This is a genomic window from Atribacter laminatus, assembly GCF_015775515.1.
GTDB lineage: Bacteria > Atribacterota > Atribacteria > Atribacterales > Atribacteraceae > Atribacter > Atribacter laminatus.
Map to the genome: position 1 here is coordinate 230,686 of NZ_CP065383.1, position 115,343 is coordinate 346,028.

Here is a 115,343-nt window from a genome sequence, read left to right on the forward strand (position 1 = left end):
TTAGATGGGAAAGACGCTCTTCACCATTTGGATATGATTTTAGATATCCCTAAATTAAAAGCTATTCAGTGGGTTGCCGGTGCCAGTGAGAGCGTAGCGGGAGTAGCCAAATGGATTCCTCTCTATAAAAAAATTCAAGCCAAAGGAAAAGCCATTATCGTTTATTGTAATCCTGACGAGGTAACCCTGGTTATCGACTCGTTAAAACCCGAAGGCCTCCTGATTTCGGTTAATTGCGAAACTGAAAAAGAAGCCCATGAACTCCTCAAAAATTATGGTTGGGAAGGGTTTTATTGGTGGGAGTAAATATCATTGCCTGTCACCCCAACATTTTTCATCTTCTTTGGTAGGGGCTTGATTTATCATGCCCGCATATAGGTTTTTTAGGATAGCCCCCTCATGTTGCTTTCGCAGCACCAGATGACAATTAAAACCAAGGATTCGAAATGCCATGTTATGTCACAAGATGATGATGAAAATAGGTATCCCCCTCACCCTGACCCTCTCTGTACGAAGGAGCGAGGAAAAAAAGAAAAATAAAATTCGTGGTTCCTTCTCCCTTGATGGGAGTGTACGAACGGGGACATAGGTTACACTTTAGTCTAAGGACATAGGTAACACTTTTTAATCATCTTGAATCTCCGTTGATTCAAAAGTAAGGGTCTTTTTATCAATTATACCAATATCATAGGTAGAGAAACTAACTAACCAGGAATGAGTATAGTCTTTGAATCCGAGAAGTTCACCAGCAAAGACTTTACTGATTCTGATCAGACGGTTGCCATAAAGAGAAATCCGTCCTGAGGAATCGACTTTACGAGTGAGCGTATGATGAGGATATTCACAATCACTTAAGGTTTTTGGATAGGGCCGGTCACTTTTGTGGTACCAGGAAGCTGGGGTTTCTTGGTTGATTGCTTCATGGGGTCGTACGGTGTTATAGATGGTTTTAAAGGTTTCAAAGCGGTCTTGTTGGGTGAAAAGATTGGTGGCTGGTTTTTGACAGGCCTCTTCTTTTAAGGTGCGGTGCATCCGTTCATGACGGCTATTTTGTTCTGGATGTCCCGGATCAATGCGCTCTAAGATGATGCCGAGTTTCACTAACCACACCGAGAGTTGAGTGAGTCCAAAGGGAGAGTGAAGAGAAGCAAAGGGACTCCCGTTATCACTGCGGATCACCTGGGGAAGACCATATGTGGAAAAGCACTCTTTGAAGACCGGAAGGGATTCTTGAATGCTGGGAGAGGAAAGAGCTTCACAGGCAAGGAGATACCGGCTATAGTGATCGGTGATGGTTAAAGGATAACAGTATTTCCGATCTTGGGTTCGAAATTGTCCTTTAAAGTCGACACACCAGATCTCATTGGGTTCATGGCTGGTTCGAAGTTGACTGGTTGGCACACTTCTTCTCAATCGACGAGGGTGTGATCTCACCAGTCCATGGCGAGATAAGATGGCACTGATGGTACTGATTGCTGGAAAGACAATATCGGGATACTGTCTTTCCAAGGCGGGCTTGAGCTTTTTAGCTCCCCAACTGGGATGCTTGAATTTGGTATCCAGAATCATTTGCTCGGTCAGGGCATCAGTTTGACCCGCCAGGTGATGAGGACGTCGGGATTGATCTTTAAGTCCATCCAAACCAAAGGCTTGAAAACGATGAATAAACTTATAGGCGGTTTTTCGAGAGATTCCATATTCTCGACACAAATCTGTCACCTTTTCCTTGTTGAGATAACGATAAATCAATTCTTGTCTGAGATCCACTTTGTGTACCTCCGTCCATGGCATAAGGCATTCCTCCTTATGCCAGTAGTATACAAAGTGTTACCTATGTGTCAGGAACTTTCTGTTACCTATGTGTCCGGATCATACCGAGAAGGTGAGGATGAGGGTGAAAGCCCAGAATGAGATCCTGGTTAGTTGCTTAATATGAGTTACCAATTAAAAATCATTCCGTTATTTTCAAAATAGACCTTCATGTTTTATAGTAACACCAAATAACACTGAAAATATTTATTTGGCAATCAATCCCCACCTTCAGAAAAGGGGGATGAAGGGGGATTTGAATTTTTTACTGTTCCGTCATTGCGAGGAACGAAGTGACGTGGCAATCTCTTATTTAATAGAATCAGTGAGTCGTGAGAAGTGAGACGTGAGCGAAATAAAAAGAATCAACAAGTGATGACAAAAACGACAAATCTGGTGTTTCATTTCCTAAAGGCCTGAAGATTACATCCTTATAAATATTTTTGAAGAAAAAAAAACTAAAAAGATGAGATCCTCACGCGGGAAAGCACCGCTCAGGATGACGGGTGTGGTGTCAGATGAGATCCTCACGGCTTCGAAAACGAAGCCTCAGGATGACGCCGGTGGTGTCAGATGGTATCCTCACACACACCCTCAAAAAGTGAGAGCTCAGGATTATTTAGAAAAATAACTCAATGGATTTATCAGATAGACGATTCATCGCGCTTCAACATAAGAAATTCATCAAGAGTCTAAACTACTTAAATATTGACAAAATTCGCCTAATTGCCTTTCACAATCTTTAAAAACCATCGAAATATTTTCAATAAGATGTTTTATTCGTTCTGGCTTAAAATGATGTGCATAAACGTTTCTTACCAGAAGACGGAATGATCGATATTCGTCTAACTTTTCTGATAGCTCATGAGTGATAACTACTGGTCTTATCCCTTTTAATGCGAATGTCATTTGCCTAAGGAGTTCTTGATGCCAACGGTTTCCGGAGAGCTTAATTCCATCAATATTTTCTGCAATGAATTCGAACAATCTTTCCAAGCCATTATAAAAATCATGGAGGTTCAATGCCACGCTATCAATATACAAATCATCTGAAGTTTTTTGAGCCTTTTCCCAGCCAAGTTGTATTCTCTCAGTAATTTTTTTAATTTCCTCAAATTCGTACTGAATCCTACTCGCCACAACCAAATATGGATTCATTTAATTTCTACACCTTCCTTTTGGATAATTTCTCGAAGTAAAGGTGAACAATCATAAGGATTAATAAGGTCAATTTTAAAATGAGGATGAAAATCAATCATTGCTCCGTAAGCTCGTAAATAAATATCATCCGGTATTCCCCATACCGCAAGGTCGATATCCGACCAAAGATGAAATCGGGATCGATCAAGGAGAGATCCAAAGACTTGAACTTTGGTTGCTTGATAATTTTTATAAAGAACTTGGGCTGCTTCCTGTGCAACTCTCCAGGCTTCATCAAATCTCTTTTTTAAATTCAAGTCTTGTTGAATTATTCTTTGTCGATAACTTTCTTTAAATTTCTTTAATTCTTCTTGGGTTAAATCCTTGGCAGTTTTAGTCACAAATAAATATCCTCATTATTAAAATTTAATAAAACAAAACCATTGTTTTCATAGCTGAAGATTTTTCTGCCTCCATTCTAATAAAACTACAAGCTTTTTACCATACAACTCCCCGATTAAAAAATCATCCTTTAATTGTATGCACTCATTGCACTTCTTTATTTTATAATATATTTTAAAAGGTTTGACTTATCAATCCAAGGGTGGATTGATAAAATGAAACACCTAACTTCCATTATCTTAAAATTCTCCCTGTTCACCTTTTACTGGTCACTGTATTTAGTGTATAGATTTTCCTACTGCTTTTGAGCTACCAGATGAAGATGAAAAACTATTCAGAAGTCAAATCCCCCTTCAGAAAAGGGGGATGAAGGGGGATTTGAATTTTTTACTGTTCCGTCATTGCGAGGAACGAAGTGACGTGGCAATCTCTTATTTAATAGAATCAGTGAGTCGTGAGAAGTGAGACGTGAGCGAAATAAAAAGAAACAACAAGTGATGACAAAAACGACAAATCTGGTGTTTCATTTCCTAAAGGCCTGAAGAATACATCCTTTAAAATATTTTTGAATTAAAAAAGAAAAAGATGAGATCCTCACGCGGGAAAGCACCGCTCAGGATGACGGGTGTGGTGTCAGATGAGATCCTCACGGCTTCGAATTGCGAGGGATCAGGATGACAGATGAAAGAATTCATTAAATGGTATTTATGGAATAGAAATTTTAAAGGATAAATAAAAAACTTAGTCCTCTTTTTCCCCAACCAATTTCAAATTCCGACTAATTAAATTAACTATATCATTATTTGTTGTAATAACTTAACATAAATGATAATATATTGATATGAAATGGGAAGAATTTTTAAAACAAGTTAATCATTTACCGGTGATTGAATCAGAAATGCTTCTTACCAGTGCGGCTGATCCTGCCGCCTTATCAGTGCAGTTAGTTCGGTGGGTAAAGGCGGGAAAAATCATTCAGGTGAAAAGAGGAGTCTACCTTCTCAGCGAGATTTACCGAAAAATTGACGTCTATGAACCTCATCTGGCATCGATTCTTATCAAACCATCATACATCAGCCTTGAAAAGGCATTAGAATTTCATGGACTTATTCCGGAGGGGGTGCCAGTTTATACTTCGGTAACCACCAAACGATCCGGACGGTTTATCACTCCGGTTGGAGTATTCGATTATCGTCATTTACAGCCCTCCATTTTTTGGGGATACAAGTCCATTATTCTCCGTCAACAAACCGCCTTTATTGCTCAACCTGAAAAAGCTCTCCTTGACTATTTTTATCTCAAAAAAATCAAAATCTCTCACGACTTCCTGGAAGAAATGCGTCTTCAAAATTGTGAAATCATAAGCAATCAGACTCTCATCGCCTATGCTCAACGTTTCCAAAAACCCGGTATTATTACAGCTGCCAAAACCCTCCAGCAGTATCTGATTAACCAAAAGGGTATTGTAAAACTCCTATGAAAGACTACTTATTAGAACTGGCATCTCAGCAAACCAACTCATACAATAAGCTGAATGTGATGCGGGAATATCTTCAAGCCTATACAATTCGTGTTCTCTTCGAAGAAGGTGCTTTCCGCACTCTTGCATTTATTGGTGGCACAGCCTTAAGATTTGTTTATCACCTCCCCCGTTATTCCGAAGATTTGGATTTTTCTATTTTAAAATCTTCACACAGATATTCATTCCTCACCTTATTAAACCGGCTAAAAAAAGAATTTATTCTTGCCGGTTATGAAATAGTCATTTCCTATAACGATCAAAAAACGGTGCAATCTGCTTTCCTCAAGTTCCCCAAGCTTCAATTTGAAGCGGGAATTTCATCATTTCCAGACCAAAATATCTCAATTAAGATTGAAATTGATACCAATCCCCCATCGAGTGCTCAAATTCAATCCCATATAATCAATAAATATTTTCCACTTTCTTTCACCAGCTATGATGTTCCTTCCCTTTTTGCCGGAAAAATCCATGCTCTTTTAACCAGAAATTATACCAAAGGTCGTGATTTCTTTGATCTGGGATGGTATCTTTCCCGGTGGAAAGAAATTGCCCCCAATTTTACTTTACTTATGAATGCTTTGAAACAAACTCATTATTCTGGAAACCACCCTACTCCTGAAAATTGGCGTCAAATTCTAATAAGCACCATTCAAAAAACCAATTGGAAAACCGTTACTGATGATTTCCAAAACTTCCTTGAAAATCCTTCTGACCTTACTATCTTTACCAAGGATAATCTCCTCAAACTTCTTAAAAAACCTTAATTTTATATCTTTCCCGATAATATTGAGGTATAGTTTAACAACTCAACTTTGCTTTTCAAACTGCTTCGAACTTATGTATACCAAGGTAGAATAAATTCTCATTCGATCATAGAATCCTAATAAAGTCCATAAAATTGTGTAAAAAGGGAAAGTCGATTTTAAAACCCTTGATTAAAATGAAGTATGAGATACACAACCCAAATTGGAGAGATTTTAAAATGTCATGATATCAAATTACCGAAATTTTCAAGCTTTTGTACCACCTTTATTTGAAAAAAACCAAGGATTCTGGGATTGTGATACTTATGGAATCAATCTTGAACCAAATCCACCAAGAAATAACTTAATAACTTTGGTGACAGGCATCATGACACTTTAGAGCTTTTTTTTGTTTTTTCCTTCTCCCCTTTCCCCTTCGTCTCCTAAGTCTTTTCTGATGGGAGAAGGTTAAAGTGAAGATGGTCTATTTTCTTCTCGCGACTCTAAGTCCACCACCTTTTCTGGGTTGATTAAATGTTTTTCAAAAAATGCCGATATAAAGTAAGAATAGTGTTATTCATTTTAAAATGTTTATTACGATAACAAAAATTTAAAGAAATGAAAATCCTTTAACTTAATTGGAGGTTGGAAAAATGAAAAAGTCTATTAATTTCTTTCTAATTATCATGTCTTTGATTTTAATTCTCGGTAGTGTAAGTTTTGCAGAAACAGTAGTTTTAGAAGAAATTTTAAAAGGTGACCAGACTATAGCTGTTGATACTCAATTATTAAGTATTATTCAGGGGAACGTCACTGTCGAACCAGGAATAACTTTTTATGTTGATGGTATTATTACTGGGAACTTAACACTTCAAGAAGGATCAATACTGGAATTAAATGGAATTATTGAGGGAAACGTATACAACAATAGCGGAAATAGTATTAATGAAGAAAGTATAAATGGAATAGTAAAAGGGGAAATCGTTGAGAATTAAATAGATTTTTTCTATAAATTTTCACTCTGAGAGGGTATTCTGTAAATGAGATTCTTTAAAAAAACACTTAATACCATATTAAAATATGATGAAAAAGGCTTTTCAATGATTGAAGTTATTGTTGTTATAGCATTGGCAGGATTTGCACTATTTGCCCTCTCTTCTCTTTTTTTAGGAACCAACCTTACCAAAAACGCCAACGAAAATTTATTATTAGCCAGCAATTTAGCCTCAGATGTCATGGAACATTTAAAAAAAACTAGTATTAATTACTACAATCGATTTGAAGATTTACTTGAAAGCTTGAATACCAAAACCATTGATTTCGATGACATTTTTAGCGTTGGTGCTTCATATGCTAATTTATATGATGATACTATTCCAAATTCATTCAATACATTACCAGATTCATTAAACCAATCATATATTTATTTTGAAGCATTAGATAGAGATCATAATAATAAAGCAACTAAGATTTTAATAAAAGTAGTTGTTAAATGGAAAGAGTTCTCAAGAGAGCAAAACAACGAACAGGAATATTCTGTAGCTACTTTCATTATTAAAAATGGTTTAGGATATTTTTTAAAATAATTCCAAACACTTAGCTCTGAATTATTAAAACAATATACTTTTCTACCAATGATTTGATTGAGGGAGGCTCTTGAGTATTATTGTTGATGAATAATCTTTTTACACAAAAAAAAGAAATTAATAAAAAAGAAAGAGCCCATGAAGATGGGTTTATGCTTCTTGAAGTGGTTATAGTTATAGTCATTACGGTAATGCTTATGACTACTTTATATCAATTTTTTGGTTTTATGAACAAAAAAAGCAGGTCACAAATAACTGATCAAGTGCTGTCAGATAGCATAAACGTTTTTTTAAGTTCAATTTCAAGAGATATTCGAACCGCAAATTATATCAAATTCAATAATTCTAATGAAATATACATAGAAAATGAATTAGGGCTTAATAATTACGTATCTAATACTTACAATTTCTTATCTGATAGTATTGAAAAAAACAATCTTAAAATAATTAGTGGAATGACTAATTCGAGCATAAATTACCAAAAATCAACATTTTATGATAATTCAAAGGATGTTTATTATAACTATTATTCAAAAATTACTATAACATTATCCACACCTCATGATAATTACTCAACTTTAGTTGTTAGAAGAAACCCACCATCAGTTGATGAATGAATGCTCCAAATAAAAAACTCGAGGTGAGTTATGAATATTTTTAAAGAAAATAAAGGTTCAATTTTAATAACAGTAATATCCCTTATTGCTATTATTACTGTCTTAATAGGTGTTGGTTCCACTCTGGTAATTTCAGGCAATAAAAAAGTTCATAGTACATCGAACAAAACCCAAGCTCATTATGTTGCCGAAGCAGGAATTGAAGAGGTAATATCAAATCCTTTTTTAATCAATAAAGTTTTAAAATCCTTCAATATTTTCTATAATCCAAGCAATCCAACAACTCCAGCTCCATCACCACCCTGGATATCACTAATTGAAAAACCTTTCCCATTAAACTTCGAAAACAACAAAACTGGAACTTATTCTGTAGAGGGTAAAGTCGATCCTGATTCTATAATTTTTGCTAATGGTGTTCCCCAAGAAGTAAAAATTAAGATTACATCAGAAGGAACAATAATAAATTCAAAAAATGATATTATCTCCATTAAGGAAATAAATTGTAGGATTAAAGTTGATTTAGTAACTTTTTATAATATTGGGCTTAAAAATGCAATTGCTACGAGCAATAGTTTAAACTCTGGCAAGGTATATATTGAATTAGATTCTGGAGTTACCAGTCCAGCAAATGTTTATAGTAATGCAAATATAACGAATATTGCTGGCACTATACCGGGTTCAATTTACGCAAGAGGAGGAGAAGTGATTATTGACAATAATACCATAGTAAATGGTGATGTAGTCGCAAGTGGTCGTGTTCAATTAAATAATAATGCACAAGTTGATGGGAAGGTGGTATCTTCAACCAGTTATGTGGATGTTAATAATAATGCAACAGTTGCAGGTGATACAGTCGGTTACGGTGTCGACAAAAAAGGGAATTCAGTTAATTTAGTTAACTCATCAGTCCATAACGTTTACACAAATAATGGAGAAAGTAGCTTCAATAGTAAAAACTCAAATTATAATTCAATTCAAATATTACCAGCGGAACCAAATTATCCGGCAGATTACCCAATTCCAGATGAAAATCTACCAATTATAACTGACGAAATAAGAGATTTATGGATAAAACAAGCACAAAGTGAAGGAAATATAATTAATGGTGATTTTAATCTGACTACTGATCAGGCAGAATCTATTTCAACAAATACCTTTATTGACGGTAACCTAATACTTGAAAATAATGCAATTTTAAACATTGAAAAAGATGCACTAATTTTTATTACTGGATACATACAAATTGAAAATAACGCAGTTATTAATGGAACGGGTTCTCTTGTTACCGATGATTACTTTATAATTAAAAACAATTCAATTCCAACTTCAATATCACTTATTGCGTTGGGGAGTACAACAGATTCTCAACTCACTAATAATTCAGCGACCACTGGTGCAATATTAGTTCCCAATGGCAATTTGGTCATTAATAATCAGGCAAATATTCATGGTGGTGTTTTCGCAAAATCCATTCCTAGTATTGGAAATAACGCAAAAATTGTTTTTAACCCCAAACTAAACCAAAATCTTCCCCCAACCCAAAATACCACTGAAGTTTTAACATTAGAATCTTGGACTGAAGATATAAATAGCTTGTTTTAATAAAAAAATCCTTTTCCATTTTTATTTTACTAATTTCCATAAATAATTTTCTTTTGCTTATTAAGTAAAATTACATTTCTTTCTTCCAAAATTTTCCTATATCGGCCCATTTCCTTCCTTTCCATCACCTATATATCGAAAGCGATAGATATCTAAATAGCGAGAAAATAAATAGCAAATTTTTCCTAATAGGGTTGAGTTTTTCGAAGTCACTTTTTCTGTAATCAGGTTTATGCCCACATCACTTAATGCATTAGTTTTTCCAGTTGCAAAAAAACCAATAAGTCGGGCTTCTTTATTTTTAAATTCTTAAAGGACAAAAACGGTGGTTCTCTGCATTAGAGCAAATGACCTTCTGTATCGAGATAAATAACTCTCACAAAGTGATCCCCTGCATCTGTAACTTCCTCGGCAATAATAAAAATTAAGCTTTTTCAATCCTCTCGATACTAGCCCTTTTATTAGTTGGTGGTATGAGGATTTATCCTAAGGATTATATTTTCTCCATCGATGAGTTTGACAAGAATTTCCAATTAAGCGTAAAATACCTTTTTAAAAGAATTGACTCATCCAGTTTTATAATAAAGGAGCTTTCTTGATAATTTGAAAAAAACCCATCTTGCTCTAAGGCAATCGATCAGCCCTTTTGTCCAATATGGAGCCACTATTGCTGCTCACCTATTCAAACATCCTCGTTATTTAACAGCTTTTCCTCGACTTTTCTTTCATTTTCAACAATGCAAAAAGCTCCGCCAGAATGAACTCCACAAAGGAGTTACTGTCCCCCTTTTTTTAATCCTTAGCCTCACCAAACGGTGTAATTTGAAGTGTGCAGGATGTTATGCCCATCCTCGAGAAACGTCTTCTCCATCAATCTCATTTGATAGCTGGAAAAAAATTATAAAAGAAGCCAATGACTTGGGGATTTTCGGATTTGTTTTAGCCGGAGGGGAGCCTTTCCTTTTCCCTAATTTAATTGAGCTCCCACAGCTTTTTCCTAACAATCTTTTTGTTTTATTTACCAACGGAACTCTTTGTTCGGAGAAAGACCTCAATCACATGTCACGTACTGCCAATTTAGCGGTTTTTGTCAGTATAGAAGGAGACGAACATCACACCAATAATCGGCGAGGTACAAGTGTTCATCAACATGCCATGCAAACTTTAACCCATGTCATTCAACGGGGAATTCCCTGTGGGATTTCGGTAACGATCACCAAAAATAATTATGACTATTGGATAAAGTCAGAAACTCTTACCGAGTTTATGAAGATGGGCATCCATCTAGGATTTTTCCTTGAATACATACCATCAAGCCAGCTCGACTGTCAGCTACAAATAACTGTCGAAGAACGAGAACGCCTTCATCGTTATATTGAATGGACTCGTGATCATCGTCAGATTTTTTTGGTCCATTCTCCCGGAGATGAAGTGCTTTTTGGAGGCTGTCTCTCGGCCGGTCGTGGCTTTGCTCACGTTACACCGAATGGCGACCTTACACCCTGCCCGGTATCCCAACTGGCTACCCATAATTTAAAAAACTCTAATTTGCGAGAAGGTTTGATGAGCCCATTATTTACCCGAATCAGACAAGATCGCCATCTTTTGGAAACTGAAGGATCTCCTTGTGCTCTTTCGGTTCATACTGAAGAGTTAGCAAAATTAGCAAAAGAAGTTGGTGCGTACCAGAATTCCTGCTGGTAGATGATCCGTCTGGTGTCTTTTACCGGATGACGTGAGAATCCCATCCTTTAAAGTATTTTTAAAAACCAAAGAAATATAAAAGATGAGATCCTCACGGCTTCAAAAAACGAAGCCTCAGGATGACGTCGGCGGCGTCAGATGAGATCCTCACGGCTTCAAAAAACGAAGCCTCAGGATGACCGATTAAAGAATTCATTTGATTGTTTTTTTAGGATAGACATATCATCAATGAAATGATATCATTAAATTCAAGAGGTGATATCATTGAGTAATATCATTCTTAGAGGAATTGACCCAAAAATTCATTTACAATTAAAAAAAGAGGCAAAAAGGAGAAAAATTAGTCTCAATGCTCTTCTTTTAGAATATGTTCTCGATGGTGCCGGATTAACAGACAAGAAAACAAATAAGACTATTTATCATGACCTTGATCCTTTAGCTGGTACCTGGGATAAAAAAGAAGTCAATGAATTTCTTTCATCAATAAAAGATTTTGAAAAAATTGAAAAAGAGCTTTGGGAATGAATATTCTCATTGATACAAATGCCTACGCTTCTTTTAAATACGGTGAGGAAACTACAGTTGCAATTCTTCAGAAAGCTGAGCTTATCGGATTGAGTGTGATTGTCATTGGCGAGCTTTTATCTGGGTTTCGTCTGGGAAAGTATGAAAAACAGAATTGTAAAGAGTTGAATGATTTTATTGCATCTACACGAGTGAGAATTTTATTCATTGATGAAAATACCACATATTATTATTCTATGATTTACCACCAACTCAAAGAAAAAGGGAAACCTATCCCTACCAATGATTTGTGGATAGCGGCAACAGCTTTCCAAAATGGTCTTCCAATATTTACTTATGATCGTCATTTTTCAGAAATTGACGGTTTATTAGTGATCAATTCACCAGAATTATTAATTTAATATAACTTATTGCCAATTAGTTGGAAAAAATAGAATCCCTTTCATTCTCCCTATAGCCAAAGGGAGAGGTTGATAAATAGGGAATTTATTTGCAACTGTATTCACAGGATAGATGTTCATGCTATTTTTGTGGCACCAGATGATGAGAAACCAAGACTCGACATGCCATGGCATGCCGCTACATTAAATTAAAAACCGGGTACAATAAATTTTCGCCAATGCGATATTTAAATTCTTTTGTAGAGAATTGATTTATCAAGTCCATGGATTTACAAATTAGATTTTCCATCAGAGCAAAAGGAGGATTTCTCATTAAAAAATTGAGAGTTTAAAATCTTATAGTATATAATCATTATGTATATTAGGAATGAAATGTAAAAAATCCTTGGCTTAATAAATAAACTTTACGGGTACAAACCAAACAATAAACTGGGGATATACATGGAGATTGATATCCGAACTCTCTCTTTAGTAAATAGCATCACTGCGGTTATTCAAGTCATTGCTTTAACCCTTCAATATATTCTGGTAAAAACCTACCGAGGGATTGGTTGGTGGCTAATAGGATTTTTAATGTTCGCTTTAGGATTCCTATTCGCTCCCCTTCGCGATATCAGTCAAATCAGTCAAATCAGTCAAATCTCAATTTTTTTTCATAATTTAACTCTTATATTAGGAATCGTTTTTTTATATATTGGTTTACTTCGTTTCTTGAATTTAAAAGAAAATAAAAAAATTATCATCTTTATTTTGGTTTCTTATATTTTTCTTTTTACCTTTTTTCTTTATATCCAAGATGACATAACAGCGCGAACGGTTATTTTTTCATCTTTTTCTGCTTTACTCATGTTTTCTATTTCTTTTCGTCTATTAAAAAACCTGGATAAATCCTTAAAAACTTCACAGCTTTTCGTTATGACAATTTTCTTTATACAAGGATGTTTTCTTCTCTTTCGAACCTTTGCCGTTATAACTATTTCACCAGTTTCTGATTTTTTTGCTCCAACCCTTACCCAATCATTAACCTTCCTTTCTTATATCATCATTGGTAATCTCTTCACTTTTGGTTTTATCATAATGGTAAACCAGCGGTTAAACATTGATATGAAAGAAGCCAAAGAACATTTTGAACTTATTTTTAATACCAGTCCTGATGCGGCAATTATTTCCCGTATCGATAATGGAAAAATAGTTAGTGTAAACAACGGCTTCACTAATCTTACCGATTATAATCGCGAGGAAATTATAGGAAAATCAATTCATAAACTTAACATCTGGAAAAACCTAGCTGATCGTCGAAAATTAATTGATGAGGTCTTGAAAAATGGTTTTTGCAATAATTTTGAGTCTGAGTTTTTGAAAAAAGATGGTACTCAAATATTTGGTATCGTATCAGCCAAAACTATGATCCTTCATAGTATCCCCCACATTTTGAGTGTTACTCGTGATATTACCATTCGAAAAAATGCTTTAGAAGCTTTGAAAAAAAGCGAAGAACGTTACCATTCTCTCTTTGAAAATATGATTGATGGATATGCTTATTGTGAAATGGTATATGGCAAACAGAATCAACCAGTTGATTTTATCTATCTCGAAGTAAATAAAGCATTTGAACGCTTAACCGGTCTTCAAAACGTTGCAGGTAAACCGGTTAGTGAAGTAATTCCAGGAATCTTGGATATGAATCCTGAATTATTAGATACTTATAGTCGAGTCGCTCTAAGTGGAGAATCAGAAAGTTTTGAGGTTTTCTTTAAACCTTTGAATATTTGGTTGGACATATCGGTTTACAGCCCTTCAAAAAATTATTTTGTTGCAGTCTTCGAAAATATCACCGATCGGAAAAAAGCCGAGGAAGAATTGCAATATCTTGCTTCAATTGACGGATTAACCGGTATTTATAACCGCCTCTTTTTTATTAAAGCTTGTGAAAACGAATTAATCCGGTTTCATCGTTACGGAAAAACCTTTACGTTTTTAATGATGGACATCGATAACTTTAAATCTATCAACGATCAATATGGCCATCTCTCTGGAGACCAGGTTTTACAATCCTTCGTTAAAACCATCGGAAAAGAAATCCGCAATGTTGACACATTGGGAAGATTGGGTGGAGAAGAATTTGGAATATTATTCATAGAAACTACGGTTAAAGAAGGCTTAAAAACCGCCAAAAGAATCCAGAATGCTTTAGAAAATACCGAAATACAACTTAACTCCGATCAAAGTATAACCACCAAAGTCAGTATGGGTCTTACTGAGGTTAATTCTGAAGACACCAATTTTGATTCGATTATTTCCCGGGCAGATCAAGCTCTTTATAAAGCAAAAAAATTAGGGAAAAACCGTATTGAGGTTTCTGAATGAATTTTGTGCTGAAAAGCTGAATGGGATGTCTATCCTGAAAATACCATCTTATAAATTCCCCCATTGAGGGGGGATAAAGGGGGGTGTGCCTTTAATCGGTCATCCTGAGCCCTCGCTTTTTGAGGGCGTGAGGATCTCATCTTTTAAGTTTTTTCTTCATAAATACTTTAAATGATGAGATTCTTACGTCGTCCGGCAAAAACACCGGACTCCTCAGAATGACTAAGTGGATGGTAGAGATTGCCACGTCGCACAAGACGCTCCTCGCAATGACGGATTTAGATAGGTATTTTCATCCTCATCTGGTGCTGCGAAAGCAGCATGAAGGTCTATCCTGAAAATACCATCAAATGAATTCTTTAATCCGTCATCCTGAGGATTCGCTTTGCGAATCCGTGAGGATCTCATCCTTTAATTATTTTTTAAAAAAATTTTCTCAATGAGATTGCCACGTCGCTGTGCTCTTCGCAATGACCGAGCAGGAATAAATTCAAATCCCCCTAACCCCCTTTGCTAAAGGGGGAAACGATTCCTGGGTAAGTATTTTCATCATCAATTGGTGCTTCGAAAGCAGCATGAAAGTCTATTCTGCTGTTCAACAGTCCAGGAGGAAACCCCTCCTTAAAGTTTAACTCCTTTTTATTTAATATTTTCCTTAGGAAAAACCAACCATTAACATGTCAACGATATTTTTAATCTTTGGATTTTCATATTCTTCAATCTTTCCAGCGTCGCAATACTCTGAAAGAACGGGATCAATTGGAAGTTCACCCAAAAATGGAATCTGCAGCTGAGTGCTGATATCCTTGCCTTTGGGTTGTCCAAAAGGATAAATAATTTCCTGACATTTTGGACATTGAATGAAACTCATATTTTCCACCAATCCTAACACCGGCTTTTGGAGTTGTTGAACCATATGAATGGCTTTTTTTACAATCATAAAAGCTAAATCTTGAGGCGAAGAAACAATCACAGCTCCATCCAACGGCATACTCTGCAGAACAGTGAGTGGAACATCACCAGTTCCCGGGGGCATATCAAGGATAAGAAAATCCAAATCAGACCAAAGAACCTCATTCCAAAAGTCCTGGATGGCTTTGCTTAAGAGTGGGCCACGCCAAATCACTGGTTGATCTGGTCTCTCCAGCAGAAGGTTGATAGAGATAACTTGTATTTTATATTTTTCAGTTTCTACTGGAAATATTCCGGCTTCATTTATAGTTGGCCGTATATTAACGATCCCAAACATAGTTGGAACACTAGGTCCGGTTATATCGGCATCCATGATTCCAACCTTAAGCCCTCTTCGGGCCATTTCTACTGTTAACAACGCCGAAACTGAGCTTTTCCCGACTCCTCCCTTACCGCTCATAACGGCTATCGTTCGATTAATATTTGGATTCAGTTCCATAGTTTAGGTCTCCTCATTTTTTAGTTTTAAAAATTAAAAATTCTATCCTGAAAATACACTAACACTAAAAATACCATTATCCCGAGTGGTGCTTTCCCGCGTGAGGTCTCATCAACCCAATCCGTCATTGCGAGACCTCGTTTTTTGAGGTCGTGGCAATCTCTTGAGTCATCTTTATTATTTGTAGGATTGAGAAATTATGGAATTGTGGAATCGGAATGAATAAGATTCTTATAATGTCCGGTAAAAAACACTGGACTCCTCAGAATGAAAGAACGGCTAAATGAGATTGCCACGTCACTTCGTTCCTCGCAATGACGGAGCAGTAAAAACTCAAATCCCCCTTACCCCCTTTGCTAAAGGGGGAACTAGTTTTTCCCTCGCCCCTTCGTGGGAGAGGGTCAGGGTGAGGGGGCAACTCGTTTTCATCTTCATCTGGTGCTGCTAGGCAGCATGAGAGTCTATCCGGTAAATTTTTTTAAAAAATCAATGCTTTGCATGACCCCATCCCGATCAAGCTCTGGCTCCAAAGAAACATATTTTGAGTATTGATCATTTTTCATATGTTGAAATATTTCTTGATAAGGAATATCTCCGTTCCCTAAAACTGAAAGATTATACATGCCATTTTTATGTTCGAAATCCTTGATATGCAAACTAAAAAGATGGGACTTAATAATTTCATATTCGTCGACTAAAGGAGCATCGGAGTATTCTTTTACCCAATCAAACTCCATGGAACGATAACTATTCCCCACATCCCAAAGTAATCTCAAGTAATTGTTTTTCATAACGCTGGTTAAATGAAAAGTCATAGTACCGCGAGGCAAATAAGAGAAGGGACAATTTTCTATAACCAACGGTATTTGATTGTTTTCCGCAATTTGCACCGGTTTGGAGAGCTTATCTGCAATGTCAGATATAAGCTCCATCGCTCGGGAAGGTACTCCTTCCTTTTCGATTCGGAAAGGAAAGATGCGAATGCAATCGGCACTAATTCTTTTTCCAATATCTATACACCATTCTAATTTATTGAGATGATTTTCAAAGGTATTATCATAGGTAAGAAAGCTGTCGCTAAATTTTTCGAGACTTGACACATCATGGTAAAGAGGACACATCAAAAATAAAGTGCTGGATAAGCAAGAAACCCGAAGGTGATATTTATTTATAGTCTGTGCCATTCGGTCTACTTCATCATGAGTGAGGTCTTCTATGGTTTTTCCCCATAGTGAGTGGATTTCAAGATATTGAAAACCCCACTTATATGCCTGAAATACCGCTTTATCAAAATCCATATCGATCTGATCAGTAATAATGGCTTTTTTCATTATGCTATCTCCTTTAAAAAATTAAAAAGTGTCACCTCATTCTTCTCTATTCACGTTCTTACGCATAAAATATTGATAACTTTGGTAACTCAAGCGCTTTATTTTTTCATTCGCTAAAAGATCATCAATAAACTCCCAGTTTAAATGTGCTTTTCTTAAAAAATCACGAACGGCATCTTCACGCATGGGATGTACTGAAATAATAGCCAAAAAATCTTCTTCGACTTTTTCCCCTATAGTAAAATCATTCCCCTCATAATTGATGAGAAGCTCGACTTTTGGAATTTTATCATTCCGGGTATAGATTTGATAAGCATTTAAAAAAACCTTTTCTTCCGGAAGGGTAACCCAGTTTTTAACCGGCGGTCGAATGGGAGCTGAAATAAATGCGGTTGTTACCCTAAGTTCACCAATGAACTGAGCAATTAATTCTATATTCTCCTCTGAATCATTCAATCCCTTCACTAACATCGATTCAGTAATAATCTGACCGGTAAAATTTTTAGCAAAAGCTTTCAAACCAAAGATAAATTCCTCCCAATTTAACTCATCAACAGGTTGGTTAACCTGTTTCCAAACAGCCGGGGATCCACTGTCAATTTTAAGAGAAACTAAGTCACAGTTCGATAAAGAATTTCGTATTCGTTCATTTCTCAGCAAAGTGCCATTGGTGATCACGGCAATTTTTATCTTGAGGTCTCGAAGCAAATCGATGGTTTCACCAAGATTTTTATCTAAGGTTGGTTCGCCATCGGCAACAAAAGTCAGATAATCAATTTTTTCATTTTTTTCCAATAATCTTTGCAGCTTCTCCTGAACTGATTGAAATATTTGATTTGGCGAATAATAGTCAGCAGCTTTTAAATGCTGATACCGTGTTTCTCCTAATTGGCAATATACACAGTTATAAGGACAGTGTTTAAAAGGGATATTGTTTATGCCCAGGCTTCTTCCTAACCGTCGTGATGGAACTGGTCCAAAAACTATCATATTGGTTTGCTCTTTCTTTTATTTTTAGAATAAAAACAACTCACATTAAAATTTTAAAACCATTCAACTATAGTCCCAACTCCCGCATGAATACAATTGGTTCCATAGATCTCATGAGCAAGGTCAATACCAGCAAAACCAGTACAATGACAAGGAGCAATCTTTTCTACTCCCATTTTTTTCAAGTTTTGAAAAATTGATTGTATCTCATCATCATCGCTATGGCAAAGATGAAATCCGCCCAAAGCCGCACCAATGGTTTGACCTGTAACATCTATTGCAGTTGATATCATTTTTTCCAATCCCGGATGACAACATCCTCCGATAAAAAGAGCCTTCTCCCTACCTCGAGCAGCTAACCCTTGCTCAGGAATAATACCTTTGATTTCACCAGTAGAAAAAAGCCCGGGAAGAATCTCCATTCCTTTGGTTACCTCTTTTAATAATAACCTCGGAGCAGGAAAATTTTCTCGAAAAGCTGTGGTAAAAGAAGGAAGGATTAAAATCTCCAAATCATTTCGAAAAGATACCATTGTCTTCGCTCCACCAACATGGTCATAATGTTCATGAGAAAGAATTACCTTTTCAATGGTTGATGGATCTATATTTAACTGTTTCATGTTTTGAAGCAAGAGAGGACCACTTTCTCCGGTATCAAAAAGTACTCTTCTCCCTTCATGATTTTCAACTAGGCAAGAAAAGCCGTGGGAAGAAAGGAGGTCGTCTCGGGTTGTTTGATTGTCATATAAAATTGTCATAGTAAAGAATGGATGTTGCATTTTATTCACTCCGTTCGGGAATTGACTGTCTGGAAAAAATTTACTAACTGATTCCATATGTTCAATATCTGCTGAGAAAAAATACTATTTGGATTATATTCATAAGTAGATAAACCAATAGTCATTGACTTTACAACATCATCACTAAAGGGGATTTCAGCTACTAAAGGAAGGTTATTATCCTGGCAAAATTTCTTAATTTTATTGGTATTTTCTAAGCTTAAATCAGATTTATTCACCACTACCCATGCTTCTATCTGGAAATGTTTAGCTAATGCCCATATTCTTCCCAAATCATGAATTCCGCTTAAAGTGGGTTCGGTCACTAAAAGAGCTAAATCACAACCGGTGATGCTAGCAATGACTGGACATCCAATGCCGGGTGCACCATCGATTAATATAAATTCAACCCCTTTTTCTTTGGCATATTGTTCAGCTTTTTCACGAATTGCTGTAACCATCTTTCCGGAGTTTTCTCCACCGGGTAGCAATCTCCCATGATAAAGGTTGTTTTTCCACCGGGTTATCGATGCCGATAGATAGCCACTGGTATGAGGTTCCATGGTAATGGCTTCAACCAAACAAAGGTAGGCACAAAGCCCACATCCTTCACACTTAATAGGATCGACATATGGGTAATCTAAAGATAGAGATATGGCATCAAATTGACAGGGACCCAAACAAGCTAAACACTGCTGGCATCGATCGGGATGAACCAGAGCTTTTTTGCTTGAAACAAAAGATTGATGAAAAAATTGTTCAGGATCAGCAACTAATGCTAAGTTAGGAGCATCAACATCGGCATCGACGAGAACCGCTCTCTTTTTTGCCAATGATGCTAATGAGGCGGTTACTGATGTCTTACCGGTGCCACCCTTCCCACTCAATATCGCAATTTGTTTCATAATTAAAACTCCTCTGGGTACTCAAATTTGTTTCTATCCAATAAATATAGTGAGAAGTAAATTGTGAGTAGTAAATAGTACAAATAATCACTCTCATACCAACCTTCTCCCATTTTCTTTTTTCCTCTCCCCTGGCGGAAGAACCATTTCTCTCTTTTTTCCTCTCCCCTGGTGGGAGAGGATTAAGGTGAGGGGGGAAACTTGGATATCTTCTGAAAGCTTCATTTTAAAACACCAACCCTGGATCTGAATCCAGGGTTTTCATCCTCATCCTAACCTTCTCCCAACAAGGAAGAAGAATTGAAGCCTAATTCTTGGTTTCTATTCTTTTAAAAATCGCTAAAAGCTCTTGAGCATAATTGTTTTCTCCATCTATAAGGGTCATGCCTTGAGCGTATTTTTCTCCAATCGACTTTTCAAATGGTATTCTCCCTAAAATTTCAATACCTTTTTCCCGACAAAAAACTTCGGTTTTATTTCCGTCTAAACCATGTTTATTGATGATAACCCCAAATGGAATATGAAGTTCTTCGATAACGGCAACTGCCATTTTAAGGTCTGAGAAACCAAAAGGTGTTGGCTCAGTAACCAATAAACAATAGTCAGTATCTTCAACCGCTGCTACGAGTGCACAACCTGTTCCAGGTGGACAATCAATAATAATAACTTGATTCGACTCTTGGGGAAGATTCTTTTTTAAAACATTAATAATCACAGGAGATCTCGGCTCCCCAATATTCAGAATTCCTCGTCTAAAATCAATACCATCCGAAGTCTTCCCCTTTTCTATTGTACCTTTTATCGTTTGATCCTTTTCAATGGCTGCCTGTGGGCAAACCACCCGACATCCTTGACAGCTATGACAAAGCTCCGGGAAAAAAAGTATTTTCTTGTTCACTAAAGCCAACGCATTATAGGCACAAAATTCAACACATTTTCCACAACCATCACATCGATCTTCTATCACCAAAGGAGTAAACGAGGTTACGGTTTGGTTCTCAAAAAAGTCGGGTTTTAAAAAAAAATGAGCGTTTGGTGCTTCTACGTCTGCATCAAGAAATATTACCGACTTTGATCGCGAAATAGTTTGTGCCAAACTCGTCGCGATTAGTGTTTTGCCGGTTCCTCCTTTTCCGCTGGCTACCGCAATTTTCATGATGGTGTTATACCTTCTCGAACCATATTTGTTCCACATTGCGGACACTTAACCTGAAAACAGGGGACGCCTGGTTGGTGTGGAACTTTGGTTCCACACTGTGGACATACACAAACTCCACCCGGACCGGCTCCTGCTCCACCTCCTCGTCCCATCCCTTTTCCTCCACCACCTGAAGATCGATTCCCTAATCCACGCATCGTTTTATCCTCCTTTTCAACTATTTCAAACCAAAATGAGAAGAAACATTCGCTTGAGTTGTAGGAGTCAACTTCCCATTTTTAAAATCATTAAGTGCCGATTCTCCCGTCCCGCTATTATTAATATAGACTTTAATTCCTGCCTCATTCAATACTTTTGAGGCATTGGGACCCATATTTCCTGTTAGGATTGCTTTAACTCCTCGATCAACCATAAACTGAGCGGTTTGAATTCCAGCTCCACCTCCCGCCGAAATCTGCGGATTGGGAATGGCTTCTACCTCATTTGTTTCATCATCGACAATTAAAAAATACTGGCATCGGCCAAATCTGGGATCGAGGTCATCTTTAAGAGTCTTTCCTTGCGAAGTAATTACGATTTTCATAATATATCCTTCCTTCCTTCGTGGATTCATATGAGAAGGAGTTTATTCTCCCTCTCGCCATCTTCCTTTCGGTATTTTCTTCCTGGTGGAAAAACTCACCTTCTTGCTATCCTCTCTTCTGTTCGTAAAGAAAAAAGGTGAAGCGGAAAAGCCTATTTTCAATCCTTTGTGGCACCACACCTGTGGTATGAGAGTTTATCCTGAAAATACCGGAACCAATTTTATAACTAACTCTTTAAGAACAACCAACCAGAACCTCAACCAAGGCTTTCACCCTCATCCTCACCTTCTCCCATTAAGGGAGAAGAACTCTGAATCGTCATTGCGAGGACGTGGCAATCTCTTAGGTATAATATTTTTCATTTTTCTTCTCCCTATGTATTAAGTGTGAAAATTTTTTACATCACCCCTTCGTGGGAGAGGGTTAGGGTGAGGGGGCAACCTATTTTCATCCTCATCTAACACTGTTAATTACCATAAAGGTTTTCTATGTCTCACTTCACTGTGTTAAACTGTGAATTAATCGTGGTGATGATCACAATCTCCATTCCCTGAGTCTTGTTCATGGGTACATGTACTTTCACCAGCAATGAGAGTCCCTTTCTGTAACTTTTTTATAACTTCATCAATTGGTCCTTCTGCTCCAAGATAGACATCAATTCCTACTTCTTGAAAAAGATTTTGTGCCCGAGGACCCATACCTCCAGCTACGATCGCATTAACTCCGCCTTTGCGAAGATATTGAGGTAGAAATCCTGGTTCATGACCGGGATTCTCAATAACTTCTTGAGCTATGACTTTTCCATCTTCTAAATCAATAATGGTATAGGTTGCGCAACGACCAAAATGCGGTGATACCTGGTTTCCATCGGTTGATATAGCAATCCTTATCATGAAAAAACCTCCCAATGTTAGGGTATGGAGGAGAGGGAAATTAATTTCCCTCTCCCTATCTTGTTCTACGAATTTTCTTTTGGTTGGCTTTTTTGAAGTTCTCCAATCCGCTTGTCGATTTCCTCCAGTTGTTGCTTGAGAAATTCAGCCTGTTCTTTTAATACTTCTGCTTCTTCCTGTGGATTTGTTGGCGGCGGAACATTTCCCCAAGCAGGCGCAAATGGCGGATTATAATATTGGGCTCTTGACCATCCGGGAAGTCCGGTTGCATAGTACCAGTTTCTCCAACCACGACCGCCTCCTCGGCCAAACCAACCACGTCCAAACCCAAATCTTCCAAACGCTGGATTCATGTATCCTGGTACATCATAACCAGCACAATATCCAGCTGCTCTCCCCGTCATGGGCCCCATGCCCATTGGTCCGGTTCCATCTCCTCTTGGCATATCAAAATACCTCCTTTATTTAATCAACAATAATAGCCTCTCGGTGAGTAATAATATCCCATTGGTCCTATTAAAGGATAGCCGTACTGGGCTCTTGCCCATCCGGGAATCCCGGTAGCGTAATACAAATGTCGCCACCCACGACCTCTCCCCCTACCAAACCGACCCAGAAAACGTCCACCGAAATACCTCGGTGAACCTCTTAACCAAAACTGGTTAAGATGAGGACCAAGAGAGGTTACACAATAACCTCTTCCCCATCCAGTCATCGGTCCTAAACCTAAAGGTCCGGTGCCATCAAGTCCGGGCATCTAATACACCTCCCTTTTATTGCTATTGAAAACCATTTTCATTTATAAAATAAAAAAAATCTATGATTTATTCAACTGACAGTTTTCACATAAGCCATAAAACTGAATAAGGTGTTTATGAATCTGGAAATGATATTTCTCAGCAAGCCCTTTTTCAGTTCGATCCAGCAATTCTTTTTCTTCATCAATAAAATCTGTATAATCTATAATTCGACCACATTCGGTACAAACCAAATGATGATGATGATGAAAACCATCCGGTCCTTCCGAAAGCTCGTATCGTGTTCGACCGTCACCAAAATCAAATTTATAGACAATCCCCATATTGACTAAAATTTCTAAGGTTCGATAGACCGTAGTGAGTCCAATATTATCATTGTTATACTTTTGTCGCAGGGTTAGATAAATGTCCTCAGCACTGGGATGTTTCGTTGTTTTACTGAGAATATCGATAATTGCTAGGCGAGGCGACGTTAACCGTAAGCCTGCTCCTTCAAATTTCCCTCGCCACCAGCATTTACGCATTTTCTATGAGCTCCTTTTATTAATCTTATTGAAAATGGTTTTCATTATTGGTTATATTATCAGACCTTTCTATCCTTTTGTCAAGAGATAATTATGGGGTTTAAGGTTCTTTTTATAAAAATTAAAATCTTGATATATGATAGCAGTAGATGAGGATGAAAATGATCTTTCTTGATGAGAGAGGGTGAGGATGATGGTGATATGTATTTTCCGGATAAACAAATAATACCTACATCATAATAAAAACTGATTATTATCGTATAATATGAAAACGAATTTATAAATCTCTGAAAATAATGAATATTTAGTTAAGGATGGATCAAAAATGGACATAAAAAACCTTAGAAAAAATCTACAACAAGGTAAAATCGTTGTAGGAAGTGAAGTTAACGAAGTTCGCTCCCCAGCCATTGCCGAAATATATGCAGCCGCTGGGTTGGATTTTATTGTCGTTGATATGGAACATACTTCATTTACAATTTCAGAAGCTTCTCAAATATATCGAATGGCAAGAAATTGTGGTATTGCTCCAATAGTTCGTATTCCAGCCATCGATTATGAAGTAATTTGCCGAAATCTTGACCAAGGCGCTCGAGGGATCGTCGTTCCTCGAATTACTTCTGCCGAAGAAGTCCTTCAAGTCATTGAAATGATGAAATATCCTCCTAAAGGGAAAAGAGGTCTTTACCCGGGAGGAACTGCCACTGGCTATTGTCCAACTTCTCCAGCTGACTTTATTCAAGATCAAAATGATACGACTTTGCTCATTGTTCAAATTGAAAACCAGCAAGCGGTTCAGAACCTCGACAGCATTCTTTCCATCCCTGAAATCGATGTGATTCTAATCGGCCCGGCCGATCTTTCTCTTTCAATAGGTCATCCCTGTGAATTCATCCATGAAGACGTCCTTTTATTAATTAGAAAGGTGATTCAAAGGTGTCGGGATTTTAAAATTCCTTCTGGCGTTGCTTATGCCAACCCTAGTTTAGCAAGAAGTTGGATATCGGAAGGAGTGCAATTTTTCTGGGTTAACAGCGACATTAACATGCTTTTAACTGGATCCAAGGCAGTAGTGACGGAAATGCGTAAAAACTGTAATCAATGATGAAGTAGTGAACCTTGAGTTAGATAAACACTGTATATTTGTCTCAAAGGATTAACTATTTTTGTTACACCCGTATCTTCACTTTCTCTTTTGAAGGGAGAAGAAATTTAAACTCTGTAAGTACTTACCCCCTCTAAAGGAGGAAGCAAGTACTTACTTCATTGTTTAATATAGCTATGCATCTTGGCAGTACATTTTTGTTAATGGCATTAAAAAGACCAAAGGTTCTTAAGAGTTCATCATTTTTGTAGTCCTGATTATCCTGTCCACATCGGGGAGGGCTTCAGATTCAAGAGAAGCTGCAAAAGGAACTGGGACATCTGCAGCAGCAATTCTCCGAACCGGAGCATCCAAATAATCAAAACATTCTTCCCCAATCGAAGCTGCGACTTCGGCTCCAAAACCCGAGCTCTTGCAGTCCTCTTCAATTGTTAGACACTTTCCTGTTTTCTGAACTGATTGAAAAATTGTCTCTTTATCAATTGGAGAAAGGGTCTGCAGGTCAATAACCTCGACATCAATCCCTTCCTGAGCAAGCTGATCGGCTGCATCAAGAGCAACATGAACCATTCTCGAGTAGGATATGAAAGTTATATCCCGGCCTTTTTTCATCAGGTTAGCTTTTCCTAAGGGCAAAAGATATTCCTCTTCGGGTACATCTCCTTTTTTCGAATAAAGTAATTTATGTTCAATAAAAACAACCGGATTCGGATTCCGAATTGAAGATTTGAGTAACCCTTTGGCATTATAAGGGGTTGAAGGCATTACAACCATTAAGCCGGGAATATAACAAAATAAATTCTCAAGGCTTTGTGAATGTTGTGCTGCGCTACCAGTTCCCCCTCCTCCCTGAGTTCGAAATACTGCTGGTACTTTTGCCTGCCCACCGGTCATATATCTGATTTTCGCAGCTTGATTGATAATTTGATCCATTGCAATCGTTGTAAAATCTATAAACATAAACTCTACAACGGGTTTCATATCTAACAAAGCTGCTCCAACAGCAATTCCAGCTATTCCGGCTTCGGAAAGTGGACTATTTCTCACCCTTTCAGAACCAAATTCTTTTACTAAGTTTTTGGTTACTCCAAAAGCCCCACCGTGCAAACCAATATCTTCGCCCATAAGAAACACTTTTTCATCACGAATCATTTCTTCACGAAGCGCTTCATTCAATGCTTGCGAAAAGGTAATTTCTCTCATAGTTCTCCTTCTTTCACAAAAATATCGGTTAGTAATTCTTCTTTTGGCGGCTCCGGACTATCAAAAGCGAATTGAACCGCCTGATCAATTTCTTTTCGTATTTGGCTTCTCATTTGGTCAATGATATCCTGAGTTAAAATATTTCGGTCAAGTAAATCTCTTTCCATTCTTAACAGCGGATCTTTTTGCTTCCACTGTTCCACTTCTTTACTGGATCGGTAAACTTCAGGATCTCCAATATCATGACCTTCGTGTCGATAGGTTTTAGCCTCGATTAATATCGGTCCACCATTTTGCCGGATCTTTTCTACCGCTGTTTTTGTCGTCTCATAAACCTGGAAAAAGTCGTTACCATCGATGGTTATTCCTGAAAATCCATACCCTTCAGCTCTTTTTGCAATATCATCCAATCGACAAACATCACGGATACAGGTACTAATGCCATAAAGATTGTTTTCGCAAATAAATAAAACTGGAAGCTTCCAGATTGAAGCCATGTTCATCGCCTCATGAACCGAACCTTGATTGGTAGCAGCATCGCCAAAGAAACAGGCAACTATTTGGTTACTTTTTTGAAGATGAAGTGCATATCCGGCACCAACGGCAATGGGTGTTCCAGCGCCGACTATCCCGTTAGCTCCTAATATCCCCAAGCTCATATCGGTAATATGCATTGATCCGCCCTTCCCTTTGCAATAACCGGTGCTTTTCCCCAATAGCTCAGCCATCATTTTTTTAACATCGCCACCTTTAGCGATACAATGTCCGTGGCCACGATGGGTACTGGTTATATAATCATCTTTTTGAAGTGCCGAACATACTCCAACTGCAATAGCCTCTTCTCCTAAATACAAATGAACTGGTCCACGAATATAGTTTTTAAGAAATAAATCGAGGACTTTAGATTCAAATAATCGTATTCGAAGCATATTTCGATAGGCATCGATATAAAGTTTTTCTTCCTTAGATAATGACACAATAAAGCCTCCCCAGGTAATTTTCTTTCCTAGAATACAATTTCAACCAAATTCCCTTTATATCCATCTCTCCCTTTGGATAAAGGGAGATAGTTCGGGAATCGATTCGTTACCATTAAATTCAAATCCCCCTTGCCCTCTTTTCTAAAGGAGAAGGTTGATTCTTTAGTATATTTTCATTGTCATCCGATGCTGCTAGGCAGCATGAAGGTCTATCCTGAAAATACCATCTTATAAACTCCCCCATTGAGGGGGGATAAAGGGGGGTGTGCCTTTAATCGGTCATCCTGAGCCCTCGCTTTTTGAGGGCGTGAGGATCTCATCTTTTAAGTTTTTTCTTCATAAATACTTTAAATGATGAGATTCTTACGTCGTCCGGCAAAAACACCGGACTCCTCAGAATGACTAAGTGGATGGTAGAGATTGCCACGTCGCACAAGACGCTCCTCGCAATGACGGAGCGGGCGGGTGAGATTGCCACGTCGCATAGGACGCTCCTCGCAATGACGGAGCAGAAAAAAACTCAAATCTCCCTACCCCTTTGCTAAGGGGGGGGAGATTGGTTCTTGAGTATATATTTTCATCCTCATTTGATGTTGCAAAGCAACATAAGGGCTACCCTGAAAAATCACGGGCATGATAAATCAAGCCCCTACCAAAGAATATAACATTGCAGGGCACAATGTATTGTGCCCATTCTTTAATTCATGTAGCGACATGCCATGGCATGTCGAATCTTGGTTTTTCATCCTCATCTGGTACTGTTAGGCAGCATGACCGTCTATCCAATAAAATAGTGAGAAGCGAATTGTCTAAATTTCCCTCTTATCCCAAATTTCTCCCATCAGGGGAGAAGGAACTCTGAATCATCATTGCGATAGGCAAAACGAGATAGCAATTGCCTCATTAAACTATCCTTTAATGCCTGTCATCGATATTCCTTCTATAAATTTCCTTTGCAAAAATAAAAAGGCAATAATAGTCGGTAAAGATGCGATAATAGATGTTGCCATGATTAAACCATACTCTCTTGCCTCCGCTCCCTCGCTCACTCCCGACATAACACTCGATAACCCGACCGGCAAAGTTATCGAGCTATTACTTTGGGCAATAACCAAAGGCCAGAAAAAATTATTCCAAGAATTGGCTAAAGTTAAAATAACCAGCACGGTTATTGCCGGTATTGAGAGAGGAACAACAACCTTCCAGATCGTAGTCCATTGACTAGCTCCATCAATTTTGGCAGCTTCGTTCAGCTCTCTTGGGATACTTCTAAAAAACTGGGTAAGCAAAAATACCCCTATGGCTTCGGCTGCTTGAGGAAGGATAATCCCGGTTTTGGTATCGATGAGATTCATCCAACGGGTTAACTTATACATAGGAACGGCTGTTGAATAAATGGGAACCATTATGGTAATAAGAACCAGAGCAAAAAGGAAATTTTTCCCTTTAAATTCCATTTTGGCAAAGGCATAAGCAATGAGGATATCACAAAATAAAGTTAGAACAAGAGTAAAGACCGCCGTTACTGCGCTGTTATTCAACCAATTAAACAAAGGCAATAACTCAAAAGCACGTTTATAATTGTCAAGGGTTAATGTATTTGGAATCCAACGTACTTGGCTTTCAAATACCTCCCATTTGGGCTTTAGGGATGTTGAAACCATCCACAAAGTGGGAGCCAGAGCAATAAGAATTAAAACAATCATGACCAAATAGAGAATTACTTTCATCGGTATCGGCGTAGATCTTTTAAGCTTTTCCTGCAACTGGGCTCACCTCTTAATAAACATGATTAATATTAACTCAAAGTCTGTTTATTCACCCTAAATATCCCCATTGAAATAAGGAAAATAACTATAAATAAAACAACACTAATGGTTGAGGAATACCCTAATTTAAACAAACGAAAACCGTTAATGTAAAGATGTTGGACAAGAACCAGAGTGCTGTATCGTGGTCCTCCTCCGGTCATCGTATAAACCTGACCAAAAACTTGTAAAGAATAAATGATGGTAGTAAGAACCACAAAAAAAGTAGTTGACCGAAGACAGGGAATAATAACATGAATTAATCTTCGAAAGGAGCCTGCTCCATCGATTTCGGCAGCTTCCATTAATTCTCGGGGAACATCTTGAAGCCCTGCCAGAAATATCACTGTATTGTATCCAATCGTCCACCAGACCGAAGCCATTACAACTCCCAACATTGCTGTTGAAGATGAAGTGAGCCAGTAAATTGGTTCAATTTTTAATATCATTTGAAGATAATGGTTTAAAATTCCATAATTTCCTTCCAAAATCCATCTCCATAAAGCACCGACAACTGTAACCATTATGATATAAGGCATAAAAACTGCTGCCCGAGCTATAGCTCTCCCCCGGAGAGGTTTGTTTAAAAGCAAAGCAATAAAAAAACCTCCAATAACATTGATTGGCCCAACTAAGGCTAAATAGTAAAAGGTGTTTTTTAATGCAATCCAAAAAAGCTTATCGGCAACTAAGCGGCTATAATTTTTAATCCCAACAAACTGCCCCGAACCAACTATATCAAGTTCGTATAAACTCACAAAAAAGTTCGAAACAATCGGGCCAAGTTTGAAGAGAAAAAATAAAGCAAAATAAGGAGCTAAATAAAGAAATGGAGATTCAACGATTTTCGACAGAACATTCTTCTTTTTAGATAAGGATTGATTATTCATTTTTCATTCCTATACATTTTGTTAAAATCTCTCCTCCTATATAGGAAGAATGAAAACTAAATTTTTGTTTGGTCACTCTTATCTTAACATTATTGGGGGGCTGAAGAATATCCATTTCAACCCCCATAATCCATTTTAACTTAAATCAAATAACTCGCATTTAAAAAATAGCATTTATTTCGCTCACTGCTAAATCCAGAGCTTCCTTGGGATCTGCTTCATCCAACATTACCGCTAATATAGCATTGAGAACCGGCGACATGGTATTGTCAGCTCCAAAGCTGGCAGTTTGGACGACTAAGGGTTCAAAGTGAATGTTGTTAGCTTGTTCAATAAATACTTTGTAGTACTTATAATCGGGGAGATTTTTATAAGCTTCGCTTTGAATAACCGACAAAGACGCCGGTATTTGGCCTGAATTTCCCCAATCAACGCTGTGAGTCACGATATAGCTTAGCAGCTTAATAGTCGCTTCGATTTTGGCTTGATCAGCACGTTTTGGAAGAGTTAAAGTATGTGATCCAGCCCAAACTGCTGGCTTTTCGAAAACTTGAGGGAACGGTGCAACAACTATATTTAGGTCTTTTTGCTCTTTGACTCCAGGAACCCACCATGGTCCTTCCATAAGATTGGCAACTTTCCCACTCAGAAAGTCCTTGTCGATATCGCTTTCATGTGGAGGAACCACTTGATATTTATAGCTCAAATCATGCATGAATTGGAGTGCCTTTACACCCTGATCGCTATTAAAAACAGCTTGGTTTTGTTCTTCATTCAAGAAAGCTCCGCCTTCTTGTTGGAATAACCAGCCATACCAATAGCGCATGGTATGAGAATGGTTGACGCCAATTGCTAAGCCGAAAACATCATCTTTGGTTGTTTTCTGCATCGAATCGATAAAAGATTCCATGGTATTCCAGGTTATATTGGGATCGATACCAGCAGCAGTATACATATCGGCATTTTTATAAACGGCCATAGGATGGTAATCGAGTGGAATCCCGTATTGTTCCCCATCGTAAAATTGACCTTCCCAAACATTCAATGGGAAATCTTCTGCTTTAATATTATTGGAAATAGCTATATCTTCAACATTCATTAACATTCCGCGAGTGGCAAATTGAGATATATCAGAGACATGCATAGCTAAAAGGTCTGGAGAAGCATTAGTTCCATAGGTCGTACTAAATTTTGTAAATACTTCCGTCCAAGGGGCAGTAAAAAATTCCACTTTAATATCTGGATTTTCTGCCATAAAATTATTAACAATTTTTTCCATGCCAAATTTATCCGGTCCGGTCCATCCACCCCAAAACCGAATTGTTACTGGGTCGGCTGCCATAGCCACACTTCCTAATAGAAAAACTACCAAGATTCCAACTAAAAACATTTTCATTAAAGACTTCATGATCTTTTCCTCCCTTTATATTTTTTTTAGAAGTAAAATTATGAAATGTACTTTAAATTAAAAACACCTCCTCTTTTTTGGTATTTACTGAAGAATGATAGAGCTTTTTAGAATATCCAACCAATTTTCAACAACTGTCACAATTGCATCTCTGGATTTTTCCATGACGGTTCTTGCTTCAACATAGGGATTTACCCCTTCATGAACTATGGTATCTACCAAAGTCCTTCTTAAATCAGTTCCCACGTTAACTTTTGCTACTCCTTCTTCGATGCAACGATGCACATCTTCAACCGGTATTCCCGAACCTCCATGAAGAACTAATGGTATTTTGGTTGCTTTCGATATTCGCTTCAATATATCAAAATGTATTTTTGGCTTCTTAACATAAACACCGTGAGCTGAACCAATTGATGGAGCTAAAGTATGAATTCCAGTTCTTAAAACGAAATCCCGAGCTGCTTCCGGATCGGTAATCTTGAGTTGATCGTCCTTTTGGGTGGTTGATTCGAAAAATTCGCGAGTTCCTAAAATCACTCCCAACTCACCTTCAACAGGCACTCCAAACCATTGGGCAATTTTTACTACCGATCGAGTTTTCTCAACATTTTCCTCATAGGGAAGCTGAGAGCCATCAAACATTATTGAAGAATAGCCACATCGCAAGCATTTTTCCGCTAATTCAACCTGAGTACAATGATCCAAATGAAGGAGAAAGGGAATATCAAATTTCTTGGAATAAATTTTCATCAAGGATACGGCTAGTTCAGGGGGAAAATATTGAATGTCTACCTCTCCAGTCGCAATAATAACAGGAGATTTTTTCTTTAAAGCTGCTATGGTAACCGCATGGAACATTTCATTATTAAAAACATTAAAAGACCCTAAGGCAACTTTTTCTTGTTTTGCTTTCAAAATCAACTCTAAAGGTGAAAAATAAAGCATACTTTCTCCTTTGTACTGAATTAGTTTTAGCTTATTAAATTAGACTGATGATTTTTTTTACTGCTGACTCATCAGTTATCAATCCATTTATGTATCCACCATGCAAAGCTCCCAAAATTGCTTCTGCTTTATGTTCTCCACCAGCAATTGCCAAGGACAGTGAAGTTTGAGCTAATTGTTCTAAACTTATGCCGATTATTCTTGGGTTGGATTCAAAGTTGCACTGCTGACCGAATTTATCAAAAAAACGTGAAAGAATATCTCCAACCGCATTGGAACGAAGTATTTCTCTTCGGTCTTCATCGGGCAAGTATTTAATATGCAGTAATGGTGGGTTGGATGGTTTTCTTGACTTGATTGAACCAATACCAATAATGGCGATATCTAATTCTTGCCATTTTCTTACTACTGATTGAATCCCACTATCAGTAAATAGGGTTTCTTTAATTTTCTGCGATTCAACCAATGCCGGAGCATGAAGGGAGTGGCTTATACCACCTAACTTTCTTTGTAAAGCCCGTATTATTTCATTCACCTGAAAATACTGTTCTGCTTCACCCAAACCTCCAATCATTGGGATCCAAGAAGGCTGCAAAAAGGTAAGATTCTCATCAGAAAATTCATTAATAAAGGCATAAATACTTTTTCCCCACCCTATTCCAATTTTTTTATTCGGTCCAATATAATTCATAAAAACTCGTAGTGCTCTTTTGGCTAAATTTTTATATAAAAGAGGGCTTTCAGGATCGCTGTTTGGAACAATTTCTAAAATTTTGAGCGGGAAAAAAGACATCAGTTTTTTACTCAAATCTTGATAAGTCGATTCTGAAGGGTCAATAACTCGAATTTGGACAATACCCAACTCATGGCCTTCTTGTATGAGTCGCACAATTTTTGTTCGCGACATTTTAAGTGATTCGGCAATTTCTTGTTGTGTCATTTTTTGTTCATAGTACATTCTGCAAACTTGAACGATGAGGGATTGATTATCCAAATCCATACTTCAACACCCTTTAATAAAATGAATTTAAATTCTGACCCTCCAAAAAAACCTTAAAAATATTATACATTTGTTCTCAACATATGTCTATATTAAGACAAATGTTCACTATTCTGAGGGTCAGGTCTTGATTCTTGAACTTATAACCAGTAATGGCATTGAAGAATCGAGAAAGTAGGCGATTGGGAAAAAGAAAGAATGAGGTCCTCACGCCCTCAAATTGCGAGGGCTCAGGATGTCGGATTAAAAAATTCATTTGATGGTATTTTCAGGAAAGATCCTATGCCACTTATTTTTAACCAAACGAAAATGAAAAATATTTATTCAAGAATCGATAATTCCCACCTTTTTTTAGCAAAGAGAGAGGAAAAAAGAGGAGAAATTCTCTTCTACCAGGGGGAGAGGAAAAGAAGTAAAGTGCTCTCCCATCGAAGAAGAGGACGGACCTCCCCTCCTCTATTTGCTCAGACTATGGATGTAAAATCCGCTAAATAAGGAGATGACTCCAAACAACAAAGCATATATTCCTACATATGATACGATAAGAAGAACTCCCAGCAGAGGACGAGACACGACAATAATACCAAATAAAATTGAAACGATACCATTGAGAATGATTAACCATTTTCCAGTATTGGGAAGAATTCGATAAAACTGAATAACATTGATAATTTGAAAAATACCAATAAATAACATCCAAAATCCAATGAGAAGCGTAATAACCAATGCCGACATTCCGGGCATTGAGATCACCAAAATCCCGATTATAATACTCATTATTCCTTCCAGAATGAGCGGCCATCCTCCTTTGGTTCTCATCGCTTGGATGATTACCATTATTCCACCAATAATAGCTACTAAACCGATTAACCGAAGAAAAGCCACCACGCTAATTGCCGGCCAAGCTAAAATCATCAAGCCAATTATTATTGCTATAATCCCTCTCCAAACCAAAGAACTCCAGCTACCGGTAAATACTTTTTGTTCAAATAACATTGCTTTAACCTCCTTGATTTTCCCTCATTTGATAGAATGAACTCATTAAATATGATATCGGTATTTGTATTGAAAAATTTAATTTAAACTCTCTCTTTTAAAAGGCGATAAAAATATTGCGCGTTATCGAGCATAAAGTGGTCATTATTAAAAAAAGCATAGATTTTCTCCGGCTTTAAAGAACAACATTGGTTGACAGCTTCTTCCAGTTCATAAGGAAGATAGTTATGGTTGTACCATTCGGTTCTTCCATGAAAACGCATGTAGATAATATTATTGGAGAGAATAATTTTATTCAGAAGATCAGGACTGTCCACGCTTACAAAAACAACTGAAATTTGCTCCAGCTCTTTGATCCATTTTTTTTGATACCACTCGGAATTTCTCATTTCGATCGCTAACAGGCTATTAAATGAGCGGGGAATATTGGTAAAAAAGCGAACGAAAGTATCGAATTGTTTCGTGGTGAACGAGGGAGGAAACTGAAATAAGTAAAAATCAATAAGACTTTGAAGAGGCTTAAAAAGATTGACAAAGGCTTCCCATATTGCATAAGAATTTTGGTTTAAACGATGAATATGGGTAATTCGTCGGGAAACTTTAATGGAAAAACGAATACCTGTCCCCTTTTGTGCCCAGGATTTTATTTGATTTGGAAAGGGGAAGCGATAAAAACTGGCATTGAGTTCAACGGCGTTTAGCTGACTATTATTTACATACCAGGTAAAATTCTTTTCCTTATTCCAAGAATAATACCAACCACTGGTTCCAACATAGAACTCCAAGAAAAAAATCCCCTCCTGATTTTTTCTTATAAGCAATCAAATACCTGGATTAAAGATTTATAGGCTTGAATAAAAACCGGATAAAGTCGGTCGTAGGTTTTGACGTCTTCAGGAAAAGGTTGATAACTATCTTTGATTTCTATTAATTTCTCAGCAATGTCGAACCCAGGGAAAATACCTACCCCAACTCCCCCGGCAATTGCAGCACCCAAAGAAGTCGCTTCTTCAAGATACTTTGGACGTAGTATCTCCATATTAAACATGCTGGATAAAACCTGAGCCCAGAATGCGCCTCGAGCTCCTCCGCCAATGACACGCATATTTTCAATCTCTATACCTTGTTCTCGGAAAGCATCCAGGATAATCCGTAAATTAAAACTCACTCCTTCAAGGACTGCTCTAATCATATGAGGTTTTCGATGGCGTGCAGTTAAGCCGATAAATGTACCCCGAGCGTGGGGGTTCCACCAGGGGGCCCGTTCCCCAAGAAGATAGGGCAGGAACAAAAGATTTTCAGCTCCGGCCGGAATTTTGCTTGCTTTTAAATTCATTAAATCATAAGGGCTGAGGCCAAGCTCACAAGCAAGGGCTTTTTCTCTTTCACAAATGGCATCTCGGCACCACTGGTAAGAGCCACCTGCCGCTTGCATGGTACCAGTGGGCATAAATAAGCCTTTGGATAGATGGTGAAAGGTAAAATTCCTTTTTTCTCGATCGTAAAACGGGCTTTTACTTGCTAAGGCAATCCAGGCAGAAGAACCTAAATAATTATAAGCCTGACCCTCTCTCACCACTCCAGCGCCAGCAGCAGCACAGGGACCATCTCCCCCGCCAATGACTACCGGTGTACCAGGAACTAATCCGGTTTCTTGTGCTGCTTCTGGTGTTACTGCTCCTATCACCTCCGAGGAAGCATAGAGTGGTGGAAGTTTAGCTGGATCGATTTGAACTGCGTCTAAAATTTCATCAGACCAGGTTTCTTTTACCAAATCAAATAAATTGGTACCGGAAGCATCTGAATAATCACTGGCAAAATTTCCAGTTAACCGATAAACAATATAATCCTTTGCCATAAGAAAATATCTGGTATTTTTATAGACATCTGGATAATTATTCTTTAACCAGAGGATCTTCGCCATGGAATAATTCGGGCTTAAACGATGCCCGCTAATCTTATATATTTGATCTTCATCGATTCTTTCTTTAACCCAATTGACCTCATTGACTCCTCGTCGATCAGCCCAAATTAAAATTCTATGCAGGGGCTTCCCGTCAGTATCAATCGGCAAAGCACCCATCTGCTGACCGGAAAAGCTCACTACGGCAATTTCGTTGGCATTAAAACCGCTTTTTTTAATAAGCCTTTGAGTCGAGATGGTCACCGCTTCCCAATAATCTTCCGGGTTTTGCTCAACTGATAAAGAATCAAGGAAGTAAGTTTCATAGCCAAAAAAATCACTTGAAATTAAACAACCATTTTCATCAAACAAAGTCGCCTTATTCCCGGTTGTTCCCAAGTCATGAGCTAAGATCAGTTTCGCCATGGTTTTCTTCCTCCTTTAGATTTTTTACTATTAAACGCAGAGTGACAATTCTTTTTCCTTTCATTCTTTCAACTTTAATTTGATAATGGTCAATATCAACTATTTCACCCAATTCCGGTATTTTTCCCAAATGCTCCATTACTAATCCACCGATTGATTCGAATTCCTCACTTTCGGGGATTTGAAGAAATAGCAGTTCGTTCAAATCAACAATTGGAGTCGAAGCGCCCACTAAATATTCATTTTCGCCAACCTGGCGATAAGGCGGGGCTTCTTGATCATGTTCATCATGAATTTCACCAACCAGTTCTTCGAGAAGATCCTCGATGGTTACTAATCCAGCTGTTCCTCCATATTCATCCAAAACGATTGCCATATGAATTCTTTTTTGCTGAAGTTCTCTGAGAAGTTCAATAATTTTTTTAGTAGCTGGGATAAAATGAACCGGTCGAATGAACTGTCGGACTTTCAATTCACCATTTTCTAATTTTTCCAAAGAAGGAAGAACATCTTTAATATGAACAAACCCTAAAATATTATCCAAATCATCTCGAAAAACCGGTATTCTCGAGAAATGAGAATTCATCGATAAATCAAGAAAATCTTTCAGGGTCGAGTTGTCTTCGATGCAAACCATGTCAGTTCGAGGAGTCATAACTTCATAAGCCATGGTATCTCCAAACTCAAATACTTCATTGATTAAGACCTTTTCCTCAATAGGAACTGTCCTTTGTTCAGTGATAAATATTCGGAGCTCTTCATCGGTATGAGTTGAATGGTCAATATGGGTAATACCAAACAGACGGGAGATAAAATCGGTTGATGCTGAAAGAATAAGTGCCATTGGCTTAAAAGCAATAAGTAAGTATTCTAAGGGTTTCGCCAACCGGATAGATAAAGCTTCTGGGTTGCTCATGGCTATTCGTTTTGGAACCAGTTCTCCAAATACCAGAGTTAGGTAGGAGATGACTAGAGTAACAGCAATCAATGCTATCTCTTCACCAAAACGACCCAATATTGGTAAACCGGAAGCTTCTAATTTCCTCCCCAGATTACGCGACAGCGAAACTGCACCGGTAGCACTGGCAAAAAATCCAGCCATCGTAACCCCAATTTGAATGGTGGCTAAAAATTGACTGGGATTTTTTAATAAACGATTCACTGTCTCAACTTGTTTTGATTTGTCGCTTTCCAGGAGTTTTAACTTGCTCCGACGTAAAGAAATAATAGCTATTTCTGAAGCTGCAAAAAAAGCATTAATAAATATTAAAAAGAATATAAGGAGTAATGTTGTTGCATAATTCATTTGCTCTCCATTTTGCTCCTTTCTTTAATAGACAGAAATCTTAAAATATTTTTGAGTGGCGGCAATAAAACCATTCTCTTTGCAAAAAAGGAAAAAATCCTGAATTTCTCTCTGACTCTTCTCTTTCATTAACTTTCTAACCATGATAGAGGAATTGTTATAAAAATCCAGGACGCCAGACTCGTTGGAATCACTACAATTTTCTTTATGGCTGAACATCGGTGATGAAGTAGAAAATAGAAAATGAGCAAAGCCTTCTTCAAACCACTGAGGAAGAATAATACCGTTTTGGTGAATAACAGCATGGAATAACTCGTGAGATAAAGTATTCTCTAATATACCCTTTTTGAGTAAAAGATGGGGATTTCGAAGATGAATCTCACCTTCTCGATACACTGCAGCTGACCAATTAGGAAAGGCATGTTTATGAAAAGTAAAACCATTAGGATGAAGAATGACTCGTATGTTTATTTCTGTATTTAAACCCGTGTAAAAATAGATGGTATCAGCTGCCCTTTTCAGGCATTGTTCCATCTCTAATTGCGGGTATTGTAATTGACCAGAAAGAGCTACATAGGTCGTGCTCAAACACCAGGCTGGTGTTGGTATGGTAATTAGTAAAAATACCACTGTAGCAAGCGTCACCCGACGCTTGCTACAGTGGTATTCATCTTCCACTGTTAAATTCATACTCTTTAGAGTACCCCCGTACTTCCGGGAAATACATTAAATAGGCTTGGGTAGGCCGTACATAAAATGAGCCTACATCCCGGACCCTCAGATAGTATCTTATCATATTTTCTCCTTCTTCAATACGGGAAACGAAAAGGACAGGAAGCTGGTCATAAATTTTCTTATTGATATAAATTGGAAAATCAGAATTATCGTACACTTGGTCATCATGAAGCTGGTACACATAATCATTTCGAATCAGTTCAAAGCCGGCAGCCATACCATCTTCTATAACTAAATTATCAAATTGGTAAGGGCTTTCAATCAGTATCTCGCATACCAACTCATCTCCAGGCAGAAGAGTAGAAATCGCTTCTTTGGTAAAGACAAAATTCCCCTCTTCGTTCTTTATTGGTTTGAGTTTCCAATAGTTTTTACTCACTTTAATTTGTGAAGAAGGGGGCACGTCGGAGGTAAAACCTCTTATTTTAAACGTCATGAGGTAAACTCCTTCACCAAACAATTCAATTCGGTTTTCTCCAGAAAGTAAATTTCCTCCATCCAAATCGATTTTTTTGTTGAAAATACCCGAATCGAATTGACCATCTTCTATTTTCTCCGAGTTCAGAACGATTTGATAGCGAGCTTCAGAAACCGTTGATTCTTCTTGGAATAGTGAAGCCAGTTTCATAAAATAAGCAACTTCCATGGTATTGATATACCAGTCGGATTGAATATTGCGCAGCAGCCAAAGGAAAGCTTTTTCAGCAAGGGGCCGATTCTCTTTATTCAACGCCAAGGTTGCCCAGCATGTCGCTAAAAACCGATCATCTTCCCAAGGCTTTTCTGGATTGGAATATCCATAAAAAACCGCATCTCCAACTGGTTGTGCTCTTTTTATTAGTTCTTCAAGGAGCCTATGTTGGGTATCTCCTTGCGCAACTAAGCTTAACCAGGCAATCTCTTTTGCATCCATCGCCTGCAATCTTTTGTCTATTTCAAAAGAAGTCAGGTCGGTGATTTTCTCTCCGGCCTGGCTTAATACATAATAGCTCATGGCTTTCTCCCAAGGAACCAAATCCTTGTTGATATTCATTAAATAAGATTTTGCCTGGAGAATGGAATTTTCGGAAACCAAATATCCCTTTTCCCGAGCTATGATTAAAGCTAACAGGGCATGAGACGTATTAAAAACATTACTATCATCAAGGTTCCACCAACCCCACCCACCATCATAGTGTTGCAAGGCATAGAGTTGATAAATTCCTTCTTGGATTTCTCGTGGTGCGGTTTTGGTCCATTCTAAATTGTCAGGAAGGGGCAAAGAAAGGAGAGAAATAATTCGACTGGAGGTTTGTTCGGTACAACCATAGGGATAATAATACATATCTTCCATGGTTTGGTAAAAAATGCCATTGAGATTTCGATACAAAATACATTCCACCTTGGGTGGGTGATTGAACATTTCCGGTTGATAAACAAAATCGAGACTCCCCTTCCCATCAGAAACAAATGTAGTAAATATTTGATCAATCTCAACGCCACGAGGTTTAACCTTTTGAGTGACTTCAATGGCATCTCCCGCAAGTTCGCCCCGTGCATACATTCTGACATAGGGTAACCCAGCTTCAATCGCTTGAAATTGGACTGGAATAACTAAATTCTGGTTGGCATCAATCTCCACTTCACGAGGATAGGTTCCGATTTTTATTTCAGAACCGGTTTGGGCTTCGAGCCGAACTTTTTGCTTCGGATACTCATTCCAAAGGGTCATCTGGGTTTGAAGCGAATCCCCCTTAGAAAGAAATGGAGGCAACTCAACCCGGAAAGCAAAAGGACTGGATGTTCTAAAGTTAATAACCGATTCTCCAAATTCATCCGCGGTGTTGGCTCTTACTTCAACTCGCCAACTGGCCAGATTGTCAGGACAGGTAAACTCAATTTCTGCTTCTCCTTGCTGATTGGTTTTTAGACTTGGCATCCAAAGCAGAGTGTCGGGAAAATATTTTCGCACAGTTGGTTCCACCGCTCCTCCTCGACCATTCCCCTTGAACTGAGGACGAACATTTTGGACTGTTTCTCCCTGACCATAAAAATACTCGTACCATGATGACTGGGTATATACTTTATTATATAAATTTTCATAATAGTGCTCGAAGATCTTTTCCCACCATTGCCAAGAAATATCAAAAATTGCTTGATCCACTATGGCAATAGAAAAATCGCATTGCCTGGGGAGAGAATCACTTCCGAGAATCGTTACTTTAAGGGTTCCTTTTTCTTGAGGAAGGTATACTTCTTTATCGGTTGAAATTTTTACCAGGAGTTCTCTCTCTGGAATGACTGGAATTTGAATACTTTCATTGTAATAGTTTCCATTATTAAAAGTCGACAAAGTTACATAACAACCTAGTATATAGTCTTTGGTGATGGGTATTGAAACCTGATAAGGCTCTTTGGCCTTAGATTTCACTTCAATTTGGTGAATTTTCTCTCCCTCAATGGTTAATAAATGAGGAAATTCCTCAGTTACCGGGGGAACTACAAGAAGATTCGCAGTTTCACCGACTTTATATTCTTTTTTGTCAAGATGAAGTTCTATTCCTGTGGTTGGAAGATAAAACCCGGATCCGGTGACATAAAAAGTATCAGAGGCGGTAATGGTATTCCCTTTTTCATCGCGAGTCTGGCAGGCCAAACGATAATATCCTGGTTTCTCCATGGCAAAATCAATATCGGCCTTCCCGTTGACAACTTCAAAGGAAAAAAGCTTTACCGATTTTTCATTCCAATCTTTCTTTTCTTTATCCCAAGTCAAAAGATATATTGTTGCGTAAACTTTTCCAACATCCACTTTTTTTTCTTCAGCATCATAAGCTTCAATAGTGTATTGGAGATTTTGATTGACTCCAACAAAATAGCGATCGGACTTAAGAAGTAGAGCAAAATCTCCCATCAAAACTTTTACATGTGCGGTTTTTTGCACTCCTCGATAAGCGGCATCAAATACTCCGACCTGCACCTCATACCAGTAAGCATTCCCCTCTACTTCGGGAACAAAAGATATTTCTGCTTCCCCATTTTCATCAAGAGTTCCAGTATTTTCTTCAACCATTTCGCTCTGACTACCATATCTCCAGTAATACATTGGGTAGCGAAGGACTTGATAGCGAAATGTTCCAGGAGTAAGCGGTTGTCCAGAATAATAATTCGCCTGAATTCTGACTGTCACTGTTTCGCGATTGGCATAAGTTTCTTTTTCAGTTTTTATTTCAGCCTCAAAGGATGGTTTTTCGTAGTTTTCAATGGATACCATCCGATAGAAATCGCTATTTTTCCAAGATAACTTAATCAAATAATCTCCTTCATCAAGAGACATTGGAAGGTCAAACCAGGACGATAGATTTCCATGCTCATCAGAAACCAGTTCGGTACTGGCATAGATATTATCACGATAATCAGTTAGAAAGGCTTTCACTTTCTCACCAGGAGGAGGTGCAATATAACTGGTTGCTAATTTTTCTCGTAACAGAGATTTAAAATAAACTCGCTGACCAGGTTTGTAAAGCGGTCTTTCAGTATAGATAAAAACATCCAGTTTAGACCTGGTATCTAAATAATAAGGATAAATATTCATAAAAGCATATTCTTTATCCCTTTGAGCCATGAGGGTCATTTCATTTGGCTTCAAGTCGGTTCTGGACCAAAGACCTTCAGAATTGGTTTCTCCTTCGCTGACCACTTGATTTTTTTCTAATAACCTCATCCGAACCTTCTCTAAAATTTGCCCACTTTTTCGGTCTTGAACAAATACCATCATCTGGTTTTGATCAATTTTGGATATGAGAGACAACCGGGTAATGGAAAAAATAACCCGAGCTTCTTTGCCTCCACCCGCAGCAGTAAGAAGATAAACACCTTCTTGAAGTGGATTGAGAGTGATGGTTTGATAGGTATAGGAAGAATCTTTGGAATAGCGGATTTCTTGTAACCAACTTTTCAGCAGTGAAGAGTTACGGTGATAATCATCACTGGTAATTTCAATTGGACGGGTGGGGATTGAACCTTCAATTCCTAAAATATCTTTTAAACTCTGTTTAAGACTTGGAGAAAGTACTTTGGAGGCAATCCCTCGTAGTGATTGGAAAAAACTAAATTTTAAATTTTGCCAATTTTCCTGCTTATTCAGTGGTCTCTTCGGTCTCCAGGTATCAACTGAGAAAAAATATTCTTTATTGCTTTCTAAGATATAGCTTCCCGGATCATCAATACGAAACAACGACATTTGAAGACTTTTGATTTCGCTCACATTAACCCTTGCTTCTATTGATTCACCCGGATAGATATGAGCCGGTACACTCAGTGAGATATATGGAGAAGCAAACGAACTTCCCGATAAAAAAATAAATACAGTTAAAAAAATGAAACTAATCCAGGATAAGAGTTTCAAGAATCTCCCTCCTTCGGGCTTATCTTTCTAATCATTTAAACCAAGGTTATAATATTTGTCACTCTAATATTTTAAACCGATAGAATCCTAAAAAAGATGGATTATCAACAACCGGCCACCAGCGACGATCTGGATGCTTTTTCAGGTCATCCAAAAATATTTCTTGAATATAACCTTCTTGATCCTCGATAGTTCCGGTATGATAAATAACTTTCCCCTTCCCCTCATAAATCATAACATGATAAGGAAAATTGAAAAAGCCTGGATGATAAAAAAAAATGAGATCTCCCCTTTCTGCCACCTGGATATCTCTCCCCAAAAAAACCACATTATGGGATAAAAGATACTGTGCCGAAGCAAATACCGAAAAGTCGGTTTCTATGGTATCGAAGCGCAAAGGACCTGGTTTGATACGAAAAAGACGCGTCCCCAACAAAGGAATCCGTGGGTAATTGAAGGATTGAATATCAAAAAGACTCTCTAATTCTCCTTGAAAACTCTGGAACCAAGCCGTATTATGTTTTTTCAAGGCTTCTCGGTAAGCAAAACGAACTAATCCCGAACAATCTTTTTCCTTCCATAGTTCACTTTCCTGGGCTATTTGAGAACGAGCAATATTGACAAATAAATCACGAAAAAGCTGCCGATCAGATTCAGTTTTTAATTCTGCTACATCGGGGAAGCCGTCTTTGTCTAAATCTTCTAAATAGGGATCGACTTCAACACTGAGATATGTAATTACTGGAAACGATCGAATCATTAATTCAGTTTTGCCTTCAAGCAGCTTCGGTGAAAGCTGCACTTGATCGGATACCAGCTTCACATTCAACAAATCGCCATCAACCGTCTTAACCTGTAAACTTTTCCACCAGGGAGAGAAACCCCAAAAATTTTTGATTTTAATAAGAACAGTCTTTTTCTCGCCTAAAACTTGGAGATTGATTTGTTCTGGGCTCTCAATTTTCCAAGGAAGGGCTAAGGAACTGATTAAAAAAAGAAGTAAAAAAACCAAAAGCCTTGAAAAGCGTTTTAACTTCATTCTCCACCCAAAAACCGTAAAGCAAGAAGGGAATAAATTCGTGAGGCAGCAACAATCTGAGTAATAGAAACAAACTCATTGGCAGTATGAGCTTCCTCAATTCGTCCTGGTCCAATAATGACGGTCGGGATGTCAACCTGATCCAAAAAAGCTGCTTCACAAGAAGCTGGAAAAGGAGCAAAAATTGGCATTTCTCCGGGAATATCGGAAATAGAACGGCTGAGTATGTCAATCCCCGGAACATCGCGAGGAATTTTAACTGGCGGAAGATGAGGTATTGACTGTTCAATTTCAAAAGTTGAAGGGAGATTATGGATTTCAAAGACTTTTTTAACTGAATCACAAATAAGAGATTTTATTTCATCAAGGGATAACCCGGGAACGGTTCGGACATCGACTTCAAAAAAACACAGATCAGGAACCACATTTGGTGATGTTCCACCTTGAATCTTTCCAACACTGAGAGCCGGTTTTCCAATATCATCATCTCCATATTGATCGAACTCATTTTGCTTTTCTTTAATAACTTGAAGAATTTCTGAGGCTATATAAATGGCATTTATTCCTCGATGAGCGATTCCAGCATGGCACGACTTTCCTTTGATGGTAACACGGAAGGCGGCAACTCCCCGATGCCCTAAGCTAATATTCAAACCGGTTGGTTCACCAACCACTGCAAAATCGATTGGTTCCCAATTTTTTTGCCAGATCTCTATCCATTTTTTTATTCCAAGATTATCTTGTTCTTCATCGACAACAAAAACCAGTTTTAATTTTCCAAACAGATTGGGAGTAAAAAGGGATACAATTTTTGCCGTATACATCATGGCAGCAAGCGATCCCTTCATATCACATGACCCTCGGCCATAAAGATAATTATCAACCACTTGGCCACCCAAGGGTGGCATGGTCCAACCGGTTCCAACCGGAACAGTATCTAAATGTCCATTCAGCAATAGACAAGGGCCTTCTCCTCTCCCTCCGTCAATTTCTGCAATTATATTGGCTCGGCCTTCTTCGACTTCTTGCCATTCCACTCGGATTTGATGGTCAATAAGATAATTGGCGATATAACGAGCAAGATCCGATTCTCCTCTGGTTCGAGAAACACTGGAAATACGAACTAAATTCTGGGCTAAGTGGATGGGCTCAAATAGGTCAAACTCGTTATCCAACAGGCTTTTTAAATCAGGCATTACTGGGTTTTCTCCTTCAAAAACAATTCTCTCCAATCAATATTAAATTAAGGATTTGCTGATAAATTTCGGCTTCCCCGTTTTTGGAGTTCGATATGTTCTTGACAGAGAGGACACTCATCAGGTGAATAGGTTTTAACTTCCATTTGCAATAGGGGCTGAAAGGGATATTTGAATTGAATCTTACCCCCACTTCGGTCAACCAGTATCCCCACTCCGATAATCTTGGCTCCAGTTTCTTCTATAACATCAATCACTTCTTGAGCTGAAGAACCAGTGGTAACCACATCTTCAACGACGAGAACTGAGTTATTCTGGTCCAAAACAAAATCCCGACGAAATTTCATTTTCCCATTTTCTCTTTCGGTGAAAGCCATTCGTATCCCCAATTGTCGTGCAACTTCATAAGCAAGAATAATACCCCCAACCGCAGGGCCAACAACAACATCCGGTGTCGCTCCCGAAAAACGCTCGATAAGCTCTCCTGCTAATAATTCAACATATTTTGGTTGTTGAAGTAATTTGAATTTTTCTATATAAAAGGGACTGTGTAAGCCGGAGGTGAGAAGAAAATGTCCTTCCATAAAAGCTCCAGCCTCGCGAAATAACTGAAGGATTTCTTGCTCTCTCATCACAATACCTACCTCACTTTTCCAATTAAATCATTAATATCAAAGATATTTTTTTGGACCAAATAAGTTTTGATACCTTCAATGATTTGAACAGCAGCCGAAGGATCAATGAGATTTACCGATCCCAACGCAACTGCCTGAGCCCCGATAAGGAAATATTCAAGGGCATCTTCCGTTTTCATTATACCACCCATTCCGATGATCGGAAGTCGGGTTCTTTGTATTACATCATAGACCAGTTTAAGAGCCAACGGCTTAATAGCCGGCCCGGATAACCCAGCGGTTTTTCTGGAAAAAATATAGCTCTGATTTTCAACATCAATTGCTAAAGCTGGAAAGGTATTGGTAACACTCAGTATATCTACGCCTTCCTTTTCCATAAATTGAAGAACGTTATTCAGGTCATCGGTATTAGGTCCTAATTTAACGATAAGGGGTTTTTGGATTTTCTGCCGCAAATTCTGAATGAGTTGGCATAAAACTTGACCATTAGACGAAAAACTTTCTCCACCTTGTTCGATATTAGGACAAGAAACATTCACCTCAATAGCATCAATCCGCTCTAATCCGTTCATCTTTTTGGCAATATCCGAATATTCTTCAATGGTTTTTCCCCAAATATTGGCAATAATCTTGGTTTGAAAATTCTCTAAAAAAGGCAAGTCTTCTCGAAAAAAGCGGTCAAATCCTTTGTTTTCTAAGCCTATTGAGTTCATTATTCCCGCATAAGTTTCGTGAATACGAGGTGGCGGATTCCCCACCCAGGGAGTTGAGCTCAATCCTTTAAGAGTGAAAGCTCCAACACGATCAAGATCTAAATAAGGAGCAATTTCTCGACCATACCCGGCAGTTCCTGAAGCTAAGATGATCGGGTTGGATAGGGTTAAATTTCCCAAGTGGACTTGGAGATTCATAGTTCAATTTCTCCTAATCGAAATACTGGGCCATCTTTACAAACATGGAAATATCCAGGTAGGCCTTTCTTTTTCACTGCACAACTTAGGCAAACACCGTATCCGCATCCCATTCGTGATTCGAGTGATACTTCTATCTGATTGGGTATAATGTCATCCATTTTTGCTAAAGTCTGAAACATTCCCTGTGGTCCACATGCATAAATTTTTGGAGCAGATTTTGATAAAGAATGTTGCTGACGCCAATTCTCAAAAGCGTCCAAAACTGTTCCACAATAGAAACCAGAAAATTCCTCCTGGCAACTTATTACTAAAGGAATTGGAAGTTGAGAGAGGTATTCAATAAGGACTTTTTCTTCTTGACTTCGAATGCCGAAGAAAAATTGAAATGGAACTTTTTTGTTGATAAAAATTTGGGCTAAAAAATAAAGGGGAACGAATCCACGACCTCCACCAATTAATAAAGCTTCTTTGGGATTTAACGAAAATCCATTCCCCAGAGGTCCAAGCAGATCGACCTGATCTCCAATCTCGAGCTGTGACAAAATTTGCGTTCCTCGACCAACAATTTCAAAAAGCAAACCAAATTGGTTTTCTTGACAAGCTAAAATTCCCAAGGGTCTTTTTAAAAAAGGGTCATAAGATGATCCAGTGGTAACCATCACGAATTGTCCAGGACTGGCGAGATGAGCAATGTCCTTTTCTTCCAGCCACAATTCAACAAAGGATGTTCCAAGGAATCTTTTTTGAACAATTTTGGCTCTTTTCATCGAAAAAGTTCCCAAAATCTTTCTTGATAGTAAATCGCTCGTTCTCGAGCCTTTTTTTCAAATCCCACTCCGGATTCGTTGTTCAAATCTTCACGGTAGGCAAAAATCACATCGCGAGATACGTTAACAATTGCACCTAAACCATCATCTCGAAAGGCATTAGCCAGGGATTTAATATAACCTTTTTGAGCTCCTACTCCAGGAATTAAAAACAAAAGTGAAGGAAAATTGGTACGAAGTAGTTTCAAGTCATCAGGATAAGTCGCCCCAACGACAATTCCAATCGAACTGAATCCTGATTCACCGATCATTTTTTCTCCCAAGGCTTCTACCATCTGAGCAACTTTAACATAGACTTTTTCTGGACCCGAAACGTCCTGTACAGTAGGTGCGCTTCGGTTTGATGTTCGACATAACACAAAAATACCCTTGTCGGTTTTGCCTGCTTCATCTATAAAGGGTCTTAAGCCATCTTCTCCTAAATAGGGATTTATCGTTAAAGCATCAACCTTCCAAAAAGATTCTATTTGACCACCTGGAAAAGAAACCGATGAGAGATATCCCCGTGCGTACGCAAGAGCAGTACTACTGATATCATTACGCTTTCCATCTAAAATGATGATATATCCCAAGTTCCGAGCATGTTCAATAGTTGATTTTAAGGCTGACATTCCTGGAATCCCCAACATCTCATAAAAAGCCATCTGAATTTTTATCATACCCACTGTGTCTTGGAGCTCATCTAGTAATTTATTATTGGTTAGGGTAACCGCTTGAGCCAGGGCTTCCCAGGTTTTTCCTTTTTCTTTCAGTTCTTGCTCAAGGATAAACCGGGGAAGATATTCAATATGGGGATCTAATCCAAGTACTAAGGGACCAAACTTTTGAATGCAGAGGCTTATTCTATCAGCAAAGTTCATACCATTTGGTTCTCCTTTACCATACTTCTTCTTTATACTTCTTATCACGAAGGTCTCATCATTATTTTACCATTTACTATCGTTGCCACCGGCCATCCTTTTAACTGCCATCCATCAAAAGGACAATTTCTTCCTTTTGAGACAAATTCATTTACCTTGACCTCATGATGGGTATCCGGATCAAGTATGGTTATATCAGCATCCATGCCAGTTTCTAAACTACCTTTTTTTATTAATCCTAAAAATTGAGCCGGATTGAAGCTAAGCAGTTTCCAAAAATCAAGCCAGTTGATGATTCCATCTTCAATCAACGCCTTCGCATAGAGTGGGACTGCAATTTCCAAGTTGGAAATACCAAATGCAGCTTCATTAAAATCACCTTCTTTGTCCTCATGGGTATGCGGAGCATGATCTGATGCTAAAATTTTAATAACTCCTCGCTGAATTCCTTCTTTTAAAGCAACAATATCGGTTTGATCCCGAAGGGGTGGTTTTACTTTGGCTTGATTCCCATATTGGAGAATGCTTTGATCATCAAGAAGAAGGTGATGTGGAGTGACATCGGAACTCACCTTAACTCCTTGGCCTTGAAACCATTCAATTAACTTGACACTCATTGCCGTTGATAAATGGGTAAAATGAACAAGTGCCTCAGTCGAATGGGCAAGGACTAAATCTCTGGCTATGATCGAGTCTTCGGCAACTTTTGGTAAAGACCGGTATCCCATTTTAAACGCCATTTTTCCCTCATTGACTTGACCCTCTCCAGCAATATCAGTATCTTCTTCGTGCAGAATAATAGGCATATGAAAATATTTTGAATAGGTCATGAGCCGATAAAGCAACAGGCTGTCTTTGACGCATTTTCCATCGTCGCTTAATGCTATTGCTCCGGCATTCTTCAAAAGCCCTACGTCGGTCATGGCTTTTCCTTCTAGTCCCAGACTGATTGCGGCAGTCAGAAAAACATTGACCAAGCCAATTTCACGAGCTCGGCTGAGAAGATAGGAAATCACTAAGGGAGAATCGATAGGAGGACGTGTATTAGGCATACATAGTACTGAGGTAAATCCACCCTTAATCGCTGCTCGAGATCCAGATAAAAGATCTTCTTTCTTTTCTTCCCCGGGTTCGCGAAAATGAACGTGAATATTAATAAAACCCGGACCTACTAAACATCCACTGGCATTTATCACTTCTGCCTTTCCGTCATTTATCCCCGGTTCAATTTGAACGATGACACCATCATCTATTAATACATCGGCTTCTATGGTCCGATCCTTTTGGGGAAGAATTACAGTTCCATTTTTTATCAAGAGCTTATTCATCCGTTCATCCCCCCAAGATAAGAGTTTCTAAAACTGCCATGCGGATGGCTAATCCACAGCTAACCTGTTCTTCAATCAGAGAACTTTCCTTTTCAACCAGAGATGAATCAATTTCTAATCCCCGATTTACCGGACCAGGATGCATGATTTTTTTCCAACGACCATTATTAGTATTTTTTAGATTTTCTTTCAGACCAAAGAAGTGTGAATATTCTTTTGTGCTAGGGAAAAATCCCGCTTCCTGACGTTCTTTCTGGATGCGAAGCAAGTAAACTACATTAGCTTGTCGGATCGCCTCCTCAACCGGATAAATAACCTGACCCTCTAACACCTCGATGCCTTTTGGAATGAGGGTTGGTGGACCAGAAAAAATGATCTGACTTCCTAATTTTTTGAGTCCTATGCTTAGCGAACGGGCAACCCGACTATGCAGAATGTCTCCAATAATGGCTACCGTATTTCGGGTAAAATCTATTCCATCTCTTTTCATAGTGAGTAAATCAAGAAGGGCTTGAGTAGGATGTTCCCTCATGCCATCACCGGCATTGATTATATGAAAGGGCAGAAATTGTGAAATATAGAGTGGAATCCCACTAGATCGATGGCGAATAACCAAAGCATCGGCTTTCATCCGTGCCAGAGTCCGCACAGTATCACGGAAGCTCTCACCCTTATTTAAACTGCTCAATTCATTGGTAAAGTTTACAACCTCCATCCCTAAAAGTTTTCCGGCCATTTCGAAAGATACCCGTGTTCGAGTGCTCGCTTCAAAAAACAGGTTGATAAGATAATAACCAGACAATCGAGTTAACTTTTTTGGTGATTGCTCTAACCAATTTCGGTATTGATTTCCTTTCTCAAGAAGGATTTTGATTTCTTCACCACTTAATTGATCAATCCCTAATAAGTGTTTATGTTTCCATTCCACTCCCCATTGACCCCCTTCTTTCTTATCAAGATTTAAATGAGTGACGAATGAGTGGTGAGCTTAAAAATAATCACTCTCATCCTCACCTTCTCCCATCAAGGGAGAAGGAAATCTGACTCATCATTACGAGGAACGGAGTGACTCGGCAATCTCATGAGCTCAATCTTTATTCATTCCTCTCTTTGGACAGAGGGAGATGGTTCGGGATCCGATTTTTCAATTTTTAAATCTCCCTTATTCCCCTTTTGCTAAAGGGGGAGATTGGCTCTTGAGTTTATTTTCATCCTCACCGTTTTAATAGCTCATTTAAAAAAGACTATGGACAATGATTTTTTGGCAAAAAAAAGTCCACCTTTCCTAAAACCAGGATAAGATGGACTTCTCAAATCGATTTTCTTTTTCCGCTTTCTTCTTTTCTAACATACTACAACCCTGAATAAGGATACTCATTTCAATGTTTCATGTCAATTATTTTTAAGAGAATTTTTTGAGGCTGCCTTCTCTTGCCAGGGTCATAATTGAATGCTAATCTTTATTAGCTGAATACCTTTTGGGAGGAGGATTGCAATGTCTTCTTTTATTGGAATCGACTTAGGAACTCAAAGCGTCAAAGTAGTTCTCTATGATGAGGCAGGGCATCTTCTATCCTTGGCACAACGGGATTATCCCATTTTAACTCCACAATTAGGGTTTGCAGAACAAGAGCCTGAAGAATGGTGGAAGCAAACTTTTTCAGCATTACAGGAAGTCATTCATTCGGCTCCAAATCGAGAAATCAAAGCAGTAAGTTTTTCCGGTCAAATGCATGGTTTGGTCATGTTGGATAAAAATTATAAACCGGTTTGTCCGGCTATCATCTGGGCAGATCAAAGAAGCGAAAAAGAAGTTCATTTTATAAGAGAAAAACTGGGACCTCGTTTGGCTCCTATCGCCGGAAGTGATATTGCTACTGGTTTTATGGCTGCTTCATTGTGTTGGATAAAAAAACACCGTCCTGAATCATACAAGAAAACTCACTGGGTTATGTTACCAAAGGATTATCTCAAAATAAAATTAGGGCTTGCGCCATCGTCAGATGTCGCCGATGCCGCCTCTACTCTTCTTTTTGATATCAATTCAAGAAACTGGTCGGAAGAAATCATCAATAAGCTTGATTTGAAGCCTTCCTTATTTCCTCCCATTTTCGAATCAGCTCATATTATCGGATCAATATCATCTTCGGTTCAAAGAGAACTCGACATTTCTGGGGAAGCCTTGGTCATAGCCGGAGCTGGTGATCAACATTGTGCAGCTTTGGGAAATGGAATTATTAATGAAGGAGAGGTCCTTATCACCATAGGGACTGGTGGGCAAGTTTTTACCGCTATTCAAAAACCCATTGTTGATAGCCAGCTAAGAATTCATACCTTTTGCCACGCAGTGCCTCAAACCTGGCATTTATTGGGAGCATCACTTTGTGCTGGACTTTCCTTAAGTTGGTTTAAAAAATCCATTCTTGACAATAATCATTACACTTTCGATTATTCATCACTTGATGAAGAAGCCACCCGGGGAATAGCTGGAACCAATGGCTTGGTATTTCTCCCTTATTTAATTGGCGAAAGAACTCCCCACCGCGATTCATTAGCTCGAGGTGCTTTTATCAATCTACACCTCACCCATCAGCGAGGAGACATGGTTCGAGCTATTATGGAGGGAGTCAGTATGGCAATAAAAGACTCAGTGAGCATTTTTGAAGAACTAGGTATTCAAGGGAAGAAATTCATCTTTGCCGGTGGCGGGGCTAAAAGCCTGCTATGGAGATTGATTCTTTCTTCTTTCCTTGAGCATCCCCTTCAAAGCACTAAAGTAAAGGAAGAGGCGGCTACTGGAGCCGCCATCTTGGCTATGGTGGGGAGTGGTCATTTTCAGAGCTTTAACGAAGCAGCTCAACAAATGATTCGGTATGATTCACCGGTCAATCCTCAAAATCAATGGTTTGAGATTTATAGAGAGAAATATCAAACCTATCGTTCTTTATATCCTGCCCTCAAACCCTTCTTTCCCCAATAGATTCTTAGGTCACATCGTGCCATAAATGAAAATGAAAATCCAAGATTCGACATGTCATGGTATGTCGCTACATTAATCGAGCATAATAAATTGCGACCCTACAGTTTCTTAAATCTTTTGTAGGGGCTTGATTGGTTATGGGCTTTCAAAGCAGTATTTTTGGATATTGCACACTACTTCATGACCTATGGTTTTATATTCAGGAACGAAAACTATTGGAAATATTTTCAATGCGGTTGAATAGATCGTCAGTAATATCAACATGAAAAACCTCGGCAATCACTTGAGTCCACCCATGAATAAAGTATATCCACCCATCTTCAACGGTCAGATTTTTCTTTTCTTTTTGGCGGAGTGCTTGGTGCATAAAGAGGAGGTCACCTCGATAATTAATCTCCCATACTAAGCTATTTTGAGGAAATTCACATTGATCAGAAAGCGGTGACCCTGGTCGATCTTTTCCTAAACCGGTCGCGTTAACAATAAGAGAAAAGGGTTTTAATTTTTTTAAAATATTATCATTAACAGTTACCTCAGGACAATGATGGTACTCAATAGGTGCCGCAGGACAGAGCTGTTTCATAATTTCTTTCATCGATTCCAATCGTGGGGTACTTCGATTGGCAACATACATTTTTGATGGGATATTTGTCCCTTTGTTTTTATCAAAGAGATAAGCAGCCATCGCTCGGGCACTTCCTCCAGCACCCATGATAAACACCTCACCACCGTGGTCATGCCAAAAATTTTTCGGCACAAAAGCTTCTAACGCTAAGCCACTCGATATTGGATCTTTGGCATGTCCTGCTAATCGACCATCTTTTTTAGAAATTGAGGAAAGCTCTCCAAAGGCTTGAGCATAGGGATCAAGAAAATCAAATAAATCCTTGCAGGCATTATACAAATCAATTTTATGGGTGGTTACCAATGCTCCTGAAGAAAGAGGGTCGTCTTTTATAAAGGAAACTGCTTTACGGTAATCTTCTTCTGGTGCATGAATGGTAATATCAATTCCTTTTAGGACGGCTCCATCTAAACCCAACTCTTTTGCCCACAAGGGGAAAAGCTTCATAATGGAAGACTTTTCAGTAGTGACACCGATAAAATACATGGTGGGTTGTGTAGCCTTATCAGGCAATTTCAATCCAATTCCCCCTTATTTATTTTTCCGTTTTGGGTTGTCGATAACTGTAACCTTCCCATCAATTTCAACGACCAATTTTGGATAACCTTGTTCTTCAATAGTGGCGTAATCATGACCGGCATCGGCAGGGAAAATACAATAAAAGACTAACAACTCCTTTCCAACATTCATGGTACGGTGCGACCAATTGGGGGGAATATAGGAAGCTGAACCAGGGAACATTTCTAAAACTTCACAATCACCATCGGTAGATTCCATAATCAATCTCCCCTGCCCTCGCAAACAAAAGTAAATTTCGGCAGTGCTAAGTTTTTCATGATAATGTCCTTTGGTTAGGAAATATTCATTTCCGATTTTTCCCGGATAAATAATGGTCGTGCAGTGGCCTAAGTGTCCCTGCTCTTCAGGTACATCAGCATAAATCACTTCATAAACCATTGGATCACCCTTCTGGATCAATTCTTCAGCAGCCTGGGTATCGTAAAACATGTTTTTCACGTCGCTGACTTTGCGAATTATTCGTTTACCAGGATCCAGCGTCCCTGATTCAAAATTAATTACGACATTATAAGGTTTCATACAAATCCTTCCTTTCTGAACTGAGTACAAATGATAACGGATTCTATAATCATTTCATAATAACTCTCGATATTTTTCAAAAACTTCATTCATTTTGTCCATGGTTTCCAAATAATATGGGATAAATTTTTCATAGGTTTTTGATAATTTTTCATCAGGATAATGAACTTTTTTCTTTTCAACCGAATTGAGAGAAGCTTTTTGCAAATCTTGAAATACACCGACTGCATGACCAGCGATTAAGGCTGAACCCCATACTGCATATTCTTGACGGTTTAATTCAACATAGGGTACTTTTAAAATGCTGGCTTTAATCCTATTCCAAAGAGGAGACTTTGCCCCTCCCCCAACCACCCGAACTTCTTTAAAAGTTAGGGTGGGCATCAATTCTCGAATGACCTTTAAGTAAAAAGCATATTCAAAAGCTATGCCCTCCAATATCGCTCGGTATAGATTTTCACGCCGGTGATCCCAGCTAAAACCAGCAAAAATTCCTCGTAACCATGGTTGGGTGGGAAAATTTCTTCCTCGTAAGTGGGGAATAAATATAACTCCCGAAGGTTTTGGCGCATTTTTTTCTATCTCCTGGGCCATTAATTGAAAAGCATCACGGGAATCAGCCCATTCCCGAAAGAGCTCTTTTTTTGCCCATTCTAAATCCATTCCCCCACCGTTAATATAAGCCATAGCATAATAAAAATTTTTTAAAACGGATTGGGCCAACATGAGGGCTTTGTATTTTACATCAGGATTGTATTCATCGACAAACAAACTAAAGCAAGATGCAGTCCCAGCAACATCAAAAGCAATTCCTGGTTCAGATACTCCAGCCCCTAAGGCATTAGCAGCTTGATCACCACAACCAGCTATCAGAGGAATCCCAGCTAATAACCCCATTTCTTTTGCCCATGGTTGTTGCAACTGACCAATTTGCAGACAAGGATCAACTATTCGAGGGAATTTATCCTCTTCAACATCAAATATCTGAAGGATTTCCTTATCCCAACGAAGATTCCGCAGGTCTCCAAAACAGGTAAAGTGTAGATTGGTATAATCTAAATAAGTTTCTTCACCAGATAACCCAGCTAACTTTTGAGCTATCCAACTGGAAGGAACGGTGAATTTTTTAATCTTTCGATAAATTTCTGGTCTTTCATGCTTCCACCATAAAATTTTTGGACCGTGATTGATGCTTGGTCCCATGCCACTCTGACGAATAACTAATTGTTCTGCTTTCTTTTTCATCTTTTCAGCATAATCTGCCGAACGAAAATCTAACCATGAATCATAGGGGGTCGCTGCTTCACCTCGATCATCGACTCCCATAATTCCTGCCATTTGACCATCGAGTGCTATTGCTGCAACCTGGTTCGGAGAAATACCACTCTTTTCCATAACTTTCTTGACCGATTGTATAACCGATTGAAACATTTCATCAGGATCCTGGGTAACACTCCGATCATCGCCATAAATTATATTGGAATCAACTTTCTCAACAACTATCAATTCACCCTTATCATTAAATAGAGCTGTTTTTGTAGCTGTTGTTCCCAAGTCACAACCAATCAAATAAGTCATTTTTTACCACTCCCCATCAAAATTTATCGGTTTTTGTTGTTTTATTGATCGGTGGGCATATTCCACCACTTGCACTGCCCGAAAACCATCTATCACCGATGGTTCAGGCTTTTCATCCTTCTGTATACATCGAATAAAGGATTTCATTTCTTCCAAATAACCTTCTTTAAAACGGTTTCTCCAAGCATCATGGGTATCACAAATAGCTTTTTTGTCCAAAGTCATTAATACCGGACCATTCCCTTCGGTGGTTCCAATTCTTATCATACCCTTGGTACCTAAGATTTCCATTCTTCCATCGTAGGCGTATCCAACCGGACAACCACCATCAATTGATCCTAATGGACCATCCTGAAAAGGAATAGTCACAATGTAATGGTCATAAAAATCGGGAAATTTCTCGCTGGCTTGGGGTGATTTAAAATTTTTAGCTTCCATGTAAATTCTTTCCGGTTTTTTTCCGGTAAACCATAAAACCGAATCAATATCGTGAGCAGAAACTTCGGCCAACATTCCACCGCTCTTTGATCGATCCCAAATCCAGGCCGGAGGAAGCCCTGGTCCTCGACCGGTCGATTTGATCACCACCAAATCTCCAATAATTCCATCTTGAACCATTTGATAGGCTTTTCGTATGGCTGGATCGTATCGCCTCATAAAACCGATTTGAAATTTTATTCCGGTCTGATCAACGATCTCTTTAATTTTTTTGGCTTCTTCAGGGGTTTGTGCTAAGGGTTTCTCGGAAAAAACATGCTTTCCTGCTCGAGCGGCTTTTTCAATGATCTCTCTATGGGTAAAAGTCAATGACCCAATACAGACTGCATCGACATCTTCTTTTTTTAAAATATCATCGAGGCTGGTTGAGTATTTTTTTACACCTGCTTCTTCTGCTGATTGTCTTGCCCGACTTTCATCAATATCAACTATTGCTACCAATTCAGCTTCTGGAATATAACCCGTTAAATTCCGGCCGTGAACCATTCCTGCTCTTCCGGCTCCAACTAAAACAAATCTGACTTTTTCCAAGTTTTATTCCTCTCTTTCTTCAATGATTTTTTGATTACCTTTCTAGTCTTTAAATATAGTGAAAAGTAAGTTATGAATTATGAATAGAAAAAATTCATCATCACAATTTTCTCCCATTTCTCTTTTTTCCTCTCCCCCTGGTGGGAGAGGATGAAGGTGAGGGAGATGCTTGGATATCACCCACAAACATATTTTTAAATACCTAATCCTAGATCTAAATCCTGTCTTTCGCCCTCATCCTAACCTTCTCCCATCGAGGGAGAAGGAATATTAGAGGTCATCCTAAGGCTTCGGTTTTCGAAGCTGTAAGGATCTTATCTTTTCATTTTTTTTTACTATTACTTCTCCCTTTGGATAAAGGGAGAGATTGATTTCTGAATAAGTATTTTCATTGTCTTCTCATGCCACCAAAGTGGAATGAGGTTCTATCCTATAACCTATCTAGGGGCTTGATTAATCAAGCCCTTTCAATAGATTTCGTAGGGGTGCAATTTATTGCACCCGTTTAATGTAGCGACATGCCATGGCATGTCGGAATCTTAGGCCTTCATCCTCAACCGGTGTTTCGCAACGGTAGTGATGTCTATCCTGCTATATCTTTCCCTTTATAATGAGAAATTATTTAGAAAATACTTCGACTTTGATTTTTCCTTTATCACCCCGAAAACGAGATTGAAAATAATCCATAATGGAATTTTCTGGGGTAAAAGTAATGTTTTTCATGAAAATAACTGGAGCTCCTTCGGGAATTTCCAGGATTTTAGAATCGAGGTCATCGGCAACTGTTGCTTCCAAGGTTATTTCGGCTCGATATGCCCGAAGATGGTACTTTTCAAAGAGAGTTCGATAGAGAGACTTATCGGTAAGGTCTTCATGAATGAGATCGGGACAAAGCGAAAAGGGAATAAAATTTGAAACTTTGACAATCGGCTCTCCTTCAACATAACGCATTCGTTCAATACAAATAATAGGATCATTTTCAGCAATGGTTAAAATTTTTCCAATATTGGGAAGGTCATTTCTCACTTCAATGTTTAGAACTTTAGTATGAACTTGATAGCCTTTCTCTGCCATGTCGTCATAAAAGGTTGAAAACTGCTGAATGAAACCGTAATTAAACTTGGGGCGGGAAACGAAAGTCCCTTTTCCTTTCTCGCGATTGAGAAGGCCTTCGTAAGCTAATTCTTTTATAGCTTGACGCACGGTAGGCCGGCTGATTTGATATTTCTCCGACAATTCCCGTTCTGAAGGAATAATGTCTCCTGGTTTTAAAAAACCAGTTTCAATGTCTTTACGAATCATTTCTATTAATTGATAATAGAGAGGTATTGGCGTTTTACGATTTAAGGTTGACACACAATTTTACTCCTCCAAAAGGGATGAAATAGGTTAAGTGGTTAATACCACTTAGCATGATAATATAGTACTTTCGTATAGTCAAGAATGATTACTCTTGAGTTTCTTTCCACTTGCCTTTTCTATATTTCAAAATGAAGAAAACTATGATCTATCCTGAAAATACCATCTTATAAATTCCCCCATTGAGGGGGGATAAAGGGGGGTGTGCCTTTAATCGGTCATCCTGAGCCCTCGCTTTTTGAGGGCGTGAGGATCTCATCTTTTAAGTTTTTTCTTCATAAATACTTTAAATGATGAGATTCTTACGTCGTCCGGCAAAAACACCGGACTCCTCAGAATGACTAAGTGGATGGTAGAGATTGCCACGTCGCACAAGACGCTCCTCGCAATGACCGAGCAGGAAAAAAACTCAAATCCCCCTTACCCCCTTTGCTAAAGGGGGAAACGATTCCTGGGAAGGCATTTTCATCCTCATGTGGTGCTGCATAAGCAGCATGAGGGTCTATCCTCATTATATTTCAATCATCTTGCCGCTTTCAGCCGACTTGATTTTCATGAAATAAATCTCCTTCTCTACGATTATTTATTTATCATTTTTTTTTATTTTAAGACAATACCTCAATATTTAATCCGATAACCGAAGCGATTAATTCTAAGTCATTTTTATAATGTCCGGTTAATATGCAATTGTGATGAGAATAAAGCTTATTCATCAAAAGGTGACCATCGGGGATTCGAATTAAAGCACCGTTTCGACAATCAGAACCAGGATATTGAACATACTTCTCTAAATATCCCTCTACTACGGATAAAGAAGAAAGCGAGGGACCAATTTTTGCCAGAGTAACCTCCCCTTCGGGAAATCTTGCATCAATGGCATTTGCATCTTCATGAACAATTTCAAGAACTCTTGGTTTTAATTTCCATTCATGAGAAAAAGAACGAGGAATGAACCCAAAATATCCACAATGAGCAATTAAGAGATGGTTATCGGGGTCTTGAATCTCGGGAAAAGTATCAATCTTTTCATGTTTTAAGGCAGCCATTCCCATTAAAAATGGATAGACATTACTCATCATGATTGGGACTTCTAATGTATTATAAAGTATGTACTGGGTGAGCATAGACAAAGTATCGGCTTCACAAGCCCACATGATTCCTTTTTCTTGAAACAACAAATCCCATGCCAAACAGGGAGTGGTTTTAAAATAATAAGATTCATTTAAGCAGTTCGTCCCAATCCCTTTGATCGCAGCATCTCTGTTAATTTCTTTTTTAACAGCAAGATAAAGCCTGAGGGCATTTTTAAGGGCTTGATCCGACACACCATCAATCGGTATATTTCGTTTTTCCTGAATCTTAATTACCTCTTCTTCTGATATTTTCTCAACATTTGCTGCGAGCAGTTTTAAACTTTTCCGAATGATTTCAACACCAAATTTTCGGTTGATTTGCTCAGTACATTCCTTCTCCCACCAATAAAAACGTTTAAATATACTGGCTTGCATACCCTCTCCGGGATTTTCCTGAAAAATAAGAAATTTGGTTGTTTTCATTTCTCTTTTTAGAGCTAAACATTTGAGGATTTTTTTTGACATTTCGATATTATAAGGAGCAAATACTTCAAGGCCTTTCATTTTTAAAAAACTCACCACTTCCCAGTCCCACATGGAAACTGTACCAAACTCCGAGGTTATTACCAAAATTGGGAGTTTAATATTATAAAAATCATTAATTTTCCGATAAGCTTCTCCTAATATTTGAGGAAAAACCACTGCATCAGCTTCGGGAAGTTTTGCTCCCAGTGGAATAGGATTTAACAAATCAGCCTCCTCTTCAAAGAGTGTTTTCAAATTGCTCATTTGCTGATAAAACTCTTCATCGGGATCTGATTTAAGATAAAGAGGAACTAATTTTGCTTTCAAATCTGTAACCCTCCCTTTCTTTTGAGACAAAAAATATACAATTTAATTTAATTTGTTAATTTTTAAAAAATTATTGATAAATTTTCTGTTGAAAGGTTTGGAAAAACTACTTTAGTTTCTTTTTCAATAATTTTAATTATTTTACCAATTCATGACAAAAAAGAGTATATTATGACGCTTATTGTTGAATTAGACAACATATGAAGGTGGAAAATAAATAAAAGTAAACTTTTCTATTGGTTTCGGTTAAAATTTATTAAATTGAATAAAGGTGGTGGTTGTATGAAGCTCCAAAATTTTCAAATGAAAGACAACTTAGTTATAAAGAAATTTCTCGAAATACGGAAAAAAACCAACTGGAAAAATCGCTTGAACTTATCCTGGAGCAACTGGGGATTTGGTATTGAACCTTTTGAAACCTCTTGCGCTCGTTTAGCAAAGCACAATATTCACTACATCGAATTACACGGTAACAAGTATGGACCTGATTTAGGGTATAAAGCCAAGGATATACGTCCAATTTTAGATGATTACGGAATCAAAGTCGGAGGAATCTGTGGTATGGTTTCCCCTGATTCAGAACTTTCCAGCAACAAACCCCATATTACTCAGAGATCAATTGACTACTTTCACCGACATATAGAATTTTGCGCCGAGATGGGCGGAAAATATATTCTTTTTTCACCTGGAGCAGTCGGTCGGCCTCAAAAGTACGATGATAGTGAATTTTACCGAGCGGGCGATGCTATCCGTATTCTCGCTGATGATTTTCAAAAACATGGAATTCGAGCTGCAATAGAGCCAGTTCGAGCTGCTGAGGTTAGTTTTTGTCATACCTTCAAGGAAGCGAAAGCTCTTATTGATTACATTAATCATCCTGGTGTTCAGCATATTGGAGGAGACCTTTACCATATGTTAGTTGGTGAAGATCACATCGGAACCACCATCCTTGAATATGGCAACTATCTAACCAACCTCCACACCGCTGATACCCAAAGAGGGGCACTGGGAAAAGGGTTCCTTGATGTTGATATGGTTATTATGGCTCTCTACTGTATTGGGTATAATAACGAATCTTGCTATGTTACCCCTGAGCCATTAGGACCCGGCGGAGACCCTTATCCTGCCATGTGGGGAAAACCGGATCCGAAGAGTTTAGATGAGTTAGTAGGGCAAACTGCCAATTACTTCTATGAAAGAGAAGCAATTATTTTATCGGCAACCGATGAAGAGCTATTTCGATAAAATTTTTTCTTAAAAAGAGACGGTAAAAACTTACCGTCTCTTTTTCAATTTCATTTTAAGCCGAATGAATAGCATTAAACATTGCTTCGATATTTTCTGGAGGAACATTCGCCATTATGTTGTGGATCTGCTGAAATACAAAACCGCCCCCTGGAGCAAGAATTCTTACTCTTTCTCGAACATCTTCAGCTACTTGTTCAGGAGTTCCAACCCCTAAAACATCTCGAGTGTTGCATCCCCCTCCCCAAAAAACCATATCTTGTCCAAACTCTCTTTTTAAACGTTCGGGTTCCATATCTTTACAAGTGGTTTGAACAGGGTTGATAATATCCAACCCTGCCTCGATCAAGCTCGGCAACAAAGGATAAACTCCACCACAACAATGAAGCATAACTTTTACATCAGCAAGTTTTTTGGCTTGCTTCCAAAGGCAACCGTGACGAGGTTTAAAAAATGTATCATACATCTTTTTTGACATCTGAGGACCGGTTTGCATTCCGAGGTCATCCCCAAATTGGATAATATCAATATAATCACCTACTGCGGAGAGATATTTTTCTAGATTTTTTGAATGATATTCAACCAATTGGTCTAAAAAATGGTGGGTTTTTTCCGGTTCTGATGCTAACATCATAAACCAATTATCGGCACGAAAGAGAAATTGGGGGATTTCGTGCAGATTCCCACCGTAAAGACCAACGATTGCTCGATCAGTCGATTCACGGAGTTTTTTGGCTCCTTCCCTCAACAATCGAATACCTTCAGGATCATAGCTTAATGGAGCCGGAGGACTAGATAACTTAGTCCACATCGATTTTTCAAAAGCAGCATCAAAATCCACAGACTTTAAATCATTAGCGTTTTCTAAAGGAAAATAGATTTGATCAAAATACAGTGAATCTTTCGGCTGGGTGGCAATTCGAGTCCCATCATCGGAGCAGACAAACCAATCGTCAGCTTCTTTAGCCAAATTGATGTAAGCAGGGATCTTGCAAGGAGTCCCGTCGGGAAGTTCCCACTCTTTCCAGTACTCTTTCTCCAGGCCAAAGCCACGGCCCAATTCAATAACGTCGATATGAAAGCGATCTAACACTTCTGGTTCGACAATAGCTAATTGCTGAGGAATATCGTAAACATAGATATCCCCGCTGGTAATTCCTAAATACTTTTTTAGACGCGCATAAGCTATTGCCATAATACCGCTGGATCGATGACCACTAAAATCAACTGCGACCCGATCTGGTTCCTTATGGTTGATAGCAGCGAGTACTCTTTCTCTTGAGGTCAATCCTGTCACCTCCCAATTGCAAATAATTTTTAATTTATTTCATAGTTATCTAATATCTTAACATTATTTTATATTTACTCATGTCTTTCTCTTGAATGTCATAAGAAGCTTATAATGAGCCAGAGGCAATTATTCCTGAAAAATGGGGGAGATAAAATATCTGCTCTCTTGGCGAGAGAGGATAAGTAAAATATTTCGATTTTTTATCAGATTTCTTATTCCGTACTGTGGCAACTTTAACTATTTACTGGATAATTCTTCTCGAGCGATTTCAATCCATTGCTTGATCTGTTTCAAGTCGTTTTCAAGAGTGCTGACAATTTGAAAAGCATCAGCACGGACAGTGTAATGAAGACCCTGACAGCAATCTTTAATCCTTCTCAGTTTCTCCTTCATCTCTTGAGGGGTTGCTTTTTCCACATCATCAACCGGATTGAGCACAATTTCCAGAATGATATCTTGATTGGCAACCAATGCAGCTTTTTCTAAATCGGTCCAGGGGCTAACGTGAACCATCTTTAAGAAAGGAATCTCCATAATATCCTTTAAAACTGGGTCAATCCGACCGCAACTATGCCAATAATCAATTCCTCCGTGAAATAGGCTTATTTCTTTTTCATAAGGGAGTATAAATTCGCGGTAGGCCTTGGGAGAGATAATTGGAACATTGACATCATCATTGGCAATATATAAGGACTGAAGAGAGGTTCCTAAAAACTTAGCCCTTTCTAATGACCAAGACTTCTTCACCCGAAGCAGAAATTTCATTAATTCATGAACAAAAACCGGGTTATCAATAAAATCTATGGAAAGATTTTCTAAACCTCTTAAGTGGGTAGCGATACCAAAAGGTCCAAAATCCCATTCGGGAAAAATAACCTTAAAACCATCGCCTACCTGTTCCTTTATACGGGCATAAAAGTTATGGGCTAGCTTTGCTGGGGCATAATTATAAAAATCTGGAATGGGTATTTTATCGAGGTCAGCCTTATCCTTAATAATAGATGTTTTCCCAACCCAGGGCTCATGTCCAGATTGAGCTGGTTCCTGTTGAATACCAAGGAGGCTTTCGCAAAATCCAACACCAAACCACATGGTTATGGCATCGGTTAAAGGATTATCATCAAAAAAATTTTGATAGGCATAAACCTTTTTCCTCAATTCAAACTCTAGGTAAGCATCGGGATCAGTATAAACCTCGTTTAAGTCCATCTGGAAAATCGATGCCCACATTTCACGATCAAGATCAGCAATAAAAGGAACGTTATTCAAATCTTTTTTGGGAAGGTGCCGAACAAATATCCCCGGTAAACCTGCAAAAGAGACCCAATTACTTTGGCGAAGCTGATTATCAATGCTCTCACATTGATTTTTAACAACTTCAATAAGAAATTGAATATGTTTACTACGGGATTCATTTCGATTTATCATAAAAATCTCCTTAACATTATTTAATGGCTCCTAATGTTAATCCACGAACCAAATACTTTTGTACGATCATCGCTAATACTAAAATCGGAAGCGATGCCATGACCGCTGCAGCTGACATATTTTCCCATTCAATTCCCATAAATCCAATATATCCAGATATGGCAACTGGCAGAGTTTGAGCAACCTTTCTGGTTAGAATAAGAGCAAAAAAGAACTCATTCCAGGAAAATAAAAAAGAAAGAATAGTTGATGCTACAATTCCTGGAGCAGCCAAAGGGAAAGCAATGCGAACAAAAGCACCTAAATCGGTTGTCCCATCTACCAAAGCTGCTTCCTCTAACTCTTGAGGAACTTCATTAAAAAATCCTCTCATCAACCAAATTACAAAAGAAAGATTAAAGGTGAGATAAACAATGATTAAAGTGATGTGGGAATCGAGCATTTTTAAATCACGGAAAAGCAAGAAAAAAGGAATAATTACAGCAATTGGGGGAGCAAATCGAGTACTGAGTATCCAAAATAATAGGTCTCCCTTCCGTCGAAAATTATAGCGAGACAAGGCATAAGCGGCTGGGGTTCCTAATATTACCGATAAAAAAACCGTGACAATACTGATAATAAAACTATTTAAAAAATTCCGAGGAAAGGCACTTTCAAAAAGGACTTTTCCATAATTACTCAGCAATGGTTTAAAAAACCAAACCGGCGGGATGCTGATGGCTTGAATTCGAGTTTTGAGAGACATGGTAACGATCCAATAAACTGGAAAAAGGAAAAAAACCAGGAGAATCCCGATGAGGATATATAAAATCCACTTGTTTTTTTTCATCTTCATGCCATCTCCTTTTCGGGAATAATCTTGGTATAAAAGAGGCAAAAAATATTTACTAAAATTATCATGATTATCGAAAAAGCCGATCCTTTCCCAATGTTAAAGAAATTAAACGAGATGAGGTATGAATAGATACTGGCGGTTTCAGTTGCGATACCCGGCCCTCCGTTGGTCATGATATATATGGTATCAAACCATTTAAAGGCATCAATGGTACGAAGTAAAACTGCAACTAAAATAACTGGTTTTAAAAGCGGAAGGGTAATCCTAGTTAAAACTTGCCAGGCATTAGCCCCATCGATTTTCCCTGCTTCATATGGTTCGGTTGGAAGGGCTCTCATTCCCGAATAAAGAACCAGGAAAATCAAAGGGGTCCATTCCCATACATCGGTTAAAATAACCGAAAATAATGCCAATCTTCCAGTTCCCAACCAAGCAAGCGGGGTTATGCCGAGGAGTCGAACAAAGTAATTAATGATTCCCAAAGTGTGATCATACATCAAACGCCAGGTTAGTCCCACAACTACCGGAGTCATGACCATGGGGATAAGAAAAAATGGAACAATCCTACTTCCTTTCTCGGTTCCATTGATCAATGAGGCCATAGAGTAGCCCAAAATCAATTGTATAATTCCCCCAAAAATCACAAAATAAACGGTTATTTTTAATGAATGCCAAAATCTTATATCTTCAAAGAGTAGTTGGTAGTTGGTTGCTCCAATATAAGGAGTTCCCTTGGCTGGATTGGTTAAATCGTAAAAACGGGTACTATTGTTAATACATACTGCAAAAGGAAATATGGCAACCATTATCAAAACCGCTAAAGCGGGAAGAAATAAAATATAAAAACTGGTTTTTTTCAATTTCATTATTGCTTCGCCCTTTCTCATTGCGGGTGGTTCAATTGATACAACCACCCGCAATATTTTGGCTTACCAAACAATAATTATTGGTAATAACCGGCTTGTTCTAACACTTTGTACATATCATCATAGGCAATTTTCATTGCATCTTCGACACTTGCTTCGCCGGTGACTGTTCTGGAAATCTGGGTTCCAATTGATTCGCAAAGTTCAGGGTATTCAGCAATATGTGGCATATAGTCGGGGTTAGCGAGCTTTAAAGCTTCAAGAATGACCGGTACACCTGGATAAGTATTGGAAAATTCTTCACTTGCCATAGCTGAAACGCTGGTTATACCGGTATTTCCGCCTTCAATCATCGTTCTCATCTGTATGTCTTTACTGGTCATCCACTGTAAGAATAACCATGCTGCATCAATATTCTTTGAGTCGGCATTGATTCCCATACCAGCAGTGAATAAGTGTGAAGCATAGCGCTCAGTGACTGGGCCGTGTGGTCCCGCTGGAGCCAGAGCATAACCAATTTTCCCAACAATTTGTGACAAATTCGGATCTTCAATACGACCTATAAAATCAGATGCGTCGAAAATAATCCCAGTATTGCCAGTTACAAAAGTATTCTGCACTTCGAGCCAGCTATAACGCGAGACATCGGGAGGGCCGTAATTCTTCAGGATATCGCTGAACCACTTTGCGCCTTGGATAAATTCCGGGCTGGTCACTCCTGGTTTCATATTTTCATCGAGCCACTCTCCACCATGAACCCAAGTCCAGGATGTAGAAATGATCGGGTTATCCTCTCCCTTAATTGCTCTCATGGCCATACCGAATTTATTATTGGCTTTATCAGTTAATTTTTCTGCCGCAACCATCAATTCATCGGTATTCACCGGAACCGTGATCCCCTTTTCTTCGAACAAGTCTTTTCGGTACATTAATATTCCAACATGGCCATAATAGGGAAGGCCCCACAGTTTCCCGTCATAACGAAGGGCATCGAGGTAAATGGGAGCAAAATCTTCACAAAAATATTCGGATTTCTTATTAGCCAGAAGATCATCCAGTGCAGCGACATATCCAGCTCGAGCATAGCGAGCAGTTTGCCAACCGTCAAGCAAGAAAATATCATAGGCACCGGTTTTTGCTGCCAGGTCGGCAATAACTTTCTCCCGAAGAACCGGCTCAGCAAATACATTCCAATCAACTTTCATTCCGGTTGCTTTTTCAAATTCCGGGATAAGTTTTTCAATAGCACGAGCCGTTGCTGTATCCCAAGTAATAATGGTGACAGTGGTGCCTGCATAAGGTTGATCTTGAGCGAGAACCATACCTGACAAACCTATAATGGTGAGTATAGCCACTACGAACCAAACGATTCCTTGATAACCTTTTCCCATGGTATTACCTCCTTAATTAATTAACACAAAATCATTCACACCCTCATAATTGCACAGGGTTCTAATGAAAAACCAACCACCCCCTTTTAGCTTTTATAAACCCGGCTGAAAACCTCCGAGCATTTTTTAAAATTTTGTATTTTGACTTTCAATCATTGGTAAAAAAAACAGCAATTAAACGCTTATAACTGGGTTTCAACTAAATTTCTATTTTGATATTTTTCCATTCTAAATATTGGTCAAGTCCATAATGGCCAAGTTCTAAACCGATTCCACTTTCTTTCCATCCCGGATAAGGTGCATACAAACTGTCCGGACTAATATTATTTATAGCTACATTCCCCCATTCCAGATTTTCTGCGACCCATCCAGCCTTCTTGATATTGCTGGTATAGACATAGGCAACTAAACCATATCGAGTGTTATTGGCTTTGATAACCGCTTCCTCAGCACTAGAAAAAGTGTCTATAGCCACGATTGGCCCGAAGGGCTCATCCATCATAATTTTCATTGCCGGCGTAACGTTGGTTATGACTGTTGGCTCAAAGTAAAACCCTTTGCTGAATTTTGGATCCTCCGGTCTCTTCCCTCCACATTCAATTCGACCGCCATGAGTTTTCGCATCTTGAATGAATTCTTCCATCTTTTTCACACCAGATTGATTGACCATTGGTCCACAGTCAGGAGCTGGATTCTCAAAGGGATCACCAATACGTATTTTTTTAGCCCCTTCAACAAAATTCTTCACAAATTGGTCATAAACACTCTTTTCAACAAAAATTCGATTGACTGAATTACAGATTTGACCAGTATTTCGGAATGATCTTTTTATGCCATCTTTTATAGCTCGATCCAGATCAGCATCGGCAAAAACGATAAAGGGGGAATGCCCACCCAATTCCAACATCAGTCTTTTAACGGTATGGGCAGAAGCTTTAATAAATTCTTTTCCAGTTTCAGTCGAACCAGTAAGAGCTACCAGTTTCACCAATGGATTAGAAAATATTTCATTACTGATCAAGGCATTTTCACCACTTACTACGTTTAAAATTCCGGCCGGTAACCCGGCTTCATTACAAACTCGCACAAATTCTATGGTGGAAAGGGGGGTTTCTCGAGATGGTTTGACGATAACCGTACAACCGGCAGCTAAAGCTGGAGCAACCTTCCAAGAAATAAGACTAACCGGGTAATTCCAAGCAGCAACCGCAAACACGACTCCTATTGGTTGCCGTAGGGCAATGCTTCTCAAATTCATAGCATTCGGGGGTGGAACTTCGCCTAAAATATTTACTCCCAAACAAGCATAATATTCCAAACAATCGGCTGCTCCAATAATCTCTTTCTCGGCATCTTTAATCGCCTTTCCTTGTTCTTTGGCTAAGAGTGTACCGATCTCGGCAGCTTTTTCCCTTACTTTTGCTGCTGCTTTAAAAAGTGACCGACTCCTTTCAATGGCAAGCTTTTTTGACCAGGTCTTAAAGGCAGAATGAGCAGCATCAATGGTATTTTTCATCTGATTGAGCGTCACTTTAGACACTGACGCAATTACTTCACCATTGGACGGATTGGTAACCTCAAAAGAACCTTCTCCTTCTTCCCATTTTCCATTTATTAAAGAATGATAATATTGCACTTTTAGTTCTCCTTTCCAAAATGAAAATAAGCCTGTTGGAAAATATCATGGAACAAGCGAAAATTTTTATACTGCTTTTGATATTCATAAAAATGCGATTCATCGGGAACATAGACCTGTTTTATTTTTAACCACTCCTCGGCTATCTCATCAACCGGATTCTGACTTATGGCAGAAAAAGCTAATAAGGCGGCTCCGATGATTCCACCTTCGGATTCAGCTAGAGTAAAAACTTTTTTTTGATAGATATCGGCTTTGAGTTGGCACCATAGAGAACTCCGGGCTCCTCCCCCTATCACTGACATCTCTTCTATCGTCCCCGAATACCGCTTTTCAATCTCATCCAAGCTCATTTTTAAGTCAAAGCAAACTCCCTCCATCACTGCTCGGGCAAAATGCTTTCGCTGATGGTGAGGACGCAGACCAAAAAAACTTCCCCGAGCCGAGGAAGAACCTAATAACCTCTCTCCCATTAAATAAGGAAAAAACAACAAGCCATCGGCACCAGCTGGAACATCACCTGCTTCTTCATCAATCTGAGTGTAAGATAGATTTCTACCATCTTCCTGATGATAAAAAGCCTCTCGAAGCCACTTTAAGCTTCCACCACCACTGTCTAAAATTCCAAAACTAATCCACCCATCAACAGCATGATGGAGATTCATTAAATGCTCGGTTAAAAGAGGCTTGGGGCTCAATACTGAAACATCTGCAGCTGTACCGGTTACATCACAAGAATGTCCTTCTCGAACCATTCCTCCTCCTAAAAGGAGACACAACATATCACCAGCTCCACAAATCACTGGAATAACAGGTTGGCAGCCGATTTGAGCAGCGATATCCGGAAGTAATTTTCCAATTATCGCGTTTGAAGGTAAAATTTCCGGTAGTTTTAATTTATTAATCCCAAACAACTTAATCAGTTCATTATCCCATTGTTTGGTTTTCCAGGAAAAAAGGAAACTACCGGATGCTTCAGAAAAATCGGTATATTTTTCACCAGTAAAACGGTAGTTAAGGTAGTCTTTCGCTGTAAGGAAAATTTCAGTTTGTTGATAGATCTGAGGAAGGTTATCTTTAATCCACTTCATTTTTGGCCCAGTCCAACTTGGTATGATGAGATTAGCGGTTAATTGGATCTGTTCTTGGGGCAAAATCTCTTTTTGGTAATGTTGACATATATCGGCAGAACGCTTATCACACCAGATAGGGACTTTATCCATCAATAGGTTCCCATGAGAATCAATTGGAACCACTGCATGCATTTGAGCACTGACCCCGATCGCTATAACTTCAATCCCAGGATGCTCAACCATGAGTTGTTTAAGGCACGCTATGGTTAATTCCCACCATTCATCGGGTTTTTGCTCGGCCCAACCAGGATGAGGTGAAAAAAAATCGGTAGACCGGGATTGAATACCAACAATCGCACCCGAACTCTCAACCAGAGCAGCCCTTACGCTCTCGGTACCGATATCTACAACCAGGAAACATTCTGGCATGGTGATATCAACCTTCCTTTTTGACGGTTATCCATACGTAAGAAAGAGGAAGATGATATGGGTTCTCAGTTCGATGAAATTTAGCAAAAGGGATATATACTACATCACCGGCTTCTGCTTCAAATTTTTCTCCTTCTATCTCCATTATTCCTTTTCCGGAGGTTATAAAATAGACCTCTTCCAACGGAGCATGTATATGACCACGAGTAAAGCATTGGGGATATATAGTCGTATATCCTACTTTAATTCGCCCTGATTCTGATTCGTTTTCTCTCAGAAGCATGAGGGTATCGCGAACCACATTACTATCAACTTTGCTTAGAATATCAGAAAACGTGTTATTACCCGTTTCCGCTTCAGCTTCCAGTAAATTTCTTTTTTTCAATATTTCTTTCAAAGAAATAACCTCCCTGTTTAATTTGCCATTTATTTTTAATCAATTAACATACAATTTTTCAATCTAAAAAACCATCACTCAGTCTTTAAATGATTTTCAAGAAAAACAAAGCTTTTTTTAGATTATTATTTTAACGAATTGATCTTTTAAAAAAGAATACGAGAATGACTCCCTATTTATCCTATCAGAAAATTTTAAAAATGAAACATCCTCACTTCCAAGTTGCTATCATTTTTGAAGGTTTTTGGAAACAAAGTTAAACCTAAAGAAGATTTATAAACAGATATAAACGATGCGGTAAGTTAATTTCTAACTTATTAAGAACGAATGAAATGACAATGAAATTTTATTTCAATTGTAAAATTCTGAATCTATGTATTAAAATTGAGGTGGTCTTCCTTTCAGAAAAACTCGGTATTGATATTTATCAGCTCGAATAACAGAAATAACCACTTCAAATGGTGTACCGTCTTCTAAGTAAGTAACCCTCAAAGCATGAAAGAGTGCTGTTTTTTCCGGAACTTGAAGAATAGTAGTTTCAAGAGGGCCACTATTATAAGCTTCTATTGTTTCAACCGCCTGATTCAGTCTTAATTTAAAATCCTTTTCAAATATTTGATAAAGGCCCTCCTCATAAAGTTGATCTTTTTTATCAGCAAGGTCGGGAACAAACCGAGGTATAATGTAATTGTTCATATATGCAATGGGTATTCCATCAGCAATTCGGAGACGTTGGACAAGGTATATTTTTTCACCTTTCTTAAGATTTAAAAGCGATGCAACTTTTTGTGGTGGATTGACAAGTTCAACATTTAAGCTTCCTGTTTCAATTTTTATGTTTTTCTCTTTGAGGGTTTCAGCAAAAGAAGTAATATAGTTCATATTTTCGATGGTTTTGGTTTCCATTACTACTGTTCCTTTGCCCTGTTTGCGAACTACTAATCCCTCTCTTTCTAACAATCCTAATGCATTTCGAATGGTAGTCCTACTGGTTAGGTATTTCTTTTCTAATTCGTTTTCTGTTGGAAGAAGTTCACCAACTTGATAAACACCATTTAGAATTTCTTCCTTTAAAATGTTGCTAATTTTTAGATAAAAAGGTATTTGATTGACTGACATAGTACAAAAAACTCCTTTATTGTATAGATAATTTTAAAGATAAATCTATAAAAACCAAGAGGAGTATTTTAGTTTTTAAATTATCAATATCTAATCTATAATTATTCTACAAACATTTTTAATTAAGAATAATATTTATTTTAAATCCTATTTTTTTTAAAACTAACACATTATTAAATTTTCATTATTAATACACTACAGGAGTGTAAATATTAAAAAACTAATCTTTATAAAAAACTATTACTTGACATGAATTGTTAACTAAATTTTTAAAGATTTCAACCGAGACTGGATCAGTCTCGGTTTTTTTAAAATGAAATAACCAGCCTTTTCTACCAAAAAATACCATCATTTTTCGTTTTTGTGTCTAATTATTTATTATTTTTATTTCTCCATGTCTACAAAACTCATAAGGAGTGCTTCAGGGATACTTAATACCTTGTCCTTCTCCCAATATTTTTTAAGGGCTGCATAGGAAAGCGAGTCTGAAGTTACAACATAATCAGGTTTTAATTCCATAATGTCGGCAATTCTATTGTTTGCTAATTTTTTTAAATAATCTTCAGATAATCCAAGAGGATAAACTGCTGGAGCCAATGGTCTGGCTTCTTCCCTACTGGTTCTGAGTTCTTCAAAACGAGTAAACAAAGGCTTTACTAACATCCTAGGAGTATCGAATTTTTTTAGGTATCTTGCCATAAAAGACCCATCATGATAAACAACCAATCCCTCATTTTTAATAAAGTTTTGTATGTCAAGTGGCCTCAATTTATATTCACTATGGTGCACAATTAACAAGTTTCGAAAGAAATCGGTTTCTAAAATTACCTCTTTATTTATCTCAATATTAATCTCTTTATACCACTCGGTTAAAGCATAAAACGCTTTAGGGGATGATACTATTAATTTAGACGCAGATAGATTATTTAAATAGTCTGCGGTATTCTTAGCTATGGAAGCAGCCTCATCCAAAAAACCAATTGCTTTAATATCGTAACCAGTTTCAAGCATATCCGAAATTATCGGTTTGACATTCTTTTTGTTCATTAATTGAATTGCAGCTTTTGGAATTTCCGGACTTAATGCTAACACCTCAGCATCGACTAAATAGATAATACCTTCATTCTTGCCGCTTTTATTAATCGCTTTAACTTCTTTAAGGACATTAGATACATCACCGTATAAATTTCCAAATTCCTTAATTCGCATTTCGGCTTCTTTCACAAAATCAGACTTTATTCCTTTTCTAATTATTTCATGTCTAATTTCCTGAATAAGAGGAACTGGATCCCTTGGTTTACCCTTTATTCCATATAAGCAGAAGGTTTTGCAAAGTCCACAACTACAACATTGATAAAGTACATCTTGAACATTCTCATCCAGTTCAATTTCATTTTTTATTATACAACGAGCCAAATATACTTTCCTTCCAGGATAAACGGTAGTAGTCCTGTTTATAGTAAATGCTGGACAGCCATAGACACACTGATCATTACACATTGAACAATCTTCCATTAGATCTTTGTATTTATCCAACATTTGCTTCACCTCCTAATCCAAGAACCGGAGGATTCATTATGTTATTGGGATCAATTGCTCTCTTAATTTTTTTCATTACCTCAAAACCATTATTATGTTCGTCAGACATCCACTTGCTTTTCAGTGTACCAACTCCATGGTGATGAGATATAGAACCACCGGCCTTTACACAGGCATCTAAAGCTTTCTTAACACATTTAAGGAAGTTCTTTTCTGCATCTTCAGAATTCTTCCCCCTTATTGTGTGTATGATGCAATATAAATTACCTCCAGTATGATACATATGAGAAAAGTGAACATGTATTATTTGAGCATAAGGAGCTATAGCATTTCTCATAGCTAACCATACATCTTCTAACTTGTCCCATGAGGCAGAAACTTCTAACGATTCCGCAGCGCCATTGGGAAGATGAGTTGTACCAAGTCCGTATGAGGTATCAAGTCTGTCCTTTTCCCACTGTTTGGCTGCTTGGTCACCTTTATAAAGGCCGCCCTCGGCACGACAAATTTCGTCACTAATATTCATTTCGAGATCGACTTGGTCCTTTCTCCCTTCAAAGCCAAGGTAAAGCAAAGCATAACCTTCTTCGAACTTATAGGCATCAATTGTAAAAACCGATTCATACTCATCATAAAGTCTAACAACTGCAAGCGTTGCCTGACCCAGTGACACAATCTTCCTAACTGCTTCAAATCCATCATGGGTTGTCTTAAAAGTATAGACAGAAAATTTCCTTGCTTCTGGTTTAAGCCAAATCTTGGCAGTTACCTCAGTACATATACCATAGGAACCCTCTGAACCAAGAAACAAATAATTTAAATTAATGCCGGTTGAAGCCTTGGGGGAATCTTTAGTATATAATACTTCACCAGTTGGTAAAACAACTTCGAGGGCAATTAGTATATCATCAAATTTTCCATATTTTGTAGAAAAAGTTCCGATGGCGCTAGTAGCTACAGAGCCAGCAATTGTAGCTGAATTCATAGATTGAGGAAAATGACCCATAGTATATCCAAAACGGTTTAATTCATCCTCTAACTGACCAATGTTCCAACCAGCTCCAACCGTGACTGACATCCCCTTCTCATTGAGAATAAACTTAGTTAACTTTTTGGTATCGAGGCAGATACCACCATTAAAAAACACCGACCCCATTACCGAACCTGAACCACCACCATAGGGTATCACCACAGTTTTATTTTTATTTGCTATTTTTAGAATTTCCGATACTTGTTCAGTAGTCTCTGGCCAAACCACTAAGTCAGGAATATAGGGATACTTGCCAGCTTGAATCCATTTATATTCAACATTAAATGCACCATGGCATACCGCCAATCTATCCACTATTTTTGTAGAAACAGCATCTTGTGGCAGTATTTTTCTCATTTCTTCTATAACTAACTCATTAATATTATTTTCATATACTTTTGTATTCATATTTTTACTTTTTTTTCTCCTTTGGTTTAATGGTTTTTTTCTTTTAACCTTAATGGCTATTAATTTAAGAAATATATTTTTTCTGGTGTTATTTATTTGATCAATTTTTAATACAATTAAAATAAACGTAATAATTTAATAGAATTCTATTATTTTCTAATAGTCTCTTTTTCAATTTTTTCGTCATTTTATTGTGTAATATTTAATTTATAAATATTTTTGGCTCTTTATTATAAATCTATTATTACATCCTCCTCTAAATTCCTTATTTCACAATCGTCTTGTGACGTACCTTCTTTAAAAACAATTAAAGTTTTACATTCCGGTTTTGCAATTGGGAATGGTCCCCAATGCCACGTTCCTTGATTTAAAACAACTGCTTGCCCACTATTAAAATAGAAGGCTTTAATATCTTTTATTGAATCCCTTTGGTCATTTTGTTTTGCAAAAAAAACAACCGAGTCATTTTCTAATTGAACAAGAATTTCAACGGTTTCCTTGTGTCTTTCTAAATTTTTCAATACCATTTCTCTTTTTCGACCGAATAATATGCCAACAGTCATCTCTCCATCGACCATTAATTTATAAACATCACTTATATATTTAAAATGTTCGTTATTTAATATTGGATCCTTTTTGCTCTCGCTTAATAAGTATCCATAACCTTTTATGCTCTCTTCTGTTAGAATAACTGGCTTCACGGTTTCTCCTCCTTAATCAATTTTTATAACTTTAATCATTTTCAATTTTAGTAATAGCGGTGAGTTCACCATCATCCTGAGATGCATTTTGTTACCTATTTTCCTGCGAGTTCCATATATTTTTTAAAGACTTCGTTATATTTTTGATGATTTTCTTCATTAAATCCCACTTTTATGCTATTTTTTAAATTCCTTTCTATCTTGCTGCGTGCATCCCAAATTCCAGCACCCTGCCCCGCCATGAGTGCAGCACCATAAGCGGCATCACAATATTGTGGGATAGTTGCTCCTTTTCCCAAAACATCGGTTAAAACTGCCACCCAAAATTTACTTTTAGTACCTCCTCCGACAAAAAAAACCTCTTGAACATTTTCAAACTCTTTCACTGAATTAATTACGTCTCGTATGGAAAAAGAAACACCTTCATAGGCAGCTCTTAAAAAATGCTTTCTTCTATGTCCTGAATTAATACCATTGAATTTTGCTCTTAATGAAGAATTGAAATAGGGAGCATTTTCACCCGATAAATATGGATGATAAAGAAGACCCTCTGAGCCCAATGGAACAGTTGAAGCTTCTTTATCCATAACAGTATAAGTATTGCTATCAGCTGGTAATTCACTAAAAAATACGTCTCTCATCCATTTGATTGACGCAGCACATGCAGTGGTATATCTCGAGATGATTAAATAATCTCGCATAACACCTCGAATTCCTGGCCAAATATCTTGATGTTTAAATTGGTCAACATGAACAACCATACCTATATCTGCCGCCGAGCCTAATCTTATAATCATTTTCGACATTCCTTCGATGCCGATAGAATATTTTTCTGAACCTCCATCTCCCCCACCAGCCACAACAGGAATGCCTTCTTGAAGTCCAGTCTCCAAAGCAGCTCTTTCGGTAACGGTTCCAATCATATCGAAACAACCAGTGAGCTCCGGAATTTTTGATTTTTCGACTTCACATCGGCGAATCAATTCATCCGACCAACAATTGTTTTTAACATCATTCAATCCAGAAAAAGATATGTTGTTTTCATCAGCAATGATTCGATCGGTTAATTTATAGGTAATAAAATTTGGAGCAAATGTAAACTGATAAGTTTTATTCCAATTACTTGGTTCATGCTCTTTTAACCAAGCAATTTTACTCACAGTCAAAGCGGGAGTCACAAGAAAACCAATCGTTTTTTCCATAATTTCACCAAATTTTTTGTTCAACTCATTGGTTTCACGCTCGCTTCGAATATCATTCCATAGAATTGAATTTCGAACTGGATTCCCATCTTTACCAATTAAGGTAATTCCTTGCATTTGCCCGGTAACACTTACTGCTACAATTTTTTTTAAATCTACTTTATCTAATTTATTGATTTGATTTAAACAAAATATAGCTGCTTCATACCATTCATTTGGATTCTGCTCTACTGTTCCATCGGCTTTGGTTATGGGAAAATATTCCTTCGACTTGGTTATTATTGGCTTCCCTTCTTGGTCTAATAACACACATTTACATCCACTCGTTCCAATGTCTATGCCTAATATGTATTCCATATTTTCCTCGCTCTTAAATAATGAAATATATTTATATAAGGATCAATTCCTATCATTTTTGCTTAGCTTCTTTTTTATTATAATCACGTATTATTTTTACCAATTCCCAATTATGCTGTGCTCCGGTGTGGGCGGTTAATCCCCCATCAATCACTAAATTGATGCCTGTAATAAAGGAGGCCTGTTCTGAAGCAAGAAATACAACTGCATTGGCAACTTCTTCAGGAAGGGTAACTCTTTTCAATGGATACTGCAAAGAATGTCCTAAATCTAAAATTTCTTGTCCTCCAACCGAATCAAAAAATTTACTATACATTGAAGTTCTTACCGATCCAGGAGCCACTGCATTAACACGAATATTATATTGAGCATAATCAAGAGCCATGTTTCTGGTTAGATTTGCCACAGCACCTTTTGCAGTGTTGTAAGAACAAAAAGTATAATCGCCTTGTAATCCGGAAATGGACGAAGTATTTATGATCACTCCTCCACCCTTTTTAATCATCTGAGGAAGAAAATATTTAGACATGTAATAAACTCCATTCACATTTACATCCATAGTTCGCAGCCATTCTTGGGTTGGAGTTTCATGGAGTATATGGGCGTCTATTATTCCCGCATTATTAAATAAAACATCACAACCATGATATTTTTCATTAATATATAAAGCAAAACTTTTAACTTCTTCTTCGTTGGTAACTTCTAATTGCTTATAATCATACTTACCTTGATAATTTTGATACTTGGTAAAATCCAGACAATCAGGTTTCTCTATACCAGTAAATATTACTGTTCCCCCAGATTCAAGAAAATTTTTAACTGTTGCTTCTCCTATTCCGGTTGAGCCACCACTCACAACAATAATTTTTCCGTCAAATCTTATATCCATTTTTTTCCTCCTTTATCTAAAAAACTAAATAATCAGGTATGATTACTTAAATGAATGAATTTCTATTTAACAAACATTACCTTTTCTTTCTCAAAGGATAACGATATGATGGTGATAAGGATTAAACCTTTCACCAATTGCTGATATAAGGTTGGAACATTTAATAGCACTAAACCATTATTGATTACCGAAATGGTAATTGATCCAAGAATAACCCCTAATAATTTACTATTTGCTCCGCCGGTGAGGGGAGTTCCACCCAATAAAACCGCAACTAAAACATCCCATTCAAAAAAATGCCCGGTTACCAAAGCTAAGGTACCTGCTCTAAAAACACCAAATAAAGAACATACCCCTCCAAGCATACCGGATAAAACAAAAGCTAAAATCTTCATTTTCTTTACTGGAACTCCTGAATACTCAGCGACCTTTTCATCAGAACCAATCGCTTTACTGAATTTTCCAACTTTAGTAAATTCAAAAAAATAGTACATGGTTAGCACTATAAGAATAAGAATAGGAATTTTATATTGCGATTTATCCAACACAAAAAGGTTAAATGGAATATAAACATACCCTCCGGGAATGTAATCCCATAGAAAATAAGCGAAGTTTCTTAAAACAAAACTCAAACAGAGTGTTGCGACAAAAGAAGGCACCTTTAAAAGTGAAAAAATTGATCCGGTCATTAATCCAAGTAACATCCCAACCACAATAACCATTGGAATGAATGAACCAGGAATAGCGTTTTCGCTAAAAATTCCAATTAAAGGTGCTAAAACTAAAATAGATCCTTGGGTAAGGTCCAAACTCCCTTGAGACATAACAAAAATGACACCCATACCACTAATTATCAATGCAACACTTTGGTTTAATATGTGTTTAATATTGGTAAAATTAATGTTTCTGCCTTTTGTCAAAATCGAAATCACAGTGACAAAAAGAACAAACACTATAATTGGTATGTATTTATCAATTTTTTTCAGCACTTAATTTTCTACTTTCCTTTCTCTTTTTAAAATTATTTAACTCATCAAATCATATAATTTATTATTTCTTCTTCTCGCGGTCTTTCGTCTCTAATAAATATTTTTTGACACAAATTTCCTTCTTTCATTATTAATATTCGATCTCCCATCCCGATTAATTCAGTAAGCTCCTCCGATATAAGAATAATCGATTTTTTTTGTAATTTTAATTGATGTAATTTTTGGTAAATATAAGCTTTTATCCCTACATCAACTCCTCGAGTTGGGCAGTCCAATATTAAAATCTCGCATTCTCGCATCAGCCATTTCACTAAACTGACTTTTTGTCTATTTCCACCACTGAGACCAATGCAAAACTGATTAATATTGGCGGTTTTTATGCTTAACTCTTTAACTCCCTTTTCAGCAAAGGTTACTTCATCTTTGGGACTAATAAATGAACTTTTTCGCTTAATTCGATCTAAAGAAACCAGAGTAATATTATCTTTCACGCTTGCCAGCAACATAACCCCTTCAGAGTCCCGGTCTCGAGGGAGGTATGCTATTCCCTGATTTATAGATTCAACTGGCGAGTGATTTTTTAAATACTTATTTTTTTCTGGTAAATAGATTGTTCCAGTATCAGTTTTTAATAATCCAAATATAGCTTTCCCTAACTGGGACATACCACATCCACTTAATCCACCTAAACATAATATTTCACCTTCATGCAATGAAAACGAAATATCATGAAATGCATCTTTCGAACTTAAATTTTCGACCTTCAACACAACTTTTTCTTTATTAAAGGTTGCTTGATTATCCTCACGATAATAATTAGATTTCAGTTCCCGACCCACCATCATTTTCTTTAAATCATCTTCGGTACGGTTATTCGAATCGATATTATCTATTATTTCTCCATCTCTCATGATGGTAATTGTATCGGTAACTTCTACAACTTCTGAAATGGTATGAGAGATATATATAATTGAAACACCTTCGTTTTTAACTTTTCTAATTACATCCCATAATAAATTTTTGTTATCCCGAGAAAAAGCATCTGCTGTTTCATCTAATATTAATATTTCAGGATTTTGATATAAGGCCTTTATTATTTCTATTAATTTTTTATCTTCAAATGAATAGTTTAAAATTTTTTCTTCTACTTTAAATTTCTTATCTTTTAGTATTTTATAAATCATTTGATTGGCAGCTTCATTTATTTCTTTCACCTTTATAAAACCATTCACAGTAAAATCTTTTTCTCTTCCGAGCAATAAATTATTTGCTATCGATAAATCTTCAATCAATCCACTTTCTTGAGTCACGATGGCAATTTTATTTTTGAAAGCATCCTGAATTTGTTTTGGGTTATACTCTTTCCCTTCCTTGAGCATCTTCCCGCCATCTTTTAAAACAATCCCTGCTATTATCATTGCCAAGGTAGATTTTCCGGATCCATTTTCTCCAATTAATCCCCTTATTTCTCCCCTTTGCAAACTAAAATCAACATTATTTAACGCCCTCACCGGGCCAAAACTTTTACTCACATTGATTGTTTGAAATAAAATATTTTCATCCATAGAATCAATTACTACCTCTTTTATTTATTTAACGATTAAAGTATTTTTACTGCTTCCGCGCGGTCCAAATGCCACCACACAAATTAATAAAGCGCCCATAACCATTTGCTGGATTGTCGTTGGCAACTTAATAATAATTAATCCATTCATTAATAAATTTATCGTTAATTGCCCAACCACAACTGCAATGATTATATTGACCCTTTTACTTATTGCTAAAGCATAAAAAAACCTGTCAGTGCAGGAAATACTAATAATAAGCTGGTCAGACCAATTTGAGGTTGTACAAAGCGCCCATAACTTTGGTAAAATACCCCTCCAATTCCTCCAAAAATCGCACAGATTAAAAAACCTATCAACTTCATCCTTTCAACATTGACTCCGGCATTTTTGGCGATTTTTTCCGAACTTCCTATGGTTTGAATATGCAAACCAATAATGGTTCGATTATATAGAAAATAGGCAATGACCCCACCAATGATCCAAATTATTAAATTATAGGGTGCGTGAGATAAGAGACCTAATCCATCAGGAAGGTATAAACCTCTGCCCTTAGACATAACGCTCGATAAAATTTCATATATCATTACTAATCCTATAGTTAGAATAACTGAGGGTACTTTAAACAATAAAAAACTAAATCCGTTTATTGCTCCAACGATGAGCCCAGTTAAAATTCCTCCGAATAAAAGTCCAATATATCCGAATTTTATCGCCAGTAGAGTGCTAACCATAGAGGCTAAAATTATGGTTACCCCAGGTGTCATATCATAACTTCCCATTATCATTACAAAACAAATTCCCCACACAACAAAAGAAGGAGCAACTGATTGTTGAACAATATTAAAAAAATTTATATAAGAAAAAAATCTATTTCCACCAAATATTGTAAAAAATACAACTAACAAAACTGGTAGGCCAATGATTGAAATAATAAAATTAAAATCAATTTTTTTGTTTAGCATATTATTTCCTTCAGTTAATCAGTCAGAAATTAATTTTATAAATTGATCTTTTTTTATAATTTAGGTGGAAGGATATCAATCCTTCCACCTAAATTTCAACTTTTTCAATTATTGAAAATCAATTCCCATGTCTATGTATTTTGGCGGGAATGCTATGCCTTCTTCTTTTTCTTTCATTCTTTGCTGATAAATAGATTCAATACTAATGCTTTTTGCAATTTCTTTAAACTTGTCCATATTCATTTCCGGATTGAATTTTACTACCAAGCTTTTTATTTCATCTTCGGTCAGAATTGGCCTTTCAATAAACCAATCTCTATATTTTTGTGCAGCATCCGCTGAATCGATTTGGAACATATCAACTTCAACATCATCAGTGTTAGAACCTAAAGGATTACCAGTTAAAACGTTATAAGCCCTTATTAGAGAGAGACCACAGCTAATCCAGTGACCACCAGAAACTGCAGCTGCACTTCCCTCTTTTATGTTGTCAAGAACACTAAGTGAAAAATCCGTACCAGTAACAAATATTTTACCAACTTTATTTAATCTCTTAACTGCTTCAATAGCTCCCATAGTATATGGTCCACCAGTTCCGTAAACACAATCAACTTCTGGATGGGCTGCTATTAATGACTCCAAAGCTTTTGCCGATTCTTCAGCAGTATACAAATCCCATTGAGTTGCCAGTACTGTTCCTCCACCTTTTTCAAATGCTTCTTTAAATGCTTCTGCCCTTACTTGGTGGACGGTACCATGTTCTGCACTTAGAACAACAGCATTTTTACACCCTTTTTTTAATAATACTTCGGCATTTTGATATCCGGGAACCTTATTATCTGCGGCAATATTTCCAATATAATACGGATTTTTATAGAGTTCATTTTTTATCTGCTGAGGTATATCTTGATCGTAGGTTCCATAATAGATTTTTGCATTTCCTAAAATTTCTGCACATTTTGGAGTTATAGTACCAGAGGGAGCCCAGGAAATAACAGCATCAGCCTTACTTGAAATATAGTTTTCCATATTGTTTATTTCATCTTCCGGGCGTACGTTATGATAGGTTACAACTATCTTACAATTCAGTATATTCGCAATATAATTTGCAAAATTACAAGCTTGGATAGACCATGGATGGCTACCACCCCAAATTGTAATCCCAATGGTATAATCTGGTTCTGCTGCCATACCTACAGAAAAAATACCGAGTGTTAAAGCGATAACCAATATTATTCCTATCTTTTTAATATTTTTCATAAAATGAAATCCTCCTTTAAGTTAATAAAATAATTAAATTTTAAAATCTCAATTCCTTACTTAGAATTCACCACCTTTCGATTGCAATAATGTAAAAAAATATAGGTTATTATTCAAAATAATCATTTTTTGGATAAAACTTTTTTTACTTCTTTCTTCTTTATTATTAGGTATTCTCATCTTAAGGTTCGTTGTTTTTTAAGGACTAATTAATTTTCCGAGTAGTACCAATTTTTTAAAAACCTATATCTTCATTATCATATACGTAAACTATTAATATTGTGAAAACTCAAAGCTTGGCTGATTGTCAATCTTCAATTTATTTTGTTTCGTTTTATATATTGCCACCTTAAAAAACCAATGTTATAAACAAGCTAACGAAAACTCATTATCTTCTTTGTTAATAGCATGACCTCATTACTAGAGCATTCATTTATTTTTTGAGTTTCCATAAAAAAGATTTAAAAATAATATTCTAGATTTTTATTCATTTTCATATAGAATAAGATTATGTTTTTGAGATATATTCTTTAAAGTCAAAAATAACGAACACCTAAAAATTTCTTTATCAATTTTATGAATATCTGTTTCATAGCCATGCTTTTAGAAACGTTAATGAGAGTATTAGTTAAAATGAATACTTTTACATATTGGTAATGATGACTTTCAATAAGTTGTTATTATATTCTCTAAAAATTATTTGTTTGTCAAGAATCTCTTCAAAAACTTTTATAAATTTTTTTTAATTATATATCCACAATTATGTAATATTAGCAAGTATTTTCAGCTAATATTTGAATTTATCAATTTTTTTTAGATTTTTTTTTGTCAATATTATTTTTTAAAATTTGTAATTACCTTTTAACTAAAAGGGAGGTATTATTATGTATTTTAAAGACCGTTTTGAAACCATTCATTTTATTGAAAGGAAAAAAATCGTAGCTATTATTCGAGCCAAAGAAAGCGGTTCTTTTTTAGATGCAGTTAAAGCCTTGAAAAAAGGGGGAATTGAATGCATAGAGGTTACGATGACTACTCCTGGAGCTCTTAAAACCTTAGAGGAAGTACGATCAAAAATCGATGACGTTCTCTTTGGAGCTGGTACTGTCCTTGATCCTGAAACTGCACGTCAAGCCATTTTATCCGGTGCCCAGTTTATCGTTACTCCATCTTTGAATCTTGAGGCTATTCGTCTTTCTCACCGTTATGATATCCCTATCATACCTGGAGCTTTCACACCAACTGAGATTCTTAGTGCCTGGGAAAACGGCGCTGAATGTGTAAAAGTGTTCCCAGCTTCCAACGTAGGTCCCGATTATATTAAAGCAATAAAAGGCCCATTCCCTCAAATTAAAATCTGCCCAACTGGGGGTATTGGCTTAGATAATATGAAGGCTTTTCTAAAAGCTGGTGCATCCTGTTTGGGAGTAGGTGGGAAGCTGGTCGATGCCAGTTTAATTAAAAATCAAAAATGGGATGACTTGACTTCGATTGCCAAGGAATACGTTGCCCAATTAAACGACTAATTACCCATCCTTATTAAATTTATATCGTTTTAGTGAGGATCAAATAAAAATTGTCATTCGTTACTGAATTTGCAGGATAGACGGTCATACTGCTTGCGTAGTACCGGTTGGGGATGAAAATCCAGTTACCCCCCCCTCACTCTGACCCTCCCACCAAGGGGCGAGGGAAAAACAAGCAAGCTTCCCCTTTAGAAAAGGGGGTAAGGGGGATTTGATTTTTTTACTGTTCCATCATTGCGAGGAGGACAACCGTTCTTTGGTTGAGCGACGTGGCAATCTCATTTATTATTTTTTTAAACAATAAAAGATGAGATCCTCACGCGGAAAAGCACCGCTCAGGATGACGGATTAAAGAATTCATTTTTAGGTATTTTCAGGATAGATTAAAAAAGTGAGTAGGCTTTGAAAGTCGAGCCTACTCATCCCAGAGACCAATTTTTTGTTTTTGAGCTTCTTTCTCCAGATTTTTAAATCGATCAACATACCGAACGTTGGGAGGAAAAACCACGGTTTTTGCATACCCATTAGCAACCAGCCATTCATTAACCATGATTCCATCTTCGGTATAAACATAAGCTAATAAACGACCATACTGATCTCTTTGTTCGACATCGAATTCCAATTTTACTTTTCGATTCTCAACTATTTTTCGATTGGCCTGAAAGGCTTCCTCAGCAAATTTTTCGGCATTTTTTTTAGAGCTTTGAAATTCTGGAGCGTCAATACCAATGTATCTAACCTTTTCTCCATCATTGAGTTCTATGGTGTCTCCATCAATCACTGTTTTTACGATATACTGACCCGTTTCCTGCTGGAAGTAGTTGTACATAATAAAAATAATTAAAACCGCCAGCAAAGTGGTTAAGGAATTTTTTTGGACTTTCTTCATTACACTACCCGGTATAGAGGCTCTTCCCCATTAAAAACTCGGATAAGGTTTTCTGCTGCAATGTTCCCCATCTTTAGGTTCGCCTCTCGAGTATGAGAGGAAATATGGGGAGTGGCGATAACATTAGGAAGTGATAAGAGTGGGTTATCAAAGGGAGGCTCATGAGTAAAAACGTCCAAAGCCGCTCCGGCAATACGATTTTCCTTTAAGGAAAGATAGAGAGCTTCTTCATTGATAAGCTCACCACGGGCAGTATTGATTAGAAAAGCTTCTTTTTTCATTAATGAAAGTAGTTTGTCATTTACCATCTCACGAGTTTCATCAGTAAGAGGTGCGTGGAGAGAGATAAAATCAGCGTCCTTAAACAAGATTTCGAGCTCGACTTTTTTATAAGGGGATATTTCATCGGTAATAAAAGGATCATAATAGAGTACTTTCATCGCAAAAGCTTGTGCATACTGAGCAACATTTTTCCCAATTCTTCCAAAACCTACTATACCTATGGTTTTCCCTTCGAGCTCTAATCCAAAGCTGGTTGCCCCCCATTCTTTATTTTTTACTTGCTCAAAAAAATGAGGAATTTTTCGAGCTAAAATAAGGATGAGAGTAAATGCCATTTCAGCAACCGATATAGAATTGGTACCCGGAGCATTGGCTACTACAACACTATGTTTTTGGGCAGACTGAAGATCGATGTTATCAACACCAACCCCATGCTTTGAAACCACTTTAAGATTCGGACAGTTGGTAAAGACAACTTCACCTACCCGATCCATTCCTACTAAGACTCCTTCGGCATCACCAATTAATTCCGACACAATTTTTTCATTCTCTGGATCAGGGTCTTTCTTAATTTCTACTTGGATTCCAGCTGTTTCTAATAGACGCAATGGATCCTTTGCAGAACGAGCAAAGGATCTGGCAAGAATAACCGCTTTTTTCAAAGACCATCACCTCAAGTTGGATTTTCTACTTTCTCACCATCTCCTGATAAAGGGCAAAAGCAACAAATAAATATCCAAACACTCTTAATACAACTAAAAAGTTCACCAATCGATCAGGAGAAACAAATAGAGTGACCAAATGGGAAAAACCAAAAATAGCAAAAGCGATTCCTATCAAAAGACTAATAATACTTTTCTTTTCTTTATATCCCCAATAGCCTAAAAATAAAACGAAAATACTCAGTGCACCGTTAACTAAACCTACAGTCATTTTAATATACCTCCAAAATTAGCTTAACCTTGTTCTTTAGGCTTTTTTATAACTAAATGTTACCCAAAATTGAACAAAAAAATTAAAACTGTACTTTAACCGGTTCCCGTTCTTCACCCTGAGTTTCAAAATATTCTCTCTTTTTGTATCCAAACATTCCGGCAAAAACATTCGCTGGAAATTTTTCAATAGACGAATTATACATGAACACAGTATCATTATAGAATTGGCGAGAATAGGCGATTTTATTTTCGGTTTCACTTAATTCATTCTGTAGCTGCATAAAGTTTTCGTTGGCTTTCAATTCTGGATAGGCTTCTGCAACAGCAAATAATTGACGAAGCGCTTGTGTCAGCTGGTTTTCTGCCTGGCTTTTCTCAGCAGGACTCTGCGCAGAAATAGCGACTTGTCGAGCTTTGGCAATATTTTCAAAGACCTCTTTTTCGTGGGTAGCATACCCTTTTACCGATTCTACCAAATTGGGGATAAGATCATACCGTCGCTTTAGCTGAACATCAACTTGAGCCCAGCTATTATCAACTTTGTTTTTAAGTACCACTAAGCGGTTATAGAGCGAAATTAAATAAACAACCACGATCAATATAATTATTCCTATAATCCAACCCAATATTGACACCTCCTCTAACTCTTTCTTTTTTTGCTTCTTGTTCGTTTTTAATCTACAATTTTGTCATACCGATCAACCGGCACTTGAACCTCCGCCGCCACCTCCTCCTCCACCTCCACTGGAAAATCCACCTCCAACCGAAGTAGAAGATTGGAGGGCTCGGGTAAGATTAGCCATGTTTGCCATATTTCTGGAGATTGATTCTAAACGGCTAAGTGTATCAAGCGTAGTCATGGTAAAAACAGCACCATGGGGAACCTGATACCAACTAGGATGGGATAATTCCGAACCGGTTTCTTGGATATAAATTTTCAAATTCTTTAGTAGCTTTTCCGCAACTCCTAACGCCACGGCATAGATCAAATACCGATCCCAGATTTGCAGTAAAATTGGAGGAGCTTCTTTCATTAGAGAATAGTTGGTAATAAAACGTTTAAAAGCTGTCCATCTCCGAAATTCAAGCAAGCCCTCTTTGCTCCAACGCCCCAAAGATTTACGAGCAATGAGAGCAAAAATAATTATTAAAGGGAAAAGGATAATACTCAAAACAACCAGCCCCGAGCTTCCTCCGAATCCCCAATGAATGGCAGAAAAAATGACCAGAAAAACCCCTCCAATAAAAGATACAACGCTAAAAATTAGATAGTGTTGTTTTTTAATTTCAGCTCTTTCATCATAAGTATAGAAATAGTGGCTTTCCCACCAATTTTTTATTGATTTTCCCCAATCTTCAATAAACAGTAAAAAATTACTTTTTTGTTGGGAAATCTTTTTACCCCACTTTTCAATCTCCAGGGTCGATATAGTACGACCATCGTTGGAAATTTGTTTCAATAGAACCAAAACATCATTTTCAAAGGGAAGTAAATCAGTATCAGAATTAATATTCATCATTTTTTCAGTGAAGGTAAAAACCAAATACTCTTTTTTTATAAAAAGAATCTTCATTTTTTCTTCCTCAACAGTCATGTAGCCCCGACGTGCCAGATCAAGAAGGGTAGCGGTAAAAGCTTTTCCCATATCGTTACGATTAAGAGCTTTTTGGTTCATTATGACTCCTAAAAAGGCAGGAGGAATATCCCGGGGAGGTTCTTGTTCAAACTGACGTTCATAATCGATTTTTGGTTCACGCCCATATTTTATATAAAATACGAAAAATAAGATGATACATAGGATTCCAATAGCAATAAACAATAAAAACAAACCAATTCCTACCCAGCGATTAGCTTGCCAGGAGGATTTATTACCCTGTAACTCTTTAGTGGCAGCTTCTTTTTCTTCATCGAGAATTTCTTCATACCGTGAGATTTTTTGTAAATGAACTCCTGAAAAAATCTGTGGGCTGGTTAAAAGACGGGCTTCAACAAAAGTATTGGCAGGTACATTCTCAATCCTAAAATCCACTCTCCGATGATCGGGTGAAAAATTCATTTCTCCTGGTTGAGCCTGAGTGTGAACAAAAAGTTTAAAAAGGTCGGGATTGGATTGAGGAATCTGAAGAATAGCCTCGAGTTTTTTTATAGATGCATGCTCTTCTTCAATTATCTTCCAATAAAATTCAGCCACATCTTCATAACGGTGGATGGGGTTTTTGAGAAGATATTGGATTCGAAATCCCAGAGTTTGGTTATCAGCTTGATAATACCACTTAAGTGTTTTTGAATTCGATTGTTCTTCTACCTCATAACGGAGAGGGCTTCCTGTGTCAGCATCCCAAACTCCTTGAAATTGGATATCCTCAACCCCGCGAAGAAGCAAATTCAATTGAGCCCAACTGAATGAACCAGAAAACGAAAAATATCGAATATCAGTAACTTCAACATCACCATTTTCAAGAAGATTAAAGGTTTGAGAAATCGAGGGATGATAATAAGACTTTGCAATGATGGGCATTGATAAAAACAAAACCAACCAAAGAACTATTATCATCTCAATTCTCAATTTTCTCATTGGAATCCTCCCTTAAATTTGCTATAGTTAGCATAACACAGGAAGTAAGCTGGTAAAAGAGACATGGGATTTTTTCTCCAAAAAGTATTGACTTCTTTTATTGAACCTCCGGGAGTATTTATAACCATTGCTTTGTTTTTTGGTTTATTAGCAAGAAAAAAGGGGAAAGAATCTTTGAAATGGATTGCTTTGGCAGTCATAATTTATTTTTTTTCCACTGGAATTGGCATACGTTTTCTTTCACCCTCGCAAAACATAACGCCTCGATATCCATCAATAAACCAGCCACAAGTTATTATTGTGCTTGGTGGGGGTACCTACTTAGATACCTATCAGAATCGTTTCCAACCTGGTCCTTATTCCCTGCTAAGATTGCACCAAGGGTATACCCTTTGGCAAAAAGAAAAAATCCCTCTTCTGGTGAGCGGTGGTCAAGTGTGGGTTAAATCGGGGCCTTCGGAGGCTGAAATCATGGCTGACATCCTTCTACAGTGGGGAGTTCCCCAAGATGATATCATCACCGAATCTCAATCAAGAAATACCAAGGAAAACGCTCAGTATTGCTCTCAGATTCTGCTCAACAATCATTGGAATTCTTTTTATTTAGTAACCTCAGAAATTCATTTAAAACGAGCCATGATGAGCTTTCAATCTTTTCTCCCCAATGCAAACATTATTCCGATCAGTGCCCATCCTCCCTACGATCGAACTCCAATAGTTCTTTCTGATTTCCTCCCATCCTCTCAAGCATTTTCGGCTTTTGCACAAATTATTCATGAATACCTTGGATTAGCAGTCTTACTCATTAACTAAAGAGTCATTAACATTCAATAGTGGTCTTGGTTTTTTCTGAGAGAGCCACACTCCAAGAGTAACTAAAACCATTCCAATTAAAAATCGATAACCAAAAGGCTCTTTAAAAAAAAGCCAAGCTCCTATTACTCCAAATATCTGGGTAACATATTGAAAGGCTGAAGTTCGTGATGCACCGATTTTCTTAATCCCATTCATCCAGATTATATAAGCCAACAAAGCTGATAAAAAGATAGCATAACCCATCGACAAATGAACCGTAAGAGTTAAATCAGAAATATTGAGGTCCTTGATTTCAACATATGAGACAGGGAACATAATCAGAGTTCCAAATATGATGCTCCAACAGCTCGTTTTCAAGGGTGAATATTTCCGCAGCATATATTTTCCGAAGTAAGAATAAAGACCCCAGCAAATAGCTGCAAATAGGGTAAGAATATCACCGAAAAGAATATTGGGAGAAGATGAAGTTTGATTTCCTTGACTGATGAGAAAGGTGACGCCTAAAAATCCAATGCCAATTCCTAAAAAATTATACCATTCAATAGATTCCTCTTTTTTAAAAAAAGCGATAAGGACAACAACAATTGGAGATATTGAAAGCAGGATAGCTGAATGGGAAGCCAAAGTTAATCGTAGCCCATAACTCCAAAGTGGCTGATAGACTCCAAAACCTAATGCACCTAAAAAAACAAAATACCAAAGATCTTTCTTGCTGATAAAAGGATTCCCCTCCATGCGCCATAATAAGACAATCATTACCAAGCTACTCACAGCAAATCGAATTATCGAAAAAGAAAGAGGACCAATGATCATAATCCCGTGTTTCACAACGCTAAAATTTATTCCCCAAATTAAAGAAACCATAAGAAGAGAAAAATATGGATTTTTAATTATGGGTTCAGATTTCTTTTTAGAGTGAGATGGCGATAATGGATTTAAGTTATCGGAGCTCTTCATTGGTTTGCTCTTTTCTCGTTATTTAATTTTTATTATAAAAAGAAAAAGGGACCCTATCTATTGGGTCCCTTAAAATTCAAAATAAACAATTAGGTTAATTCAACTTCTGCGCCAACAGCTTCAAGTTTAGCTTTGATTTCCTCGGCATCCTTCTTTGGAATGCTTTCCTTCACTGGCTTTGGAGCCCCATCAACTAGATCTTTCGCTTCTTTCAAGCCTAAGCTGGTAATGGCTCGAACTTCTTTAATTACTTTTAGTTTTTCGGCTCCAGCACTCTTGAGAACGACTGTGAATTCAGTTTTTTCCTCTTCAGCCGGTGCGGCAGCTCCGGCAGCAGGAGCGGCTGCTGCAGCAACTGGCATAGCAGCAGATACTCCAAATTTTTCTTCTAAGGCTTTCACCAAATCCGCTAATTCCAGAACAGTCATATTCGCAATAACGTCAATAATTTCTTCCTTGGTCATTTATAGGTACCTCCCTTATTGATTGCTTACCTTTTTTTCTTCTATTGATTTAAGAACCCATACCATATTTCGCATAACTCCGCTTAGAACACCAACTAAACCACTAAGTGGTGCAGCGATTCCACCTACTAACTGAGCAACTAAAGCCTCTCGGGTTGGCAGACTTGCCAGGTTTTTCACTTGATCAGGACCATATTGTTGTTGGTTAAGCCATACCCCTTTGATTTCAAGCTGGGGTACTTTTTTGGCAAAATCTGTTAGTGCTTTTGCCGTTAAAACTATATCTTCATAAGAAAATACCAAAGCATTTTGATCAGTCAATATATTTTCATCAAAGGGCATGTCGGCCTTTTGAAAAGCAATGTGAGCAAGGGTATTTTTAACAACTTTCATCTCTCCTTGAGTTTCTCTTAGAGCTTTTCGGATGGCTTCAACATTCATAACATTAATCCCACGATAGTTAAAAGCATAAACTGCTTGACTTTTTTGAAGTTTCTGAAAAACGTCTTCTATGATCTGGTTCTTTTTTACTTTATCCAAAAAAACAACCTCCTTTCCTCCGAAATAATAAAGCTCCCATAAATACCGGGAGCTTTATATCATTAAAGCCTCCCCAGGTTTTTTAAGCGAAAGCCCCCGGTTCATGGGCAAAATTATATTCAATTTCGGTTAATTATCTCTTAAGCGACTCTTTTCTCCATTCTTGCTAAAGTAGTGTTCACATCTAGCTTGAGTCCGGGGCTCATGGTTGAAGCAATAGCAATATTCCTTACATAACGACCCTTAGCTACTGAAGGTTTCATTCGAACTATAGTTTCTAATAAAGCAAAGAAATTATCCTGTAATTTACTTATATCAAAAGAAGCCTTTCCAATTGGAAGATGAATATTTCCATAACGGTCATTTCGTATTTCCAATCGACCTGCTTTTATCTCCTTAACCGCTTGAGCTATATCAAAGGTTACTGTTCCCACTTTGGCATTAGGCATTAATCCTTTTGGTCCTAATAACTTCCCCAAACGACCTACTATTCTCATCATGTCAGGAGTCGCAATTGCTGATTCAAAATCAAACCAACCTGATTGGATTTTCTCAATCAATTCTTCTCCACCAACATAATCAGCACCAGCTGCTTGTGCCTCACTGGCCTTTTCACCCTGGGCAAAAACCAAAACCCGAACTTGCTTTCCTATTCCATGGGGTAACGAAACCGTACCACGAATTTGCTGGTCTGATTGTTTTGGGTCTATTCCCAGCTTAACGGCAACTTCAATAGTTTCATCAAATTTCGCGTTCGCTAACTCTTTGACCATTTGAAATGCTTCGTCAACAGTGTATATTTTTCCTGGTTCCAATTTATTCTTTAATTCTTCAAAACGACGACTTTTGGTTGGCATACTTCTCACCTCACTCTCCCTAACCCTCTACAACTTCGACACCCAAGCTTCTTGCGGTTCCTTCAATTATGTTCATTGCTGCTTCAATCGAATTCGCATTTAAATCAGGCATTTTTTTCTGGGCTATTTCTCGTACCTTAGAACGACTTAATTTTCCAACCTTGACTTTGTTTGGTTCCCCAGAGCCCTTTTCAATACTCAAAGCTTGAAGAATTAAGAAAGAAGCTGGGGGTGTTTTCGTTATGAATGTAAATGAACGATCACCATATACGGTTATTTCCACCGGTGTTAAAATCCCTCGGTCTTTTTCTGTCCGAGCATTAAAGGCTTTACAAAATTCCATAATATTTACACCATGCTGTCCAAGCGCAGGCCCAACCGGAGGGGCAGGAGTGGCCATGCCTCCAGGAATCTGGAGCTTTACAACAGCTACCACTTTTTTTGCCATGTCTATTCCACCTCTTTATAATTTTTCAATATCAGAAAATTCAAGCTCTACTGGAGTCTCCCGACCAAATATCGATAAGAGAACGGTTATCTTCCCTTTTTCATGATCGACACTTTCTACAATACCAGTATAATTTAAAAAAGGTCCTGCTATAACTTTTATCGTCTCTCCTTTTTCAATATCTAGGCGCGGCCTTCCCTTTTCAACTCCAGTTTGTCGAAGGATTACCTTAACTTCTCCTTCGCTCAATGGCTCCGGTCGAAGTCCCGAACCAACAAAACCCGTAACTCCAGGTGTATTTCGTACCACATACCAAGAACGATCATTCATCATCATTTCTACCATTACATAACCTGGAAATACTTTCTTTTTAGTAAATCTCTTTTTTCCCCTCTTTACTTCAATGGTCTCCTCCATTGGAACAACCACCCGAAAAATCTGATCTTGCATTCCCATAGAAGCAATTCTTCTTTCTAGATTCGCTTTAACCTTATGCTCGCTGCCGGCTAAGGTATGAACAACATACCACAGTTTATTCATAATGGTGAAATGATAACCTCCGATAATTACTTAATGTATAAACCAATTAAAGCAGTCAAAATTAAATCAATCACTCCTAAAAAAACTGCAAATACAACAACTACTACTAAAACCGTAAGAGTACTGGATATTAATTCTTTTCGGCTTGGCCAAGTAACCTTTTTTAATTCACTCCAGGCATCTTTAAAGTAGTTCTTTAATTTAGTGAACAGCTTGACGAAAAAATTCACAGCACACTCTTCCCTTTCTCTTTTGAGTTTTTGGGATGTTTTAATTATCTCTTGCCGTAACAATAAAAAAGAAAATGGTAAATAACTATACCATTCTCCTTATAAAAAACGAATTCAAATGCTGCAACATTTTATCTTTTTTCCTTTTTTGTGTCAACAATCCTGAATCACCGAATGACAAAGAAAAAAAATGGCAGGCCCGGCAGGATTTGAACCTGCAGCCCCCGGTTTTGGAGACCGGTGCTCTGCCGTTAGAGCTACGGACCTGCAATTTTTTTATCTACTTCATTTCTTTATGTATAGTGTGTTTTCTACAGTGAGGGCAGTATTTTTTAAATTCTAAACGGGCACTCTTGTTTTTTTTGTTCTTCATGCCCTGATAGTTACGCCTTCGACAATCGGTACATTCAAAGGTAATAGTTTCCTGTACCATAGTATCCTCCTGACTCTACTCAGTAATATCAGTTACGACTCCGGCTCCGACGGTACGACCACCTTCACGAATGGCAAAGCGGAGACCTTTCTCCATTGCAATGGGGTAGATGAGTTTGACATCGAGGTCAGCATTATCTCCTGGCATGATCATCTCGACCCCTTGGGCAAGCTTGATCTCACCGGTGACATCGGTGGTCCGGAAATAGAACTGAGGACGATAGCCGTTGAAGAACGGAGTATGACGACCCCCTTCTTCTTTGGTGAGAACGTAAACTCGTCCTTTGAAGACGGTGTGGGGAGTGATGGAACCGGGAATGGCCAAGACCTGACCCCGTTCCACTTCTTTCTTCTCGGTGCCACGGAGGAGCACTCCGATATTGTCACCCGCCTGGGCTTCATCGAGGAGCTTGCGGAACATTTCAATTCCGGTGACGACCGTCTTTTTGATGTCATGGGAGAGACCAACGATTTCAATCTGATCTCCGAGATGGAGCACCCCTCGTTCCACTCGTCCGGTGACCACAGTTCCGCGTCCGGTGATGGTGAAGACGTCTTCAACCGACATGAGGAAGGGTTTATCCAGTTCCCGTTGGGGATCAGGGATATAGCTATCCAGGGCATCCATCAGTTCCCAGACACTCTTGCACCACTCACAGTCCCGTTTGCCACAACCACATTCCAAGGCTTTCAAGGCGCTCCCTTTGATGATGGGGATATCGTCTCCAGGGAACTCGTAGCGGTTGAGGAGATCGCGGACTTCCATTTCCACCAGTTCCAAGAGTTCCGGGTCATCGACCATGTCGATCTTGTTCAGGTAGACCAGGATGTAGGGGACTCCGACCTGACGGGCGAGCAGGATGTGTTCCCGAGTCTGGGGCATGGGACCGTCTGCTGCGGAGACGACCAGGATGGCACCATCCATCTGGGCAGCACCGGTGATCATGTTCTTGACATAGTCAGCATGGCCGGGGCAGTCGATGTGGGCATAGTGCCGTTTCTCGGTCTGGTATTCCACGTGAGCGATGGCGATGGTGATGCCTCGTTCTCGTTCTTCAGGAGCCTTGTCAATCTGGTCAAAGGGAACATAGCTTGCCATCCCGAGTTTGGAGAGGGTCTCGGTGATGGCAGCGGTGAGAGTCGTTTTCCCGTGGTCAACGTGACCGATGGTTCCGACGTTGACGTGGGTTTTGGTTCGTTCAAACTTTTGTTTCGCCATAGGTATCCTCCTCAAGCTAATACAAGCTCTAACTCATCAGGTGTTTTTTATCATCACTTACAACCACAGTGATCTTTGTATTATTATACTTGAAATATCAAAACCCAGAAAGTATTTTTTTTGGTTTCAATCTTTCACAAACTATTACTATTACCTATTTCACCAATTCAAACTGGAACAGTTAATAAAAAAATAAAAATGGAGCCTACGGCCGGGATTGAACCGGCGACCTCATCCTTACCAAGGATGCGCTCCACCACTGAGCTACGCAGGCTACATAGGGATTTTCTGGTGGGGAGGGAAGGATTTGAACCTTCGAAGGCGTTCAGCCAACGGATCTACAGTCCGCTCCTTTTGGCCACTTAGGTACCTCCCCATTTCTGGAGCCGGTGATCCGACTCGAACGGACGACCTGCTGATTACAAGTCAGCTGCTCTACCAGCTGAGCTACACCGGCAAACCGGTAACCTCCGGTTATGCCTGAATAAATATATCCAAAGGTTGAGTTGATGTCAAGGGTAAGAAACGAAAAATTGACTTATTTTTTAAAGATTAGCCCTATAACAACTTTGTTACTTGGACAATTGATAAGTGCAACATCGACCAAGGAATCCATTTGCACAATTTGATCGTTTTTCTAAAAAAAAAGAAAAATTACATAGTGTTAGTATTTCTTTTTTTAATCTTTAGATAATCTTATATCAATATTCATTCAATGATATAATGAATTGAAAATGTTACCGGAAAGGAGATTTCTATGAACCAGCTAAAGGTGGCCTGTGTTCAATTTAAACCGGTTATGGGTAACGTAAAAAGGAATTTAGAAACTATTGGTAATTTTATTGAAAAAGGGAAAGAGCTCAAAATTGATATAATGGTTTTTCCTGAACTTTGTGTTCAGGGTTATGATCCTAAATTAGTAGTGTCCAAAGCAGAAACACAGGGTGACAACTCGTTTCAATTCCTTAGCGAAGCCAGTAAATTTTCTGGAATTTATTTGGTTGTCGGCATTGCCGAAAAATCAAAAGATAAACTCTTCAACTCTTCAGTTTTATTTTATCCCGATGGAAAAATCGGAATTTATCGAAAAGTCCACCTTTGGTCAACTGAAGCCGAAATTTTTACTCATGGAAGTGACTATCCAGTTTTCGACACCGAATTTGGCAAAATAGCGATGTGGATCTGTTATGATACTCGATTCCCCGAAGTTGCTCGAATATTTGCTCTTAAAGGAGCTCGCATTGCGTTGGTCCCTACTGCTTGGTTGGCACGAGATATCGAACACTGGAAATTATCAGTTTGTTCACGGGCTTTAGATAATTTTATGTTTGTTTGTGGGGCTGACCAAATTCTCCAAGCCGATTACCATCAATCGCACGGAGCGAGCATAATCGCCAATCCTCATGGACAGATTATTAGTCAAGCCAATCTTATGGAAGAAATGCTTATATCCTCCAACATTGATCTAAGCAGCGTTGATGAATTGCGACAACTTATACCAGTATTAGCTGATCGACAAAGAAGTACCTATAACCGACTTTACACTTAAAAAACAATTATCAACTCACCCATAAGCGAATCCTTCATCGAGCATGATAAGATAATTGTTGACTGGAACATAATTTGCTATTGAATTTCCCGAACCTAGAGCATAACCTCCATTATTTTGGCACTTTTCCAAAATCGATCGAACGTAACTGCGAAGCTCTACTTCATTGCTTCGAATTAATCTATCTAAATCTATACCTCCCAGAACGCCAATTTTCCATCCATATTCCTGCTTAAAATCAACCACTGACATTATTTCATCTTGAAATGAATGGAAAGCATCGATACCTACCCAGTTGATCAGGTCATCCATTATAGGTTTTAATTGACCACAAGAATGAAGAAAGTAAACTTTCCCCTTCAAGTGAGCCAAAGTACAAACTTTTTTATGCCAGGGCAGGACATATTTCTTTAAAAGAGTAGGAGAAAGAATGGTAGAAGTTTTAAACCCCATATCATCACCTTGAAAAAATCCACCAATTCCTTCCAGGTCAGCTAGTCGAAGATAAAAACGATACATGATATTGCCAACTTTTTCAAATACAGCTTCCACCAAATCCGGCTCATCGAATAATAAATAACTCATATTCTCGATTCCCAATAAATTTTCACTCACTACTTCTAGCAATCCACTACTTCCGGCAACTAAAAGCTTCATCCCTTCAGGCATTTCTTGCTGGGCAAAAAGATAAGGAAACAAATCGATATTTTCAGGGTCTGGCCAAGGGTAATTTTCAAAATCGTCCCAATTGGTGATAATCCCTTGCTTCTCTTCTACCCAGTTCCTGGTTCCTCTCGACAAACTTGCTGTATCATCGGTTTTTCTGATCTGTGATGGAAACTCCAAACCAATTCCAGGAAGATCGATAATCATGGCGTAATCATATCCCATCCGATACCACCAACGAACATATTGTCGGATATACTGTCTTTGAGTTAGAGAAGTGAGTGAGATAATTTCTTCCAAAAAATATTTCTGACTAATTGTTGAGATAATTTCCTGATCAATCAACAGTTCAACTTGGTGGACTTTAGTCGGTTTTCTTTTTTGGATGATAACCTCGATAAATTGTTGAAAATCCGGTTGAGCTTTTTTCTTGAGAATATTCTCAATTATTTTCATAGGAACTGGTCTCCTATAATCTAAAAATCGATGCCATTTTTTGGATTATCTTTTCTAATTCATCTGGGCAAACCACTAATCGGTGACGCCAATTTGGATATTCGGTAATGGTTCCAGGTAAATTAATTTGAATATCACTTTTCATTAAATCATCCAAATTGACTATTTTCAATATAGAAGAAGTTTTAGATAGGTAGAAAAGGACGGCTTCAAGAAAGTCATCAAAACTATCAGGTTCTCTTAAATAATCCCATTCAATCAACCGGCTTTTTACCCCTGCAATTCTTTGTTGACGAATCTGGTGTTGTACTGTTGCTTCCTCTGAAGTAAATAACCCTAATTTTTCTCGTAAATCGATATCTTTCCCTTCCAAAAATGCTTTCAAGGGGGGCATATCATGAGTTCCAATGGTCACCATGGTTTCTCTTGGATAATGGTTTGGTGCTGGAATGAAACCATTTTGATCACTCTCGAAATAGAAAACTCGAGTTGAAAGAATTTTATAAGCTCTCATGGCTTCTCTCACCTGAGGAGGAACCGTGCCCAAGTCTTCACCTATAACAATTACTTTTTGACGATGGCTCTCGAGAGCAACAATCCCTAATAAATCCTGGAAAAAAGATCGAACATAGGTCCCACATTTTGGATCACATCCTTCGGGAATCCAAAATAATCGATACAATCCCATAATATGATCGATACGAAGAAAGGAACAATATTTCATATTGGCTTGAATGAGTGAAATAAAATGAGAATAATGATTTTCTCTATCCTTCCAAGGGTTCGCCGGTGGAAAACCCCAATTCTGACCAGCCGGTGAAAAATCATCAGGAGGAGCACCAACTCGCTGAGAAAATACAAATAGGTCCTGATTGAGCCACGACTCAATACCGGTTGGGGAAGTTCCCACTGGCAGGTCAAAAGCCAGCATATCCGACGACTGAAAATGGGTTTTCAGATAGAGCTCCATGAGCCATTGTAAAAAAACAAAATAATAGACTTCCTCATGATTTTGATCAATAAATTGGGCGATAGCACCCTTATCACCTCTCTGAAAATCAAGGGGCCAAGATCGGAAATCCCAACCTTGTCTTAAAGCATAAGCTTGGAAAAAAGCTGAATGGAGAATTCGTATTCCTTCATTGGTTAAAAAGTCAGAAAAACTTTTTTTATTCAAATCAGCCGAATTAATCTCTCTTTTCCGCCAAATTTGAAAAAAACTGCGAAGAATTTGATCTTTTCTCTTCCATGCGGATTCGTAATTAAGAAGTGAAGGATCTTGAGGAGATCGATCCATGAATAGGGAGAAAGATTCTGGTGCATTCAGCTCATGGTTCGCTGCTAATATTTGGGCAACCCATTCCAAAGGAAGATAAATGGGATTCCACTCTAACCGATCCGCTGGATAATAAGGGCTGATTCCATACGGCATTCGATTTTCTAAGAGATGGATGGGAAGTATCCCTAAAAAATTGCCACCGTATTTCTTAAGGAGATTACTCATTAATCTCAGGTCTTGCAAGTCTCCTATTTCCTGCTTTTTTCTGGTATTGGTTGAATAAACGGCTAGGTTCAAACCCCAAAAGTTTTTTCCTTCGGGAAGATAACAATATTTTGGAGTAAATATAAAAAAACTTTTATAATATAAAGTATTCAACGTGGTTCGAATTTCAAAATTGAGGGGATAATATCCCCACTCTAAATCCGGTGGAAGAGGAAAGCTCCACTTTTGGTTTTCAACTCGAAAGGGAATTTCCAAGATAACATCTTCTCGAGTGAAAAAGAGTGATCCCACAAGCCAATTCAATTGAGGAATAAAAGTAATCTCGAGATTTGAGGCAACAATAACCGGTGGAATAGGAAAAGCTATTTCTTCTGCTTTTCGATGGATATTTTCCTTCCAACCTGACCCGTTTTGAGAATATTCACCGAAAGAACCAAGAAGGTTTACTAAAACTTCATCTTCAATTTGAACATGATTCCCATGAATATCATAATAATCGGTTTCTATTCCGAATAATTGAGCTAATTTTCTCATTTCGCTCATATAACTCCACCTTTCCCTCTTTCATCTTTCATGATACACTACCTCGAAAATGGAATGAATACCTAGTGTAAGTTTTTCTATTTTTTTAAAGAATAAATAGAAATTTGCTTAACCAAAGGATTAATAAAAAACCTTCTTTTTAGAAAAAAATCAGTTATTAAACTAGTTATGCCGGTAAGAAAAGAGGATGGATTGTGGATCTCGCTATTGCATTATTACATGGAACAGTTGACCTATTCGTTGAATTCCTTTCACCGATTAGTCCCTATTTGATTAAAACCTATTCAGTAGAACCCCGAACCATTGCTATGCTCATTGCATCAATAATGCTGATGACGGCTTTAAGTCAAATTTTCTTTGCTATGGTTCTTCCCAGGGTGAAAAAACAATGGCTTTTGCTCTATGGAATTGTAGCTTTTGTCGTTCTTCCCACTTCACTGCTTTCATTCAAAATGAACATTATTGGACTATACTTGGTTTTTTTTACGGTTTTTTTAGCCAATGCTGCCTACCATCCTTTTGGTACAGCTTTGGCCAATCGCAATCAAAGCTCCAAAACGGTTACCTCTTTTGTGTCGGGAGGCATTGTCGGAGGGGCCTTGGGTCCAATTTTTATTACCTGGTGGGTTGGAAGCCTTGGGCTCAATAAAATTATCTTTTTTAATCTTTTAATTTTTATTATTCTTCAACCGATTCTATGGAAAATAAAAAGAAATTTCACTCCTATCACCAAACATCCAAATTTTTCTTGGAAGTCATTTCCAATTCTCATCCCAATTTGGATCATGGTTGGTTTAAGAACTTTCTATATGTCTTCTCTTCACACCTATTCACCAATGTATAGCAACTTTCGAGGGTATAGTCTTATTATTGGCGGTTCACTTCTCTCTCTTGGTTTGGTTTCCGGCCTGTTTTTTAATATCCTTGGTTCTCGATTTCGGATTCGATTCAACAATTGGCTGGTCAATGTGGTATCTTTTGCTGGAATGGGACTCTTTTTAAACATTTTTGTTCATATCGATTCTCTCGTTTTATTTATACTCTTCTATGTTCTTTCTGATTCATTTATGTTTTTCTCCATGAGTTCGAACGTCATAGAAGCCCAAAAAATTCTCCCCGGGCATCCAGCTTTCGCCGCATCGGTTTCAATGGGTTTAGCCTGGGCAACTGGATATCTACTCCATTTAAGCTATTCGTCTTTTTTTGGAAATCAGGTTGGTTTTGTCCTCAATAGTATCGGAATCTTCTCTCTTATTACCTCAGGATGTTTACTCATTTTCTCCCGTTTCTTTGGGAAAATACCAAAAGAATCATGAAAAAAAGTTATTCCCTCTTTCGGTTTTTTTCTCCTCAGTTTTTAATATTAATGTTGGTCGCTTTTGTTGCCAATTTTACCTATATATCAACTTCAATTCTTTTCGCTCTTTTTGCCAAGAAAATTGGTCTTAATGTTACTGAAACTGGAATTGTCATTGCAGCTTTAACCTTAGGTGCGCTCATTGGTGGACCAATCTGGGGTAAATTTGTTGATCGAACCGGAAAAAGGAAATTTACTATTCTCATCAGCATGATTGGTCAGGGTGTTTTTTGTCTTATCACTCCCTTTATATCTGGTTTTTTCCCTTTATTGATGGTGAGGTTTGGTTTTGGTTGGTTTTGGGTCGCTCAAACACCAATTGTGAATGAAATCATTATTAAAAAGCGGAATATCGAAGCCAGAAACCGTGAACTGAGTTGGATTAATATCATACGTGGTGTCAGCTATTCCTTTGCTATGCTCATTTCTGGTTATTTCAGTGATTTCGATCCGACCTGGAATTTCTACTTAGCAGGCTTCGTTTCCTTGGCAATAATTTATCCAATCTTTCTTTTGAAAAAAGTCGATGGATTAAGGAGCCAAAAAGAAGGTTTAAAAATCGATAATCGATGGATATTAAGAAGGAAAAATTTTCTTTTTTATCTCCCAATTTTCCTGCGATCAACAGCCGTAAACGGACTTTCTTTTTTCATCCCATTGTTTTGGAAGGAAAAGGGTCTGTCGGCAGCTTTCATAGGTATGGTTTTAGGAGTATCTAACTTCATTCAACTAATGTTTTTTCCAATCGTAGGAAAAACCTGTTCTCGGAAAACAAAAAATATCCCTACAATTATACAGTTTGGATATGCCTTAACTATGATTCCATTTATCGTAGCTCCATATCTCTATCGCGGGACATCAGTCTTCATTCCTCAATCGGTTCTTAGTATTAGTTGGGTGTTTTTCTATATTGGCTCTACCCTTCTCTTGGGGGAAATAGCTCCCCATTCCCAGAGAACCGAAGCTTTGGGGTGGATGGAAACCGCCTTTAATCTAGGAGGAACCATCGGCCCCATTGCTTTCTCATTGGTTCTTGCTGAAAGCAGCAATAACTACCTGCTATCTTTTTTAAGTTTTTCTTTGCTGGTTTTTTCTGCTTTGATTATTTTTTCCTCCTATGAAAGGAGATATCATAAAAGCTAAAAGTGCCACTCAGCAAAGTCTATGAATGATTCTTAAAAAAATTGGTTCGAACTAAGGCTTGCTTAATGACAATAGCAATAGCTCCTCCTACTAAAGCAGTTATCAATTGAGGAAATTGCATCATTTTTGCAACTGGAGGAGGAACGCTTACTAAAAAAGTTACCGATTGAGAAAGCACCAAATATTTAGCAATTGATCCAATAACAATCCCCAATCCCAGGAAACCGATATTATTTTCTCTTCTTGTGGTAATCAAAAAAAAGACGATCACTAATGTTACATTCCCTAACATAATGAAAGGGATCATCGGTCCCATCGGAGCCGGTAAAATACCCCGAGAAAAAGCTACCCAAGGTGTAAACAAGCCAATAACCATCCCACTTGAAACTCCCACCATCATAGTTGCTAGCAGTAAAAAGGCATTGACTAATGGCCCAGTAATAAATTGCGGCAAGCCAAGCAATTGGATAACCAAGGTAAGAGCAAAAAGGACTGCTGTTCGACTCACCCATCGAATCATTGATTGAGAGGTACTTTTCATTTTTTTTATTTTCTCCTCTTGGTTTGAATTATTTTCATTTTCTCATTCAAGTGACGAATGTCATCCCGTAACTCCAAATATAATCGATACCAGGGAAGAAGACTCTCCCTTAATTCAGGACCCGGTTCATAGATTTTTGCCAAATGAAAGGTTTTCCGATAGGCATCTTCCGGATCATTATACAGTCCCACCGCCATTCCAGCTAGGATTGCTGCTCCTTTACAACTCCCTTCTTTGTCTTGGGGAACTAAAATTTTTTCATTTAATACTGCTGACTTGACCTTCATCCAAAAATCGTTCTGAGTACCTCCCCCGACATTGGTTACTCGTTCAACCTGAATATTTAAGTTTTGCGCCATAATATCCCATAAATCCTTATATTCAAAGCCTAAACTGATGATCAAGGATTTAGTGAGGTCGGCTTTTTCCATCTGCCCTTCCAAATTTATAAAAGCACCGCGTGCACCGTCATAATCAGCCCCCAGGAGATATGGGAAAAAAAGACTAACTTCTTTGGGAATCTCTTGGGACATCTTTTTAAGATACTGATAATTTTCGTTAACCAGTTTTAAAAACCATTCCAAAGAATATCCGCCGCTGTAAATCCCACTCATTCCATAATACCGTTCTGGTATAGCATGATGTCCCCAGCTAAAAGAACGCTTTAGCTGGGAAAGATTGATTTGAGGGATGCTATCTAAGGCCATAGTCAGATTTTCAGTAGTTCCGGTTGAAATAAGAACCTGACCCTGCTTAAATACCCCCACTGCGACTGCTGCACACAAGTGATCATGCCCGCCGGTAACTACTTGAAGGTTCTCTGGTAATCCGGTAAGGCGGGCGATATTTTTTTGGATTGTATCTAAAACTATTCCCGATGGAGTGAGCTTTGGCATTTTTTCAAGAGGTACTCCAATGTTATCGAGTAACTCTTGAGACCACTGTCTATTTTGTTGGTCAAAAAACATGGTTCGTGAAGCCAAAGAATAGTCAAAAGAAAGCACTCCAGAAAGAGCAGATAAAACATATCCTGACATCGAAGTCCAATAACAAACTGATTGAAAAATCTCTGGTTCAAATTTTTGATGCCATAAGAGTTTATATAATGAGTATTTTGATTGAGGCGACAAACCAGTTAATCGATAGATATTATCACTTTTGATGGTATCTTTCGTTTCTTGAAAAATGGTATCGGTTCGAGTATCAAACCAGGCCGGACTTTTGGTAATCGGTTGAAGGGATTTATCCAAACCAACCATCACTTCAGCAAAGCTTGATATGCTCAAGGCAACGACTTCTTTTTTTGCACCAGATGAAAAACTTTTTAAGTTTTCCAACAAAACGTTCAAAACTTCCTGAGGTTGGTAACATCCACCATATTCATCACTTATAAACGGGGTGGGAAATGCCCTTTCTTCAACAATATCTCCATTTTCTGTAAAAATAATGATCTTGGTGTTAGTCGTTCCAATATCAATTCCCAACAAACAGGCCATTTTCTCCTCCAGTTCTCCCAAAATTTCGAAAAAAGAACTTAAATTTTATGAATTCAATGCTGAAGAAAGAGCTTCTTCTATATCCTTTTGGTCCTTGGACATCAGATGAAGAATACAATGGGTGGGACATTTTTCCACACATAAACCACATAACGTACATTTTTCCTGATCGATCTGGATCACTCCATCCTGGAAATGAATGGCTTGAACTGGACAGGTTTTCACACATAGTTGACATTTTATGCACCCCTTACTGCAAACCCGCCGTACTTCCTTTCCACTAGCTGGAGAAGAACATGCTAATCGAACTTGTTCTCTCCCCGGAACTAAGACTAATACCTTGCGTGGACACTCCTCAACGCATTTTCCACAACCAGTACATTCTTCCCAATCAATTACTGGAAGACCGGTTTCAGGATTGATATGAATAGCGTCAAAGGGACAAATTTTCTCGCAGGTGCCCAATCCCAAGCAACCATTAACACAACCGATATGAGATACACCTAAAACCGCTGCTGCTCGACAATCATCAATTCCTTGGTAAGCACCTAACTCTTGAACTGTTCCTTTTCCGCCCTGACAGACCAACATTGCCTTTTTGGTTTCTAAATTTCCAGTGGTTTTTCCAGTAAGCTTAGCGATTTCAGTCCACACTTTCACGCCGCCAACCGGACAGGCATTCACTGGAGCGTCTTCGTTGACAATTTTTTCTGCTAACCCGGAACAACCAGGATATCCACAGGCACCACAATTGGCACCAGGCAAAATCTCCTCGATCTTTTTTATTAAAGGGTTGGTATGTACAGCAAATTTCTGGGCGAACCAAGCCAGCATATATCCGAAAGCTACCCCTAAAATTCCAATCAAAACCGTCGGCAAAAGAATCGACATTTCAGCATCCTCCTCTACTTAATCAAACCCTTAAACCCAATAAAGGCAATGGCAAGGAGAGCGGTAACAATAAACGCCATTGGATACCCCCGATAAAAATTCGGTACTTTTGCATACCGCAATTTTTCCCGAATACCGGCTAACAAAACGGTGGCAACAGTAAAACCAAGAGCAACACTGATACTATAGATGACCACTTGAAGAAGATTGTAATTATAATCAACACCAAAAAAAGTAACTGCTAATATCGCACAATTGGTGGTTATTAAAGGGAGATAAATCCCCATGGCTCGATAAAGATTAGGTAGGTTTTTTTTCAGTAATATTTCGACTAGTTGCACCAATACTGCAATAACTAAAATAAAAACCATAATTCGTAAATATTCAAGTCGGAGAGGAATAAAAATATAATTCCAAAGACCCCAGGTTACGATGGACGAAAGCACCATAACAAAAGCAACCGCCATCCCCATGCCAAGTGAATTGGAGATATTGGTCGACATACCAATATAGGGACACAACCCGATGTATCTGGCTAAAAGGATATTTTCGATAAAAGCAGCGCTGATAATAATTTTAAAGAGGTCAACAAAGGTTACGCTCATTTATTCGTCCTCCTTGATACATGGTTGAGTACCCCGATATAAATACCAATCAGGAGGAAAGCTCCTGGAGGAAGAATCATAAACATCATGTTTTGATAGGTTTCGGGTAAGATTGGAACGGAGAGGATTGAGCCATATCCAAATAACTCACGAACCACTCCGATTGCAGTAATAACCAGTGTATATCCGATTCCCATTCCCAAAGCATCGGCTATCGACGGGAGGAGCGGCTTTCTGGAGGCAAAAGCTTCAGCGCGTGCCATAATAATGCAATTGACTACAATTAAGGGAATAAAAACTCCCATGGCTTTAGATAAAGGTGGTAGATAGGCTTTCATAACCAAATCGACAATGGTGGTAAAAGTTGAAATGACTACAATAAAAATTGGAATTCTAACTTGATCAGGGATTCCTTTTCGTAAAAGAGAAATGACTATACTCGAACAGGTCAATACAAAAATGACTGCAGCCCCCATTGCAAGACAGTTTTCGACTTTTACCGAAACTGCCAAGACCGAACAGAGCCCTATCATGAGACGTAAAACTGGGTTTTCTCCGATTATCCCGTTTTTAAAATAAAACCAAAACTGTTTCATTGACCGGCCTCCTTTCCCAACTCCGACAAAACACCTTGGCAAGCTCGAATAACCGCTCGGGAAGAAATTGTTGCCCCAGATAAAGCTTGAATATCGCGATTGAGTTCGAAAGAATCAGTTAATGGTTTGTTTTGAAATTGTTCTTGAAAATTCATACTAGTGATTTCTGAACCCAAACCTGGAGTTTCTTGGTGTTCCAAGACTCTCATTCCAACCATGGTGCTGGTTTGAGTTGATATTGCGATTAACAATACAATCTGACCACCATATCCCTTGGAACCTACCCGATACACTTTTCCAATTTTTTGGTCACCTTGATAAGCTTGATATTGAGCGATGATGGTAAAACCCTGGTTTTCTGTCTCAGAACTTACCTCCCGATCAGATGCCCCCTCCAGCTCAAAACGATCGGCTATTGGATAAACTATTTTCAAAGAATCCTCGAGTTCTTTTAAGCTATTTATCGCAATTGCTTTTTGTGTTACCTGATTGACAGCTGCCAAGGATGCAGCTGCAATAGCGCATACAACTGCCAAAGTAAGAGAAATTTTCAATTGTGGTTTCATGATTGCTTCACCCCAAAACGTCTTGGTAATAATTTATCCAGAAGTGGAACAACTGCGTTCATGACTAAAATCCCGAAAGTTACTCCTTCAGGATAACCACCTAAAATTCGAATAATACAGGTAATTGCACCCGCACCAAAACCAAATATGATTCTCCCCTTAAATGAGAGAGGCGAGGTGGTATAGTCATTGGCCATAAAGCAGGCTCCGATAATCGCCCCTCCGGCAAAGAGATGATAGATGGGGTTTTGACCGGTGATGAGGGCAACGCAGGACAAGCCAATAAGAAAAAAGAGTGGAACATCCCATTTTACAATTCCTAATCCCAACAGTAAGAAATACCCAATGAGAAGGAGCAAAACTGAAGTTTCTCCGATGCTTCCAGGAACGGTACCAACAAAAAGCCGCCAGAGAAGGCGGGGCTCAAATTGAGAAAGGACTTGAAATCCATATTCCTTGGTTAAGGTTAATGCTGTTGGAGTGGTAACTGCATCAATCCCCTGGGGCATGGTGGCTAGCCCTTGATCAATCGTGGGAAAAGCAAAGGGAGCCTTGGCATACCAGGAAGTCATAACTTTTGGCCACGATATGAGCAGAACTGCGCGACCTACCAAGGCTGGATTGAAAATATTTTGACCTAATCCCCCAAACATCTGTTTTCCCAAAATTATCGCTATTCCTCCTCCAGCAATAGCTATCCAAAAAGGCGAACCAGGGGGAAGAGATAATCCAAGCAGAAGACCAGTTACCAGGGCACTGCCATCCTGGATGGTCACTGGTTTTTTAAAAATTTTACAATCAAGCCACTCGAAAAAAAGACAGCTTAAAATACAAATTATAAGAGGTGCAAGAGTTAATTTAGGACCAAAAAAATAAATACCCCAAATTGTTGCAGGTATTAAAGCCACAACGACCATGAACATAATTTTCGGAACGGAAGCTGGACTTTTCAAATGTGGTGCAGGGGTTTGAAAAAAACGCAGTTCTCCCATCTTTATTTCCCTCCTTTCTTTGCCCGAAGAAGAATCTCTGCTTTTGCAATTTTAATGTAATGAGTTATCGGTATACCGGCGGGACAGACGTAAGAACAACTCCCACACTCTATGCAATCAAGAGCTCTTTGTTTTTTTGCTTCCTCAAAATCACCATGTTCAGCATATCGAACTAAATCGGTTGGCAAGAGATACATTGGACAGTGGTCAACACACCGTCCACAGCGTATACAGGAATACTCTTCTTTTGTAATATTTTTCCTCAAAAAAACAAACCCAGAGGTTCCCTTTACAACTGGTACTTCCAAGGTAACCTGGGCAATGCCAGTCATCGGTCCTCCCATAATAGTCTTTTCAGGAGACACCTGAAATCCTCCACAATAATTGACCAAATCCAATAAACGTACTCCAATTGGAACATCAAGATTCTCTGGATTAGTTAAAGAATCTCCGGTTAATGTAATGACTCTTTCAATTAATGGAATCCCCTCTTGGGCTTTTCGTCCAATTGCCCAAGCAGTTTGCACATTACTCACCACCACTTGAACATCAAGAGGTAATCCCCCCGGTGGTACCTCTTTTCCTAATATGGTTAAGATTAAATGTTTTTCTGAACCTTGAGGATATAAAACCGGAAGAGGGAAAATTTGAATGGGCAGTGGAAAATTCTGAAAATTGCGAGTAATTCTTTCAATACAATCTGGTTTATTTTTTTCAATACCAATTATAATTTTTTTAGCACCACAAGCTCGAGCTAAAAGAAAAACACCGGTTAAAATGAAATCAGTTCGCTCGACCATAACTCGATGATCACAGGTAATAAAAGGTTCGCACTCTGCTCCATTGATAAGCAGAGTATCAATTTTCTTTCCTGAAGGAGGGCTCACTTTGACGTGAGTTGGGAAAGCTGCGCCTCCTAAACCAACAAATCCACCTTCTCGTATCCAATTTTGGATACTTTTCGGGTCCATTCCTTCCATTTCTTCTTGAGATAAAATCCCATTTATTTCATCCTCTTGAGAACCATTATTTTCGATAACTATCGCTCCAAACTTTCCTCGAGTTGGATGCGGACATTCTTCAATTCCTAAAACTTTTCCAGCAATAGGAGAATGAAGAGGTGCGGTAACAAAAGCGTCAACATCGGCTATTTTCTGACCTCTTTTAACCATATCACCTTTTTTTACTAATGGTTGTAGCGGAGTCCCAGTATGTTGAAGAAGGGGAAGATACACTTTATCTGGAGAGGGAAATTTTTTAATTGGCTTTTGAGCCGTCAAATCTTTAAATGTAGGAGGATGAATACCCCCATGAAACAATTTGCCTATCATCATCTCTTCCTCCATATTAACAATGAAAAATTTATCGATCAAATATCTTCGATTTCATCTTCAATAAACCGAGTATGAAATACGCCTCTTAAGAAATCATCATTTTGCAATATTTTTAAATGAAAAGGAATTGTAGTCGGTACCCCTTCGACGACAAATGAATGAAGTGCCTCTCGAGAACGACGTATTGCATGGATTCGATCAGTATCCCAAACAACTAACTTAGCAATTAAAGAATCATAGAATGATGGGATCTCATACCCGGAATAACAATGTGAATCAATTCGAATTCCTGGCCCACGAGGTGTTTCATAATTTTTGATAAAACCTGGTGCCGGAATAAAATTCCGAAATGGATCCTCAGCATTTATTCTCATTTCGATGGCATGACCTCTTTGATTGAACTGATTGATATTTAATTGGAGTGGTTCACCTGAAGCTAATTGAATTTGCTCACGAAGGATATCCACACCTGATATCATTTCGGTAATTGGATGTTCTACCTGAATACGAGCATTTAACTCCATAAAATAAAATCGCTGATCATCGGTGACTAAAAATTCCATGGTACCACAAGTAGAATATTCTAATGCCTCAGCAGCCTTAACTGCAGCATCACAGATTTTTTTTCTTAAGTTATCATTTAAAAATGGAGACGGGGCCTCTTCTAATATTTTTTGCCTACGCCGCTGTAATGAACACTCTCTTTCCCCCAAATGAATGGTTTTCCCAAATCGATCAGCTAAAATCTGAACTTCGATATGCCGAGCATTATCAAGTATCTTTTCAATATAGATCTCTTCATTTCCAAATGCCATTTTTGCTTCTCGACGAGCACTTTTGAATGCCTCTTCTAAATTCTTATCGTTCTCGACCACTCGGATACCTCTCCCACCTCCTCCCAAACAAGCTTTCATCATAAATGGAAAATTTATTTCGCTGGCAATTTTTTTGGCTTCTTGTAAAGTATTCACCACTTCCAGGGAACCAGGGACTACCGGCACCCCTGAATCATGAATTATTTTTTTGGCCGAGAGTTTATTCTTCATTTTTTGGAGAACATTTACACTTGGTCCAATAAAAGCGATTCCATTTTCCTGTAATTTTTGAACAAAAAGAACATTCTCGGACAGGAAGCCATAGCCTGGATGGACAGCATCAGCTTTGGTGAGGAAGCAAGCTTTTAAAATTTTATCAATATTAAGATAGGATTCAGCTGGGGAGTTTCCGCCTAATGCAACTTTTTGATCAACATCGCGAAGATGGATAAGATTTCGATCAATATCAGAAAAGACTCCAACTGTTTTAATATCCATTTCACGACAAGCCCGGACAATCCTCAGCGCAATTTCCCCGCGATTCGCAATCAATATTTTTTGAAACAATAAAATCACCTCGTATTCCACTAAATCAAATAAACTATTGAGAGATGACAACTATTTAGAAATCAACTTAAAGCTGAACCCCCTCTTCGGGGTAAAGGATACATTCCTTTTCATCTTTCTTCACTGGATAAATTGCCAAACCCAATAAACCCACTTTTCCATAATACATCATAACCATAAGAAGAAACTTACTCAAAGTAAATAATCTTGGCGTTATTCCGGTTGATAAACCAACGGTACCAAAAGCTGAAAATACTTCAAAAATTATTTGAGTTGGGTTATTGGGTTGATAACTCATTATAATAATAGATACTACCGAAACTAACAAAAAGGGCAGAATCGTTTGAGCTATAGCCCGATAAATGGTTTCGTTTGGAATCCGGCGATGAAAATATTCAACACGGTTTTTTTCTTGTGCCACACCCTTGACTATCCCCAATAGTAAAGCAAGGGTGGTAGTCTTAATGCCACCCCCGGTCCCACCCGGGGATGCGCCAATAAACATAAGAAAGATCATAATAAATAAAGAAATTGAACGCAAAGAACGAATCGGAATCGTATTAAATCCCGCCGTTCGTGGAGTTACCGCCTGGAAAAAACTCGTTAGTACTTTATGGCCAGGACTAAGTATTCCAATCGTATTCGGATTATTCCACTCAGTTAACAGAATGAGAAGTGTTCCAGCCAGCAAAAGAAGAATGGTAACCCGAATCACTACTTTACTATGGAGACTTAAAATTCGATGTTTGGTGATGACTTCCTTGAGAACCATAAAACCCAATCCACCCGAAATAATCAAAAAACACAAAGTCAAAACAACCAAAGGATTTTGAACAAAATCTTCAAAACTATTTGAAAATATTGAAAACCCCGCATTACAAAAAGCGGAAACGCTATGAAATATTGAGGCAAATATCGCTTTGGGCAAAGGATATCGCCCGATAAAACTGATCAGGAAAAGAAAGGCTCCTAAGGCTTCAAAGGTAAAAGTATACTTTAATACATTGAGTGTAAATCGAACAACTCCACCAGGAGTTTCTAAACTAAAAGTCTCCTTTAAAGCAAGACGGTCACGATATTCAATTCTTCTTCCCAAACCAATAGCGATCAGGGTGGTTAAAGTCATGTAACCCAAACCACCACATTGGATAAGAACCAAGATGACAATCTGACCCCAAAAGGAAAAAAATGTTGCAGTATCAACCACAATTAAACCAGTCACACAGATGGCCGAAGTTGAGGTAAAAACAGCATCGATAAATTTCAGGTCTTTTCCAGGAGCAGTCATACCAGGAAGCATAAGTATAAAAGAACCAAGAAGGATAACGGCTATATATCCCAATAATATAATTTGAGCGGGTTTAAACATTATATGCCGCTCATGATTGACCGAACCAAAGATTGATGTACTTTTTCCAGTATCCCGAATAACTAACATAATTCAAGTATGATTTATCGTTTTTTAAATATTTTTCTTGCTTTTAGGAAGCCAAGCCAAAGATGTATTTATTTCAATTCAATCTCGCTTATTCTATCACATAACTTGCACAGGATTAAATCGTAGTGTAGTATTATGAATATGGATAACAACGAATTTAATGAATTTGATAGAAAGATTATTCACATTTACGATTCTAAAATAGTCCGGTTATTAAAAAAGCTCGGTTATTTGGTTATTGTGATATTCCTTGCAATTTACCTGCTTACTGGAATTTACATAGTCGGTCCTGATGAAGTTGGAATGATTAAACTTTTCGGTGAATTCGTCCGGCAGGTCCCTCCAGGAATTCATTATCATATCCCTTATCCTTTTGAAACTGTCATTAAACCAAAGATTACCGAGGTCCGCCGTGTGGAAATTGGGTTTCGAACCCTCAGCACCGATCCAATCCCCCGCTATCAATACTTTCCCGAAGAATCGCTGATGCTTACTGGAGATGAAAATATTGTTGATTGCCAATATACAGTGCAATACCGAATTAGTGAACCTTATTTGTTTCTATTCAGAGTGAAAGATGTCGATTCTGCAGTAAAAAAAGTGGCTGAATCAGCTCTTCGGGAAATAGTCGGGAAAAAGGATATTGATGAAGTTCTCACTTCAGGAAAAACTGAAATTCAGGATGAAACCAGGGCTCTTATTCAATCAATTTTAGATCGATATGAAGCCGGCGTTCAGATTATTGCTGTTCAGCTTCAGGATGTCCAGCCTCCTGAAGAAGTGGTTTCGGCTTTTAAAGATGTTGCCAGCGCTCGGGAAGACAAGGTTCGTTTTGTAAATGAAGCTGAAGGGTACCGTAGTGAAGTTATTCCCAATGCTCGTGGGCAAGCCGAGCAAATCATTAAAGAAGCTGAAGCCTGGCAAGAAAAAGTGGTGAAAGAAGCTGAAGGAGACACTTCCCGTTTTCTTCAAGTTCTCCAAGAATATATCCTGAACAAAGAAGTTACCCGTACCCGTCTCTATCTGGAAACCATTCAGAAGGCGTTTCCTCTGGTTCAAAAGTATCTCATCGATAGTTCCACGGCTTCCCAAGATATTCTAAAGTTACTCCCCTTAACTGGAAAGGATGGTTCAGCCGTTGTCTATTAATAAGTCGTTCTGGAAAAAAATGATTTTGATTATCATTATTCTAATTCTTATTTCAATTACCAAACCCTGGTTTACCCTTGATGAAACCGAACAAGGAGTCATTCTCCAGTTTGGCAAGCCAATTGCAGTGGTGCAAAAAAGTGGACTTCATTTGAAACTTCCTTATCCTTTACAGGTCATTTACGTTTTTGAAAAACGGATTCTTGATTATGATTCACCTCCGGAAGAAGTTATTACCGAAGACAAAAAGACTTTGGTGATAGATAATTATGTTCGTTGGCGTATTGTCGATCCACTCCGTTTTTTACAAACCGTGGTAACCGAAGCTAGTGCGATGGTTCGAATTGATGATATTATCTATTCTGAGTTGAGAGTTGAAATTGGCCGCATACCACTCTTCGATTTAATATCTATAGAGCGGCGTCAAGTTATGGATACGGTTACTGCCAATTCCAACCGGAAGGCAAGTGCTTTCGGAATTGAAATTATTGATGTTGGCATCAAAAGAGCTGACCTTCCCAAGCAAAATGAAGAAGCGGTGTTCCAAAGAATGAAAACTGAAAGGGAAAGGCAGGCGAAACAATACCGTTCCGAAGGCCAGGAAGAAGCTATCAAGTTGCGAGCGGAAACCGATAAAGAGAAAACCCTCATTCTAGCCGAAGCTGAAAAGCAAGCAAAAATTATTCGTGGCCAAGGAGAAGCCGCAGCTTTACGAATTTATGCTGATGCCTTTAAACAGGATCCAGAATTCTATGCCTTTCAAAAGACCTTGGAAACCTATGAAAAAACTTTTAATAATAAAGATATTTTGATCATGACACCGGATACTGAATTTCTCCATTACTTATTTAAAAGCAATCAGGAAATTGAAGAATGAACTTTAAAAAAGCCGGCGGGAGCAATTCCCGCCGGTTAACTAAAAAGATTTACTATTCGGTCAGTTGGTCAATGATTTTTTGAACTAAAGGTAAATAAGTAAAAGCCGGACCTCCACCCATAACCACTCCAACTTGAGCCGCTTCTAAGATTTCTTCTGTATTGGCGCCAGCCTTTACTGCTGCTCGGGTATGTAACCAGATACAATTATCACAATGTACAGCTACTCCAATTCCTAATGCAATCAACTCTTTGGTTTTAATATTGAGACTTCCATCAGCCATAGCTTGTTGGTAAAAACCATTGAAGCCTTCCAAGGTTTTTGGTGAAACATCTTTTACTCTCTTCAAGCCATTTCGATATTCTTGAAAAAAATTATTATCTGATGAACTCATGCAATCTACTCCTTCCTTTTTTCCACATAATCAAGCCAATCGATATAAGTCTCCTCTTCTCCCCGAATCACTCTAAAAAATATCTCTTGTAATTGTCGGGTCACTGGACCTGGTTTTCCATCGCCAATTGGCCTCCCATCAATCTCAACAATTGGGGTTATTTCTGCTGCTGTTCCAGTAAAAAATGCTTCATCAGCCAGATAGAGGTCATCTCGAGTACAATGAGTTTCTCTGACATCGAATTCTAAGTCGAGGGCTAAGCGTATAACTGTATCCCGGGTAATCCCCAGTAATATTGAAT

At 38.0% G+C, this 115,343-nt stretch carries 110 protein-coding genes and 4 tRNA genes (2 of these 114 only partly in view); 22 read left to right on the forward strand and 92 right to left on the reverse strand.

What is annotated here, in order from left to right; genetic code table 11:
- Positions 1-306, forward strand: the end of a protein-coding gene (locus RT761_RS01135) for a hypothetical protein (RefSeq protein ID WP_218112263.1). It extends 843 nt beyond the left edge of the window; only the last 306 of its 1,149 coding nucleotides appear in the window; its start codon lies beyond the left edge, outside the window; its stop codon occupies positions 304-306.
- 318 nt (positions 307-624) lie between these two features.
- Here the strand turns inward: RT761_RS01135 and RT761_RS01140 are convergent, their stop codons facing one another.
- The 3 genes from RT761_RS01140 to RT761_RS01150 form a co-directional block, all read right to left on the reverse strand.
- Complete coding sequence (locus RT761_RS01140) at positions 625-1,791, reverse strand: IS481 family transposase (RefSeq protein WP_218110800.1); 1,167 nt, start codon at positions 1,789-1,791, stop codon at positions 625-627.
- Positions 1,792-2,493: 702 nt separating this feature from the next.
- A complete protein-coding gene (locus RT761_RS01145) occupies positions 2,494-2,967 on the reverse strand; it encodes a ribonuclease toxin HepT-like protein (RefSeq protein ID WP_218112264.1) in 474 nt (157 codons plus the stop codon).
- Entirely contained in the window at positions 2,964-3,350 is a 387-nt protein-coding gene (locus RT761_RS01150; RefSeq protein WP_218112265.1) for a nucleotidyltransferase family protein, read from the reverse strand. The genes RT761_RS01145 and RT761_RS01150 overlap by 4 nt, the downstream gene beginning before the upstream one ends.
- 842 nt (positions 3,351-4,192) lie before the next feature.
- Between RT761_RS01150 and RT761_RS01155 the strand changes: the two genes are divergently transcribed.
- The 11 genes from RT761_RS01155 to RT761_RS01205 all read left to right on the forward strand — a co-directional run bounded on the left by RT761_RS01155 (position 4,193) and on the right by RT761_RS01205 (position 14,418).
- A complete protein-coding gene (locus RT761_RS01155) occupies positions 4,193-4,831 on the forward strand; it encodes a type IV toxin-antitoxin system AbiEi family antitoxin domain-containing protein (protein ID WP_218112266.1) in 639 nt (212 codons plus the stop codon).
- On the forward strand, positions 4,828-5,637 hold the full coding sequence (locus tag RT761_RS01160) for a nucleotidyl transferase AbiEii/AbiGii toxin family protein (RefSeq protein ID WP_218112267.1): 810 nt from the start codon (positions 4,828-4,830) through the stop codon (positions 5,635-5,637). The genes RT761_RS01155 and RT761_RS01160 overlap by 4 nt, the downstream gene beginning before the upstream one ends.
- 223 nt (positions 5,638-5,860) lie before the next feature.
- Positions 5,861-6,016, forward strand: coding sequence for a hypothetical protein (locus tag RT761_RS01165; RefSeq protein WP_218112268.1), 156 nt, complete (start codon positions 5,861-5,863; stop codon positions 6,014-6,016).
- Between the two features lie 253 nt (positions 6,017-6,269).
- Positions 6,270-6,611 carry a hypothetical protein gene (locus RT761_RS01170; RefSeq protein ID WP_218112269.1) on the forward strand — a complete coding sequence of 114 codons (342 nt, stop codon included), beginning with the start codon at positions 6,270-6,272 and terminating at the stop codon, positions 6,609-6,611.
- Between the two features lie 45 nt (positions 6,612-6,656).
- Positions 6,657-7,202 carry a type IV pilus modification PilV family protein gene (locus tag RT761_RS01175; RefSeq protein ID WP_218112270.1) on the forward strand — a complete coding sequence of 182 codons (546 nt, stop codon included), beginning with the start codon at positions 6,657-6,659 and terminating at the stop codon, positions 7,200-7,202.
- A gap of 80 nt (positions 7,203-7,282) precedes the next feature.
- Complete coding sequence (locus tag RT761_RS01180; RefSeq protein WP_218112271.1) at positions 7,283-7,819, forward strand: hypothetical protein; 537 nt, start codon at positions 7,283-7,285, stop codon at positions 7,817-7,819.
- A gap of 30 nt (positions 7,820-7,849) precedes the next feature.
- Entirely contained in the window at positions 7,850-9,421 is a 1,572-nt protein-coding gene (locus tag RT761_RS01185; protein ID WP_218112272.1) for an autotransporter outer membrane beta-barrel domain-containing protein, read from the forward strand.
- Between the two features lie 603 nt (positions 9,422-10,024).
- Positions 10,025-11,125 carry a radical SAM/SPASM domain-containing protein gene (locus RT761_RS01190; RefSeq protein ID WP_218112273.1) on the forward strand — a complete coding sequence of 367 codons (1,101 nt, stop codon included), beginning with the start codon at positions 10,025-10,027 and terminating at the stop codon, positions 11,123-11,125.
- 264 nt (positions 11,126-11,389) lie between these two features.
- Complete coding sequence (locus RT761_RS01195; RefSeq protein WP_218112274.1) at positions 11,390-11,650, forward strand: hypothetical protein; 261 nt, start codon at positions 11,390-11,392, stop codon at positions 11,648-11,650.
- Entirely contained in the window at positions 11,647-12,051 is a 405-nt protein-coding gene (locus RT761_RS01200; protein WP_218112275.1) for a type II toxin-antitoxin system VapC family toxin, read from the forward strand. Before RT761_RS01195 ends, RT761_RS01200 begins: the two co-directional genes overlap by 4 nt.
- Before the next feature lie 441 nt (positions 12,052-12,492).
- The gene (locus RT761_RS01205) at positions 12,493-14,418 is read left to right on the forward strand and encodes a diguanylate cyclase (protein ID WP_218112276.1); all 1,926 of its coding nucleotides are present in this window, start codon (positions 12,493-12,495) and stop codon (positions 14,416-14,418) included.
- Positions 14,419-15,073: 655 nt separating this feature from the next.
- On the opposite strand, the gene RT761_RS01210 is transcribed toward RT761_RS01205, so the two are convergent.
- From RT761_RS01210 to RT761_RS01265, 12 genes are all read right to left on the reverse strand, one after another.
- Positions 15,074-15,829, reverse strand: a complete 756-nt coding sequence (locus tag RT761_RS01210; protein ID WP_218112277.1) for an Mrp/NBP35 family ATP-binding protein — start codon at positions 15,827-15,829, stop codon at positions 15,074-15,076.
- 461 nt (positions 15,830-16,290) lie between these two features.
- Positions 16,291-17,160 (reverse strand): sugar phosphate isomerase/epimerase family protein, encoded by an 870-nt coding sequence (locus tag RT761_RS01215; protein ID WP_218112278.1) that lies wholly within the window; start codon positions 17,158-17,160, stop codon positions 16,291-16,293.
- 36 nt (positions 17,161-17,196) lie between these two features.
- Positions 17,197-18,150 (reverse strand): radical SAM protein, encoded by a 954-nt coding sequence (locus tag RT761_RS01220; protein ID WP_218112279.1) that lies wholly within the window; start codon positions 18,148-18,150, stop codon positions 17,197-17,199.
- Positions 18,151-18,203: 53 nt separating this feature from the next.
- The gene (locus RT761_RS01225) at positions 18,204-18,929 is read right to left on the reverse strand and encodes an MBL fold metallo-hydrolase (protein ID WP_218112280.1); all 726 of its coding nucleotides are present in this window, start codon (positions 18,927-18,929) and stop codon (positions 18,204-18,206) included.
- Between the two features lie 5 nt (positions 18,930-18,934).
- Positions 18,935-19,834 (reverse strand): ATP-binding protein, encoded by a 900-nt coding sequence (locus RT761_RS01230; protein ID WP_218112281.1) that lies wholly within the window; start codon positions 19,832-19,834, stop codon positions 18,935-18,937.
- Between the two features lie 307 nt (positions 19,835-20,141).
- The gene (locus RT761_RS01235; RefSeq protein ID WP_218112282.1) at positions 20,142-20,990 is read right to left on the reverse strand and encodes a nucleotide-binding protein; all 849 of its coding nucleotides are present in this window, start codon (positions 20,988-20,990) and stop codon (positions 20,142-20,144) included.
- Entirely contained in the window at positions 20,987-21,190 is a 204-nt protein-coding gene (locus RT761_RS01240; RefSeq protein ID WP_218112283.1) for a hypothetical protein, read from the reverse strand. Before RT761_RS01240 ends, RT761_RS01235 begins: the two co-directional genes overlap by 4 nt.
- A 20-nt stretch (positions 21,191-21,210) precedes the next feature.
- Entirely contained in the window at positions 21,211-21,576 is a 366-nt protein-coding gene (locus RT761_RS01245; RefSeq protein WP_218112284.1) for a NifB/NifX family molybdenum-iron cluster-binding protein, read from the reverse strand.
- 519 nt (positions 21,577-22,095) lie between these two features.
- Positions 22,096-22,470: a NifB/NifX family molybdenum-iron cluster-binding protein gene (locus RT761_RS01250; protein ID WP_218112285.1), complete on the reverse strand. Its 375-nt coding sequence runs from the start codon at positions 22,468-22,470 to the stop codon at positions 22,096-22,098.
- Positions 22,471-22,535: 65 nt separating this feature from the next.
- Positions 22,536-22,916 carry a DUF5320 domain-containing protein gene (locus RT761_RS01255; protein ID WP_218112286.1) on the reverse strand — a complete coding sequence of 127 codons (381 nt, stop codon included), beginning with the start codon at positions 22,914-22,916 and terminating at the stop codon, positions 22,536-22,538.
- 23 nt (positions 22,917-22,939) lie between these two features.
- Entirely contained in the window at positions 22,940-23,227 is a 288-nt protein-coding gene (locus RT761_RS01260; protein ID WP_218112287.1) for a DUF5320 domain-containing protein, read from the reverse strand.
- Positions 23,228-23,287: 60 nt separating this feature from the next.
- Positions 23,288-23,752, reverse strand: a complete 465-nt coding sequence (locus tag RT761_RS01265; protein ID WP_218112288.1) for a Fur family transcriptional regulator — start codon at positions 23,750-23,752, stop codon at positions 23,288-23,290.
- Positions 23,753-24,077: 325 nt separating this feature from the next.
- Between RT761_RS01265 and RT761_RS01270 the strand changes: the two genes are divergently transcribed.
- Positions 24,078-24,857, forward strand: coding sequence for an HpcH/HpaI aldolase family protein (locus tag RT761_RS01270; RefSeq protein WP_218112289.1), 780 nt, complete (start codon positions 24,078-24,080; stop codon positions 24,855-24,857).
- Between the two features lie 228 nt (positions 24,858-25,085).
- Here the strand turns inward: RT761_RS01270 and RT761_RS01275 are convergent, their stop codons facing one another.
- The 21 genes from RT761_RS01275 to RT761_RS01375 form a co-directional block, all read right to left on the reverse strand.
- Positions 25,086-26,060: an alpha-ketoacid dehydrogenase subunit beta gene (locus tag RT761_RS01275; protein WP_218112290.1), complete on the reverse strand. Its 975-nt coding sequence runs from the start codon at positions 26,058-26,060 to the stop codon at positions 25,086-25,088.
- Positions 26,057-26,989 carry a thiamine pyrophosphate-dependent dehydrogenase E1 component subunit alpha gene (locus RT761_RS01280; RefSeq protein WP_425491269.1) on the reverse strand — a complete coding sequence of 311 codons (933 nt, stop codon included), beginning with the start codon at positions 26,987-26,989 and terminating at the stop codon, positions 26,057-26,059. The genes RT761_RS01275 and RT761_RS01280 overlap by 4 nt, the downstream gene beginning before the upstream one ends.
- 959 nt (positions 26,990-27,948) lie before the next feature.
- Positions 27,949-28,806 (reverse strand): carbohydrate ABC transporter permease, encoded by an 858-nt coding sequence (locus RT761_RS01285; RefSeq protein ID WP_218112292.1) that lies wholly within the window; start codon positions 28,804-28,806, stop codon positions 27,949-27,951.
- A 32-nt stretch (positions 28,807-28,838) separates the two neighbouring features.
- Positions 28,839-29,738: a carbohydrate ABC transporter permease gene (locus RT761_RS01290; RefSeq protein ID WP_218112293.1), complete on the reverse strand. Its 900-nt coding sequence runs from the start codon at positions 29,736-29,738 to the stop codon at positions 28,839-28,841.
- Positions 29,739-29,898: 160 nt separating this feature from the next.
- Positions 29,899-31,146 carry an ABC transporter substrate-binding protein gene (locus RT761_RS01295; protein WP_218112294.1) on the reverse strand — a complete coding sequence of 416 codons (1,248 nt, stop codon included), beginning with the start codon at positions 31,144-31,146 and terminating at the stop codon, positions 29,899-29,901.
- An 84-nt stretch (positions 31,147-31,230) separates the two neighbouring features.
- Positions 31,231-32,091: a class II fructose-bisphosphate aldolase gene (locus RT761_RS01300; protein WP_218112295.1), complete on the reverse strand. Its 861-nt coding sequence runs from the start codon at positions 32,089-32,091 to the stop codon at positions 31,231-31,233.
- Positions 32,092-32,125: 34 nt separating this feature from the next.
- On the reverse strand, positions 32,126-33,091 hold the full coding sequence (locus RT761_RS01305; RefSeq protein ID WP_218112296.1) for a sugar-binding transcriptional regulator: 966 nt from the start codon (positions 33,089-33,091) through the stop codon (positions 32,126-32,128).
- A gap of 456 nt (positions 33,092-33,547) precedes the next feature.
- A complete protein-coding gene (locus tag RT761_RS01310) occupies positions 33,548-34,087 on the reverse strand; it encodes an HdeD family acid-resistance protein (RefSeq protein ID WP_218112297.1) in 540 nt (179 codons plus the stop codon).
- A gap of 83 nt (positions 34,088-34,170) precedes the next feature.
- Positions 34,171-34,872 carry a DUF72 domain-containing protein gene (locus RT761_RS01315; RefSeq protein WP_218112298.1) on the reverse strand — a complete coding sequence of 234 codons (702 nt, stop codon included), beginning with the start codon at positions 34,870-34,872 and terminating at the stop codon, positions 34,171-34,173.
- 26 nt (positions 34,873-34,898) lie between these two features.
- Positions 34,899-36,416: a xylulokinase gene (gene xylB, locus RT761_RS01320; RefSeq protein WP_218112299.1), complete on the reverse strand. Its 1,518-nt coding sequence runs from the start codon at positions 36,414-36,416 to the stop codon at positions 34,899-34,901.
- Positions 36,391-37,722: a hemolysin family protein gene (locus tag RT761_RS01325; RefSeq protein WP_218112300.1), complete on the reverse strand. Its 1,332-nt coding sequence runs from the start codon at positions 37,720-37,722 to the stop codon at positions 36,391-36,393. The genes xylB (RT761_RS01320) and RT761_RS01325 overlap by 26 nt, the downstream gene beginning before the upstream one ends.
- Positions 37,723-37,746: 24 nt before the next feature.
- The gene (locus tag RT761_RS01330) at positions 37,747-38,412 is read right to left on the reverse strand and encodes a hypothetical protein (RefSeq protein WP_218112301.1); all 666 of its coding nucleotides are present in this window, start codon (positions 38,410-38,412) and stop codon (positions 37,747-37,749) included.
- Entirely contained in the window at positions 38,390-42,844 is a 4,455-nt protein-coding gene (locus tag RT761_RS01335; protein ID WP_218112302.1) for an alpha-2-macroglobulin family protein, read from the reverse strand. Before RT761_RS01335 ends, RT761_RS01330 begins: the two co-directional genes overlap by 23 nt.
- Before the next feature lie 58 nt (positions 42,845-42,902).
- On the reverse strand, positions 42,903-43,883 hold the full coding sequence (locus tag RT761_RS01340) for a DUF1175 family protein (protein ID WP_218112303.1): 981 nt from the start codon (positions 43,881-43,883) through the stop codon (positions 42,903-42,905).
- Entirely contained in the window at positions 43,880-45,079 is a 1,200-nt protein-coding gene (locus RT761_RS01345) for a M20 family metallopeptidase (RefSeq protein WP_218112304.1), read from the reverse strand. The genes RT761_RS01340 and RT761_RS01345 overlap by 4 nt, the downstream gene beginning before the upstream one ends.
- Before the next feature lie 47 nt (positions 45,080-45,126).
- The gene (gene pyrE / locus RT761_RS01350) at positions 45,127-45,711 is read right to left on the reverse strand and encodes an orotate phosphoribosyltransferase (protein ID WP_246465267.1); all 585 of its coding nucleotides are present in this window, start codon (positions 45,709-45,711) and stop codon (positions 45,127-45,129) included.
- Positions 45,712-45,719: 8 nt separating this feature from the next.
- Positions 45,720-46,625 (reverse strand): dihydroorotate dehydrogenase, encoded by a 906-nt coding sequence (locus RT761_RS01355; RefSeq protein WP_218112306.1) that lies wholly within the window; start codon positions 46,623-46,625, stop codon positions 45,720-45,722.
- On the reverse strand, positions 46,622-47,395 hold the full coding sequence (locus RT761_RS01360) for a dihydroorotate dehydrogenase electron transfer subunit (protein ID WP_218112307.1): 774 nt from the start codon (positions 47,393-47,395) through the stop codon (positions 46,622-46,624). The genes RT761_RS01355 and RT761_RS01360 overlap by 4 nt, the downstream gene beginning before the upstream one ends.
- Complete coding sequence (gene pyrF, locus RT761_RS01365) at positions 47,392-48,315, reverse strand: orotidine-5'-phosphate decarboxylase (RefSeq protein ID WP_218112308.1); 924 nt, start codon at positions 48,313-48,315, stop codon at positions 47,392-47,394. Before pyrF ends, RT761_RS01360 begins: the two co-directional genes overlap by 4 nt.
- A gap of 44 nt (positions 48,316-48,359) precedes the next feature.
- Entirely contained in the window at positions 48,360-49,643 is a 1,284-nt protein-coding gene (locus RT761_RS01370) for a dihydroorotase (RefSeq protein ID WP_218112309.1), read from the reverse strand.
- A gap of 4 nt (positions 49,644-49,647) precedes the next feature.
- Entirely contained in the window at positions 49,648-50,571 is a 924-nt protein-coding gene (locus RT761_RS01375) for an aspartate carbamoyltransferase catalytic subunit (protein WP_218112310.1), read from the reverse strand.
- Between the two features lie 567 nt (positions 50,572-51,138).
- On the opposite strand from RT761_RS01375, the gene xylB (RT761_RS01380) reads away from it, so the two are divergent.
- Positions 51,139-52,623, forward strand: coding sequence for a xylulokinase (gene xylB / locus RT761_RS01380; RefSeq protein WP_218112311.1), 1,485 nt, complete (start codon positions 51,139-51,141; stop codon positions 52,621-52,623).
- Between the two features lie 199 nt (positions 52,624-52,822).
- On the opposite strand, the gene RT761_RS01385 is transcribed toward xylB (RT761_RS01380), so the two are convergent.
- The 6 genes from RT761_RS01385 to RT761_RS01410 form a co-directional block, all read right to left on the reverse strand.
- The gene (locus tag RT761_RS01385) at positions 52,823-53,773 is read right to left on the reverse strand and encodes a shikimate dehydrogenase family protein (RefSeq protein WP_343073765.1); all 951 of its coding nucleotides are present in this window, start codon (positions 53,771-53,773) and stop codon (positions 52,823-52,825) included.
- Positions 53,774-53,779: 6 nt separating this feature from the next.
- A complete protein-coding gene (locus RT761_RS01390; protein WP_218112313.1) occupies positions 53,780-54,346 on the reverse strand; it encodes a glucose-6-phosphate isomerase family protein in 567 nt (188 codons plus the stop codon).
- A gap of 54 nt (positions 54,347-54,400) precedes the next feature.
- The gene (locus RT761_RS01395) at positions 54,401-55,924 is read right to left on the reverse strand and encodes a xylulokinase (RefSeq protein WP_218112314.1); all 1,524 of its coding nucleotides are present in this window, start codon (positions 55,922-55,924) and stop codon (positions 54,401-54,403) included.
- Positions 55,925-55,927: 3 nt separating this feature from the next.
- On the reverse strand, positions 55,928-56,953 hold the full coding sequence (locus RT761_RS01400; protein WP_218112315.1) for a Gfo/Idh/MocA family oxidoreductase: 1,026 nt from the start codon (positions 56,951-56,953) through the stop codon (positions 55,928-55,930).
- Between the two features lie 618 nt (positions 56,954-57,571).
- Positions 57,572-58,309 (reverse strand): GntR family transcriptional regulator, encoded by a 738-nt coding sequence (locus tag RT761_RS01405; protein WP_218112316.1) that lies wholly within the window; start codon positions 58,307-58,309, stop codon positions 57,572-57,574.
- A 608-nt stretch (positions 58,310-58,917) separates the two neighbouring features.
- Complete coding sequence (locus tag RT761_RS01410; protein ID WP_218112317.1) at positions 58,918-60,237, reverse strand: hypothetical protein; 1,320 nt, start codon at positions 60,235-60,237, stop codon at positions 58,918-58,920.
- Between the two features lie 282 nt (positions 60,238-60,519).
- On the opposite strand from RT761_RS01410, the gene RT761_RS01415 reads away from it, so the two are divergent.
- A complete protein-coding gene (locus tag RT761_RS01415; protein WP_218112318.1) occupies positions 60,520-61,482 on the forward strand; it encodes a sugar phosphate isomerase/epimerase family protein in 963 nt (320 codons plus the stop codon).
- 55 nt (positions 61,483-61,537) lie between these two features.
- Here the strand turns inward: RT761_RS01415 and RT761_RS01420 are convergent, their stop codons facing one another.
- The 18 genes from RT761_RS01420 to RT761_RS01505 all read right to left on the reverse strand — a co-directional run bounded on the left by RT761_RS01420 (position 61,538) and on the right by RT761_RS01505 (position 82,852).
- On the reverse strand, positions 61,538-62,770 hold the full coding sequence (locus tag RT761_RS01420) for a uroporphyrinogen decarboxylase family protein (protein ID WP_218112319.1): 1,233 nt from the start codon (positions 62,768-62,770) through the stop codon (positions 61,538-61,540).
- A 240-nt stretch (positions 62,771-63,010) separates the two neighbouring features.
- Positions 63,011-64,201, reverse strand: a complete 1,191-nt coding sequence (locus RT761_RS01425) for a uroporphyrinogen decarboxylase family protein (protein ID WP_218112320.1) — start codon at positions 64,199-64,201, stop codon at positions 63,011-63,013.
- Between the two features lie 16 nt (positions 64,202-64,217).
- Positions 64,218-65,030 carry a carbohydrate ABC transporter permease gene (locus RT761_RS01430; protein WP_218112321.1) on the reverse strand — a complete coding sequence of 271 codons (813 nt, stop codon included), beginning with the start codon at positions 65,028-65,030 and terminating at the stop codon, positions 64,218-64,220.
- 2 nt (positions 65,031-65,032) lie between these two features.
- A complete protein-coding gene (locus tag RT761_RS01435) occupies positions 65,033-65,902 on the reverse strand; it encodes a carbohydrate ABC transporter permease (protein ID WP_218112322.1) in 870 nt (289 codons plus the stop codon).
- A gap of 77 nt (positions 65,903-65,979) precedes the next feature.
- Positions 65,980-67,293, reverse strand: a complete 1,314-nt coding sequence (locus tag RT761_RS01440) for an ABC transporter substrate-binding protein (protein ID WP_218112323.1) — start codon at positions 67,291-67,293, stop codon at positions 65,980-65,982.
- A 199-nt stretch (positions 67,294-67,492) separates the two neighbouring features.
- Positions 67,493-68,929, reverse strand: a complete 1,437-nt coding sequence (locus tag RT761_RS01445; protein ID WP_218112324.1) for an NAD-dependent succinate-semialdehyde dehydrogenase — start codon at positions 68,927-68,929, stop codon at positions 67,493-67,495.
- A gap of 2 nt (positions 68,930-68,931) precedes the next feature.
- Positions 68,932-70,431, reverse strand: a complete 1,500-nt coding sequence (locus RT761_RS01450; protein WP_218112325.1) for a xylulokinase — start codon at positions 70,429-70,431, stop codon at positions 68,932-68,934.
- 7 nt (positions 70,432-70,438) lie between these two features.
- Positions 70,439-70,828: a cupin domain-containing protein gene (locus RT761_RS01455; RefSeq protein WP_218112326.1), complete on the reverse strand. Its 390-nt coding sequence runs from the start codon at positions 70,826-70,828 to the stop codon at positions 70,439-70,441.
- A 378-nt stretch (positions 70,829-71,206) separates the two neighbouring features.
- Positions 71,207-71,947 (reverse strand): GntR family transcriptional regulator, encoded by a 741-nt coding sequence (locus RT761_RS01460; protein ID WP_218112327.1) that lies wholly within the window; start codon positions 71,945-71,947, stop codon positions 71,207-71,209.
- A 384-nt stretch (positions 71,948-72,331) separates the two neighbouring features.
- On the reverse strand, positions 72,332-73,486 hold the full coding sequence (locus RT761_RS01465) for a 4Fe-4S dicluster domain-containing protein (protein WP_218112328.1): 1,155 nt from the start codon (positions 73,484-73,486) through the stop codon (positions 72,332-72,334).
- Entirely contained in the window at positions 73,476-74,873 is a 1,398-nt protein-coding gene (locus tag RT761_RS01470; protein ID WP_218112329.1) for an FAD-binding oxidoreductase, read from the reverse strand. Before RT761_RS01470 ends, RT761_RS01465 begins: the two co-directional genes overlap by 11 nt.
- A gap of 281 nt (positions 74,874-75,154) precedes the next feature.
- Positions 75,155-75,625, reverse strand: coding sequence for an ureidoglycolate lyase (locus RT761_RS01475; RefSeq protein ID WP_218112330.1), 471 nt, complete (start codon positions 75,623-75,625; stop codon positions 75,155-75,157).
- Positions 75,626-75,720: 95 nt separating this feature from the next.
- The gene (locus RT761_RS01480) at positions 75,721-77,184 is read right to left on the reverse strand and encodes a xylulokinase (protein ID WP_218112331.1); all 1,464 of its coding nucleotides are present in this window, start codon (positions 77,182-77,184) and stop codon (positions 75,721-75,723) included.
- 52 nt (positions 77,185-77,236) lie between these two features.
- Entirely contained in the window at positions 77,237-78,073 is an 837-nt protein-coding gene (locus tag RT761_RS01485; RefSeq protein ID WP_218112332.1) for an SDR family NAD(P)-dependent oxidoreductase, read from the reverse strand.
- Between the two features lie 62 nt (positions 78,074-78,135).
- Entirely contained in the window at positions 78,136-79,062 is a 927-nt protein-coding gene (locus RT761_RS01490) for an ABC transporter permease (RefSeq protein WP_218112333.1), read from the reverse strand.
- Between the two features lie 44 nt (positions 79,063-79,106).
- Positions 79,107-80,627, reverse strand: a complete 1,521-nt coding sequence (locus RT761_RS01495) for a sugar ABC transporter ATP-binding protein (protein ID WP_218112334.1) — start codon at positions 80,625-80,627, stop codon at positions 79,107-79,109.
- 215 nt (positions 80,628-80,842) lie between these two features.
- Positions 80,843-81,592, reverse strand: a complete 750-nt coding sequence (locus tag RT761_RS01500; protein WP_218112335.1) for an ABC transporter permease — start codon at positions 81,590-81,592, stop codon at positions 80,843-80,845.
- A gap of 108 nt (positions 81,593-81,700) precedes the next feature.
- Positions 81,701-82,852, reverse strand: coding sequence for a sugar ABC transporter substrate-binding protein (locus RT761_RS01505; protein WP_218112336.1), 1,152 nt, complete (start codon positions 82,850-82,852; stop codon positions 81,701-81,703).
- A gap of 884 nt (positions 82,853-83,736) precedes the next feature.
- Between RT761_RS01505 and RT761_RS01510 the strand changes: the two genes are divergently transcribed.
- Positions 83,737-84,378 carry a bifunctional 4-hydroxy-2-oxoglutarate aldolase/2-dehydro-3-deoxy-phosphogluconate aldolase gene (locus RT761_RS01510; RefSeq protein WP_218112337.1) on the forward strand — a complete coding sequence of 214 codons (642 nt, stop codon included), beginning with the start codon at positions 83,737-83,739 and terminating at the stop codon, positions 84,376-84,378.
- A 415-nt stretch (positions 84,379-84,793) separates the two neighbouring features.
- On the opposite strand, the gene RT761_RS01515 is transcribed toward RT761_RS01510, so the two are convergent.
- From RT761_RS01515 to RT761_RS01535, 5 genes are all read right to left on the reverse strand, one after another.
- The gene (locus tag RT761_RS01515; RefSeq protein WP_218112338.1) at positions 84,794-85,267 is read right to left on the reverse strand and encodes a thermonuclease family protein; all 474 of its coding nucleotides are present in this window, start codon (positions 85,265-85,267) and stop codon (positions 84,794-84,796) included.
- Entirely contained in the window at positions 85,267-86,211 is a 945-nt protein-coding gene (locus tag RT761_RS01520) for a phosphoglycerate dehydrogenase (RefSeq protein ID WP_218112339.1), read from the reverse strand. Before RT761_RS01520 ends, RT761_RS01515 begins: the two co-directional genes overlap by 1 nt.
- A gap of 25 nt (positions 86,212-86,236) precedes the next feature.
- Positions 86,237-86,482: a hypothetical protein gene (locus tag RT761_RS01525; RefSeq protein WP_218112340.1), complete on the reverse strand. Its 246-nt coding sequence runs from the start codon at positions 86,480-86,482 to the stop codon at positions 86,237-86,239.
- A gap of 82 nt (positions 86,483-86,564) precedes the next feature.
- Positions 86,565-87,113 carry a LemA family protein gene (locus tag RT761_RS01530; RefSeq protein WP_343073766.1) on the reverse strand — a complete coding sequence of 183 codons (549 nt, stop codon included), beginning with the start codon at positions 87,111-87,113 and terminating at the stop codon, positions 86,565-86,567.
- A 69-nt stretch (positions 87,114-87,182) separates the two neighbouring features.
- Complete coding sequence (locus tag RT761_RS01535; protein ID WP_218112342.1) at positions 87,183-89,060, reverse strand: DUF2207 domain-containing protein; 1,878 nt, start codon at positions 89,058-89,060, stop codon at positions 87,183-87,185.
- A gap of 63 nt (positions 89,061-89,123) precedes the next feature.
- Between RT761_RS01535 and RT761_RS01540 the strand changes: the two genes are divergently transcribed.
- Positions 89,124-89,873 (forward strand): YdcF family protein, encoded by a 750-nt coding sequence (locus RT761_RS01540; RefSeq protein WP_218112343.1) that lies wholly within the window; start codon positions 89,124-89,126, stop codon positions 89,871-89,873.
- Here RT761_RS01540 and RT761_RS01545 read toward each other — a convergent pair.
- The 13 genes from RT761_RS01545 to RT761_RS01605 all read right to left on the reverse strand — a co-directional run bounded on the left by RT761_RS01545 (position 89,859) and on the right by RT761_RS01605 (position 96,020).
- Positions 89,859-90,833 carry a DMT family transporter gene (locus RT761_RS01545; protein ID WP_218112344.1) on the reverse strand — a complete coding sequence of 325 codons (975 nt, stop codon included), beginning with the start codon at positions 90,831-90,833 and terminating at the stop codon, positions 89,859-89,861. The genes RT761_RS01540 and RT761_RS01545 overlap by 15 nt on opposite strands.
- A gap of 89 nt (positions 90,834-90,922) precedes the next feature.
- Positions 90,923-91,297, reverse strand: a complete 375-nt coding sequence (gene rplL, locus RT761_RS01550; protein ID WP_218112345.1) for a 50S ribosomal protein L7/L12 — start codon at positions 91,295-91,297, stop codon at positions 90,923-90,925.
- 15 nt (positions 91,298-91,312) lie between these two features.
- Positions 91,313-91,837: a 50S ribosomal protein L10 gene (rplJ, locus tag RT761_RS01555; protein ID WP_218112346.1), complete on the reverse strand. Its 525-nt coding sequence runs from the start codon at positions 91,835-91,837 to the stop codon at positions 91,313-91,315.
- A gap of 140 nt (positions 91,838-91,977) precedes the next feature.
- Positions 91,978-92,694 (reverse strand): 50S ribosomal protein L1, encoded by a 717-nt coding sequence (gene rplA, locus RT761_RS01560; RefSeq protein ID WP_218112347.1) that lies wholly within the window; start codon positions 92,692-92,694, stop codon positions 91,978-91,980.
- Between the two features lie 19 nt (positions 92,695-92,713).
- On the reverse strand, positions 92,714-93,142 hold the full coding sequence (gene rplK, locus RT761_RS01565; RefSeq protein WP_218112348.1) for a 50S ribosomal protein L11: 429 nt from the start codon (positions 93,140-93,142) through the stop codon (positions 92,714-92,716).
- Between the two features lie 15 nt (positions 93,143-93,157).
- Entirely contained in the window at positions 93,158-93,682 is a 525-nt protein-coding gene (gene nusG, locus RT761_RS01570; RefSeq protein WP_218112349.1) for a transcription termination/antitermination protein NusG, read from the reverse strand.
- 26 nt (positions 93,683-93,708) lie between these two features.
- Positions 93,709-93,912: a preprotein translocase subunit SecE gene (gene secE, locus RT761_RS01575; protein ID WP_218112350.1), complete on the reverse strand. Its 204-nt coding sequence runs from the start codon at positions 93,910-93,912 to the stop codon at positions 93,709-93,711.
- 191 nt (positions 93,913-94,103) lie between these two features.
- A tRNA-Trp gene (locus RT761_RS01580) sits at positions 94,104-94,179 on the reverse strand.
- Positions 94,180-94,192: 13 nt separating this feature from the next.
- Positions 94,193-94,345 (reverse strand): 50S ribosomal protein L33, encoded by a 153-nt coding sequence (gene rpmG / locus RT761_RS01585; protein WP_218112351.1) that lies wholly within the window; start codon positions 94,343-94,345, stop codon positions 94,193-94,195.
- A gap of 15 nt (positions 94,346-94,360) precedes the next feature.
- On the reverse strand, positions 94,361-95,563 hold the full coding sequence (tuf, locus tag RT761_RS01590) for an elongation factor Tu (RefSeq protein WP_218112352.1): 1,203 nt from the start codon (positions 95,561-95,563) through the stop codon (positions 94,361-94,363).
- Positions 95,564-95,762: 199 nt separating this feature from the next.
- Positions 95,763-95,837: transfer RNA gene (locus RT761_RS01595), tRNA-Thr, on the reverse strand.
- Positions 95,838-95,852: 15 nt separating this feature from the next.
- Positions 95,853-95,939, reverse strand: a tRNA-Tyr gene (locus tag RT761_RS01600).
- A 5-nt stretch (positions 95,940-95,944) separates the two neighbouring features.
- A tRNA-Thr gene (locus RT761_RS01605) sits at positions 95,945-96,020 on the reverse strand.
- A 300-nt stretch (positions 96,021-96,320) separates the two neighbouring features.
- On the opposite strand from RT761_RS01605, the gene RT761_RS01610 reads away from it, so the two are divergent.
- Positions 96,321-97,112: a carbon-nitrogen hydrolase family protein gene (locus RT761_RS01610; protein WP_218112353.1), complete on the forward strand. Its 792-nt coding sequence runs from the start codon at positions 96,321-96,323 to the stop codon at positions 97,110-97,112.
- A gap of 15 nt (positions 97,113-97,127) precedes the next feature.
- On the opposite strand, the gene RT761_RS01615 is transcribed toward RT761_RS01610, so the two are convergent.
- Together RT761_RS01615 and malQ are read right to left on the reverse strand one after the other, a co-directional pair.
- Positions 97,128-98,234, reverse strand: coding sequence for a uroporphyrinogen decarboxylase family protein (locus RT761_RS01615; RefSeq protein ID WP_218112354.1), 1,107 nt, complete (start codon positions 98,232-98,234; stop codon positions 97,128-97,130).
- A gap of 13 nt (positions 98,235-98,247) precedes the next feature.
- A complete protein-coding gene (malQ, locus tag RT761_RS01620) occupies positions 98,248-100,281 on the reverse strand; it encodes a 4-alpha-glucanotransferase (protein ID WP_218112355.1) in 2,034 nt (677 codons plus the stop codon).
- A 194-nt stretch (positions 100,282-100,475) separates the two neighbouring features.
- Between malQ and RT761_RS01625 the strand changes: the two genes are divergently transcribed.
- Together RT761_RS01625 and RT761_RS01630 are read left to right on the forward strand one after the other, a co-directional pair.
- Positions 100,476-101,597: an MFS transporter gene (locus tag RT761_RS01625; protein WP_218112356.1), complete on the forward strand. Its 1,122-nt coding sequence runs from the start codon at positions 100,476-100,478 to the stop codon at positions 101,595-101,597.
- The gene (locus tag RT761_RS01630) at positions 101,594-102,781 is read left to right on the forward strand and encodes an MFS transporter (protein ID WP_218112357.1); all 1,188 of its coding nucleotides are present in this window, start codon (positions 101,594-101,596) and stop codon (positions 102,779-102,781) included. Before RT761_RS01625 ends, RT761_RS01630 begins: the two co-directional genes overlap by 4 nt.
- Positions 102,782-102,800: 19 nt before the next feature.
- Here RT761_RS01630 and RT761_RS01635 read toward each other — a convergent pair whose 3' ends face one another.
- The 10 genes from RT761_RS01635 to RT761_RS01680 form a co-directional block, all read right to left on the reverse strand.
- On the reverse strand, positions 102,801-103,322 hold the full coding sequence (locus RT761_RS01635) for an ECF transporter S component (protein ID WP_218112358.1): 522 nt from the start codon (positions 103,320-103,322) through the stop codon (positions 102,801-102,803).
- A gap of 5 nt (positions 103,323-103,327) precedes the next feature.
- Positions 103,328-104,818, reverse strand: coding sequence for an FGGY-family carbohydrate kinase (locus tag RT761_RS01640; protein WP_218112359.1), 1,491 nt, complete (start codon positions 104,816-104,818; stop codon positions 103,328-103,330).
- Between the two features lie 45 nt (positions 104,819-104,863).
- The gene (locus RT761_RS01645; RefSeq protein ID WP_218112360.1) at positions 104,864-105,709 is read right to left on the reverse strand and encodes an RnfABCDGE type electron transport complex subunit B; all 846 of its coding nucleotides are present in this window, start codon (positions 105,707-105,709) and stop codon (positions 104,864-104,866) included.
- A 14-nt stretch (positions 105,710-105,723) separates the two neighbouring features.
- Positions 105,724-106,314, reverse strand: coding sequence for an electron transport complex protein RnfA (locus RT761_RS01650; RefSeq protein WP_218112361.1), 591 nt, complete (start codon positions 106,312-106,314; stop codon positions 105,724-105,726).
- Positions 106,311-106,910: an electron transport complex subunit RsxE gene (rsxE, locus tag RT761_RS01655; protein WP_218112362.1), complete on the reverse strand. Its 600-nt coding sequence runs from the start codon at positions 106,908-106,910 to the stop codon at positions 106,311-106,313. The genes RT761_RS01650 and rsxE overlap by 4 nt, the downstream gene beginning before the upstream one ends.
- Entirely contained in the window at positions 106,907-107,476 is a 570-nt protein-coding gene (locus tag RT761_RS01660; protein ID WP_218112363.1) for an RnfABCDGE type electron transport complex subunit G, read from the reverse strand. Before RT761_RS01660 ends, rsxE begins: the two co-directional genes overlap by 4 nt.
- Complete coding sequence (locus RT761_RS01665; protein WP_218112364.1) at positions 107,473-108,468, reverse strand: RnfABCDGE type electron transport complex subunit D; 996 nt, start codon at positions 108,466-108,468, stop codon at positions 107,473-107,475. The genes RT761_RS01660 and RT761_RS01665 overlap by 4 nt, the downstream gene beginning before the upstream one ends.
- Before the next feature lie 2 nt (positions 108,469-108,470).
- The gene (rsxC, locus tag RT761_RS01670; RefSeq protein ID WP_218112365.1) at positions 108,471-109,802 is read right to left on the reverse strand and encodes an electron transport complex subunit RsxC; all 1,332 of its coding nucleotides are present in this window, start codon (positions 109,800-109,802) and stop codon (positions 108,471-108,473) included.
- Positions 109,803-109,837: 35 nt separating this feature from the next.
- Positions 109,838-111,184, reverse strand: coding sequence for an acetyl-CoA carboxylase biotin carboxylase subunit (locus tag RT761_RS01675; RefSeq protein ID WP_218112366.1), 1,347 nt, complete (start codon positions 111,182-111,184; stop codon positions 109,838-109,840).
- Between the two features lie 67 nt (positions 111,185-111,251).
- Entirely contained in the window at positions 111,252-112,553 is a 1,302-nt protein-coding gene (locus tag RT761_RS01680; RefSeq protein ID WP_218112367.1) for a TrkH family potassium uptake protein, read from the reverse strand.
- A 204-nt stretch (positions 112,554-112,757) separates the two neighbouring features.
- Here RT761_RS01680 and hflK point away from each other — a divergent pair, with 204 nt between their 5' ends.
- Positions 112,758-113,771 (forward strand): FtsH protease activity modulator HflK, encoded by a 1,014-nt coding sequence (gene hflK, locus RT761_RS01685; RefSeq protein ID WP_218112368.1) that lies wholly within the window; start codon positions 112,758-112,760, stop codon positions 113,769-113,771.
- Positions 113,761-114,648, forward strand: coding sequence for a protease modulator HflC (hflC, locus tag RT761_RS01690; protein ID WP_218112369.1), 888 nt, complete (start codon positions 113,761-113,763; stop codon positions 114,646-114,648). The genes hflK and hflC overlap by 11 nt, the downstream gene beginning before the upstream one ends.
- A 52-nt stretch (positions 114,649-114,700) precedes the next feature.
- Here the strand turns inward: hflC and RT761_RS01695 are convergent, their stop codons facing one another.
- Together RT761_RS01695 and ilvE are read right to left on the reverse strand one after the other, a co-directional pair.
- The gene (locus tag RT761_RS01695; RefSeq protein WP_218112370.1) at positions 114,701-115,042 is read right to left on the reverse strand and encodes a carboxymuconolactone decarboxylase family protein; all 342 of its coding nucleotides are present in this window, start codon (positions 115,040-115,042) and stop codon (positions 114,701-114,703) included.
- 5 nt (positions 115,043-115,047) lie between these two features.
- On the reverse strand, positions 115,048-115,343 hold the 3' portion of the coding sequence (ilvE, locus tag RT761_RS01700; RefSeq protein WP_218112371.1) for a branched-chain-amino-acid transaminase. It continues 631 nt past the right edge of the window; 296 of the gene's 927 nt are visible here — the last part of the coding sequence; the start codon falls outside the window, past its right edge — the gene reads right to left on this strand; it ends in the stop codon at positions 115,048-115,050.

Bases quoted from the DNA above. Each gene is read 5' to 3' on its own strand.
- RT761_RS01140 (WP_218110800.1), bottom strand. From the start codon at position 1,791: ATGCCATGGACGGAGGTACACAAAGTGGATCTCAGACAAGAATTGATT.
- RT761_RS01145 (WP_218112264.1), bottom strand. From the start codon at position 2,967: ATGAATCCATATTTGGTTGTGGCGAGTAGGATTCAGTACGAATTTGAG.
- RT761_RS01155 (WP_218112266.1), top strand. From the start codon at position 4,193: ATGAAATGGGAAGAATTTTTAAAACAAGTTAATCATTTACCGGTGATT.
- RT761_RS01160 (WP_218112267.1), top strand. From the start codon at position 4,828: ATGAAAGACTACTTATTAGAACTGGCATCTCAGCAAACCAACTCATAC.
- RT761_RS01165 (WP_218112268.1), top strand. From the start codon at position 5,861: ATGATATCAAATTACCGAAATTTTCAAGCTTTTGTACCACCTTTATTT.
- RT761_RS01170 (WP_218112269.1), top strand. From the start codon at position 6,270: ATGAAAAAGTCTATTAATTTCTTTCTAATTATCATGTCTTTGATTTTA.
- RT761_RS01175 (WP_218112270.1), top strand. From the start codon at position 6,657: ATGAGATTCTTTAAAAAAACACTTAATACCATATTAAAATATGATGAA.
- RT761_RS01185 (WP_218112272.1), top strand. From the start codon at position 7,850: ATGAATATTTTTAAAGAAAATAAAGGTTCAATTTTAATAACAGTAATA.
- RT761_RS01200 (WP_218112275.1), top strand. From the start codon at position 11,647: ATGAATATTCTCATTGATACAAATGCCTACGCTTCTTTTAAATACGGT.
- RT761_RS01205 (WP_218112276.1), top strand. From the start codon at position 12,493: ATGGAGATTGATATCCGAACTCTCTCTTTAGTAAATAGCATCACTGCG.
- RT761_RS01210 (WP_218112277.1), bottom strand. From the start codon at position 15,829: ATGGAACTGAATCCAAATATTAATCGAACGATAGCCGTTATGAGCGGT.
- RT761_RS01215 (WP_218112278.1), bottom strand. From the start codon at position 17,160: ATGAAAAAAGCCATTATTACTGATCAGATCGATATGGATTTTGATAAA.
- RT761_RS01220 (WP_218112279.1), bottom strand. From the start codon at position 18,150: ATGATAGTTTTTGGACCAGTTCCATCACGACGGTTAGGAAGAAGCCTG.
- RT761_RS01225 (WP_218112280.1), bottom strand. From the start codon at position 18,929: ATGCAACATCCATTCTTTACTATGACAATTTTATATGACAATCAAACA.
- RT761_RS01230 (WP_218112281.1), bottom strand. From the start codon at position 19,834: ATGAAACAAATTGCGATATTGAGTGGGAAGGGTGGCACCGGTAAGACA.
- RT761_RS01235 (WP_218112282.1), bottom strand. From the start codon at position 20,990: ATGAAAATTGCGGTAGCCAGCGGAAAAGGAGGAACCGGCAAAACACTA.
- RT761_RS01240 (WP_218112283.1), bottom strand. From the start codon at position 21,190: ATGCGTGGATTAGGGAATCGATCTTCAGGTGGTGGAGGAAAAGGGATG.
- RT761_RS01245 (WP_218112284.1), bottom strand. From the start codon at position 21,576: ATGAAAATCGTAATTACTTCGCAAGGAAAGACTCTTAAAGATGACCTC.
- RT761_RS01250 (WP_218112285.1), bottom strand. From the start codon at position 22,470: ATGATAAGGATTGCTATATCAACCGATGGAAACCAGGTATCACCGCAT.
- RT761_RS01255 (WP_218112286.1), bottom strand. From the start codon at position 22,916: ATGCCAAGAGGAGATGGAACCGGACCAATGGGCATGGGGCCCATGACG.
- RT761_RS01260 (WP_218112287.1), bottom strand. From the start codon at position 23,227: ATGCCCGGACTTGATGGCACCGGACCTTTAGGTTTAGGACCGATGACT.
- RT761_RS01265 (WP_218112288.1), bottom strand. From the start codon at position 23,752: ATGCGTAAATGCTGGTGGCGAGGGAAATTTGAAGGAGCAGGCTTACGG.
- RT761_RS01270 (WP_218112289.1), top strand. From the start codon at position 24,078: ATGGACATAAAAAACCTTAGAAAAAATCTACAACAAGGTAAAATCGTT.
- RT761_RS01275 (WP_218112290.1), bottom strand. From the start codon at position 26,060: ATGAGAGAAATTACCTTTTCGCAAGCATTGAATGAAGCGCTTCGTGAA.
- RT761_RS01280 (WP_425491269.1), bottom strand. From the start codon at position 26,989: ATGCTTCGAATACGATTATTTGAATCTAAAGTCCTCGATTTATTTCTT.
- RT761_RS01290 (WP_218112293.1), bottom strand. From the start codon at position 29,738: ATGAATAATCAATCCTTATCTAAAAAGAAGAATGTTCTGTCGAAAATC.
- RT761_RS01295 (WP_218112294.1), bottom strand. From the start codon at position 31,146: ATGAAGTCTTTAATGAAAATGTTTTTAGTTGGAATCTTGGTAGTTTTT.
- RT761_RS01300 (WP_218112295.1), bottom strand. From the start codon at position 32,091: ATGCTTTATTTTTCACCTTTAGAGTTGATTTTGAAAGCAAAACAAGAA.
- RT761_RS01305 (WP_218112296.1), bottom strand. From the start codon at position 33,091: ATGGATTTGGATAATCAATCCCTCATCGTTCAAGTTTGCAGAATGTAC.
- RT761_RS01310 (WP_218112297.1), bottom strand. From the start codon at position 34,087: ATGTTATTTGAACAAAAAGTATTTACCGGTAGCTGGAGTTCTTTGGTT.
- xylB (WP_218112299.1), bottom strand. From the start codon at position 36,416: ATGGCGAAACTGATCTTAGCTCATGACTTGGGAACAACCGGGAATAAG.
- RT761_RS01325 (WP_218112300.1), bottom strand. From the start codon at position 37,722: ATGAATTATGCAACAACATTACTCCTTATATTCTTTTTAATATTTATT.
- RT761_RS01330 (WP_218112301.1), bottom strand. From the start codon at position 38,412: ATGAATTTAACAGTGGAAGATGAATACCACTGTAGCAAGCGTCGGGTG.
- RT761_RS01340 (WP_218112303.1), bottom strand. From the start codon at position 43,883: ATGAAGTTAAAACGCTTTTCAAGGCTTTTGGTTTTTTTACTTCTTTTT.
- RT761_RS01345 (WP_218112304.1), bottom strand. From the start codon at position 45,079: ATGCCTGATTTAAAAAGCCTGTTGGATAACGAGTTTGACCTATTTGAG.
- pyrE (WP_246465267.1), bottom strand. From the start codon at position 45,711: ATGAGAGAGCAAGAAATCCTTCAGTTATTTCGCGAGGCTGGAGCTTTT.
- RT761_RS01355 (WP_218112306.1), bottom strand. From the start codon at position 46,625: ATGAATCTCCAAGTCCACTTGGGAAATTTAACCCTATCCAACCCGATC.
- RT761_RS01360 (WP_218112307.1), bottom strand. From the start codon at position 47,395: ATGAAAAGAGCCAAAATTGTTCAAAAAAGATTCCTTGGAACATCCTTT.
- pyrF (WP_218112308.1), bottom strand. From the start codon at position 48,315: ATGAACTTTGCTGATAGAATAAGCCTCTGCATTCAAAAGTTTGGTCCC.
- RT761_RS01370 (WP_218112309.1), bottom strand. From the start codon at position 49,643: ATGAATAAGCTCTTGATAAAAAATGGAACTGTAATTCTTCCCCAAAAG.
- xylB (WP_218112311.1), top strand. From the start codon at position 51,139: ATGTCTTCTTTTATTGGAATCGACTTAGGAACTCAAAGCGTCAAAGTA.
- RT761_RS01390 (WP_218112313.1), bottom strand. From the start codon at position 54,346: ATGAAACCTTATAATGTCGTAATTAATTTTGAATCAGGGACGCTGGAT.
- RT761_RS01395 (WP_218112314.1), bottom strand. From the start codon at position 55,924: ATGACTTATTTGATTGGTTGTGACTTGGGAACAACAGCTACAAAAACA.
- RT761_RS01415 (WP_218112318.1), top strand. From the start codon at position 60,520: ATGAAGCTCCAAAATTTTCAAATGAAAGACAACTTAGTTATAAAGAAA.
- RT761_RS01425 (WP_218112320.1), bottom strand. From the start codon at position 64,201: ATGATAAATCGAAATGAATCCCGTAGTAAACATATTCAATTTCTTATT.
- RT761_RS01430 (WP_218112321.1), bottom strand. From the start codon at position 65,030: ATGAAAAAAAACAAGTGGATTTTATATATCCTCATCGGGATTCTCCTG.
- RT761_RS01435 (WP_218112322.1), bottom strand. From the start codon at position 65,902: ATGAAATTGAAAAAAACCAGTTTTTATATTTTATTTCTTCCCGCTTTA.
- RT761_RS01440 (WP_218112323.1), bottom strand. From the start codon at position 67,293: ATGGGAAAAGGTTATCAAGGAATCGTTTGGTTCGTAGTGGCTATACTC.
- RT761_RS01450 (WP_218112325.1), bottom strand. From the start codon at position 70,431: ATGCCAGAATGTTTCCTGGTTGTAGATATCGGTACCGAGAGCGTAAGG.
- RT761_RS01460 (WP_218112327.1), bottom strand. From the start codon at position 71,947: ATGTCAGTCAATCAAATACCTTTTTATCTAAAAATTAGCAACATTTTA.
- RT761_RS01465 (WP_218112328.1), bottom strand. From the start codon at position 73,486: ATGTTGGATAAATACAAAGATCTAATGGAAGATTGTTCAATGTGTAAT.
- RT761_RS01470 (WP_218112329.1), bottom strand. From the start codon at position 74,873: ATGAGAAAAATACTGCCACAAGATGCTGTTTCTACAAAAATAGTGGAT.
- RT761_RS01480 (WP_218112331.1), bottom strand. From the start codon at position 77,184: ATGGAATACATATTAGGCATAGACATTGGAACGAGTGGATGTAAATGT.
- RT761_RS01485 (WP_218112332.1), bottom strand. From the start codon at position 78,073: ATGGATATAAGATTTGACGGAAAAATTATTGTTGTGAGTGGTGGCTCA.
- RT761_RS01495 (WP_218112334.1), bottom strand. From the start codon at position 80,627: ATGGATGAAAATATTTTATTTCAAACAATCAATGTGAGTAAAAGTTTT.
- RT761_RS01500 (WP_218112335.1), bottom strand. From the start codon at position 81,592: ATGCTAAACAAAAAAATTGATTTTAATTTTATTATTTCAATCATTGGC.
- RT761_RS01505 (WP_218112336.1), bottom strand. From the start codon at position 82,852: ATGAAAAATATTAAAAAGATAGGAATAATATTGGTTATCGCTTTAACA.
- RT761_RS01510 (WP_218112337.1), top strand. From the start codon at position 83,737: ATGTATTTTAAAGACCGTTTTGAAACCATTCATTTTATTGAAAGGAAA.
- RT761_RS01515 (WP_218112338.1), bottom strand. From the start codon at position 85,267: ATGAAGAAAGTCCAAAAAAATTCCTTAACCACTTTGCTGGCGGTTTTA.
- RT761_RS01525 (WP_218112340.1), bottom strand. From the start codon at position 86,482: ATGACTGTAGGTTTAGTTAACGGTGCACTGAGTATTTTCGTTTTATTT.
- RT761_RS01535 (WP_218112342.1), bottom strand. From the start codon at position 89,060: ATGAGAAAATTGAGAATTGAGATGATAATAGTTCTTTGGTTGGTTTTG.
- RT761_RS01540 (WP_218112343.1), top strand. From the start codon at position 89,124: ATGGGATTTTTTCTCCAAAAAGTATTGACTTCTTTTATTGAACCTCCG.
- RT761_RS01545 (WP_218112344.1), bottom strand. From the start codon at position 90,833: ATGAAGAGCTCCGATAACTTAAATCCATTATCGCCATCTCACTCTAAA.
- rplL (WP_218112345.1), bottom strand. From the start codon at position 91,297: ATGACCAAGGAAGAAATTATTGACGTTATTGCGAATATGACTGTTCTG.
- rplA (WP_218112347.1), bottom strand. From the start codon at position 92,694: ATGCCAACCAAAAGTCGTCGTTTTGAAGAATTAAAGAATAAATTGGAA.
- rplK (WP_218112348.1), bottom strand. From the start codon at position 93,142: ATGGCAAAAAAAGTGGTAGCTGTTGTAAAGCTCCAGATTCCTGGAGGC.
- nusG (WP_218112349.1), bottom strand. From the start codon at position 93,682: ATGAATAAACTGTGGTATGTTGTTCATACCTTAGCCGGCAGCGAGCAT.
- rpmG (WP_218112351.1), bottom strand. From the start codon at position 94,345: ATGGTACAGGAAACTATTACCTTTGAATGTACCGATTGTCGAAGGCGT.
- tuf (WP_218112352.1), bottom strand. From the start codon at position 95,563: ATGGCGAAACAAAAGTTTGAACGAACCAAAACCCACGTCAACGTCGGA.
- RT761_RS01610 (WP_218112353.1), top strand. From the start codon at position 96,321: ATGAACCAGCTAAAGGTGGCCTGTGTTCAATTTAAACCGGTTATGGGT.
- RT761_RS01615 (WP_218112354.1), bottom strand. From the start codon at position 98,234: ATGAAAATAATTGAGAATATTCTCAAGAAAAAAGCTCAACCGGATTTT.
- malQ (WP_218112355.1), bottom strand. From the start codon at position 100,281: ATGAGCGAAATGAGAAAATTAGCTCAATTATTCGGAATAGAAACCGAT.
- RT761_RS01630 (WP_218112357.1), top strand. From the start codon at position 101,594: ATGAAAAAAAGTTATTCCCTCTTTCGGTTTTTTTCTCCTCAGTTTTTA.
- RT761_RS01635 (WP_218112358.1), bottom strand. From the start codon at position 103,322: ATGAAAAGTACCTCTCAATCAATGATTCGATGGGTGAGTCGAACAGCA.
- RT761_RS01640 (WP_218112359.1), bottom strand. From the start codon at position 104,818: ATGGCCTGTTTGTTGGGAATTGATATTGGAACGACTAACACCAAGATC.
- RT761_RS01645 (WP_218112360.1), bottom strand. From the start codon at position 105,709: ATGTCGATTCTTTTGCCGACGGTTTTGATTGGAATTTTAGGGGTAGCT.
- RT761_RS01650 (WP_218112361.1), bottom strand. From the start codon at position 106,314: ATGAGCGTAACCTTTGTTGACCTCTTTAAAATTATTATCAGCGCTGCT.
- rsxE (WP_218112362.1), bottom strand. From the start codon at position 106,910: ATGAAACAGTTTTGGTTTTATTTTAAAAACGGGATAATCGGAGAAAAC.
- RT761_RS01660 (WP_218112363.1), bottom strand. From the start codon at position 107,476: ATGAAACCACAATTGAAAATTTCTCTTACTTTGGCAGTTGTATGCGCT.
- RT761_RS01665 (WP_218112364.1), bottom strand. From the start codon at position 108,468: ATGGGAGAACTGCGTTTTTTTCAAACCCCTGCACCACATTTGAAAAGT.
- rsxC (WP_218112365.1), bottom strand. From the start codon at position 109,802: ATGATGATAGGCAAATTGTTTCATGGGGGTATTCATCCTCCTACATTT.
- RT761_RS01680 (WP_218112367.1), bottom strand. From the start codon at position 112,553: ATGTTTAAACCCGCTCAAATTATATTATTGGGATATATAGCCGTTATC.
- hflK (WP_218112368.1), top strand. From the start codon at position 112,758: ATGAATATGGATAACAACGAATTTAATGAATTTGATAGAAAGATTATT.
- RT761_RS01695 (WP_218112370.1), bottom strand. From the start codon at position 115,042: ATGAGTTCATCAGATAATAATTTTTTTCAAGAATATCGAAATGGCTTG.